Source organism: Leisingera aquaemixtae (assembly GCF_001458395.1).
GTDB lineage: Bacteria > Pseudomonadota > Alphaproteobacteria > Rhodobacterales > Rhodobacteraceae > Leisingera > Leisingera aquaemixtae.
In genome coordinates, this window is the sequence record NZ_CYSR01000032.1 from 1 (window position 1) to 94,002 (window position 94,002).

The 94,002-nt window shown below is 66.5% G+C and carries 70 protein-coding genes; 30 read left to right on the forward strand and 40 right to left on the reverse strand.

Features of this window, described 5'->3' with window-relative positions:
• Positions 1–833 (reverse strand): right-handed parallel beta-helix repeat-containing protein (locus PHA8399_RS18665; RefSeq protein WP_058287615.1); only part of this gene is annotated, 833 nt, incomplete at its 3' end.
• An 824-nt stretch (positions 834–1,657) separates the two neighbouring features.
• Entirely contained in the window at positions 1,658–2,308 is a 651-nt protein-coding gene (locus tag PHA8399_RS18670; protein ID WP_082649574.1) for a sulfotransferase family 2 domain-containing protein, read from the reverse strand.
• Positions 2,309–2,861: 553 nt separating this feature from the next.
• Here PHA8399_RS18670 and PHA8399_RS18675 point away from each other — a divergent pair.
• From PHA8399_RS18675 to PHA8399_RS18685, 3 genes are read left to right on the forward strand one after another with little or no spacing between them, the layout of a single operon-like run.
• Complete coding sequence (locus tag PHA8399_RS18675; protein WP_058287617.1) at positions 2,862–5,165, forward strand: polysaccharide biosynthesis tyrosine autokinase; 2,304 nt, start codon at positions 2,862–2,864, stop codon at positions 5,163–5,165.
• 39 nt (positions 5,166–5,204) lie between these two features.
• A complete protein-coding gene (locus PHA8399_RS18680; protein ID WP_158509277.1) occupies positions 5,205–6,314 on the forward strand; it encodes a glycosyltransferase family 4 protein in 1,110 nt (369 codons plus the stop codon).
• Complete coding sequence (locus PHA8399_RS18685; protein ID WP_058287619.1) at positions 6,307–7,410, forward strand: glycosyltransferase; 1,104 nt, start codon at positions 6,307–6,309, stop codon at positions 7,408–7,410. Before PHA8399_RS18680 ends, PHA8399_RS18685 begins: the two co-directional genes overlap by 8 nt.
• A 24-nt stretch (positions 7,411–7,434) precedes the next feature.
• Here the strand turns inward: PHA8399_RS18685 and PHA8399_RS18690 are convergent, their stop codons facing one another.
• The 9 genes from PHA8399_RS18690 to PHA8399_RS18730 all read right to left on the reverse strand — a co-directional run bounded on the left by PHA8399_RS18690 (position 7,435) and on the right by PHA8399_RS18730 (position 19,101).
• On the reverse strand, positions 7,435–8,337 hold the full coding sequence (locus PHA8399_RS18690) for a sulfotransferase family protein (RefSeq protein ID WP_082649576.1): 903 nt from the start codon (positions 8,335–8,337) through the stop codon (positions 7,435–7,437).
• Positions 8,338–8,504: 167 nt separating this feature from the next.
• Positions 8,505–9,881: a hypothetical protein gene (locus PHA8399_RS18695; RefSeq protein WP_145977068.1), complete on the reverse strand. Its 1,377-nt coding sequence runs from the start codon at positions 9,879–9,881 to the stop codon at positions 8,505–8,507.
• Positions 9,882–10,094: 213 nt separating this feature from the next.
• Entirely contained in the window at positions 10,095–11,507 is a 1,413-nt protein-coding gene (locus PHA8399_RS18700; protein WP_058287622.1) for a mannose-1-phosphate guanylyltransferase/mannose-6-phosphate isomerase, read from the reverse strand.
• Between the two features lie 310 nt (positions 11,508–11,817).
• The gene (locus PHA8399_RS18705) at positions 11,818–12,078 is read right to left on the reverse strand and encodes a hypothetical protein (RefSeq protein WP_058287623.1); all 261 of its coding nucleotides are present in this window, start codon (positions 12,076–12,078) and stop codon (positions 11,818–11,820) included.
• Positions 12,079–12,252: 174 nt separating this feature from the next.
• Positions 12,253–12,939 (reverse strand): YjbF family lipoprotein, encoded by a 687-nt coding sequence (locus PHA8399_RS18710; RefSeq protein WP_058287624.1) that lies wholly within the window; start codon positions 12,937–12,939, stop codon positions 12,253–12,255.
• A gap of 2 nt (positions 12,940–12,941) precedes the next feature.
• Positions 12,942–15,209, reverse strand: a complete 2,268-nt coding sequence (locus PHA8399_RS18715) for a YjbH domain-containing protein (RefSeq protein WP_342027524.1) — start codon at positions 15,207–15,209, stop codon at positions 12,942–12,944.
• Between the two features lie 240 nt (positions 15,210–15,449).
• Positions 15,450–17,342 (reverse strand): polysaccharide biosynthesis protein, encoded by a 1,893-nt coding sequence (locus PHA8399_RS18720; protein ID WP_058287625.1) that lies wholly within the window; start codon positions 17,340–17,342, stop codon positions 15,450–15,452.
• Positions 17,343–17,633: 291 nt separating this feature from the next.
• Entirely contained in the window at positions 17,634–18,245 is a 612-nt protein-coding gene (locus tag PHA8399_RS18725; protein ID WP_058287626.1) for a sugar transferase, read from the reverse strand.
• A gap of 19 nt (positions 18,246–18,264) precedes the next feature.
• Complete coding sequence (locus PHA8399_RS18730) at positions 18,265–19,101, reverse strand: NAD-dependent epimerase/dehydratase family protein (RefSeq protein ID WP_244270257.1); 837 nt, start codon at positions 19,099–19,101, stop codon at positions 18,265–18,267.
• A gap of 142 nt (positions 19,102–19,243) precedes the next feature.
• On the opposite strand from PHA8399_RS18730, the gene PHA8399_RS18735 reads away from it, so the two are divergent.
• Complete coding sequence (locus tag PHA8399_RS18735) at positions 19,244–20,362, forward strand: polysaccharide biosynthesis/export family protein (RefSeq protein ID WP_058287628.1); 1,119 nt, start codon at positions 19,244–19,246, stop codon at positions 20,360–20,362.
• A gap of 157 nt (positions 20,363–20,519) precedes the next feature.
• Here the strand turns inward: PHA8399_RS18735 and rfbA are convergent, their stop codons facing one another.
• From rfbA to rfbC, 4 genes are all read right to left on the reverse strand, one after another.
• Positions 20,520–21,422: a glucose-1-phosphate thymidylyltransferase RfbA gene (gene rfbA, locus PHA8399_RS18740; RefSeq protein ID WP_058287629.1), complete on the reverse strand. Its 903-nt coding sequence runs from the start codon at positions 21,420–21,422 to the stop codon at positions 20,520–20,522.
• A complete protein-coding gene (rfbD, locus tag PHA8399_RS18745; protein ID WP_058287630.1) occupies positions 21,419–22,267 on the reverse strand; it encodes a dTDP-4-dehydrorhamnose reductase in 849 nt (282 codons plus the stop codon). Before rfbD ends, rfbA begins: the two co-directional genes overlap by 4 nt.
• Positions 22,268–22,385: 118 nt before the next feature.
• Positions 22,386–23,438 (reverse strand): dTDP-glucose 4,6-dehydratase, encoded by a 1,053-nt coding sequence (rfbB, locus tag PHA8399_RS18750; RefSeq protein WP_058287631.1) that lies wholly within the window; start codon positions 23,436–23,438, stop codon positions 22,386–22,388.
• A 3-nt stretch (positions 23,439–23,441) separates the two neighbouring features.
• Positions 23,442–23,996, reverse strand: a complete 555-nt coding sequence (gene rfbC / locus PHA8399_RS18755; RefSeq protein WP_058287632.1) for a dTDP-4-dehydrorhamnose 3,5-epimerase — start codon at positions 23,994–23,996, stop codon at positions 23,442–23,444.
• Positions 23,997–24,212: 216 nt separating this feature from the next.
• Between rfbC and PHA8399_RS18760 the strand changes: the two genes are divergently transcribed.
• On the forward strand, positions 24,213–25,454 hold the full coding sequence (locus tag PHA8399_RS18760; protein WP_058287633.1) for a glycosyltransferase family 4 protein: 1,242 nt from the start codon (positions 24,213–24,215) through the stop codon (positions 25,452–25,454).
• Between the two features lie 465 nt (positions 25,455–25,919).
• Here the strand turns inward: PHA8399_RS18760 and PHA8399_RS18765 are convergent, their stop codons facing one another.
• Positions 25,920–26,570, reverse strand: coding sequence for a helix-turn-helix transcriptional regulator (locus PHA8399_RS18765; RefSeq protein WP_167592840.1), 651 nt, complete (start codon positions 26,568–26,570; stop codon positions 25,920–25,922).
• A 777-nt stretch (positions 26,571–27,347) separates the two neighbouring features.
• Here PHA8399_RS18765 and PHA8399_RS18770 point away from each other — a divergent pair.
• The 6 genes from PHA8399_RS18770 to PHA8399_RS18795 all read left to right on the forward strand — a co-directional run bounded on the left by PHA8399_RS18770 (position 27,348) and on the right by PHA8399_RS18795 (position 35,484).
• Positions 27,348–28,322 (forward strand): helix-turn-helix transcriptional regulator, encoded by a 975-nt coding sequence (locus PHA8399_RS18770; RefSeq protein WP_244270258.1) that lies wholly within the window; start codon positions 27,348–27,350, stop codon positions 28,320–28,322.
• Positions 28,319–28,951 carry a hypothetical protein gene (locus PHA8399_RS22595; RefSeq protein WP_058287635.1) on the forward strand — a complete coding sequence of 211 codons (633 nt, stop codon included), beginning with the start codon at positions 28,319–28,321 and terminating at the stop codon, positions 28,949–28,951. Before PHA8399_RS18770 ends, PHA8399_RS22595 begins: the two co-directional genes overlap by 4 nt.
• Before the next feature lie 200 nt (positions 28,952–29,151).
• The gene (locus PHA8399_RS18780) at positions 29,152–31,590 is read left to right on the forward strand and encodes a calcium-binding protein (protein WP_058287636.1); all 2,439 of its coding nucleotides are present in this window, start codon (positions 29,152–29,154) and stop codon (positions 31,588–31,590) included.
• 154 nt (positions 31,591–31,744) lie between these two features.
• On the forward strand, positions 31,745–33,523 hold the full coding sequence (locus PHA8399_RS18785; RefSeq protein ID WP_058287637.1) for a type I secretion system permease/ATPase: 1,779 nt from the start codon (positions 31,745–31,747) through the stop codon (positions 33,521–33,523).
• Positions 33,520–34,935: an HlyD family type I secretion periplasmic adaptor subunit gene (locus PHA8399_RS18790; RefSeq protein ID WP_058287638.1), complete on the forward strand. Its 1,416-nt coding sequence runs from the start codon at positions 33,520–33,522 to the stop codon at positions 34,933–34,935. The genes PHA8399_RS18785 and PHA8399_RS18790 overlap by 4 nt, the downstream gene beginning before the upstream one ends.
• Before the next feature lie 333 nt (positions 34,936–35,268).
• The gene (locus PHA8399_RS18795) at positions 35,269–35,484 is read left to right on the forward strand and encodes a hypothetical protein (protein ID WP_058287639.1); all 216 of its coding nucleotides are present in this window, start codon (positions 35,269–35,271) and stop codon (positions 35,482–35,484) included.
• 368 nt (positions 35,485–35,852) lie between these two features.
• Here the strand turns inward: PHA8399_RS18795 and PHA8399_RS18800 are convergent, their stop codons facing one another.
• Positions 35,853–36,860, reverse strand: a complete 1,008-nt coding sequence (locus PHA8399_RS18800) for a replication initiator protein A (RefSeq protein WP_027243276.1) — start codon at positions 36,858–36,860, stop codon at positions 35,853–35,855.
• A gap of 485 nt (positions 36,861–37,345) precedes the next feature.
• Between PHA8399_RS18800 and PHA8399_RS18805 the strand changes: the two genes are divergently transcribed.
• A complete protein-coding gene (locus PHA8399_RS18805) occupies positions 37,346–38,746 on the forward strand; it encodes an AAA family ATPase (protein WP_058287640.1) in 1,401 nt (466 codons plus the stop codon).
• A gap of 81 nt (positions 38,747–38,827) precedes the next feature.
• Positions 38,828–39,997 carry a ParB/RepB/Spo0J family partition protein gene (locus PHA8399_RS18810; RefSeq protein WP_058287641.1) on the forward strand — a complete coding sequence of 390 codons (1,170 nt, stop codon included), beginning with the start codon at positions 38,828–38,830 and terminating at the stop codon, positions 39,995–39,997.
• Between the two features lie 188 nt (positions 39,998–40,185).
• Here the strand turns inward: PHA8399_RS18810 and PHA8399_RS18815 are convergent, their stop codons facing one another.
• Positions 40,186–41,496, reverse strand: a complete 1,311-nt coding sequence (locus PHA8399_RS18815; RefSeq protein WP_058287642.1) for a UDP-glucose dehydrogenase family protein — start codon at positions 41,494–41,496, stop codon at positions 40,186–40,188.
• 332 nt (positions 41,497–41,828) lie between these two features.
• Between PHA8399_RS18815 and PHA8399_RS18820 the strand changes: the two genes are divergently transcribed.
• Positions 41,829–42,908, forward strand: a complete 1,080-nt coding sequence (locus PHA8399_RS18820) for a glycosyltransferase (protein ID WP_244270260.1) — start codon at positions 41,829–41,831, stop codon at positions 42,906–42,908.
• 24 nt (positions 42,909–42,932) lie between these two features.
• Here the strand turns inward: PHA8399_RS18820 and PHA8399_RS18825 are convergent, their stop codons facing one another.
• Entirely contained in the window at positions 42,933–43,778 is an 846-nt protein-coding gene (locus PHA8399_RS18825) for an ABC transporter permease (RefSeq protein WP_058287643.1), read from the reverse strand.
• A gap of 91 nt (positions 43,779–43,869) precedes the next feature.
• Between PHA8399_RS18825 and PHA8399_RS18830 the strand changes: the two genes are divergently transcribed.
• The 3 genes from PHA8399_RS18830 to PHA8399_RS18840 all read left to right on the forward strand — a co-directional run bounded on the left by PHA8399_RS18830 (position 43,870) and on the right by PHA8399_RS18840 (position 47,914).
• Positions 43,870–45,297, forward strand: coding sequence for a KpsE/RkpR family capsule polysaccharide export protein (locus tag PHA8399_RS18830; protein ID WP_082649578.1), 1,428 nt, complete (start codon positions 43,870–43,872; stop codon positions 45,295–45,297).
• Between the two features lie 10 nt (positions 45,298–45,307).
• Complete coding sequence (locus PHA8399_RS18835; protein ID WP_058287644.1) at positions 45,308–45,961, forward strand: ABC transporter ATP-binding protein; 654 nt, start codon at positions 45,308–45,310, stop codon at positions 45,959–45,961.
• Positions 45,962–46,084: 123 nt separating this feature from the next.
• Entirely contained in the window at positions 46,085–47,914 is a 1,830-nt protein-coding gene (locus PHA8399_RS18840) for a glycosyltransferase (protein ID WP_058287645.1), read from the forward strand.
• A 72-nt stretch (positions 47,915–47,986) separates the two neighbouring features.
• On the opposite strand, the gene PHA8399_RS18845 is transcribed toward PHA8399_RS18840, so the two are convergent.
• The 4 genes from PHA8399_RS18845 to PHA8399_RS18860 form a co-directional block, all read right to left on the reverse strand.
• Positions 47,987–48,982: a hypothetical protein gene (locus PHA8399_RS18845; protein WP_058287646.1), complete on the reverse strand. Its 996-nt coding sequence runs from the start codon at positions 48,980–48,982 to the stop codon at positions 47,987–47,989.
• A gap of 97 nt (positions 48,983–49,079) precedes the next feature.
• Positions 49,080–50,228: a hypothetical protein gene (locus tag PHA8399_RS18850; protein ID WP_058287647.1), complete on the reverse strand. Its 1,149-nt coding sequence runs from the start codon at positions 50,226–50,228 to the stop codon at positions 49,080–49,082.
• Positions 50,229–50,241: 13 nt separating this feature from the next.
• Entirely contained in the window at positions 50,242–50,928 is a 687-nt protein-coding gene (locus PHA8399_RS18855; protein ID WP_058287648.1) for a sulfotransferase, read from the reverse strand.
• Positions 50,921–51,853: a sulfotransferase family protein gene (locus PHA8399_RS18860; RefSeq protein WP_058287649.1), complete on the reverse strand. Its 933-nt coding sequence runs from the start codon at positions 51,851–51,853 to the stop codon at positions 50,921–50,923. The genes PHA8399_RS18855 and PHA8399_RS18860 overlap by 8 nt, the downstream gene beginning before the upstream one ends.
• Positions 51,854–52,039: 186 nt before the next feature.
• Between PHA8399_RS18860 and PHA8399_RS18865 the strand changes: the two genes are divergently transcribed.
• The 3 genes from PHA8399_RS18865 to PHA8399_RS22900 all read left to right on the forward strand — a co-directional run bounded on the left by PHA8399_RS18865 (position 52,040) and on the right by PHA8399_RS22900 (position 55,117).
• Positions 52,040–52,927 carry a glycosyltransferase gene (locus PHA8399_RS18865; RefSeq protein ID WP_158509278.1) on the forward strand — a complete coding sequence of 296 codons (888 nt, stop codon included), beginning with the start codon at positions 52,040–52,042 and terminating at the stop codon, positions 52,925–52,927.
• A 257-nt stretch (positions 52,928–53,184) separates the two neighbouring features.
• The gene (gene glf, locus PHA8399_RS18870; protein WP_058287651.1) at positions 53,185–54,348 is read left to right on the forward strand and encodes a UDP-galactopyranose mutase; all 1,164 of its coding nucleotides are present in this window, start codon (positions 53,185–53,187) and stop codon (positions 54,346–54,348) included.
• Positions 54,349–54,382: 34 nt separating this feature from the next.
• A complete protein-coding gene (locus tag PHA8399_RS22900) occupies positions 54,383–55,117 on the forward strand; it encodes a CatB-related O-acetyltransferase (protein ID WP_082649580.1) in 735 nt (244 codons plus the stop codon).
• Positions 55,118–55,145: 28 nt separating this feature from the next.
• On the opposite strand, the gene PHA8399_RS18880 is transcribed toward PHA8399_RS22900, so the two are convergent.
• The 12 genes from PHA8399_RS18880 to PHA8399_RS18935 all read right to left on the reverse strand — a co-directional run bounded on the left by PHA8399_RS18880 (position 55,146) and on the right by PHA8399_RS18935 (position 69,694).
• Positions 55,146–56,669 carry a hypothetical protein gene (locus PHA8399_RS18880; protein ID WP_058287653.1) on the reverse strand — a complete coding sequence of 508 codons (1,524 nt, stop codon included), beginning with the start codon at positions 56,667–56,669 and terminating at the stop codon, positions 55,146–55,148.
• Between the two features lie 50 nt (positions 56,670–56,719).
• Positions 56,720–57,943: a hypothetical protein gene (locus PHA8399_RS18885; protein ID WP_145977070.1), complete on the reverse strand. Its 1,224-nt coding sequence runs from the start codon at positions 57,941–57,943 to the stop codon at positions 56,720–56,722.
• A 27-nt stretch (positions 57,944–57,970) separates the two neighbouring features.
• Entirely contained in the window at positions 57,971–58,699 is a 729-nt protein-coding gene (locus tag PHA8399_RS18890; RefSeq protein WP_058287655.1) for a class I SAM-dependent methyltransferase, read from the reverse strand.
• 63 nt (positions 58,700–58,762) lie between these two features.
• Positions 58,763–61,375, reverse strand: coding sequence for a glycosyltransferase family 2 protein (locus PHA8399_RS18895; protein ID WP_058287656.1), 2,613 nt, complete (start codon positions 61,373–61,375; stop codon positions 58,763–58,765).
• Complete coding sequence (locus PHA8399_RS18900; protein ID WP_058287657.1) at positions 61,372–62,277, reverse strand: SMP-30/gluconolactonase/LRE family protein; 906 nt, start codon at positions 62,275–62,277, stop codon at positions 61,372–61,374. The genes PHA8399_RS18895 and PHA8399_RS18900 overlap by 4 nt, the downstream gene beginning before the upstream one ends.
• Positions 62,274–64,589 (reverse strand): motility associated factor glycosyltransferase family protein, encoded by a 2,316-nt coding sequence (locus tag PHA8399_RS22600; RefSeq protein WP_158509279.1) that lies wholly within the window; start codon positions 64,587–64,589, stop codon positions 62,274–62,276. Before PHA8399_RS22600 ends, PHA8399_RS18900 begins: the two co-directional genes overlap by 4 nt.
• 3 nt (positions 64,590–64,592) lie before the next feature.
• Positions 64,593–65,513 (reverse strand): phosphoglycerate dehydrogenase, encoded by a 921-nt coding sequence (locus PHA8399_RS18910; RefSeq protein ID WP_058287659.1) that lies wholly within the window; start codon positions 65,511–65,513, stop codon positions 64,593–64,595.
• A 16-nt stretch (positions 65,514–65,529) separates the two neighbouring features.
• Positions 65,530–66,198, reverse strand: coding sequence for an acylneuraminate cytidylyltransferase family protein (locus tag PHA8399_RS18915; RefSeq protein WP_058287660.1), 669 nt, complete (start codon positions 66,196–66,198; stop codon positions 65,530–65,532).
• A 32-nt stretch (positions 66,199–66,230) separates the two neighbouring features.
• The gene (locus PHA8399_RS18920; RefSeq protein WP_058287661.1) at positions 66,231–67,016 is read right to left on the reverse strand and encodes an inositol monophosphatase family protein; all 786 of its coding nucleotides are present in this window, start codon (positions 67,014–67,016) and stop codon (positions 66,231–66,233) included.
• 3 nt (positions 67,017–67,019) lie between these two features.
• The gene (locus PHA8399_RS18925; protein WP_058287662.1) at positions 67,020–67,646 is read right to left on the reverse strand and encodes an SIS domain-containing protein; all 627 of its coding nucleotides are present in this window, start codon (positions 67,644–67,646) and stop codon (positions 67,020–67,022) included.
• 15 nt (positions 67,647–67,661) lie between these two features.
• Positions 67,662–68,639 carry a class I SAM-dependent methyltransferase gene (locus tag PHA8399_RS18930; RefSeq protein WP_058287663.1) on the reverse strand — a complete coding sequence of 326 codons (978 nt, stop codon included), beginning with the start codon at positions 68,637–68,639 and terminating at the stop codon, positions 67,662–67,664.
• Positions 68,640–68,653: 14 nt separating this feature from the next.
• A complete protein-coding gene (locus tag PHA8399_RS18935; RefSeq protein ID WP_058287664.1) occupies positions 68,654–69,694 on the reverse strand; it encodes a Gfo/Idh/MocA family protein in 1,041 nt (346 codons plus the stop codon).
• A gap of 224 nt (positions 69,695–69,918) precedes the next feature.
• On the opposite strand from PHA8399_RS18935, the gene PHA8399_RS18940 reads away from it, so the two are divergent.
• Positions 69,919–70,638 carry a hypothetical protein gene (locus tag PHA8399_RS18940; RefSeq protein ID WP_058287665.1) on the forward strand — a complete coding sequence of 240 codons (720 nt, stop codon included), beginning with the start codon at positions 69,919–69,921 and terminating at the stop codon, positions 70,636–70,638.
• A gap of 82 nt (positions 70,639–70,720) precedes the next feature.
• On the opposite strand, the gene PHA8399_RS18945 is transcribed toward PHA8399_RS18940, so the two are convergent.
• Positions 70,721–71,902 carry a peptidase G2 autoproteolytic cleavage domain-containing protein gene (locus tag PHA8399_RS18945; RefSeq protein WP_058287666.1) on the reverse strand — a complete coding sequence of 394 codons (1,182 nt, stop codon included), beginning with the start codon at positions 71,900–71,902 and terminating at the stop codon, positions 70,721–70,723.
• Positions 71,903–72,184: 282 nt separating this feature from the next.
• Here PHA8399_RS18945 and PHA8399_RS18950 point away from each other — a divergent pair, with 282 nt between their 5' ends.
• A complete protein-coding gene (locus PHA8399_RS18950; protein ID WP_058287667.1) occupies positions 72,185–74,476 on the forward strand; it encodes a calcium-binding protein in 2,292 nt (763 codons plus the stop codon).
• A gap of 77 nt (positions 74,477–74,553) precedes the next feature.
• Here the strand turns inward: PHA8399_RS18950 and PHA8399_RS18955 are convergent, their stop codons facing one another.
• Positions 74,554–75,792, reverse strand: a complete 1,239-nt coding sequence (locus PHA8399_RS18955) for a right-handed parallel beta-helix repeat-containing protein (RefSeq protein ID WP_145977072.1) — start codon at positions 75,790–75,792, stop codon at positions 74,554–74,556.
• A 526-nt stretch (positions 75,793–76,318) separates the two neighbouring features.
• On the opposite strand from PHA8399_RS18955, the gene rfbF reads away from it, so the two are divergent.
• The 5 genes from rfbF to PHA8399_RS18980 all read left to right on the forward strand — a co-directional run bounded on the left by rfbF (position 76,319) and on the right by PHA8399_RS18980 (position 82,564).
• A complete protein-coding gene (gene rfbF, locus PHA8399_RS18960) occupies positions 76,319–77,095 on the forward strand; it encodes a glucose-1-phosphate cytidylyltransferase (RefSeq protein WP_058287669.1) in 777 nt (258 codons plus the stop codon).
• Positions 77,096–77,097: 2 nt separating this feature from the next.
• Entirely contained in the window at positions 77,098–79,440 is a 2,343-nt protein-coding gene (locus PHA8399_RS22730) for an NAD-dependent epimerase/dehydratase family protein (protein WP_208856344.1), read from the forward strand.
• Positions 79,437–80,612, forward strand: a complete 1,176-nt coding sequence (locus PHA8399_RS18970; protein WP_082649582.1) for a class I SAM-dependent methyltransferase — start codon at positions 79,437–79,439, stop codon at positions 80,610–80,612. Before PHA8399_RS22730 ends, PHA8399_RS18970 begins: the two co-directional genes overlap by 4 nt.
• A complete protein-coding gene (locus PHA8399_RS18975) occupies positions 80,609–81,784 on the forward strand; it encodes a class I SAM-dependent methyltransferase (protein WP_058287670.1) in 1,176 nt (391 codons plus the stop codon). The genes PHA8399_RS18970 and PHA8399_RS18975 overlap by 4 nt, the downstream gene beginning before the upstream one ends.
• 189 nt (positions 81,785–81,973) lie before the next feature.
• Complete coding sequence (locus PHA8399_RS18980; protein ID WP_058287671.1) at positions 81,974–82,564, forward strand: polysaccharide biosynthesis/export family protein; 591 nt, start codon at positions 81,974–81,976, stop codon at positions 82,562–82,564.
• A gap of 152 nt (positions 82,565–82,716) precedes the next feature.
• On the opposite strand, the gene PHA8399_RS18985 is transcribed toward PHA8399_RS18980, so the two are convergent.
• From PHA8399_RS18985 to PHA8399_RS22050, 3 genes are all read right to left on the reverse strand, one after another.
• Positions 82,717–83,646: a nucleotidyltransferase family protein gene (locus PHA8399_RS18985; protein ID WP_058287672.1), complete on the reverse strand. Its 930-nt coding sequence runs from the start codon at positions 83,644–83,646 to the stop codon at positions 82,717–82,719.
• Between the two features lie 61 nt (positions 83,647–83,707).
• Entirely contained in the window at positions 83,708–84,742 is a 1,035-nt protein-coding gene (locus tag PHA8399_RS18990; protein WP_208856346.1) for a hypothetical protein, read from the reverse strand.
• Between the two features lie 153 nt (positions 84,743–84,895).
• Positions 84,896–85,108 (reverse strand): hypothetical protein, encoded by a 213-nt coding sequence (locus PHA8399_RS22050; RefSeq protein ID WP_082649584.1) that lies wholly within the window; start codon positions 85,106–85,108, stop codon positions 84,896–84,898.
• A gap of 482 nt (positions 85,109–85,590) precedes the next feature.
• Here PHA8399_RS22050 and PHA8399_RS18995 point away from each other — a divergent pair, with 482 nt between their 5' ends.
• The 3 genes from PHA8399_RS18995 to PHA8399_RS19005 all read left to right on the forward strand — a co-directional run.
• A complete protein-coding gene (locus PHA8399_RS18995) occupies positions 85,591–91,329 on the forward strand; it encodes a cadherin-like domain-containing protein (RefSeq protein WP_058287674.1) in 5,739 nt (1,912 codons plus the stop codon).
• A 108-nt stretch (positions 91,330–91,437) separates the two neighbouring features.
• Positions 91,438–92,346 (forward strand): glycosyltransferase family 2 protein, encoded by a 909-nt coding sequence (locus PHA8399_RS19000; protein WP_058287675.1) that lies wholly within the window; start codon positions 91,438–91,440, stop codon positions 92,344–92,346.
• Between the two features lie 610 nt (positions 92,347–92,956).
• Positions 92,957–94,002, forward strand: a 1,046-nt coding sequence (locus PHA8399_RS19005) for a right-handed parallel beta-helix repeat-containing protein (protein WP_058287676.1), incomplete at its 3' end; no start/stop codon positions are given.

Here is a 94,002-nt window from a genome sequence, read left to right on the forward strand (position 1 = left end):
ACGGTGACAACAACGCCGTTGGGGCTGTCGATGAACTCGCTGCCCGAAATGCGGATGTTGTGGTTCTGCTTGCTGGCGTCGAAATCCGACTTGCTTTTATACAGGCTCTTGATGTCGATGCCGCTGACGCCGTTGTCGTAGAACACCGAATTCCGCACCTGGCCGTCCTTGAAGCCGCCCGCGGTATCCAGCCCGTCGCGGGCGTTGCGTTCAAAGAAGCTGTCCGCCACCAGCATCCGCTCCGGCGCGTCGCCGTCCGGGGTGGCGGTGGTCTTGATGCCGTCGCCCAGCGATTTGCGGAAATGGCTGCCGGTCACCTTGGCGTCATCGCCGCCGACGATGCGGACCTGGTAGAAGCCGCCCTCGAAAGAGCTCTTGTCCAGGCTGAACCGGTCGCCGTTCAGCACGTCGATATGCATCGAGACATTGCCGGAAAACGCGCTGTTCTGGACAGTGACCCCATCGCCGTCGACCACCAGGATGCGCTTGGTGTGGTAATCGGAACCCGACACCGGGTTGGCGCCGCTGTAGCCGGTTTTCGGCGCGTTCACCACGTCGAAGGTGACATTGTCCACCGTCACCCCGTTTGAGAGCAGGAACAGCGGCGAGGTGTCGGTGGCCGATGTGGTGCGCACATCCAGGCCTGCGCCCTTCTCGGCGGTGAGGGTGAAATTTTGCGGCAGCCGCAGGTGCGACCCCGAGATCTTGTAGGTGTCCTCAAGAACCAGCGTGTCGCCGGCCTTGAATTTGTTGCTCGACAGCAGCGACGCAAACGCGCTGGAGACATCCTGACCCGCGGACCAGCCGAGGTCAGACGAATGCCAAACGGTCATGTGATTTCCTTTTAACTGCAATCAGCCGCCGAGTGGTGCGGCCGACCCTCATACCTTCTGAAACAGCGCACACCGGAGACGGGCCCTGGAAACGGACCTGAAGCATCGGGACTGATCCCGGGTGCTGCAGATAGTTCTGTCCCTCGCCGCCGGAACGCCGGCGTGCTGCTGAATTTGCCGCGGCCTATCGCGCAAAAGGGTTAACAGGAAGCCGGGAGCAGTTTGATGTCAAAAAGCCGGCTTTTTTTGGCCAATTCCGCGTTTGCCGTCCGCAATGAACCGCGCAAAGGCCGAAAGCCGCCGAAAAAGGCAGGCCAAGGCATCGACAATTTGACCGCAATCGGAGACACTAATTGCCTTTCCCAAGGCGGCGGCGCCCAGAGGCGCGGGCATCAGCCCTGACACAGGTCGTCCGGGCCTGTCGTTCCCGGCCCCTTCACGGCACGCCAGCGGCGCCAATCCGGAACCGGCTCCCCGCGCAGGGCCTCCGGCAATCCGCCGCCATGTTCCCCGGAATTGCCTAAGCCTGCGCATGGGACGCGCAAGGCTGGCCGACGGCCTGTCCCGATGCGGCGCAGCCGTTGAAGCCCTGTGGCCGCGGCCCGGTTTGCCTGGCCTTGGAAACCGCCGGCTTTGCTGCATGATCATGGGGTGATGGCGTTTATGGCGCGCTCAGGGGGGGCAGCGGAGCGCGCGCTGAGCGGCCAGGCGTGATTGCGGTTAAGGGGGTTTGGTATCTGTGCGCAATCCGGCGCTTGGCTGGCGCTCTCCTCATGGCGCAGGCCCGGGAGTATCAGGGGCGGACATTTTAATAACCGATCTGATTAATAGCCGATCTGATCAAAGTCATCGGCATAGACGCGGCGTATCGCCTGCCGGGCGGCCGGGCTGAGCTCTTCTCTGCCGCTTGTGGTGTTCTTGCGGGGCAGGGTCTCGGGCAGGCCGTATTGCCGGGCGAAGGGCTCCCATTCATCCTCAAGGGCCTCCAGCCGGAGGATATGCGTAACCGCGCCATGAGCCCCGTTCAGGAACTCTGTTTGCGGCCGGAAGTGCATCCAATTCTGAACCTCCGGCCGATGCAGGCGCTCCGTTGCAAAGGTGTTGTGATCGCCATGCAGGTTCTGATTTGCCCACGCGCGGTCAACCCCGTTGCCGCCACCGTTCCTGAGGTAGCGGTAGGCGGACAGATAGCGCGCATATGGATCCCGTGTAACGGCGAAGGTCGGCGGGATCTCCCGGCCCCGGGCCCATTTCTCATAGAATGCATATGTCTGATGGCCCCTTGTCCGCGCGACGCCAAGGCTCAAGATGCTGGAGCCGGCCGACTTTGGAATGTGAATGAAGATCAGCGGAGCCTGCCAAATGGTGTCCGGCGGACCGCGTCTCTTGGCCTTGGCCATATCCCAGCGCAGGCGCCAATCCCTGTACGTGCCGTGGAGACGCCCGCGCCAGCCATCAAGATCAATTATACTCATAATCAATTTCCCCCGGAACTGGATTGACTACGGCAGAGGCTTCCGCGCCGGTCAAGGGGGCGATGGCCGGTCGCGCTCCGCGCTGTGGTGCAACTCCTGCCCGGCCGCAAAACCGGTCATCCCGCGCAGCAAACCGGCATCTGCGCGCTTCGCCCCCGGTTCTCTCAGATCCATCATGGGCTTGGTCACCGGTGTCTTCCTCCGGCTCAGGCAGGAGGCGGCCAATGCCGAAAAAACGATTGGGCGATAAGCGGATAGCCTTGGCCCCCGGACGTGAAACCATCGGCCTGCGAGGCCCAAGCCGCATAGGTCAGAGCTTGGAGAAACACAGAGGCGGGACAGCTCCAGCGCAAACCAATGATAACAGCCCGGCCTGCCCGGACTTGGAAACCGTCGACTTTGCCACATAATTATGGATTGATGGCATTTATGGCGCTCTCAGGGATGTATTGGAGCGCGCGCTGAGCGGCCAAGTGTGATTGGGGTTAAGGGGTTTGGGTGCATGTACGCAAGACGGTCAGAGTTTGGGGATCATGCCCGGCCCAAGGAATCCTTGCCAGACTACGAAGTCTACAGCCTGCCGCACGACGGCGAGGGCGACCAGACTTTGGATATCCGCAAGATGGCGCTTGCTCTCTGGCGCGGAAAGCTGCTTTTGGCGGCCTTTGCCGGTGCCGGGTTTCTGGCCGGATTGGCGCATGTCAGCCAGCAGGAGCCGGCCTACCGCGCGGTGACCAGCATCCTCTATGAGCCCGAGCGGCTGCAGATCGTCGATATCTCAGAGGCGCTGGTAAAGCCGGACACCGGTGCCGGGATCGGCAACCAGGTTGAAATCCTCAACTCCACCACCCTCCTCGGCAATATTGTCAGCGCGCTTGGGGAAGACACCATCCTGCCAGCCAGGCCGGACAGCGGCGGGGCGCCGGACACCGGCAGGATCTGGGACGCCGCCGCGGCCTGGCTGCTGGATGCGCTGCCGGACTCCGTTTCCAGCCAGCTGGCGCAGCTGGGGTTTGCAGCGCAGACGGATGCCGCCGCAGGCGCAGCGCCCGCCCAGACAGCAGAGGACGCGCAAAAATCGGCCGCGCGGGATGCCATCGGCTATTTGCGCGACAACCTGGAGATCGAGGTGATCAGCGGGTCCGGGGTGATCGAGCTGTTCTACTACTCTTCGGATCCGGACAAGGCCGCGCTGATCGCCAACACGATCAGCGAGCAATATATCGACTTTCAGAAAGTGTCGAAAAACCAGGACGTGCTTGCGGCCATCGACCTTGTGAACAACCGCATCAAGGAGCTCAGGCAAAGCGTCGTGGAATCCGAGCGGAACCTGGAAAACACGCGCCTGGACCTGGCCCGGCGGCGCGCGCAGAGCGCGGAAATGACCGGCATTCAGCTTGCGGCGCACAATCAGGAGCTTGCGGCAGTCCGGCTGCGCCTGTCCGGATCCCGCGCCCGTTTTGAACGGGCCGAAGCCGCGCTGGCGGACGGAACGGATCTCTGGAGCGTCACGGAATTCCGGGAATCCGAACTGATCACCGACTTCCGCAAGCGGGAGATGGATATCCGGGAAACCATTGCGCAAGAGCGCGCCATCAGCGGCAGTGTGGTGACACCGTCCAGCGTGCGCAGCGCGGCCTTGCTCGGGCAGGCCCAGCAGAGCATCCGCGAGGAGGCCGCCTATATCGTCGCCGCGCTTGAGTTCGAGGTCGAGTCCCTGGAACAGCGGGAGCAGCAGCTGGAGCAGATGGTCCGGGAGCTGGAAATCACCTCGATCGAACGGACCGCGGACGAGCTTTTCATCTCCCGCCTCGAGCGCGAGGTGCTCGCCAACCAGACATTGCTGCAAACCTTCGTGGTGCGTCAGAAGGAAATTTCCGAACAGGCCAACCTGCAGTCGGCCGATGCCCGTGTCCTGTCGCGGGCCGAACCGCCTTCACACCCGGACCGGCAGGCCAGCAACCGCGTCCTGCTGGCGTCCAGCGCCGGCGCTCTGTTCCTCTGCGCGCTGTTCCTGCTGCTGCGCGAGCGGATGAACAATTCGGTTCGCGACCCGCACGACCTGGCTGAAATCACCCATTACCCCATTCTGACGTCGCTGCCGCTGACCCGCAGGCGCAGGAGCCTGCAGAAACGCGCGCGGGAATTCGTGACCCGCCCGAAATGCCTGCTGGCCGAAAGCATCCGCAACCTGCGGACAAGCCTTCTGTACAGCGATCCGGACAACCAGCCGCAGGTTGTCATGCTGACCTCCTCGGTGCCCGGCGAAGGCAAAAGCGTCACCTCGTTTCTGACCGCCTTGGCCAGCCAGCACACGGAGCATGACACCATTCTGGTCAGCTGCGACCTGCGCGATTCCTCCAATGCCCGGATCTATTCGAAATTCCCGAGGCTGGTCCCGTCCAAGGCAGCAAGCACCGGCCTGGTCAGCTACCTGCGCAACGACTGCACCCTGGAAGAAGCGCTGGCGGTGCACCCGGAGTCCGGGCTGCATATCCTGGCCGCCGGGAAAAAAGAGCACTTCCATGAAAGCCCGGCAGACATTTTGTCCTCGCCCCGGTTCTCCCAGATGATTGCCGAACTGCGCGAGCGGTACAAGCTGGTCATTCTTGATGCGCCGCCTGTGCTGGTGGCGGCGGATGCCCGGCTGCTGTCCAGGATGGCGGATTCCGTTGTCTATCTGGTGCATTGGAACCGCACCTCCAAAAACGCCGTGCGGGAGGGGCTGCGCGAGCTGCGCTCCGTGAACAGCCCCGTGGCCGGCTGCGTGCTGAGCATGGTGTCCCAATCCAAAGCCCGGAGATATGCGGACAATGAGTTCATCTACAAACAGCATTACGCGGGCTATTACAGCTAGCGGACCCGGCAGCCTGCGGTGATGAAGATCTGCCACATAGTGGACAATGCCCGCCCCGGTGTCGGCGTGACCCAGGTCGTCTATGATCTGATGACCGCGGACGGGATGGAGTGCCGCGGCATTTTCACCGGCCGGAGCGGCCTGGATGCGCGGTTTTCCGGGCTGGTCAGCCAGGGCACAATCACATTGGCGGCGTCGCCGGCTGAACTGGCGCGCGCGCTCAGCAGCCTCAAGCGGGACGGCTTCCGGCTGCTGCATGTCCACAGCCGCAAATCCGCCTGGCTTTGCATGCTGGCCCGGCTGTCCGGCTTCCGGATCGTGCGCACCCAGCATTTCGGAACCGCTGCCAGAGACCGGCCGAAGCGGCCGCAGGCCCTGACCCGGCTGCGCAACGTCCTGACCGGAAAATCCTGGTGGATTGACCGCTGGGCCGCTGTGAGCCGGACCTCAAAATGCTATATCCAGAGCCGCTGGGGGGTTCCGGACGCGCGCATTTCGATTGTCTGGAACGGTATCGACGTGGACAAGTTCACGCCGTGCCCGGCCGGCCGCCGGGCGGCGCTGCGGCAGCAGCTGGGCTTGGAGGACGGCTGGATCGTGCTGATCTCTGTCGGCTCTCTGGTGGCGCGCAAGCGCCACGGCAGCATCATCAAGGCCTTTGCGGACATCCCGGACCGGCCCGGCAATGCCAGGCTGGTCATTCTGGGCGAAGGCAGCGAGAGGCCCCGGCTGGAACAGCTGGCGGCGGACTGCGGCCTGGACGGCAAGGTCATCCTGCCGGGCAGGCGGGACGATGTGGCCGCCTGGGCGGCGGTGTCCGACATCTATGTGCATGCGGCGCTGGACGAGGCATTCGGCCTGGCCGTTGCCGAGGCGATGGCCTGCGGCACCCCGGCAATTGCCGCAGGCACCATGGGGCCGGCCGAAATCGTGGAGGACGGGGAAAACGGCCTGCTGGTGGCGGATGGCAGCGCCGCAGGGCTGTCCGCAGCCATGGCGCGCCTGATCGCGGACAGCGCCTTGCGGGCCCGGCTGGGGCAGACGGCCCGGCGCCACGCGGTGCAGCGCTATTCCTTGACGGCCATGTGCCAGGGCTATGCCGCGCTCTATCAAAGCGTGCTCCCGGCCCCGGGGGCGGCGCATGGCTGACCGGCTGCGGGACACAGAGGCGCCGCAGGGGGCAGGGGCGCCGCAAGGGGCAGGGGCGGCAGGAGCAGATCTGCGCCCCCGGCCGGGGGCCGCGCTGAACATCCTCTGGGTTCTTCTGGGGCGGCAGGACAAGGCCAGTTCACGGGTCAGGGGCTACTGGGTCGCCGAAGCGCTGAAGGCCCGGGGCCATGCGGTCCGGATCCGGCACACGGAGCACCGTTTGCAGTATCTGTCCCTGCTGGCGGCCGCCCGCACCGCCGATGCGGTTATCTTCCAAAAGAAATACGGCCGCTACGACCTGCTGGCCGCCCGCATGCTGCGGCGGCTGGGCAAGAAGGTGTTCTTTGACATCGACGATGCGCCAAGCCGCACCCGGGCCAGCGCCACGATGCAGCGGGCCGGCAGGATGATGGCCCTGTCCAGCGGCGTGCTGGCGGGCAGCGGGGCGCTGGCCCGGCTTGCGCGGCCGCACCAAAGCGCCGTGCACCTGCTGCCCTCCGGCGTGCTGCTGGAAAACTACCGCGTCAAAACCCACACGCCCGCAGACAGGATCTGTCTCGGCTGGATCGGCAACGGCGCGCATTACGCCGGTGATTTGATCCGGATCCTGCGAGACCCGCTGCAGCGGATCGGCGCCCGGCGTCCCGTCACCTTCCGGATCGTGGGCGCCTGCGGGGTGCAGGAGCTGTATCAGGCCTTTGCGGGCATCGAGGGCGTGGCACTCGACTTCATCGACCAGATCCCCTGGTCGGACCCCGGTGCCGTGGCCGATGCAATCGCCCCCTTCGACATCGGCCTCTACCCGCTGTCGCAGGATCCCTTCAACGCATACAAATGCGCGTTCAAGGCCCTGGAGTATATGGCCAGCGGCCTGCCGGTTGTGGCCAGCGGGGTGGGCGCCAATGCCGAGACCGTCCTTGATGCAGAGACCGGGTTCCTGTGCCAGTCCGAAGAAGACTGGGTGCGCGCCATTGAGACCCTGGCCGGCGACGCGGACCTGAGAGCCCGGTTCGGGCAGGCCGGGCGGGCGCGTGCAGAACAGCATTACGACGTTGCCCGGCTGGCGGCCCGGCTCGAGGGCATCCTGCAGGCCTGAGCCGCGGGGCGGCAGCGGGACATGTCAGCTGCCGGGGGCAGCCCGCAGGGTCCAGGGCTGCAGATCCTGCCCGGTAAGCTCCTGCAGCTGGGCGATATCGGCAGCGTAGTAGCGGCGCAGCGCATGCCAGGTGCCGGGAGCGACTTTCGGGCTGTCCAGCACTTTGCTGTAGATCTGCGCCCGCAGCTTCTCGCGCAGGATCCGCGGAACGAAACGCCGGATCCGGGCCTTGGGCAGGTTCAGCAGCCGCATCAGCAGCGCGCTGCGCGGCACGCCGCCCCGCTGAGTATGCACGATGGCCGGGCTGAACTCCGGATCCACCTCCAGGAAGCGGTAGATCTGCCGCGCAACCTCCGCAGGCCTGGACTTGAGGTCGTCGAAATTGATGAAGTGGAGACGCTCCATGCCGAACACATCTATCCAGCGTTGCAGCAGGCGGGCCTGCAGCCCCTTGCCCAGGCGCGACCGTTCCGACACTTCGGTAAACCCCTGTTCCGGATCAAGCCGGGCGTCCTGAGTGACGAACTCCTCAAAACTGCCGCTGAAATAGCCGCTGCGCACACGGAACAGATATTCGGAAAACATCCGTTCCGCCGGATCCCGGACGGCGATCAGGATACGGGCATCAGGGGAATGGCTTGCGATCAGGCCGGGGACCTCGGAATGGTAGATGTAGTGCGATGCTTCCCCGGCCCATTTGACCGCTCCGGCACCGGCAAAGAGCCCTTCATAGCGGCCGCGCGTCAGAAAGCGGCCATTCACCCTGCCTTCAAGCGGCGTCCCCTTCTGCCGCAGTGCCTCCGCATACCAGAACATCGGCTCCTTGATCTCAGCCATGAAGATTTCGGGGTGCTGGGACAGCAAAAGGTAGATCGTTGTCGACCCGCATCGCATTCCGCCGATAAAAAACAGGTTCGGCATTGTCATGATCTAGCCTCGCTTTCCACCGGCCATGTTTCGGGGGCTTGCAAGCAAAAGGGGCTGTAAGCCCCCAGCCGCCGAAGCTTGAATATGTTCCGGTTTTGCGGCCTGGCAAGCGGACGGGCGGCCGCGCCGCCGCGCTGAGGCTCTGGAAGGCGGGCAGGGGCGCGGGTTTAGCGCCGCACCCTGAACTCCCGCCCGATCGAGACAAAGACGGCATGCGACTGGGCCCGTGTGCCCGCAAGCTGTTCCCGCATGCGGTAGCGGTATCCGGTGTCCAGCGACCAGTCTTCCGTCAGCGCATATTTATACTGGGCCGTGAAACTGGCCAGGTCGGTGCTGCCGCCGGCCTCGTCGGTGACCGTGTAACCCGCCTTGAGGCCGATGCTGGAGAGGCCGTTGATCTCGTGGTTGTAGTCGAGCAGCAGCGCGGTCCGCAGCACATTGCCGTCGTCCTCGTCGAAATCGACCCAGCGCTGCAGCTGCGCATTGATGCCGCCGCGGGGCAGCTCCTGGCTCCAGCTGAGCGAGCCGATGATTTCCGATTGGCCGGTGTCGGAATCCGCCGCCCCCAGCGTGGCTGACAGCGCGCCGCGGGGCAGCTCAAGGCTGCGGCCCGCGGTGAAGGTGCGGATGGTGCCGTCGTCGGTGACATACTGTTCCGCTTCCGCGGTCACGGTGCCGTTGGGCATATCCCGTTCAAGGCGCAAAAGCGCTTCCAGGCCGCTGCTTTTCTCGATGACGCCAAACTCCCGGGTGTCGATCGAGGCATAGCCGAGATCCGCATCCAGCCGCAGAACCGGGTTCACCTCCACACTCAGCCCGGCATAGCCGCGCGATGTGTCGCGCCGGGTCTGTTCGGCATCTTCCGCTTCATAAAGCCGGTAGCCCAGCCCCAGCCGGGCAACGGCCACCGGCGAAAGACGGAAGCGCACCTCGGACTCCGCCTCGCTCAGATCGTTGTCAGACAGCTCCGGGTCGGTGGTGTCCGAGTACCGGAACGCCACGTAATCCGCGCTGAACGACGCGCCGACAGGCGCATCGCGGCCAAGCTCCAGCGCCACCCCCGCGGCATAGCGCTCGCGGTTGCCCGTGCCGCTGAGCTCGTCCAGGTCCGGCGGCAGGTCAATCTGGCCATCGTCATCGGTAATGTCGTCCAGCGGCTCCAGGAACTCGATGTTCGTCTGCAGGTAGCCGGCATTGGCCTCAAACGCCGCGTTTGCGCCCTCGCGGCCATAGCTCAGATCAAGGCTCTGATTGTCCAGCCCGGAGTCCGCGCCCGGCCCGCTCACGCCCCGCAGCACGCCCCCGGCGAGCAGCCCGAAGCGGTCCAGCCGGGTTTCCCGGGTCAGCCCGAAGGACAGCCCGGTCGAGGCAAAGGTCGTGCTGCCCTGGCTGACCGGGTCCAGATCGAGGTTGTCGCTGGTCTCAAGACCCTGGCTGAAGCCGAACACCATTTCCGTGCCGCCGTCCTGGGCCGCAACGGGCAGCATCCAGCAAACGTGAACCGCACCTGCCAGAATGCTGCGAGTGACCAAATGCCGTTTCACCAGTGCCTCAACCTTGCTTTTGTCTTTGCCTTGCCGTCCCGGCCCGCCGCAGCTGCCGCCTGACCGGCCCTTCGGCCGGCCTTTCGGACTGTGTACCGCTTTGCGGGCTGCGGGCCGCAGAAAAGCAGCCCCCGGGCGGGATTAGTTTCCCCCTGTATTGGGATTGCAACATCCAGCGCCCCCGCCGTGCGCCCGCCGCCGGTCCGGCCGCGGCTAGTTCCGGTTATAGACGTCTTCATAGCGGACGATATCGTCTTCGCCCAGATAGGCGCCGGTCTGCACCTCAATCAGGTACATCGGGACTTTGCCGGTGTTTTCCATCCGGTGGACAGCCCCCAGCGGCACATAGACAGACTGGTTCTCCGACAGCAGCTGAACCGTCTCGCCCACGGTCACCTGCGCGGTGCCGGCAACGACGATCCAATGCTCCGAGCGGTGCACATGGCTTTGCAGGCTCAGGACGCCGCCCGGCTTGACCATGATCCGCTTGACCTGGAACCGCTCGCCCAGGCACAGGGTTTCATACCACCCCCACGGCCGGTGAAACCGGGGGTAGTCCTCGGCCTGCGGCACCCCGCTTTCCCGCAGCGCCGCCACCGCTGTCTTGACGTCCTGGGCGTGGTCCAGGCTGGCGACCAGAACCGCATCCCGCATGGCCACCGCCACAATGTTCTTCAGGCCCAGCCCGACCAGCCGGATATTGTCCTCTTCGCTCCGCAGCAGCGTGTTTTCGCAGCCGATCGCCGTCACCGGGCCCGTCTCCGACAGGCGGTCCGGCCCCTCTGCCGAGACCGCGTGCAGGGAATCCCAGCTGCCCAGGTCGGACCAGTCAGAGGCCAGCGGCACCGCCACGACGTTCTTGGCCTTGCTGATGATCGCATCATCAATCGAGACCGCCGCGATCTCCTCGTAAGGGGCGGCGCCCAGCCGGAAGAACCCCAGGTCTTCTTCCCCCTGCGCCACCGCCGCATCGCACAGCGCCAGCATATGCGGGGCGTGCAGCCTGTAGGCCTCAAGGATATCGCAGACCCGGAACATGAACATCCCGGCGTTCCACAGGACGTTGTCCTGCTCCAGCAGCCCGGCGGCTGTCTGCCGGTCCGGCTTTTCCAGGAAGCCGGACAGCGCCACAGCCTGCCCGGCGGCGGCCGGCTCCGCCAGCTTGAGGTAGCCAAAGCCCGTCTCGGGGCGCTCCGGCGTCACCCCGAAGGTGACCAGCACGCCCTCCTGCGCCGCCTTTGCCGCCACCGCCACCGAGGCGAGAAACGCGTCCGTGTCCCGGATCATGTGATCCGACGGCGCCACCAGCATCAGCGCCCCGGGCTGGTCCTTGAGGGTCAGCGCCGCCGTCAGCACCGCCGGGGCGGTGTTGCGCATGGCCGGCTCCAGGATGATGCGCCCGTCCAGCAGCCCCAGGGCCGCCGCCTGGTCTTCCACCAGAAAGCGGAACTCCTCGTTGGTGACAAACACCGGGGCATCGAACTCCGGGCCGCTCAGACGGGAGAGCGCATTCTGAAAAAGGCTTTGCTTGCCTGCAAAGGCGGCAAACTGCTTTGGAAAAGCCCGCCGCGAACTGGGCCAAAGCCGCGTCCCCGAACCGCCGCACAGAATAACAGGATAAATCATCAAGCGCTCTCCAAACACAGTGTTCAGCTATCTTGAAACTATCCATGATCAATCTTTCCCCGGCAAGAAAAGCCGCCGCTCCCGCGGCGGTTTCCGGACAGACGCCCCGTGGTTTGGCCCTGCCGGGGCGGCCGGGAGATGCAAAAAGCAACATAACCCCTATTACGTGATCAATTCGTGTGGCCGCGCATATTCTATTCCGGGTTGCGAAAAGCCCCCGGTTTTGCCGGGACCCGCGGAAAACAGAAAACGGGCCCCGAAAGGCCCGTTTCCGTAAAACCATGCCCGCGCCTGCGGCGCGGCAAAGCGCTTAGTTGGTGGTGGTGGTGGTGGTGGTGCCGACTTCGTCGTCGTCATTGGCAACCACGCCCAGCACAACCAGGCCAGCCACAACGCCGGCCACGGCGCCTGCGCTCAGACCGCCCAGGGCAAAGCCGTTCTGCGCCGCGGTGCCTGCGCCCATGCTGTTGCCGGAGCCTGCGCCCGGTGCCGGGGAGGGAACCTGCTGAGCCGAAACGGCGGTGGCCGAAGCCAGCGCGGCCAGGGTCAGGGCAGTCAGAAGATTTTTCATTTTCAAACTCCTTTGGAGAACTGTGGAAAGGTGCGTTGAGGCGACCTTATGGGAGGCGGGTGCCCATTTCAACGCATGGAATAGCTGCAAAACTCTTGAAATCCGGTTTGCGCCGCGAATTTTTTCCGCCCGTTGCCGCAAAGCCGCGGCAGCAGGGCGGAAAAGGGCGGCGGCTCAGCGCCGCAGCTGGCGGATTTTTACATAACCCGTCTCCGGCCCGGCCCATTGCCGCGACTGCCAGACCCGGGTGCTGCCGGGGCGGGAATCAACCCAGTAATCGTTGACCACCGCCCCGCCGCTGCCGTCGCAGCGCTCCTGCAGATGGCGGGCGGGATGGGTGATTTCGACGATCTCCACCGGCTTCGGGCCCAGGTCGTGCAGGCTGCAGGCCATGTTCAGCACCGCCTGGCCGTTGCCGTTGGCCCGCACCGTATAGCGCCGGGCGCCGCCCTGCGCCGGGCCCGCCACCCCGTCTGCGGCCGGCACCTGCGCCGACAGCAGCCCGCCGCCCAGGCCGCGGGTGGCAATCACCATGCCCTGCCGGAAGGCAACCGACACGTTGTCCTGGGTGCGCCAGACCTCGATCTGCCCGGGATGGCTGTCGCGGCGCTCCAGGGCGCGGGTCAGATAGGCCGTGGCGCCGCGGTTCTCGATGGTGACCTCGATATAGGGCTGGGGCTGCTGGTCCAGCAGCGCCCGGGTCAGCCCGGCCGGCGGCGGCGGCGGCGTGCGGCGGCGGCCGATCAGATCCCCCACGGCCTGCACCACCTCCAGCTCTGCCGGGGCCTTTTCCGGCCCCCTGCTGCAGCCCGCCAGCAGCAGCGCGGCGGCGGCCAGGGCGGCGGCGGTGAAACGGATCATGCTCATTCCCAGAACCTCGCGCGCTGGTCTTCCAGGCTCTTGCGGTGGGCCTCGCGCACCGAGCCATAGAGCCGGTCCGGCACCGTCACCCGCTGGCCGCCGTCGCGCTGGGTCGGGCGGATGGTCAGCCCGAAACCCGAGCGGGACGGTTTGCCCAGCAGCCAGTCCACCGGGATGCGGAAGCGGAAGCCCTTGTCAAAGGAGCCCTCGCCGAAGTCCTCGGAGGAGACATTGGTGAGGGTAAAGAAGCCGCCGACCATGAAGCCGTTGTCGAACTCGCGGGTGAGGCTGAAGGTGCCGCCGTAATCGCCCGCCAGGTAGCGGCCGGCATCGACCTGCATCAGGTAGCCCTTGGGCAGCTCGTAATAGGCGGAGGCATGGCCGGTGAAGGTGCGGTAGTCGCGGAAGCCGAAGCGCTGGTCGAAATCGCGCTGCACCACGTAATTGGCCTCCAGCCCCAGGCCGAGGCGGCTGTTCACCGGCTTCCACAGCATCTCGCCCGAGACGCCGCCGTACATGCTTTCGAACAGGCCCGTGGTCGCGCGGGCATAGAGGTTGCGGCCCGGTTTCCACAGGCGGCTCACGTAGAGGTTTTCCAGGGTGGTGCCGAACTGCGCGTATTCCACCTGGTCGGTGCGCACATGCGGCAGCACCGAATTGGAGGCGCGGCCGTTCTTCACATTGCCCAGGACGCGCTGGCGGATGGTGCCGGCAATGCGCCAGCCCGGCGCGGGCGCGTAAGACGCGGCAAAATCAACCCCCGCATCCAGCCGGAACGGCTGCTCCGGGTCGAAATAGGCCGGTTTGGTATAGGGGCTGACGGAGGTGGCAAAGGCCGGGTACAGCTCGCCCGAGAAGATCGCGTCTTCCGGCAGCGGCCCGGCATCCTGCACCCCGGCCGCGGCAAACAGCGCATCCGCGGCCTCCGGATCGAACTCCAGCGCCTCCAGGTCCGAGCGGCGGATCTCGATCGCCGCAAGGCCGAGGCCGCGGCGCACCGGCACCAGGCGGAAGGTCTCCACCGAGGGCGGCAGCGTCTGCGCCAGGGCGCGGGCGGCGCGGCCGGCCGCCTGCCCCGCCGAGCGGTAGCGCGGGTTGCGGTAGCGCAGCTCGGCCCGGGTGCCCTCAAGGGTGATCGCCTCCAGCACCAGCCCGTCGGCCTTCAGCGCCGCAGCCGCCAGGTCGCGGATCTGGCGCTGCTTGCTTTGGCTGGCGGCCCAGTCCTGGCGCCAGTGGCTGTCCTGGGTGGCCCATTGGCTGCGCGGGATGACGGGGTGCGGCGCGGGCACCGCCATCGGGGTCGGCGGCTGGTTCGGGTTGAGCTGGATCTGCGCGGTAAAGCCGATCTCCGAGCCGTAGAGGTAATAGGCGCCCAGGCGCAGCCGGTCGGAATACTGGTACTCCACCCCGTAGTTGAGCGAAGATTTGCGCTCGAACACATCGGAGACCTCGGTTTCGGTCTCATAGGCATCGGTGGAATATTCCGCCTTCAGGCTCCAGCGCGCATCGGGCTGCCATTCAAAGCCGGCAAAGGGCGCCACATCGCCGCGGAACCACTGGTCGGTGGCCAGCTTGCCGCCGGTGCTGCCGCCGACAAAGGAGGGGCGGGTGCCGCCGGTCGCGCCGATGGCGCCGTGGCTGCCCAGCCGCCCCCAGCCAAGCCCCGCGGTGAGCTTTAGCCGCCCCGGCGCGCGGCCCCAGCCCAGGGCGGCGGCCTCGAACCGTTTGGTGGCGGCGAAATATTCCGCCGCATAAACCCCGGTGCCGGCAAAATCCTGCAGCCCCAGGGTGACCTCCGGCAGCCAGCGCCGCTCGCGCCACAGCCGGGCGCGCACGTCGAAGCCGCGGTCGTAATAGGTGTCAAAGCCGAACAGGCCGAGATCCTGGATGCCGTTGTAGCGGAACGAGGCGCTGAGCCAGGGCAGCGCCTGGAAGGTGATGTTGTAGCGCGAGGTGCCGCCGAACCAGGAATAGGTGACCGCATACTGGCCGTCGGGCAGCATTTCGGCGCTTGGCATGTCGATGAGGCCGGGGCTGCCATAGAAGTTGAGGCTGGGCGGCGGCAGCGGTTTCAGCCGCGGCGCCGCCGCCTCAGTACCCGGTGCGGCGCCATGGCCTGCGCGGGTGATCTCTGGCCCCAGCGCCAGGCCCGGCTGCGCCGCCAGGCACAGCAGCGCCGCCGCCGGGGCGGCCAGCGGTTTGGCCAGAGAGCCGGCCAGCGGCGCGGTCCTGCGCACGGTCCAGTGCAGAAGGGTCTTGATCGCGCTCACGGGAAACCTGCCTTTTGGAACTGCCTGTGCCGGGTCTCGCTGCCCCGGCCTTCTCATCTGCTGCCCCGCTTAGAGCATGGATGGCCGGGCCGGATCAATTGCCGCGTGCCCCGGCGGCAGCGGTTTCGCCGCCAGTGCAGCCGCAGGGCCGCACCGGAGCCGCACCAGAGCAGCATTGAGGCCGGGCCTGGGGCAGACCCCGGGCCGGATCTGCGGCTCTGTCCTTGGGGGTTTACAGGTTCAGGAGCTCTTGCGGCCCGCTTCCGGCGGCTGGCAGTAGCCCTCGACCCAGCGCTGGATCACCCGCCGCGCCGCCGCCTCGTCGCCCGCGGCCACCGCCTGGCGCAGGCTGCGCAGGAAGCCGGCCACCTCGATCTCCGACAGCACGGTTTCGCGGGCGCAGAAGATCTTCTGGTGGCGGGTGTGGACCAGCTCCTCGGTCAGGGTCAGCTCCTCCTCCATCTTCTCGCCGGGGCGCAGCCCGATGATCTCGATGGCGATATCGCCGTCCGGGTTGTCCGCGTCGCGCACGGAATGGCCGGCGCTTTCGATCACCTGGCGGGCCAGCTGCAGGATCGGCACCGGCGCGCCCATGTCGAGCACAAAGACCTCGCCGCCCTGGGCCATGTCGCCCGCCTGCAGGACCAACTGCACCGCCTCGCTGATGGTCATGAAGAAGCGCTTCACATTCGGGTCGGTCACGGTGACCGGGCCGCCGCGGCTGATCTGCTCCTGGAACAGGGGCACCACCGAGCCGCTGGAGCCCAGCACATTGCCGAAGCGCACCATGGTGAAGACGGTTTTCTGCCCGTGTTTCTGCCCGGGCCGGGTGGCCAGGTCCTGCACGATCAGCTCTGCCAGCCGCTTGGAGGCGCCCATCACATTGGCCGGGTTCACCGCCTTGTCCGACGAAATCAGGATAAAGCGCTCGACCCCGGCCCTGGCGGCGGCGCGCGCCAGGGTCTGGGTGCCGAAGACGTTGTTGGCCAGGCCCGGCAGCGGATTTGCCTCGACCAGCGGCACATGCTTGTAGGCGGCGGCATGCAGCAGCACCTGCACCCCGTGCCGGTTCAGCACCATCCGCACCTGGCGCGGGTCGGTGACCGAGCCCAGCACCGGCACCAGTTCGATGCCAGCTGCCTCGGCCAGCGGCCCAAGCTCCTGATGCACGGTGTAAAGCGCCAGTTCGCTCAGTTCGAACAGCACCAGTTTCGCGGGCCGGCAGGCCAGCACCTGGCGGCACAGTTCCGAGCCGATCGAGCCGCCGGCGCCGGAGACCAGCACCGATTTGCCCTGGTAGGAGCCCGCCGCCTCCTTCAGCGGCACATCGCGGGCGGCGCGGCCCAGGAAGGCCTGCGGCGCCACCGGCGTCAGCTTGTCGACCAGCGCCTCCTCGCCGATCAACTGGGCAAAGGAGGGCAGCGCCTGCACCTCCAGCCCCAGCTGCTGCAGCCGCTGGGTGATCTGCGCTTGGCGCGGCTGGCTTTGCGACGGCATCGCCAGCAGCACCCGGCGGATCTGGCGCGCCTGCACGATCTCGGCGATCCGGGCCGGAGAAAACACCGGCAGCCCGACCAGGGTCAGCCCCTGCAGCGAGGAGTTGTCATCGGCAAAGGCGACCGGATCGATGCCGTCATGCGCCTTCAGCGCCTGCGCCAGCTGGGTGCCGGTATTGCCGGCCCCGTAGATCAGCACCCGGCAGCGCGGATTGGCGCGGCGGTAGATCATCAGCACCAGCTGCAGCATCGCCGCGCGGGCCACCACCATGGACAGGAAATAGCAGATCGCAAACACCACATGGGTGCCGGGCGGCAGGGCCGGGCCGAAAAGGGCCGTCAGCAGCGCCAGCGCCAGCGCCGTGCCGCCCGCCAGAAGCGCGCTTTGCACCGCGGCGTGGCGCTCATAGGCGTTGAGCTGCACATGCGGCAGCCCCAGCCACAGCGCCATCCCGGCGGCGGCGGCCAGCACATAAGGCAGCACCGGCATCAGCGACAGCAGGGTGGCAAGCGCCGGGTCCGGCAGCGGCTGCACCTGCAGGGTGAACAGCAGCGCCAGCGGCAGCAGTGCCAGGTCTGCCGCCAGGAAGACGTAGGATTTCTGCCGGCGCGACAGCGCACTGATCAGATTATACATGCTTTCCTGCCCTCGAATGCCCGCATTTTTGTCCTGTTGTATCCATTTGCCCGCCCGGGCAGCGCCTCCACTGCCGGATAGCAGAAAAACCCTGAATAAAATATGGCCGCAGGCGCTGAAAATCCTGTGCGCCGCCCATTAAACACAGTTCCTATCATAACCGGTTTTCCCTGTGCCGCAAAACGGGCAGCGGCGGAAAACCGCCGGGCAGCCCCGGGTGTCCCGCCCGCCCGGCGCCGGTCCGCCACCGGTCCGGCCGCGCAGGCTATGCGGGAATCGTTCCACACGCATCTACCCCCGGCGGAAGATATTGCCAATGGTCTGAAACACCAGATCGAAGTCGAAACACATGCTCTGGCGGCGCTGATAGATCAGATCCAACCGCGCCTTCGCCGGCACGCAGAGCCGGGAATAGACCGCATCGGTCTCCTCCGGCGTGCGGCAGCGCGCCAGCAGCGCCGCCTCATGCTTGTGATAGGTGATCGAGGCCAGGCCGGTGACGCCGGGGCGCGATTTCAGCACCTCGGCATAAAGCTCAGGGTTTGCCTCGACATACTGGCGCAGCGGCGGGCGCGGCCCGACAAAGGAGATGTCGCCCTTGAGGATGTTCCACAGCTGCGGGAACTCATCCAGCCGCTTGGAGCGCAGCCAGGCGCCGGTGCGGGTGATGCGGGCGGATTTGTCGCCGCCCGAGACGCCGGCATCGGTGTCCACCACATTCATGGTTCTCAGCTTCCAGAGGCTGAAGGGCTGGTCCACCCCCTTCATCCGCTCCGCCACGTAGAACAAGGGCCGCCCCTCCTTCCACAAAAGCCAGCCCAGCAGCAGCAGCAGGACAGGCCCCAGCAGCAGGATCAGCAGGGTGGCAAAAAACAGGTCAAACAGCCGTTTGCGCCAGGTCATATCGTTATGTGCTCCAAGGTTATCCGTCTGCCATATCAGGCTCTAACACGGCCCATTCCGCGGCCATCCGTGCCGGGTCCGCCGCCGCCAGCGGCACCGGCAGCAGCGCCTGCAGGCGGGCAACGTCCAGCGCCACCTCCGGGATCGCGGCGGCCGGGGCCGGACGGACGGCAAAGGGCCGGCCCGCCGCCTGCAGGAGCGCCCCCATCTCCACCGCCCCCGGCTGCGCCAGGTTCAGCACCGGCGGCAGCGCCGGCGCCGCCAGCAGTGCCGCCAGCACCTCCGCCAGCGTGCGGGCGCCGATATAGCTGCGCCGCGGGGTGCCGCCACCGGCAAAGCGGTCCAGGGTGAACCCCGGCCGCCAGCCGCCCAGGGCAGCGTCCAGCCCGGCGATATTGCCGATCCGCAGGGCACAGACCGGCACCCCCAGCTGCGCGCCAAGCGCCGCCGCGCGCGCCTCCATCTCCGCCTTGGCAGCGCCATAGGCACTGGCGGGGCGCAGGGCTGCGTCCTCTGCCAGCAGGCCGCCCCGGGCGCCGTACACCGCCGCCGAAGACGCCAGCAGCACCCGGGCGCCGGCGGACGCGCCGGCCCGCACCGCCGCTTCGGCGAGGCGGATATGATCTGCCATGTCTGCGTCCTTGCCGCCCCGGCCCGGCACCGGCCCGGCCAGGCAGAGAAGGACCGCCATTCCTTCCGCGGCGCGCGCCAGCGCCGCCGGCTCCGCCAGCGGATCGAAGATGTGCCAGTCTCCCGCCAGCCGTGGCATCCGCCGCGCCTGCAGCCGCATCGCCAGGCCTTCGGGCGGGCACAGCTGCAGCAGCCGGCCGATGCGCCCTGTTGCGCCCAGAACCATTACGGCGGGATTTGCCATCGCTGCTGCCCGTTTCTGTTGAACCCTCTGGCTCAGCCCAGTATCCTTTGCCAGGACAAAAATCAAAGCGGTTCCCCCAATCGAAACCAGGGCGGTTCCCAGAGCAGCTCAAGACAGGCTCCCAATGCTGAAACTTCTTCCCTGGCTGGCGGCTGCCGGTCTGATCCTCCTGCCCGCAGCCTGTTCGCGCCTGCCCGGCGGCGCCCCGGCCAGCGAGGAGATCCTGAAAGAATCGGGAGAGGTCGATGCCAATTTCGCGCTCTACAAGGTGAACCGGGCCTTGCTGCCCACGGTGGCGGCCTGGCCGCCCACCGGCAAGCAGGAGCGCTTGGGCTGGCTGCACGCCCACCAGGGCGCCAAGACCCAGATCATCCAGCCCGGCGACCTGCTGTCGCTCAGCATCTGGGACAGCAACGACAATTCGCTGCTGACCTCCGCCGAGCAGAAGATGGTGCAGCTGCAGGACATGAAAGTGGCCGCCAACGGCTCCATCTTCATGCCCTATGTGGGCGATGTGAACGTCAACGGGCTGACCCCGGACCTGGCGCGGGCCAGGCTGCAGCAGGCGCTGGAGCCGGTGGTGCCATCGGCCCAGGTGCAGCTGACGATGGCCGAGGGGCGCGGCAATTCGGTTGATCTGGTCTCCGGCGTCGCCCAGCCCGGCACCTACCCGATGCCGGACCGCAACTACACGGTGATGGGGCTGATCTCGGCGGGCGGCGGCATCAGCGCCAGCCTCAACAACCCGCAGATCCGGCTGGTGCGCGGCCAGTCGATCTATGGCACCTCGGTCGACAACCTGTTGAACAACCCGCGCCTCGACACCCTCTTGCGCGGCGGCGACCGGGTGTTCGTCGAGGAGGACGAGCGCTATTTCCTCTCCTTCGGCGCCACCGGCGAGGAAGACCTGCACATCTTCACCAAGGACGAGATGTCGGCGATGGACGCGATGTCGGTGGCGGGCGGCTTCCAGGACGGCAAGGCCGATCCCAAGGGGCTCTTGATCCTGCGCGAGTACCCGTCTTCTGCGGTGGCCCCCGGCGTGCGCGGGCCGCGTCAGCAGCGGGTGGTGTTCTCGCTTGATCTCACCTCTGCCGACGGGCTGTTCTCGGCGCGTCAGTTCCAGATCAACCCGGGCGATCTGGTGATGGCCACCGAGTCGCCGATCAACGACGTGCTGACCGTCTCCAACATCTTCGGCAATTTCTTCGGCGTCTTCAGCCGGGCGGGCGTGATCGAATGATCCCGGCCTGAAACGGGTCTGAACCAGGGCCTGCACCAAGACTGAACCAGGGCCGCAACGGGGACCTCCCGCGCCTGTGCCGCGGCATCGCGGATGCCGCGGCAAGCCTTGGGCCCGGCGCCGCTGGCGCGGCGCCTGCCGTTTGCCGGCCGCCCGCTTACTTCAGCAGCCGCTCCAGATAGGCGCCATAGGCGTTCTTGGCATATTTCCCGGCCTGCGCCTGCAGCTGGGCGGCGGTGATCCAGCCGCGGCCATAGGCGACCTCCTCCGGGCAGCCGGCCTGCAGCCCCTGGCGCTCCTGCAGGGTGCGCACGAAATTGCCCGCATCCAGCAGCGAGCCATGGGTGCCGGTGTCAAGCCAGGCATAGCCGCGGCCCATGGTTTCCACCCGCAAGGCGCCCTCGTTCAGGTAGCTTTGCAGCAGGTCGGTGATCTCCAGCTCGCCGCGGAGCGAGGGCTGCACCCGGCGGGCCCGCTCAGGCGCCGATCCATCCAGGAAATACAGCCCCGTCACCGCATAGTTGGAGGGCGGAACGGGGGGCTTTTCGATGATGCCTTGCGCGGTGCCATCCGCGCCAAAGGCCACCACGCCATAGCGCTCCGGATCCGCCACGTGATAGCCGAAGACGGTGCCGCCCGCCGCATGGCTGTCCGCCGCCGCCAGCAGTTCCGGCAGCCCGTGGCCGAAAAAGATGTTGTCGCCCAGCACCAGCGCCGAGGGCGCGCCCGCCAGGAAGTCCTCGGCGAGGATAAACGCCTGCGCCAGCCCGTCGGGCGAAGGCTGCACCACATAGGTGAGGTCAATCCCCCACTGGCTGCCGTCGCCCAGGAGGCGGATGAACTGGTCCTGGTCCTGCGGCGTGGTGATCACGCAGATCTCGCGGATGCCCGCCAGCATCAGGACACTCAGCGGGTAGTAGATCATCGGCTTGTCATACAAGGGCAAGAGCTGCTTCGACACGGCCATGGTGATCGGATAGAGCCGTGTGCCGGAGCCGCCTGCCAGGATGATGCCCTTGCGGCCGGATGCAGTCCTCATGCCGGGTTTGCCCTCTGTCATGCCACTTCTCCCAAATCCTTCAGAATATCATCCAGCCCCAGCCGCCAGTCCGGCTGCGGGATGCCAAAAACAGACTCTAACGCGGCGCAATCGAGCCTGGAGTTCAGCGGCCGCGCCGCCGGCGTGGGGTAATCCGCGGTGGGGATGTCCTCCACCGCGCAGGCGATCCCGGCGCGGGCAAAGATCCCGCGCGCAAAGCCGGCCCAGCTGGTCTCGGGCCGGCCCGCAAAATGATAGGCGCCGGACTTGCCCGGATCCGTCATCAGCTGCCGCGCGACCTCCAGGCAGGCCGCCGCAATGTCCCGCGCCGGCGTCGGCGCGCCAATCTGATCGGCAACGATGGTCAGCCGCTCCCGGTCCTTGCCTAATCGAAGCATGGTCTTGACGAAGTTGTTCCCATGGCACGACACCACCCAGGAGGTGCGCAGGATCGCGTAAGTTCCGCCCGCCGCGCGCACCGCGTCCTCGCCCGCCAGCTTGGAGCGGCCATAGGCGTTCACCGGCGCGGTGGCATCGCCGGGCTGCCAGGGGGCTTCGCCGCTACCGTCAAAGACGTAATCGGTGGAGACGGTGACAAAGGGAATGCCCATCTCCGCACAGGCTGCCGCCATCGCGCCGGGGGCCGCCCCGTTGATCACGGTGGCCAGCGCCTCTTCTTCTTCCGCCTTGTCGACGGCCGTGTAGGCGGCGGCATTGATCACGGCCCGCGGCTGCGCCTGCCGGATGGCCGCGGCGCAAGCCGCCGGATGGCTCAGATCCGCCTGCTCCCGGCCCAGGCAGGTGACACCCTCATGCGCCGCCAGTTCACGGGCCAGCTGGCCGGTTTTGCCGAAGACGAGGATCATATGCGCTCTCCAATATGTTCCGCCCGGCGGCACCGCCGGGCAGCGCCCGACCCTCCCCACGGGAGGGCGCTTCGCACCCGCCCAGGGTCGGGCGCTGCCCTTTGTGGCCTATCTGCCGTCACTTGCCGGTGCCCAGCCGCCGGCCGACACCGTCGCGGTCCTGCAGCGCGCGCCACCAGGCCTCATTGCCGAGATACCATTCCACTGTCTTCTCCAGCCCCTCCTCCACCGTCACCGAGGGCCGCCAGCCCAGCTCCTGCCGGATGCGGCTGGGGTCGATGGCATAGCGCGCGTCATGGCCCGGGCGGTCCGTCACAAAGGTGATCTGCTCCTGGTAAGACTTGCCGTCTTCGCGCGGGCGCTTTTCATCCAGAATGGCGCAGAGCGTCTGCACCAGCTCCAGGTTCGACCGCTCATTCTCGCCGCCGATATTGTAGGACCGCCCCAGCGCGCCCTTTTGCACCACCAAGAGCAGCGCATCGGCATGATCCTCCACATAAAGCCAGTCGCGCACGTTGGAGCCGTCGCCGTAGATCGGCAGCGGCTTGCCCGCCAGCGCATTGAGGATCACCACCGGAATGAGCTTCTCCGGAAAATGATAGGGCCCGTAATTGTTGGAGCAATTGGTCAGCACCACCGGCAAGCCATAGGTCTCGTGCCAGGCCCGGACCAGGTGGTCGCTGGCCGCCTTGGAGGCCGAATAGGGCGAGCGCGGATCGTACGCCGTCTCCTCAGTAAACATCACCGCCGGGTCGGCAGGCAGGCTGCCATAAACCTCATCGGTTGAGATGTGATGGAAACGGAACCCCTCCGGCTTGCCCGCCTGCCCCCAGTATTTCCGCGCCGCCTCCAGCATCTGATAGGTGCCGGTGATATTGGTCTCGATGAAATCGCCCGGCCCGTCGATCGAGCGGTCCACATGGCTTTCGGCGGCCAGATGCATCACCGCATCCGGGCGGTGGCGGGCAAAAACAGTGTCTAATGCGGCGCGGTCGCGGATGTCGGCCCGCTCAAAGGCATAACCCGGGCTCTCCGCCACGCTGGCCACATTGTCCAGGCAGGCGGCATAGGTCAGCGCATCGAGGTTCACCACCTGATGGCCGCGGGCAATTGCCAGCCGCACCACCGCAGAGCCGATGAAGCCGGCACCGCCGGTCACAAGAAGCTTCATGGCTTATCCTTCCCAGACAAAGGGGCTGTCAAAATCCGCCAGCCGCGGCGCCGCGGCGTCCTTTTCGCTCAAGAGCGGCCTGCCCTCAAAGCCCCAGTCAATGCCGCAGCTGTTCCAGGCCACCGCGCCGTCGCACTCCGGCGCATAATAATCGGTGCATTTATAGATCACCTCGGTCTCCGCCACCCTTGTGAGGAAACCGTGCAGGAACCCCTTGGGCACCAGAAGCTGCTTGCCGTTTTCCGCGGTCAGCTCGATCCCGAACCACTGCCCGTAGGCGGGCGAGCCCTTGCGGATATCCACCGCCACATCGAACAGCGCGCCGCGGCCGCAGCGCACCAGCTTGTCCTGGGCGTGCGGCGGCGCCTGGAAATGCAGGCCCCGCAGGGTGCCCGCCTGCACCGACAGCGAATGGTTGTCCTGCACGAACTCCAGATCGATCCCCTGCTCCTGCAGCCGCCGCTTGTTCCAGCTTTCGCTGAAAAAGCCGCGCGCATCGCCAAAGCGGGCAGGCGTCAGCACCTTCAGCCCCGGCAGTCCGGTTTCCTCTATCTGCATCGCCTCTGCCCCGCTGGCTGCTCCGCTCTCTGGCCCGGTTCCGGTCCGGTCTCTGTCCGGCCCCAGGCCCAAGCCCCTGATTGCCTCCGTTTGATTATATCTAGCCGCTAGGAGGGCATAGCGCCAGCATCAGGCGCCGGCAGGGCTGCAACAGGCGCGGGCCAAGCGGACAGCCTGCGCTTGCATCGCGGCCCGCGGCCCGGCAAGCATAAGCCCATGAAGATTTTGTTTGTGCATCAGAACATGCCCGGCCAGTACCGGGAGCTGGCGCCTTGGCTGGCGGCGCAAGGCGGTCATGAGATCGTGTTCCTGACCCAGCGGCGGGACGTGCAGCTGCCGGGGATCAGGACGGTCACCTACAAACCCTTCCGCACCCCGGACAAGGATGCCTTCGGCCTGTCCCGGGACTGGGAGGCGGCCTCCGGCGCGGGGCTTGGCGCGGCGCTGGCGGCGCGGCAGCTGAAGGATGCGGGCTTTACCCCCGACATCATCATCGGCCACACCGGCTGGGGCGAGCTGTTGTTCATGAAGGACCCCTACCCCGATGTCCCCATCATCGGCTTTTTCGAGTATTTCTACCGCACCTCCGGCGGGCTGGTCGGCTTTGACCCGGAAAACCCGCCCAACGACCAGGCCTATTTCTTTGCCGAGGCGCGCAACACCGTGCCTTACGCCAGCATTGAGCTGGTGGACCAGGGCCATGTGCCCACCGCCTGGCAGCGCGACCGGTTTCCGGCCAGTTTCCATGACCGCATGTATCTGTGCCATGACGGCATCCGCACAGACAAGCTGGGCCCCGATCCGGACGCCTCGGTCAGCCTCGGGCGGCTGGAGACGCCGCTCACCCGCAACGATGAGGTGGTCACCTATATCGCCCGCAACATGGAGCGCGCCCGCGGCTTCCACATCATGATGCGCGCCCTGCCCCGGATCCAGGCGCAGCGCCCCAAGGCGCGGGTGCTGATGATCGGCGGCAGCGAGACCTCCTATGGCGCCGAGAGCAAGCATCCGGGTGGTTTGCGCGGCGAGATGGAGGATGAGCTGGGCAGCAGCGTCGACTGGAGCCGGGTGCATTTCCTCGGCAAGGTGCCGTATGACGACCTCACCCGGATCATCCAGATCAGCCGCTGCCACATCTATCTGACCATGCCGTTTGTGCTCAGCTGGTCGCTCTTGGAAGCGATGGCGATGCAGGCCACGGTGGTGGCCGCGGACGTGGCGCCGGTGCGCGAGGCGATCACCCATGGCGAGACCGGGCTGCTGGTGGATTTCTTCAGCCCGGAGAAGCTGGCCGATCAGGTGGCGGACGTGCTGGCCAGCCCCGGCGCGTACGCCCATATCGGCCCCGCCGCCCGCGCCCATGCGGTGGAGAAATACGATTTCCTGAGCCGCTGCCTGCCGGAGCATATCGCGCAGATCAATGCCCTCGTGCCGGAGGCACGGAAAATCAAGATCTAGCCGGAGGCACGGAGGATCAAGATCCAGCCGGAGGCACGGAGACTTAAAATCTGAGCCGGAGGCGCGGAAAAACAGGCTCTGACACTGCCCGTCCCGCGCCGGATCCGGGTCAAGGCCGGCGCAGCCGCCGCGCAGCGGCTTGGCTTTGAGGCGGATCCGGCGTGCCCCAAAATGGACAAGGCGTCTTGAGAGGCAGACCTGCCTCTCAAGCGCTTCTCAGCAAATATAGCGCCGCGCAGCGGCGCCTTGGCACCGCCCGGCCGCAAGCGGAACGCTTGCCCTTCAGCAAAGCCCCGGAAAAAGGGTTCAAGAGACTTTGCGCCCCGTTTCACGCACACCGTTTCACGCCCCCGGTATCACGCACCCGCCGGATGCGGCGGCCCCCGGTTCCGCGCGCATCCGGCCAGCGGCGTCCCGGCCTTTACGGCCGGGCACACCTGTTGCGGCGCCCGCCAGCGCCCCCTGTCAGTGCGGCCGCGGCGCCGCCGTCTGCGGCGGCAGCCGCTCGGAGGCCCAGAGTGCGGCCTGGGTGCGGTTCTTGGCACCGATCTTGCGGAAGCAGGTGCGCAGATGCACCTTCACCGTGGCTTCGCAGATGCCCAGCTCATTGGCGATGCTCTTGTTGGTGGCGCCTTCGGTCAGCTTGGCCAGGATCAGCTGCTCGCGGTCCGACAGCCCGTGCCCGGCCCGGCCGTCCGGCGGGCACGGCACAACCGCAGGCAGCGCCGCCTCCGCGGCGTCTGCGGCCTCCGGCAGCACGATCCGGTAGCCGTTCTGCACCACCTGCAGCGCCGCGATCAGCGCATCCGCCGACTGGCGCTCCGGGATCACCGCCTCGGCATAGGTGCTGAGACGGACCTGGGCGTCTGGCGGGCAGTCATCGCCGGTGACCAGGATCAGATGCGCGCCGCCCTTGCGGGCGCGGAAGCTGCGCAGCTCCGCCTCCAGCGCCGCGCCGGTGCAGTGGCTGTAAAACAGCACCAGGTCCCTGGCCGGCAGCGGCGGCAGCTCTGCCAGGCTGCTGCAGCAGCCGCCGGTCTCGTAATCATGTGCTTCACAGATGTTCAGAAACATGTCCCTGAGAAGCCTGCTTTCCCCCACAATGTGCACAGGCATCGAAAACTCCTTTACTCGTAACCAGAACCGGATCCTGCGTCCGGCCCGTCCCTCCAGGAGCGCCCTTTTTTAAACCGCCTGCCCCCGCAGGCGGCCGGTGCTGCAATGCGCGGCCGCTCCCTGAAACACAATTCACCCGCCTGCTGCCGTCTTGGCCCCGGCAGCGCTTCTGCGCTGCCGTTTCCGGATCGTGATAAATACAGAACATGACCGGACAAAAACATCCTGGGCCTGGCAGCGCACACGGGCAGTCAAACACTTCTGATGCGCATTGCTGTGGATAAACCGTAGCGAATCTATCCTTTATTGTTAAGAAACTTCCCCGCCCGGGGCAGCGCTTTTTGGGCGGGCGGGCAGGCCCTGCGCCCCGGTTTCCGCCTTACCCGGCTGTTTTTCCACGCGATCTGGCCAGGGCGCCTTACCCCGTTGGCAGTGTATCCAATGGGGAAACGGTTTGTTTCCAGGGTGGATCCTGCAATTTTAAGAAACTTAATATTAGGCACCAATCAACCCTGGGTTTCTTCGATTCGCCTGGTGCGCCGCCCGCCGCTACTCCCATGGTAGTATCCGGCGCCGCCGGGCCGCGCCGCGCCGGCCTTTGGCGTACCCCCTCTGCCCGGTTTGACGCTGCGGGCACTGTGCTACCTTCATGGCATTCATAATGTCATGCCGGGGGGCAACATGGTTGTGTTGAGTGCGTCCGCTGCGCAAGCGGGCAGGTTGGTATTTTCACGGTCTCTTCAAAGGCAAATCTCTTCTCTGACAACGCTGGCCCTGGTGCAGCCGGGGCACCGGCACGCCCCGGTTCTGACCAGTTCCGGGGCGCTTGGCGAGGCCTGCCCGGACACTGCCGCGGCGGCGCTGCGGCGCCAGCTGCAGCCCGGCGCCGTCACCAGCTTCCGCAGCCGCCGCCCGGGCCGGGCAGCCGCGCGGGCGCTGGCGGCACAGCTGCCCGCAGAGCTGGCGGCGGACCTCGCCGCGGGCCGCGGCTGGACGCTGTTTTCCTGCGGCTTCGAGGACGGCAGCGAGGATCTGATCGCCCTGAAGCTCGAAGGCGGCCCGCATGATGCCCATTGCGGCGACATCCTGCAGGCGATCTGGCCGGTGCTGCGCGAGGACAGCTTGCGCGAGCTGGCGGGCGAGACCCAGGCGGCGGTGACCAGCGCGCTGTTGTGGACCATTTCCAAGAAGACCGACTCTGCGGTGCTGGTGCTCGACGGCGAGGGCCGCCTGCTGCATTGCAATGAATCGGGGCGCGACATGCTCGACGGCGGCGACCTGCTCAGCGACCAGGGCGGCCGCCTCAGCTGCGCCCGCCCGGGCGAGACCGCGGGGTTTTATGCGGCGGTGGCCGAATGCGCCCGCGCGCGCCGCGGCAGCGCCCGCGGCCCGCGCGAGCTGATCCTGTTCCTGGAGGACCGCCAAAGCGGCATGCGGCTGCCGGTGTCGCTGACCCGCTACCGCTGCGCCGGCGCCGATCAGCCGCTGGTGGTGGCGATCCTGCCGCGCCAGCCCGACCGCACCCGCATCGAGATGCTGGCCCAGAAGATGGGGCTGTCGCCGGCTGAGGCGCGGGTGGCGGCGCTCATTCAGCTGGGGCTGTCCAACCGCGAGGCGGCGCATATCGCGGGCCTCAAGGAGCAGACCTTCAACACCTATGCCAAGCGGGTGCTGGCCAAGCTGCAGTCGGCGGGCCGCGCCGAGATGGCGCAGCGGCTGACCTGGCAGGCCTCGCTGGGGAGGGCGTCATGAACAAGCTGACGCTGGAAGCGCCGGTGCAGGGCCCGCCCGCCCCGGCCGGCAGCCCCGCCCGCCCGGCCCAGGCCTCTTCTGAACAGGCCCCTTCTGGACAGGCCGCCCCGGCACAGGCCGCCTCTGAACCGGCGCAGGCGCAGGCCGCTCCGGACAAGCCGGCGCCGCCGCCGCGGCTGAGCGCTGCGGTGCTGGCGCAGATCGCCAAGGCCCTGCGCCAGGGCGGGCCGGACGCGCCGCCGCTGGCGGCGCAGGCCGACCTGGTGGCGCTGCACAAGCGCATCGCGGAGATGTTCACCACCCTGAACGACGGGCTCGGCGCGCAGGCGGCGCAGAAGGCGGCCGCCGACCGCGCCGCGCTGAGCGCCCGCATCGACCAGCTGGAGACGGCGGTGAACCGGATGGAAGGCGCGCTCAGGATCGAGCTGGAGCCGGTGCTGAAGGCTGCGGTGGCCGAGGCGCTGGCCCAAGCCGCCCCCAAGCCGCGCCGCCGCTGGCCGCGGGGGGTGGCGGCGGCGCTGGCGCTGGCGGCCGCGCTGGCGGCGGGCGCCTGGTGGCACACGCCGCTGCTGGCGCTGGCGGACAGCGCCGCGCCGGCCCTGGCCGGCTGGCTGGGCCGCGGCGGCTAAAGCGCTGATTTTGTCCCCATTTGGGGGCATCGGCAGCGGCGCGGATGCGCTGCAATACCAGCGGAAGGCATCACGGCGCCTTTGTCACAGCGCCGCCGCAGCAGCCGCACCCGCGGCAGACCGCGCGGCAGGGGCAACGACCCGGGCGGCACAGGCTGCCCTGCCCCGCACAGTTACAGTTAACGAGGAGGACGTTTACCATGGGTATCAAGGACAGAACCTCAGATTGGGAAGTCTGTAATCCGGATTGCGAGATCATCTTCAGCGACAACAAATTCGATCCGAATTACAACGACGGCACCACCGAGCGCGGCGGCACCGACGGCAATGTGATCGACCTGAACGACCACGACGCCGGCGACAATGCCAAGGCCGGGGCCGGCGATGACGCGGTCTACGGCAACGAGCGCAACAACCGGCTCGATGGCGAAGCCGGCCAGGATTACATCGAAGGCCAGGATGGCGACGATGCGATCGAAGGCGGCACCGGCAATGACTACCTGTTCGGCGGCAATGCCGACGGCAAGGGCCATTACGTGCAGGTGATCACCGGCTATGAAACCAAGGTCAATCCCGACACCTGGGAAGAATACCAGGTGCCGATCTACGGCCAGAAATACATCGATGACGGCGACGACTGGATCGACGGCGAGGAAGGCTGCGATTACATCGACGGCGAAACCGGCAACGACACCCTCTTGGGCGGCGAGGAAAGCGACACCGTCTTCGGCGGCAAGGGCGATGACCACATCTTCGGCGATGACGCGGACGGCAACTACAGCTATGCCGACGGCGACCGCGGCGACTACCTCTATGGCGAGCTCGGCGACGACTGCATGGACGGTGAAGGCGGCGACGACTGGATGTGGGGCGACATGGGCCAGTCCGGCGAAACCGCCAAGGACGGCGACGACACCATGTACGGCCGCGACGGCAACGACCGGATGAACGGCCAAGGCGGCAATGACCGCATGGCAGGCGGCCTCGGCGACGACCTGGTGATCGGCGGCAGCGGCGATGACGAGATGTTCGGCGACGAGCGCCAGTCGCAGAATGACGACCTTGATTTCGGCGCCGACAGCGGCACCGGCAACAAGGACGAGCAGGTCGACGGCGACGACTGCATGCTGGGCGGCAGCGGCAACGACACCATGGACGGCCAGGGCGGCGACGACACCATGTTCGGTGAAGACGACGACGACCTGATGCAGGGCGGCCGCGGCGACGACCTGATGGATGGCGGCGCAGGCCGCGATGACGTCAACGGCGGCGCCGGCCACGACACCATGCGCGGCGGCTCCAACAACGACGTGCTGGAAGGCGGCGCCCAGGGCGACCTGATCTTCGGCGACAGCGGCACCAACCTCGGCGCCGACGTCAACGGCTACAAGATCGACTGGGATTGCTGCGACGACGATGAGCAGGCCACCGCAGCCGACAGCAACCATGCCCCGACGGATGAAGGGCTGAAAGAAGTCGACTGCCCGGACTGCTACACCCCGATCGACGAAGGCCCGGACGGCAATGACCGGATCCGCGGCGGCGGCGGCGACGACACCATGTTCGGCGAAGGCGGCAATGACGTTATCATCGGCGGCCGCGGCGACGACGAAGGCTATGGCGGCGACGGCAATGACCGGCTCTATGGCCGCAAGGGCAACGATCTGCTGCACGGCAACGATGGCGACGATTGCGTCCACGGCAATGAAGGCCATGACCGTCTGTATGGCGACGCCGGCAATGACACCATCCGCGGCGGCGAAGATTCCGACAAAGCCTGGGGCGGCACCGGCAACGACAAGATCTACGGCGATGAAGGCGATGACTTCCTCTACGGCGAGGAAGGCAACGACAAGATCAAAGGCGGAGACGGCAATGACGTGGCCCATGGCGGCGACGGCAGGGACACTGTCAAAGGCAACGATGGCAATGACTTCCTCGACGGCAACGACGGCGACGACAAGGTGCTTGGCGGCAGCGGCAAGGACGTGCTGCAGGGCGGCAATGGCGACGACTACCTGAACGGCGGCGCCGACCGCGACTGCCTCTATGGCGAAGCCGGCAACGACCGTCTGGACGGCGGCACCGGCGGCGACTTCCTCGACGGCGGTTTCGGCAACGACACCCTGTTCGGCGGCGCCGGCGACTACAACGACTTCCTGAAAGGCGGCGAGGGCCGTGACCGGCTGTACGGCGGCGACGGCAAGGATGTCTTCATCATCGATCTCGAATGGGATGGCGCCATGTTCTCGTCCAGCGACGGCACCGACACCATCCACGACTTCGACATCGATCAGGACCACGACGTGCTGCTGTTCCGTGTCACCAACGTGGGCGGCGGTCTCGGCACCTCGGCGCAGGATGCCTTTGGGGCGCTCGACGGCGGCGGCGCCACCGTCACCGACAATGGCACCGACACCCAGATCAGCGCGGGCGGCGCCACGGTGAACATCCTCGGCCTGACCGGCCGCGAGGCGCCGTTCTCCTCGCTCGGCCAGGACGCCATCCCGATCGGCGGCGTCGGCATCAACGCGGTGACCACCGGCGATGCGGGCTCTTACGAGGCGATCCGGGTGCTGACCTCAGACACCGGCTTTGACGACAGCTACGACAACATCTGGGGTCCCACTGCCGTCTGAGCCTTAGGAACGGCGGGCCCGGGGGAAACCCCGGGCCCGTCCAGCCCTGGTTCAGGACAGCGATTTGGTCCCCGGCCAAGGATTGCATCCTTGGACCAGGGCGCTGTTCTCCAGATTTCATAACTTCACTTCGTGCAGCCGGGGGGCTACGACAATGAAGGTAAGACGGGTATTTGATGGTCAGCGGGGCGTGCTTGCCGCCATCTTCATGGCAAGCATCTTTGTGAACCTCCTTGTCCTGACAGCGCCGCTCTACATGCTGCAACTGTTTGCCCGGGTCATGGCCTCGGGCAGCATTCCAACCTTGATTGCTCTGACCACCGGCGCAGCGATTGCGCTGGTGTTCTTTTTTCTGTTCGACATGATCCGCCAGCGCCTGGTGGCGCGGCTTGGGTCGCGGCTGGAGGCGCGGCTCAGCCCGGTGGTGCTGGACGGCATGATCAGCGGCCGCCTGCCGCCGCACCTGGCCCGCGCCGAACCCATCCGCGACATCCAGGAGCTGCGCGGCTTTGTCACCAGCCCGGTGTTCCTGGCGCTTCTGGACGCGCCCTGGTCGGTGATCTTCCTGGCGCTGATCTTCATGTTCAGCCCGGTCCTGGGCGCGGTGGCGCTGGTCGGCATCGCGCTGCTGTTCAGCCTCGGGCTGCTCAGCGAGATGATGGCCCGCAAACCCTTGGAGACGGCCGGCAAACAGGCCGCCGAGACCAATGCCGCAGTGGCGGAGATGATGGCCAATGCCGGGCTGATCCACGCCATGGGCAAGACCGCGCCGCTGATCCGGCGCTGGCAGCTCAAGGCGTTCTCCGCCCTGGTCTTCAACACCCTGGCCACCGACCGGGTGGCGCTGATGACCTCGCTGGCCAAGGCGGTGCGGATGGGGCTGCAGATCGCGGTGCTGGGCGTGGGCGTGGTGCTGGTGATCAACAGCCAGCTGACACCGGGGCTGATGATTGCCTCCTCGATCCTGCTGGGCCGCGCCGCGGCACCGGTGGAGCAGTCGATCGCCGGCTGGCGCGGCTTTTTGAAGGCGCGCGGCGCGCACGGGCGGCTGAATGACTTCCTGGCCCATCTCGGCGCCGCGCCGGAGCGGCTGGAGCTGCCCGCGCCCGAGGGCCGGCTGTCGGTGGAAAATGCCACCGTGGTGCTGCCCGGGCGGCCGGATCCGGTCCTGCTGGACATCACGCTGGAGCTGAAGCCGGGCCAGTCGCTGGGCCTCATCGGCCCCTCCGGCGCGGGCAAGACCACATTGGCCCATGCGCTGGCCGGGCTGCAGCCCTTGGTGCGCGGCCATATCCGCATTGACGATGCCGCGCTCACCGACTGGGATCCGGCGCAGATCGGCCAGCATATCGGCTTCCTGCCGCAGCGGGTGGAGCTGTTCCAGGGCACGGTGGCGGAAAACATCGCCCTGATGGACCCGGACGCCAAACCCTCCGATGTGGTGGCAGCCGCCAAGCTGGCGCAGGTGCATGAGATGATCCTGGCGCTGCCCGGCGGCTACAACGCCGAGGTCGGCCCGCGCGGCGAGTTCCTGTCGGCAGGCCAGCGCCAGCGCATCGGCCTGGCGCGCGCCTTCTTCGGCGACCGCAAGCTGATCGTGCTGGATGAGCCGAACGCCAATCTCGACCCCGAGGGCGAGGAGGCGCTGGCCACCGCCATCGAAGAAGCCTGCGCCCGCGGCGCCGCGGTGGTGGCGGTGACCCACCGGCTCAGCCTGCTGCGCCGGGTCAGCCATGCGGCGCTCTTGCAGCAGGGCCGCATCGCCCGCTTCGGCGAGGCCCGCCAGGTGATCGAGGCGGCCGCCCAGCCGATGGCCGCCGCCCGGACGCATCAGGACGATCCCAAAATAGCCCCCTTCCGCCACCGCAACGCGGAAGGGGGCGGCACCGGGCCCACCGCGGACGCGCCCGGCCATAAAGGAGCAAGCGCATGAGTCTGGTGGAACATGACAGCCGCAGCCCGGCAGAGACCGGCCGCGCCGCGGCCAAGGGCGGCTTCCGCGACCTGATGCCCGCCGGCAGCAGCCCGGATGTGCCGCTGCCCGGGCGGCCGCCGACCCGGGTGCGCCAGCTGGTGCTGTGGATGGTGGTCTGCGGCTTCGGCCTGTTCGGCGGGCTGGTGTTCTGGGCCACCCAGGCCGAGCTGACCAGCGCGGTGGTGGCGCCGGGCGCCTTCAACGTGGCCGGCGACCGGCTGGCGGTGCAGCATCTGGAAGGCGGCATCCTGCGCGAGCTGAACATCACCGAGGGCAGCCGGGTCGCCAAGGGCCAGGTGGTCGCCCGGCTCGACGGCCGCCGCATCCAGGCGCAGCTGGCGATCCTGAACGGCCAGCGGGCCAGCCTGCTGGCGCAGCAGGCCCGGCTGGACGCGGAGCTGAAGGGCACGGACAGCCTGCAGCCCGGCGCCGGGCTGCAGCAGCTCATCGCCCGGATGCCGGAACTGGCGCAGCTGGTGGCGGTGCAGCGCGACCTGCTCAGCTCCAACCGGGCGCTCTACCAGGGCCAGATGGAAATCCTCCAGGGCCGCATCACCCAGCTCAACGACCAGCTCAAGGGCCGCGATGCCCGCATCCGGGCCACCGAGGAGCAGCTGGCGCTGGTGCAGGCGGAGCTGGCCGACCTGGCCGGGCTGTTCGAAAAGGGGCTGGTGCCGAAAACCCGCATCAGCCAGCGGCAGATGCAGCAGAGCGGCCTCCTCGGCACCCTTGGCGCGATGGAAAGCGACCGCGGCAACGTGCTGGAGCAGATCGGCGAGATGGAGGAGCGGCGGCTGCAGGCCGGCCGCGACCGGGCGGCGCGGATCGCCGCCGAAAGCCAGGACGTGCAGGAGCAGCTGCTGGATCTGCACCAGCGGCTGGATGCCACCCGCGACGTGGCCGAACGGCTGACCATCCGCGCGCCGCGCGACGGCCGGGTGGTCGGGCTGGCGATCAACACCCTGGGCCAGGTGGTGGATCCCGGCCAGACCATCCTGGAGCTGATGCCCGAGGATACGGGCCTGCTGGTGGAAACCCAGGTGGCGGTGGCCGATATCGACGAGGTTGCGATGGGCAGCCTGGCGCGGGTGCAATTGACCGCCTACAGCTTCCGCTCCACCCCGCCAGTGACCGGCGAGGTGGTGATGGTGGCCGCGGGCAGCAGCATCGACCAGATGACCGGCCAGCCCTATTACCCGGTGCATATCCGCATCGATGAGGCGGATCTGGCCGCCCTGCCCAATGTGAAGGCGCTGCCCGGCATGCCGGCCCAGGCGATGATCGAAACCGGCCGCCAGACGCTGGCCGATTACTTGATCAGCCCGGTGCTCTCCAGCATGTCGCAGGCCTTGAAGGAAGGCAGCGGCTGACGCCGCCCAGTCAGGAGGGCCGCGGTTCCGGGGGGAGGGCCGCAGCCTGTCCGGGCCCGCCTCAGCCGACAGGGCTGAGGCGGGCCTGTTATCTTTCCGGGGTGTCCGCCCTCCCGCCGCGTCCCCCCATGCCTGCCCCCTGCCGCCGGGCAGGCGCCTGGAAAAGGCGGGGCCGCCTGACCCATGGCGGGCACAGGATAGCCCTCAGCACCCCCGCCCTATCCTTTGGTGCAGCAGCGCCGCCGGTGCCGCCGTGCTAGAAAGGGTTCAACAGGCAGACACAGCCAGCTGCCGCCCAGACACACAGACACACAGACCGCAGGAGACACCCCCATGACCCTGATCAGCACCCTCACCGGCGTTACCGCAAGCCTGGCAGCCGTGGCCGCGGGCTTTCTCCTGGGCCTGCCGCTGCTGGCCCTGGCCCTGATCTACCCCATCGCCGGGGTGCTGGGCTGCACCGCCTGCCAGTGGGCGCTGGAACAGCGCGAGCGCCTGGCCGCCGGACCGCAGCTGGCCTATTACTCGCCGCGCGCCTATTTCGGCTGACCCCGGCCGCCGCATTCCCCCCCGCGCTTCATCCCGAGGCGCAAGGCCTGGCCCGCACCTCCCCCCCTCCCCGTGCCGCCCGGCCACCTGCAGCCCCCGGCGTCCCTCCTCTCCTCCCCCCCTGATGAGGACGGACGCCGGGGCCCGCGCTCTCTCACATCCCGCACAATCCGCGCCCTGCCGGAAATAGGTCCGGTCCGGACCAAATGTTTCGCGCGCGAAACATTTGGTCAATCATGCTGACCTTTTTTGGAGAGATGTAAGCTCCGCCTTTGCCCGCAAAGGCGGAGGCCTTCGGCCTGGGAGTACAGCCTGTGAGTATTTGGGGAAAGATGAAGGGTGCGCCCGCGGGGGGCGCCTGTTGCGTCTTATTCCGCGGCGCGTTTGCGGACCCAGCCCAGAAACGCCGCATCGGGCATCCTGAGCCGCGGGCTGCCGGTGCGCACCCACATGGCGCGCCACTCCGCCTCCAGCGCATAGGCATCGGCGCCGGGGATCAGCGCGCGCGCCTCCTCCAGCGTTGCGGGCTTCAGGCTGGGCGCGTTCAGCACCGCCTCGGTCACCGCGGCCTTCTGGCTGAACCGGATCACATCGCCCTCCAGCTCCTCCAGCGCGTAATCGGGCAAGGGCTGCGCGTCGATCATGTCGCGGATCATCTTGCGGAACACCCGGCGCGGGCTGGCCGAGCCGGATTTTTTCAAGAGGGTCTCGACCGAGACCTGCCAGCTGTTCTGCCGCCCGCAATGCTTGCGCGCCAGCTCATAGATCCGCCGCTCCAAGGGTTTCCTCAGCCGGAAGTAATCGCGGCTGAGCGTCAGCACCGATTTCGACAAGACCGCCCGGTAGAGCCAGTCCGACAGCGTCACCGCCACGCTGACCATCTTGCCGCCGCGGGCCTTGCGCACGATCTCCCATTTCTCAATGAGGCCGAAGCCGGTGGTCACCTCCTGGCCGCCGGTCACGATATTGGTGGTGATGCGGGTGCCCGCCAGCCGCTCGAACGCCTCGCGCAAACGCCGGTAGGCATCGCCGGAGGTTTCGCGGTTGCAGGCCACCAGCAGGTCATGCGCCTTCAGGTGCAGGGTGCGGCTCACCTGGCGGCCGGCATTCAGCGCCGCCATCAGCTGGCTGATGCAGAAGATCAGGATGTCCTTGTCGTGGATCGTCGCCAGCCCCTTGACCGAGGGGGTCACGGTGATCTCGGCGCCGTTGTGCTGGTAGCTCAGGATGCGCCGGTCCGGCCGGGTGCCCAAGCTGAACAGCGGATGCTCCATCGACGCCAGGTCGTTCTTGGGGATCGCCCCGAAGATATCGCAGAGGAAGAAATCCCCCTGCCCTTCTGGCGGAATCGCTCCCGCCGTCAGCTCTGCTGCCATCTGCCTGTCCGCCGTCTGCTCTGCCGCCCGCCGGGATCTGCTGCCCCTGTTTGGCGACTCGTTTTATCGTGGTTTTGATTACGCCCACCCTAGGGTTATCCACATGTCCCGGCAACGGGGGTTCGGAATCGTTTCGTCGGGGGTTTGGAGTCATTTGATCGGGGTTTCAGAGTCACTGCCCGCGGAAAATCCGCCCCGATCGCCAATGAAAAAAGGGCTTTGCGTGCGCCCCCTTCCGCCTGTAACTAATAAATAACTCATTTATAACAGAGCAGATTTTTTTGAACGCTCTGAAACACCCCCGCTCTCCCCTGCCGCAACTGCCGGATTTGCTTAGAAAAACCAGGGGGATGCGCATTTTGCTTCCATGTGCGGCGTTTTTGCGTATTCTGTTCAAAAGGCAGCACATCAGGCTGCGGAGCAGCAGAACAGCAGCCTTCCACACGGGCAGGGCCGCAACGGCCCAAGGACAGCAGGCAGACCTCATGGCGCGAGATATCCACAAGGCAGGCAGCAGCCTTCCCCCCTATTTCAGCATCGACCCCGACGCCGCTTTGGCCGAGCTTGATGCCCCCACCGGCACCGCGGGCTTTGCCGGGATCGCCGCCGCCTGCGCCGCGGGCCGGACCGATCTGGCCAGCCGCGGCATGAACGAGGAAGGCAAGAAGGAGCTGCGCCTGTTCTCCACCTGGGAGATCACCCGCTACCTGATCCCGGTCGCCCAGGCCCATTTCCGCCGGGTGCTGAAGGCCAACCCCGATCTGCCGCAGGGCCGCAGCGAGACCGAAGGCGGCGCCAAGTGGTTCACGCTGGAGGAGGTGCTGCGGCTGCGCGCCTTCTTCGCGGCGCAAGGCTCCAAGGCCAAGGACTACCAGCCCTACCGCCCCGAAGGCCTGCCCGCCAAGATGGTCGCCGTCGCCAACTTCAAGGGCGGCGTCGGCAAGACCTCTACCGCGGCGCATCTGGCGATGTCGGCAGCGCTGGACGGCTACAAGGTGCTGGTGATCGATCTCGACAGCCAGGGCTCGATGACCTCGATCTTCGGCGGCAAGGTGGAGGATGAATGGCAGACCGCCTTCCCGCTCCTGGCGCGCCACTACGGCGAGCACCTGCGGCTGGAGAACCAGCGCCGGCTCGACCGCGGCGACGCCCCGCAGCCGCTGGACGAGGCGCTGGATGCGGCGATGGAGATGACCGCGCAGGACGTCATTCAGAACACCCACTGGCCCAACATCGACCTCATCGGCGCGCAGCTGAACCTGTACTGGGCGGAATTCCAGATCCCGGTCTGGCGGATGGCGGCGCGGTCCTGGAAGCTGTGGGATGCGCTCACCGAACGGCTGGAGGCGGACGGGGTGCTGGACCAGTACGACGTGATCTTCATCGACACGCCGCCCGCCCTTGGCTACCTCACCATCAACGGGCTGTCTGCGGCCGACATCCTGCTGGTGCCGATGGGCGCGTCCTTCCTGGAGTTCGATTCGACGGGGCGCTTCTTCGATATGCTGCATTCCACCTTCGCCTCGATCGAGGAGGGCGAGAACCTCGCCGCCCGCGCCCTGGGCCGCCCCGGGCTGGCGTTTGAATGGGATGCGGTGCGCACCGTGATCACCCGCTATGACAGCGCCCAGCAGGGCGAGCTGGCGGCGCTGATGCAGGCCTATATGGGCCGGGTGCTCTCCCCCCACAAACAGGATTTCACTGCGCTGATCGGCCAGGCCGGCGAGCAGGTGAGCGGCATCTACGAGGCCGACTACCGCGATTTCAACCGCGAGACCTATGCCCGCGGGCGGGAGACCTTCGACGAGACCTATGCCGCCTTCAAGAAGCTCCTGATCGGGGTCTGGCGGCGCGAGGCGTTGCAGGAGCAGCGCGCGGCCGAATAAGGCCCCGGCAAGACATTTGGGGCAGGATGCGGCCCCGACCAAGAGAGACGCATCCTGCAACTGAGGCACGAAGGACAGGACATGGCAAAACGCAAACGGCTTTCCCCGGCACAGGCCGGTTACCTGACGGCGGCGCCCGCGGCCAAACCGGCGCTTGGCGGCCCGTCCAGTGTGGGGGCTGCGCCGATTGCCCAGGTGGCGTCCGATGCCTCTGCCCAGGCGGCGCTGCAGGAATTGTCCGGCGTGCTGGAAACCGCCCGCGCCAGGGGGCTGATGATCGAAGAACTGCCGCTGGCGCAGATCGACGAGAACCACCTGGTGCGCGACCGCATCGAACAGGACGAGGAAGAGCTGCAGTCGCTGATCGCCTCGATCCGCGCCCGCGGCCAGCAGAGCCCGGCCGAAGTGGTGCCGCTGGAGGACAGCTTCGGCGGCCGCACCCATGGCCTCATTTCCGGCTGGCGCCGCCTGACCGCGCTGAAGCGGCTCTACGCCGAGACTTCAGACCCGAAATTTGCCACCCTCAAGGCGCTGGTGATCAAGCCGGACAGCGCCGAAGACTCTTATGTGGCGATGGTCGAGGAAAACGAGATCCGGGTGAACCTCTCCCATTACGAGCGCGCCCGGATCGCGGTGCGGGCGTATAAGGAAGGCGTCTTCACCCGCCGCAAATACGCGCTGCAGGCGCTGTTCGGCAACGCCACCCGCGCCAAGCGCTCCAAGATCGGCAGCTTCGTCACCCTGGTCGAGGCGCTGGATGCGGTGCTGGTCTACCCCACCGCGATCAGCGAGAAGCTGGGCCTGGCCCTGGTGCGCGAGATCGAGGCGGATGAGGGCTTTGCGGAGCGTGCGAAACAGGCGCTGCAGGCCGCCGACCGCTCCAGCCCGGAGGCAGAGCTGGAGGTGCTGACCCGTCTGGTGGAGGCGCCAGCGGAGAAAACGCCCAGGTTAGAGCCTGATCTCCCCCCTGCCCCGCCGTCCCTGGAACAACTGGCGGCACAGGCCAAGGAGCGGAATGCAGGCCGGGATGCGGACCAGCCCCTGCCCCCGGTGGCGCCGCTGGTCAAGGGCCCGCGGGTGCGCGGCGCCGGGGACTGGGACGCGGCGATGCCCGGCGAGCGGATCGTTCTGAACGCGCCCCGCGGTGTGCGGCTGACCTATACGCCCAGCGAAAAGAAGATCGAAATCAGCGGCGAGGCTGTTGACGCCAGCCTCGCCAAGACGCTGGAGGCCTGGCTGAAAAAGCTCTGATCAGAGCCTGCCGCCTTTCATCTTTCCCCAAATACTCCCGCCGGAGGCAAAGGGCTTTTCCCCGGAAAAGCCCTTTTTAGTGCCTGATATCTGCCTCCGCGGGAGAGTCTGATTAGGTCAGTATGATTGACCAAATGTTTCGCGCGCGAAACATTTGGTCCGAACCGGACCTATTTCCGGGCGGCCGCTCAGGCGCCCCGCCCCACCGCCACATAGGTCCGGAAGCCGGCCCGTTTGGCGGTTTTGGGCGAGTAGATGTTGCGCAGGTCCGCCATCCGCGGCACCTCCATCCCGCGCGCCAGTTTCTTCAGGTCCAGGGCGCGGAACTCGTTCCATTCCGTCAGCAGCACCACCAGGTCGGCGTTCTGCGCCGCCTCGTAAGGGTCCTCCATCCAGGCGACCCCGGGCAACAGCGCCTCGCCCTCGGCCTGCCCCTGCGGGTCCACCACCCGCACCCGGGCGCCGCCGCCGACCAGCGCCGGCACGATGGTCAGGCTGGGTGCTTCGCGCATGTCATCGGTGTTGGGCTTGAAGGTGACGCCCAGCACCGCGACGGTCTTGCCGTTGAACGATCCCTCGCAGGCATCGCGCAGCTTCTCCACCATCCGGTGCTTCACCTCGTCATTCACGCGCATCACGGTCTCGGTGATGCGCAAGGGGAAGGCATGGTCCTGGCCGATCCGCGCCAGCGCCGCGGTGTCCTTGGGGAAGCACGACCCGCCGTAGCCGGGGCCTGCGTGCAGGAACTTGTTGCCGATCCGCCCGTCAAAGCCGATGCCGCGGGCGACCTCCTTGACGTCCGCGCCGACCCGCTCGCACAGACCCGCGATTTCATTGATGAAGGTGATCTTGGCGGCCAGAAACGCATTGGCCGCGTATTTGATCAGCTCGGCCGATTCCAGGTCGGTGGTCAGGATCGGGAAGTCGCGCAGGTAAAGCGGGCGGTAGATCTCCGCCATCACCTCCGCCGCGCGCTCGTTCTGCACGCCGACCACCACCCGGTCGGGTTTCATGAAATCCTCGATCGCGGCGCCTTCGCGCAGGAATTCCGGGTTGGAGGCGACGTCGAAGTCTGCCTGCGGATTGGCCCTGGCGATCACCTGCTGCACCTGCCGGTTGGTGCCCACCGGCACGGTGGATTTGGTCACCACCACCGCGTAGTCCGTCAGCGCTGCGGCGATCTCCTCCGCCGCGGCCATCACATAGGTGAGGTCGGCATGGCCGTCGCCGCGCCGGGTCGGGGTGCCGACGGCGATGAACACCGCCTCCGCCCCGTCCACCGCCGCCGCCAGATCACCGGTAAAGCTGAGGCGGCCCGCCTTCACGTTCTTTTCCATCAGCTGATCGAGGCCCGGCTCGTAGATCGGCACCTCCCCCGCCTGCAGCCGGGCGATCTTGCGCGCGTCCTTGTCGACGCAGACCACGTCATGGCCGAAATCCGAAAAACAGACGCCGGACACCAGACCGACATAGCCGGTGCCAATCATCGCAATGCGCATGGAATACCCTTTTCTCAATCCCCGGTGCGGCGGCTTGGCTGCCGCCATTGTCTTGAGACTAGAAGGATATACGCCGCCGGACAGGGCGGGAACCGGTTTTTTGCGCCCGCCCGGCCCGGGGCGCAGCTGCGGGAGAAGATAGGTCCGCTTCGGACCAAATGTTTCGCGCGCGAAACATTTGGTCCGAAGCGGACCTAAATAGCGCGGCGCGGCCCGCCCGGCCAGGCGCCGCCGCACCGGGCGCAAAGGGTTTGACAGCGCCGGCGATTTATGTGCTTTCGGGGCCGCAGCAGACGACAGGGCCAGGCCCGCAAGCAGACAGGAGCACCCCGGTGAGCACAGCAGAGGCGCGCAGCACAGACATTCCGGCAGCGGCCCCGGCCAGGGCAGCGGCCGGGCGGCTGGTGGCGGTGGTGGTGACCCACAACCGGCTGGACAAGCTGAAGGCGACGCTGGCGCGGCTGCTGGAGAGCCCGGAGACGGAGCTGGCGGCGGTGGTGGTGGCCGACAATGCCTCCTCGGACGGAACCGGCGCATGGCTGGCGGCGCAGGACGACCCCAGGCTGGACATTTGCAGCAGCGCCACCAACCGCGGCGGCGCCGGCGGCTTCGAGATGGGGATGCGCCGGGCGATGGAGCATCACGCCCCCGATTGGCTGGCGGTGATGGATGACGACGGGCGGCCCGCCCCCGGCGGGCTGGCGGCGTTTCACGCGCTGGCGATGCACCGCCAGCCGGCAGCTGCGGCAGAGGGGGGCGGCTGGGACGCGGTGGCGGCGGCGGTCTATTTCCCGGACGGCCGCATCTGCGAGATGAACCGCCCCTCGCGCAACCCGTTCTGGCACGGGCGCGAGTTCCTGCGCACCCTGTTCGGCGGCGGCCGCTCCGGCTTTCACGTGCAGCCCTCGGATTACGAGGGGGCGGGGATGCAGATCGACGTCACCTCTTTTGTGGGCTTCTTCATCTCGGCAGATGCGGTGCGGCGGATCGGCTATCCGGATCCGGAGCTGTTCATCTATGGCGATGACGGGCTTTACACGCTGGGGCTGACCAAATCGGGCGGCCGGATCGGCTTTGAGCCTTCGGTGCGCTTCGAGCATGACCTGTCGACCTTCCAGGCCGGGGGCGCGGATGCGCAAAAGGCGGAGGCGGCGCAGCGCGGCCGCTTCGTGCCGCTGTGGAAGGCCTATTACTACCACCGCAACCTGCTGCTTCTGTACCGGATGGCGGCGGGCTGGCTGTTCTGGCCGGTGCTTCTGGTGATCGTGCCGAAGTGGCTGATGAAGCTGCGCCACCACCGCGGCGGCCGCCGCGCCTTTGCCCGGCTGATGGGCCATGCCCTGCGCGACGGGCTGCTGCGGCGCACCAGAGTGCCCCATGCCAGGGTGCTGGAGCTGGCAGGCGACGGCTGAGCCGGCGGCGGTCCCGCGCCGCGCTCAGCGGTTCAGGATCACCCGGTGGTAGCGGCCCATCAGCAGCAGCCCCAGCGCCAGCAGGGCCAGGCTGGTGAGCAGCACGTAGGTCACGCTGGCATAGGCGGCGGTATAAGTGGGGTAGAAGCCGGTGCGCATCAGCCCGGTGATATGCATCAGCGGGTTGTACCACAGGATCTCCTGCGCCAGCGGCGGCAGGTCCTCATAGAGAAAGAGGACGCCGGAGGCGAGGAACAGCGGCCGGGTGATCACCGACCAGGCCACCTCCCACAAGGGATAAAGCCCCATCAGCACGCAGTTCAGCGTGCCCACCCCAAGGCCCAGCACCATCGCCAGCGCCATCGCCAGCACCGCCGGCGGCAGGTCCAGCACCGTGCGGCTGTCGATCACCATCAGCGTGCCGGAGAGCAGCAGCAGCGCCATCAGGCTGCCGGTCAGGCTGTTGAGGGCAAACCGCGCCAGAATCGCGTCCACCCAGGTCACCGCCGGGAACTGCAGCAGCGGCTTGGAGAAGTTCAGCGCCCGGGCGGTGGTATTGGCAATTGTGTTGTAGAGGTCGAACGCCAGATAGCCGGTGGCGTAAAACAACAGGAAGCTGGTGCCCAGCGACGGGCTGCGGATCACCAGCGAGAAGCCGAGGCTGAGGAACAGAATGGCCGCCAGCGGCTCAAGAATGGCCCAGAGATAGCCGCCGGGGGTGCGGCCGTAGCGGGTCGACATCTCGCGCAGCACCAGCGCCGCGATTGTGCGCAGGCTGGCAAAGCGGCGCGCGCGGGCGGCGGCGGGCGGCAGGGCGGGCATCTGGGCGGGAGGCAGGGCAGGGGCCGCTGCGGGCGGGGTGCTGGTCATGAATACCCATTGTGAATATGCGCTGTGCAGGCGATAATATGAAAGAAAGACGAGGCAATTACAAACGGCTGCAGGCCGGGATAAGCAGATTATGACACAGGATCGCCCGGCGGCGCGCCGGAAGGCTGCCGCCCACTTCCGCACCGGCCGCAAAAGCTCTGACACATCCGGCCCGGCAGAGGCGGAGGGCAGCGGCCCGGACCGGCCCGCCGCGCCCGGCCGGGAGGCCGCCAATGTGAAACAGCTGCCCGGCGCGCCGGACCATCAGGACGGTCCGGGCGGCAAGGACGCAGGCAAGAAGCTCCGGAAACTGCGCCGCAAGGTGCAGAAGGCCGAGGCGGCCCAAGCGGCGCTGGAGGCGCAGATGGCCGGGACCCCGGCCTATCCGGTGGCCCGGCCCGCGCATCTGAAGGGGCGCCATCGCGGGCTGATCGCCAGTTTCGCAGCCCTGGTGCTGCTGCCGCTGGCGGCGGCGGTGTTTTATCTGTTTGCGGTGGCCGAGGATCAGTTTGCCTCCACCACCGGCTTCACCGTGCGCAGCCAGGAAAGCTCCAGCGCCAACGACCTCTTGGGCGGGCTGGCCAGTTTCGCCGGCAATTCCACCGCCTCGGACAGCGACATCCTCTATGAGTTCATCCAGAGCAAGGAGATGGCCGCGGCGGTCAGCAAGCGGGTGGACCTGCGCGCCCATTACAGCCAGCACTGGCCCGGCGACTGGGCATTCTCGATCTGGCCCGATGCCACCCTGGAGGAACTAGTCTGGTTCTGGCAGCGCATCGCCCGCATCTCCTATGACAGCGGCTCGGGGCTGACCGAGGTGCAGGTCACCGCCTTTGATCCGCAGACCGCCCAGGCCATTGCCCAGGCCATCATCGAGGAAAGCCAGATCCGCATCAATGCGCTCAACGATCAGGCCCGCGCCGATGCGATGCGCTATGCCGAAACCGATCTGGAAGAGGCGGTGGAGCGGCTGAAAGCCGCCCGCGAGGAGCTGACCCGGTTCCGCACCCGCACCCGCATCGTCGACCCGGAGGCCGATATCCAGGGCCGCATGGGGGTGATGAACAACCTGCAGCAGCAGCTGGCCGAGGCCTTGATCGAATACGACCTGCTGGCCGGCACGGTGGCGCCGGGCGACGTGCGGCTGAAGCAGGCGCAGCAGCAGATCGGCGTGATCCGCGAGCGCATCAACATCGAGCGCCAGACCTTTGCCTCCAGCAACACCGACACCGGCGGCGTCGGCGAGGATTACCCGACGCTGATCTCGGAGTTCGAGCGGCTGACGGTGGACCGGGAGTTTGCCGAGGAAACCTACCGCGCGGCGCTGACGGCGCTGGAGGCGGCGCGCGACGATGCCGCCCGCCAGAGCCGCTACCTGGCCACCTATATCAATCCGGCCCTGGCCGAGGAGGCGGAATACCCGCGCCGCTTCGTGCTCAGCGCGCTGGCCGGGCTGTTCCTGCTGCTCACCTGGTCGATCCTGGTGCTGATCTATTACTCGATCCGCGACCGCAGCTGAGGAGCGGGCCATGATCCGGTTCGAGAACCTGACCAAGAGCTTCCGGCTCAAGGGCGAGCGCAAGGTGGTGATCGACAACCTGACCCTGACGCTGCCCGCGGGCAAGTCGCTGGCGCTTCTGGGCCGCAACGGCGCCGGCAAGTCGACGCTGTTGCAGATCATCGCGGGCACCATGCGCCCCGACTGCGGCCGGGTGGTCAGCGATGGCACCATCTCCTGGCCGGTGGGGCTGGGCGGCTCCTTCCACCGCGAGCTGACCGGGGCGGAGAACGTCCGCTTCATCGCCCGGATCTATGGCGTCGATACCGATGACCTGGTGAATTTCGTCGAGGAGTTTGCCGAGCTGGGCAAATTCTACCACATGCCGGTGCGCAGCTATTCCTCCGGCATGAAGTCGCGGCTGACCTTCGGCGCTTCGATGGGGATCCGTTTCGACACCTATCTGGTCGACGAGGTGACCGCGGTGGGCGACCGCGCCTTCCGCCGCAAGAGCCGCGCGGTCTTTGCCGACCGGATGAAGCATTCCAGCGCCATTATGGTCAACCACTCGATGAACCAGGTGCGCCAGTTCTGCAATGCGGGCCTGGTGCTGGAACACGGCAGGATCCGCTATTTCGAGGACCTCGATGAGGCGATCGAGGTGCATGAGGCGATGCTGGACTAGCGCTCAGGCGGCGCGGGCGCGGGAATCTGAAGCGGGGCGGCAAAGAGGAATTTATTTCCGCTGCCAGCTCCAGTATGCAGCCCCCAGTGATGATTGCAGGTGCCGGGCAAAGGAGTTTTACCGATGACAAAGGATGTGGGGGCTGCGGGCAGCGCAACGGCGCTGCAGAGTCTGATGTGGCCGGAATTCGGCATCTGCACCGAACGCGACCTCTATCTGCGGGCGCAGGGGCCGGTGGCGGTGTCGCCGGAGCAGCGCGAGCTGCGCTTTGCGGCGGGCGGCCATGTGTCCTTCGGCAGCTGGTTCAATCTGTTCAACCTGGAAAAATGGCAGCGCGAATGCGGGCTGCAGAGCCTGCAGCTGCAGCTTGAGGGCGAGGGCGCTTTTGAGGTGTCGGTGGTTCTGGCGCCGCGCGGCCGGTCCTGGGACCGGGTGGTGAGCCGCTATGCGGAATTCCCCGCGGACGGGCGGCTGGAGATCAGCCTGGACCAGATCCTGCAGCCGGGCGTCATGCCCGGGGTGCTGTTCTTCGAGCTGCGCGCGCTGGGGGCAGGGCGGCTGACCGGGGCCAGCTGGCAGACGCTGGACGCGCCGCGGCGGGCGCCGCAGCTGGCGCTGGCGGTGACCACCTTCAAGCGCGAGGCGGCGGTGGCGCGCACGGTGGAGCGGTTCTGCGCCTTCCGCGAAAGCTCCTGGATGAAGCCGCATGTGCAGATGATCGTCACCGACAACGGCCAGTCGGTGGAGCTGGCGCCGCAGGAAGGCGTCACCCTGGTGCCGAACGAGAACCTGGGCGGGGCAGGCGGCTTTACCCGCGGCCTGCTGGAGGCCCGCGCCCGCGGTGCCACGCACTGCCTGTTCATGGATGATGACGCCTCGATCCACATGGAGAGCCTGGAGCGCACCTGGATGATGCTGGCCTATGCCAGGGATCCCAGGACCGCAGTGGCCGGCGCGATGATCAGCGAGCAGCACCGCTGGGCGATCTGGGAGAACGGCGCCCGTTTCTTCACCCGCTGCCAGCCGCTGCACATGGGCACCGATCTGCGCGACGTGACCCGGATGCTGGCAATGGAGCATGAAGCGGCGCAGCCGGTGCCGGAGGATTTCTACGGCGGCTGGTGGTATTTCGCCTTCCCGGTGGCGCAGGCAGAGCACCTGGCCTTCCCGTTCTTCGTGCGCGGCGACGATGTCAGCTTCTCGCTGGCCAATGATTTCAACATCCTCACCCTCAACGGCGTGGTCTCCTTTCAGGAAAGCTTCACCGAGAAGGAAAGCCCGCAGACCTGGTACCTGGACCTGCGCAGCCACATGGCGCATCACCTGAGCCTGCCGCAGCTGGAGGTGGGCGCGCGCGGCGTGCTGAAGATCGCCGCCTGGTTCTTCCTGCGCAACCTGCCGCGGATGCATTACGACACCCTGGCCGCGATCAACCTGGCGGTCGAGGATGTGATGAAGGGGCCGGAGTTCTTTGACGAGCACGCCGATATGGCCGGGCGCCGGGCTGATATCAAGGCGCTGACCAGCACCGAGGCCTGGCAGGATCTGCACCCGCGCCAGGCGCTGCCGCCGGTGCGTGAGCAGCCCCCCGCGGCCTGGAAGCGGCATCTGATGAAGCTCAGCCTCAACGGGCTGCTGATCCCGGGCTATGCCCGTTTGGGCCGCAAGATCACCCTGGAGGCGCAGCACCGCAGCCACATCGGCTATGCCTGGGGCGCGGCAGAGATCACCTGCCTGAATGCGGAGCGCACGAAATTCTATACCGTGCGCCATTCCAAGGCCGCCGCCTGGCGCGAGCTGAAGCGGTTTGCCAAAAACGCCCGCGCCTTTTTGAAAGATTACGACCGGCTGTCCGCCGCCTACCGCAGCCGCTACGGGCAGCTGACCAGCGAAGCCTACTGGCAGGACAAGCTGGGGTTTGCCGCATCGCAGGAGCGCCAGGCGGCGGAGTAATTCCGGGAACGGCGGGGCTGATGCAAAGGCCCCTGCGCCTGGCTTGGCGTCAGGCGCAGGGGCTTTGAGCGCTTACTGTTTCTTTTCTGCCGCCTGGTGGGCAATCACCGCCTGCAGCAGCGGCGTGACCAGATCGCGCATCAGAGCATAGCTGTCGGCGGGCAGCTCCATCCGGGCCAGCGGAGCATCGGCAGCCGGCAGGGGATCAAAGAACAGTTCCTCCCGGTTGAAATAGCGCCGCGCGACGGCACGGTTGCCGGCGGCATAGTCTGCCATCACTGCCGCGCGCTGCTCCGGCGGCATCAGCCGTTCGGACTGTTTCTTGCCGCCGCCAGGCCTGGCCCTGTCGATCCGGGCACAGGCCGTGGTCAGCATGCCGCGGTAGTCGGGGCCGGCTTCATCCAGCGGCAGGCAGCGCATGAACTCGGACATCGCGGGCGAATAGCTTTCGTTGATATGGCTTGGGGCGCTGAAGCCGCTGCGGTCGGTCAGGCCGATGCTGTCGCAGAAGGCTTCGATCGGGCCGTCCTTCATCTGGTCCCGCTCATGCACATTCACGATGATGTTCTCCTGCCCGAACAGGGTTTCCAGGTGGTGCAGATACCGGTCGTAGTGGATCCAGTGGAAATCCTCGCGCATCGCCATGAACTCATCGAAGGTGCAATGGCTCAGTTTGCGGTTCCATTGCCATTTGATGTTCTGGAAGAACCAGCTCTCCAGCCAGCTGTCCTGGCGGCGCAGGGTGAAGACCACCTTGACGTCGAACCATTCCCGGAACGCGGCCAGCACGCCCAGATCGCGGCGCATGCAGATATCCTCGTCGCTGAGGATCACCGTGTGGATCCGCTGCGGCCGCTTGTCCGCCCGCTCTGTGATGTTCTGGGCGACCTCGGCCGGGGTGCGCCCGCCGCTGAAAAGGTTGTTCACCAGCTTCAGGTGACGGCGCACCTTGAACGGGTAGAAGAAGCCTTTTTCCTGAAGCTTTTCGAAATTGGAGTGCAGATAGTCCTGGAGGGCAGAGGTCGCTGTCCGGTGGGCGCCAATGTGAAGGATGAGTGTGCGTTTCAACCTGGGTACCTGTGATGTTCTGCGGCCGGTCGGCCTGTGTTTATTCTGCGTGGTGCTTAACGGGTTTCGCCGCCAAGTGCCAAAAGATATTCCTGCTTTATGCAGCCTGCGGCCGTGCCAGGATGGCGGTGATTTCGTCCAGGCTTTCCCAGACCGCCTTGGCGTTCCTTCGCTGGGCCGGGGTATGGTCCTCGATGTCCGTGGCATCGCGCTGTGACACGGAGACCTGGTATTCCCGGCGCCAGGCTTTGGGCATTTTCCCGATCAAAGCCGCTATCCGGGCCGCGGCCTTGTCCAGGCGGGCCCTTTTGGGGGGCGAAAAATGAGCTTCGGGGGAGAAGTCCTGCCCGGTCCGGGACGCAGTGCCGTGGCTGCGCAGCAGCTCCTCTTCCAGAACGGGCTTGCCGAAGAACTGGCTGTCCAGAGCCTGGGCATCGGCCCGGAAGGCCGTCAGAAGATGGCTGGCGCTGACGTGGTCGAGCACCGGTTTTTCGCCGCTGCGCCCGGCGGCGGCGGACAGTTTGCGCTGCAGCGCGCCGCCAACGGCCAGCCTGTGGTGGTCTGCCAGCTCCTGGCCGCGCAGGACCTGCTGGACAAGGCGCAGGCCTGACAGCTCCGCCACGGAGAGCGCTTCGTTGACGGTGTCCAGAGGCAGCAGCTCGAAATCGCCGGTGCCCAGGGCATGATAGAGAAAATCGGACACCGCATCGCCGTCGCGCAGCTCGCTGCGCACGAAGGGGCGCAGGATCATGCCGCTGCCGAAGACCTGGCGCCAGGCCGGGAAGCGCTTGGCGTAATACAGGGTGGGCACGCTGCTGATGAAGCGGCAGAATTCCGGCAGCGAGCCGTCGAAGGTGCCGGTCTTCAGCCGCTGGCCATAGGCGGAGACGGCGCGCGAGGCATGCGGCCGCACGTAGGAGATCGTGCGCACGGGCAGGCCGGGAAAATACTCTGTCAGCACCGCCCGCAGCCGGTGCGGGTCGCGCCGGGACAGGAATTCGGTGGAGATCACGCCGGTGCCGCCGCCGCGGGAGGCGAACCAGTCGCGCAGCCCGCCGAACTGCGCCTGCACAAAGGCGGGGCCGGCGTCTGCCTTCAGCGCATTGGCCAGGGGCGCGTTGTTGAGGTGCCTTTGCGGCACCAGCCGCGATGTGCTGCAGCGCCAGGCCCCGGCGTTCAGCACCGACTGGATCGAGCTGGTGCCGGTTTTAGGGTCTCCTGTGTGGATGAGCAGATCCTGTATCATTGGCGGCTCCGCATCAGGTGCCGAAGCGGGCGAAATCAAAGCTGCTCCAGCGGTCCTCTTCCTGCTGCGCCCAGCTTTTGTCGCTGGTCTTGTGGGCGTGGCCCCAATGGACCGGGTCAAGCTGAAAGTGCGGAGCGAAGAAATCCGTGATTTTGCTGATGGGGTCAGCAGCGATGTCGAAGTCCACCAGGCGGCCGGGCTTGTCTGCGAAATAGGTGCGGACATTGGCGTGATGGCTATCGAAATCCTGCGCCCAGCGGGCAATCACCTGCTCTTCGCTCTCGTTGTAGAGCGCCATGTTCTTGGACAGGTAGAGCCCGTTCGTATGGCGGGCGCGGCTGCGCAGCCACTTGGCCTTGTCCCGGGTGTTGAGGATGAACTTCGCCTGCGGGTAGGCCTCGGCAATGGCCCGGAACTGCTTGAAGTTCTCGTAATGGCGCTTGGGGCGGATCAGCTCCAGATCGAAGAAGCCGGAGAAATGCTCAAGCCCTTCGAAAGCGGGCCTTCCGGCTTTCAGGTTGCGGTGGATCCTGGCCTGGTAGAGCGGTTTTTCCTGCCGTCCCTTGCCCTTGGACCAGTTGCAGTGCAGCGAGTTGACGCCGCTGCGGTTGAACAGCCGGGTCAGGGACAGGGTGGCGCATTTGTTGAAGCCGATCTGGACGGCGATGGGGCGCTCTTGCAGCGCGGCGGCGTCAGTCATTGGAAGCGGTTCCGGTATCGTTGGAGAGGGAGTAGCCGAAATATTCCCAGGCCCGGACCAGATTGCGCGTCCGGTAGGTCTCCGGGAAATCGGCGGTGTATTTGGCGTTGGAGTTCTTCACTTCGCTGAAGCGCTCTGCCAGCGGCAGCGGGGCGGGGCGCTTTTCGAGGCCGCAGAAGGCCGCAATCCGCTCTGCCGTGCCGGCCGGGTCCGCGCAGAAATCCTCGTAGCGGGCCAGGATGCAATCTTCGCCAAGATCCTGAAACGCCTTCATGTAGGCGGTATTCCAATGCGCCATGAGCTGCGGCACCGGCAGCTTGTGCCACTTGCGGGTGGACAGAGAGACGGCCCGCGGGTCTCTGGTCCAGACGATGAAGCGGGCCTCCGGGAACAGGCTGCGGAAATAGGGGATCCGGATGATGTTGGGCGGCGATTTCTCCAGCAGCACCGGGGACTCCCCGCTGACCCAGCTGTCCCATTGGGCAAGCAGCCGGCTGGCAGCCTTGCGGGCGCGCTCCGGTTTTTTCACCGGAGCAAACTGCATCTGCGGGTAGAAGGCAAAGGCGCCAGGCCCGCCGAACGGGCGCTCTGCCATGTAGACATCCTGCAGGAACTGGCCTTCGTTCTCCGGCACCTTGGCCGATTGAAAGAAGCTGACGCTGTAATGGGCGCAAAGATAGTCATGCAGCAGCGTCGTGCCGCTGCGGTGCAGGCCGCAAATAAACACCGGGCGCTTGATCCGCACGTCTTCGGCGGGCTGGGTCCGGACCCGGCGCCGTTTCACTTGGAGGTCGGATTTCCCCAGAGTTTCCAGCGCCTTGCGCGCCTGGCTGAAGTGCCCTTCCTGCAGCAGGCCGTGGATCTCCTGAGCAGTCTTCCGGGCTTCTGCCGCAGCCGCCTGAGGTGAGTATGCCGGCTTTTTCATCGTTCCCTCTCGTTCCCTCGCTGCCGGTCGGGCCGCGGCGCGCAGATGGGCTTCTCATAACGGGTTGCAGGCGGCGGCTCCAGCAGAATGTGGCGGGGTGCGGCGGCGGCCTATAGCGCCGCGGCAACACCCGGCCGGCCGGGGATATTGCTCTTGATGCGCTGGGGAGGGGCGGGTAGTCAGGGCATGGCTATCACTTCTTTGATGCAGGATCGCGCGGCCTTGAAAAACCAGATCATCGGGATTGTTCCTTTCTCCTATGCGGCCACCGACCGGTTCCAGGCGGCCCGGGATCATCAGGACGAAGCACAGCTCCTGCGGGCGCTGTTCGACGAAACCCGGATCGCGTTCCGCTTCCGCATGCTGGAGCTGCTCAATGCGCATTCATTTAAGGCGCAAGGCGACCGCAATTTCTCGATGATCTACCTCGTGTCCGAACGGATGCCGCCGGAGCACCGCCGCCGGCTGGAGGAGATTGTCTCGGGTGTGCCCGGGGTGCGGATCATTGCGCTGCCGCAGATGCCGCTGGCCGACGCTGTGCGCCGGGCTTTCGAGCAGGTCATCGATCCGGATGCCGGGCACGTAAGCCTGTTCCGGCTGGATGATGACGATGCGCTGGCAGTGGACTTCATCGCCAGCCTGCGCCGCCGCGCCCGGCGCCTGATCACTGCCGGGCTGATCCAGAAACCCACGGTGCTGAGCGCCACCCGCGGCATTTACTGGAAAAACGACGGGACCGGGCGCTCGCAGTTGATCGACATCTGCGACCGGGTGCCGCTGTCGATGGGCTACACCATTGTCAGCCCGCGTGAGGACATCGGCCACCACTACCTGAAAGGGCACCGGGACGCGGCGATGTTCTACCCGTGTTTCATGGACCCCTCGCGGATCATGTATGTGCGCTCGGTGCATGGGGATAATGACGGCGGTATTTCGAACCTGAACCGGGGCCGGGTTTTGGAAGCCGGGCGGGCCCGTGAGGTCATGCGCCGCCGGTTCGATCTGGATGCTGATTTGCTTCTGGCCCCGGAGGGGGCGCTGGCGGGCAAAACCTTCAGCCAGCGGACATCATAGTTTTCTCACTCCTGAGGGCGGTCAACGGGACCGGCAGACAGCATGGCTTTGCTCAAAGCGGCGCACCGGAAACAGGTCTGGTTCAAGCCCGCCCGCGCTTTCGGAGCTGGCAGGGCCGCGCGGCCGGGAGAATACCGCCGCCAGGGCAATGAACGTTTCCGGTCCGGGCAGTTTCATGAAAGGCAGGGGCTGTTTCTCCGCCGCCCGGCAGAAGACACACTGGCAGCTGCGGGTGTAACCCAAGAAAGGACAAGCACATGAACATTCTATGCGTAGGCGCAGGCCTCTCGGGTGCGGTGATCGGCCGGCATCTGGCGGAGGCGGGCCATCAGATCACCGTGGTGGACAGCCGCAGCCATGCCGGCGGCAACTGCCATACCGAGCGCGACGCCGAAACCGGCGTGATGGTGCATGTCTACGGGCCGCATATCTTCCACACCGACGACGCCGAGGTCTGGGATTATGTGAACCGCTTCGAGACCTTCAAACCCTACAAGAACCGGGTGAAATCGACCACCCGCGGGCTGTCGGGCGAGCAGGAAGTGTTCTCGCTGCCGGTGAACCTGCACACCATCAACCAGTTCTTCCGCAAGACGATGCGCCCCGAAGAGGCGCATGACTTCATCGTCAACGAGCAGGCCGACACCACCATCGAGGATCCGCAGACCTTCGAGGAGCAGGCGATGCGCTTTGTCGGCAAGGATCTCTATGAGGCTTTCTTCAAGGGCTACACCATCAAGCAGTGGGGGATGCACCCCTCGGAGCTGCCCGCCTCGATCCTGAAGCGGCTGCCGGTGCGGTTCAACTACGACGACAACTACTTCTTCCACCAGTTCCAGGGGATGCCGGAAAACGGCTACACGCCGATGATCGAGAAGATCCTCGATCACGCAAACATCACCGTGCAGCTGGAGACCGAATTCACCCCGGAGACGGGCGCAGAGTACGACCACGTGTTCTACTCCGGGCCGCTGGACGGCTATTTCGGCTACCGGCTTGGCCGTCTCGGCTACCGGACGCTGGATTTCGAGCGCTTCACCCATGAGGGCGACTACCAGGGCTGCGCGGTGATGAACTACGGCGAGGAAGAGGTGCCCTTTACCCGCATCACCGAGCACAAGCATTTCGCGCCCTGGGAAGAGCACGAGGGCTCGGTGCTCTACCGCGAGTTCTCCCGCCTGGCCGAGCCCGGCGACATTCCCTATTACCCGATCCGCCAAGTGAAGGAGAAGGCGCTGCTTGCGGATTACGTCAAGCTGGCCGAAGAGACCAAGGGCGTCACCTTTGTCGGCCGCCTGGCGACCTATCGCTATCTGGACATGGATGTGACCATCCGCGAGGCGCTGGACGCGGCGCGCGGCTTTGCCTCCTGCCTGGAGACCGGCGAAGCGGCGCCTGCGTTTTTCACCGCGCCGCTGTGACGGGATATCAGGGTACCGGCCGGAGCTGAGGCGAATGTCTGTGTCACCAATCGAAATACAGATGGACCGGAACGCGCGGCGGGCGCTGCTTGAGCTCGGGTTCCGCCCGCCTGCAGGGCCCGTGCTCCGGCTGCATCCGGACAGCCGGTTCGAAGCGCCAACCAATCTGTCCGGCGTTCTGCATGCCGCGACGCCGGTGGCCATCGGGGCCTTTACCTTGGTAAACGGCTCGTCGCTGGCGTATTGCTCGATCGGCCGGTACTGTTCCCTGGCGCCGAATGTGACCATCGGCGCGGCCGAGCATCCGATTGATTACCTGACAACCAGCACGGCTGGCTGGCAGCGGAATTTCATGAACTGGAAGGAACAGACCGGAGGGGGCGCGCTCCAGCCTGTTCCCTTCGCGGACCGCCCCCATACTGAAATTGGAAATGACGTATGGATCGGGGCCGGGGCGTTCCTGAGGGCAGGGGTGCGCATCGGCGATGGCGCGGTTATCGCGGCAGGAGCCGTCGTCACCCGGGACGTGGACCCCTACACGGTGGTTGGCGGCGTGCCCGCCCGCAAGCTGCGGCTCCGGTTCAGCGAGGACATCATAGCGCGGCTGATGAAGGCAGAATGGTGGAAATACCGGCTGTTCGACTTCGGCTGCCGGGTGGACCGTGTGGAGGAGTGCCTGGAGTGGCTGGAGGAGAATATCTCTAGCCTCCCCCTTCATCAGCCCGAGATCTACAGCCCGGAGGCGCTGAAGCGGGCTGCTGGGCAATAGGGGCCGGCAGCGCGGCCCCGGGCGGGGATCACCCCAGTGCGTTGTCCAGAAATTGCTTGATCCGGCCTTTCAAAAGCCCGTGCCTTTGCAGCCATGCCCAGCAGGCATGCATGTTATGGTCATCATAAAACGCGCGGACGGAGTCCGCCTGTTCAAACCGCGGGCGGAAGTTTGCGTCGAAAACCGAACCGGCGCCGGCATGGTTCTCGATGTAGAGGCTGTTTGGGGCGCTGAGACTGGGCCGCAGATCCATAACGACCTGATGCGGGGCAGTGATCAGCCGGTTGTAGAAATACCAGATTGCCTTGCTGCTCAGGCCCTGTTTGATGGTTCCATAGTCCGGGTAGTACAGGATCGTGCTGAGCCCCATGGCACCAGACGCGGAAATTTTCTGGCCGAAATAGACCGCACTGATCGCCGCAGCACTCAGCCCGGCAGTGACTGAGCGGTTGTAGCCATGCTGTGCCAGGAAGGCGGCAAGATTGGCTGCGCTTTGGGCGGGATTTCCGGCTGACGCGCCGAAGCCGGCAGTCGCCCCCAGGCCGGATGCGTCCCGGATCATCAGGAATCCCATGCCGTTTTGCAAAGCAAGTTCTGCAAAATCCTGGAAAACTTCCAGGCTGTTTTCCTGGCCCATTGAATCGAAAAAGATCATGCAGACGCCGCTGCTGCCTTTGATATGCACGGCGTCCAGCACAGGGATGTGCTCGAAGGGGAGGGCCGCAAAAGAGCCGTGGATCTGCTCCCGGCCACTGAACAGCAGGCACCAGTCCGCCAAGCGCTTGAACCGGTCTGACAGCTGCAGCCTGCCGCTTCGCAACCGGCTCAGGGCGTCCGCGGCAGCCTCCTCCTGGCCGGATCGCAGCGCGGTTTCCAGCCGGGCCGCCAGCGCGGCTTCTTCAAACCGGGTGCCGTCCAGCACCTGATGCAGCGGGCTGAGGCAATGCTCGGCGAAGCGGCCGGCAAGATACAGGTTGGCCAGAAATTCGAAGATGACCGCCGGCGGCGCCCGTCTCAGGCTGCCGTCGTCCTGAAGGGAGCACAGGAAGTTGTGGGCGGCGCCCCATCGCTGGTCCGCCTCCAGAACGCGGTGCCAGGACCGGATGGTATCGGCCTGGCTGCATGCCAGCCGCCCGGCCTTTTCGAACCAGGCCCGGGCCTCGCAGAAGCGCCCTTCCCGCTCGCAGATCAGCCCCCGCAGCACGGGCATGATCCCCTGCGCCTGCGGAGCGCTTTCGATCAGGCGGTTCACAGCTTCCTCTGCCAGGCCCGGGTCCGCCTCCGCCAGGCATTTGACGAGCAAATGGGTCATGCCGAGCTGGCGCTGCGCCGCCGCCGCCTGAAAGGCTTCCAGAGCGGCAGAGGGGTCCGGCAGCTCCGGCCGGGTGTCCCTGCCGGCCTGCAAGGCCGCCTGCACAGCCCCCGCCAGATCCTGCGCCCCGAGCAGGCAAAGAGTGGTCACGGCATCCTGGACGGCCGGCGTCTTCCGCTGCCGGAACCGGTCCAGGATTTGCGCTTCGTGCGGCCGGAGCCGGGCCTGCAGATCCTGCATGGCGATTGTCCCTTGTGCATGTAAAACCGGATCAGGCGGATCCTTCCGCCTCAGCCGGTCTGTTCGATTGTCTTCCGGGCCCGCTGGATGTCGCCGCTGCTGATCAGCGTGGCCTCCAGCGTGCCGCCGGCAGGCAGGTCCGGCAGCCGTGCCGAAAATGTCCAGCTGCCGGATCCCGCATACCGCGCTGCCACGTCCGGCCGGGGCGGGCCAAGCACCGGGATGCCGGCCAGCCCGGCTGCGGAGGTGGAAATCACCAGGCTGGGCGGGGTTGCCCCGGAGGGGGCCACGTACCAGCCGCTGGCCTGCAGCAGACGGCTGCCGCGGTCATAGCTGGCCGAGGAGATTGCCAGCCGGAGGCCTTGGCTGTTGCGCTGGCAGGCGTTGTCGAACACATCCTGGGCCGTGGCCTGGAAGGAGGGGGCGACCGAGCGGAAGTCTTTCCAGGCGCCGCCGCCGAAATGCACGATCTTGGGGGCTGTGCCGGTCAGGCGGTTGATGAAATGGCCGGGCCGGCGCTCTTCAGCCAGCGCCATGCCGCCGCCGCACAGATGCAGGATGCTGTCTTCGGGGAATTCGCAAAACAGCTCCGGCCGGGTTGCGCGGACCACCCGGGCCAGGTCCTGGTCATGCCAGTTGTGGTCGCGGATCAGGCTGGGCGGGAGTTCCGGGAAACGGGTGCGGATCTCTTCGAACAAATCCTTCATCACATCCGGCTGCGCGGTGATGAAGCCGATATTCACCTCGTGCAGGCCGCCGTCATAGGCCCAGTCGCCCGTCAGCTGGCGGTAGCGCAGATCCTTCTTCCACAAGCTGGTGCCGGGGTACATCGGATTGGCCTCGGCCGTATAATTGATGCAGCCGTTGGAGGCCTGCTCGAACAGGCCGCGGACATCGTCCTGGAAGTACAGATCATTGTCGCAAACCGCGACAGCGTCATAGTCCTGCCCGTGGAGAGCGTGCCATTCGAGGTAGATCAGCTTGCTCATCCGCTTGTTGCGGTAGGCGTGAAAGGCGGCCAGCGCTTCGGCATCGGTTTTCCCGGGGAACAGCCGCCGCCATTTCATTTTCCCGTCAGCCCAGGCCATCGGGCTGACATGGGCGCGGATGCCTTCCGCTTTCAGATAGTCCCGGGCATCGCTGCTGAGCTGGGTCGACAGCACCCAGATATCCTGGTCATAGGCGCCGCGCCCGGGCGCGCGCAGGGTCTGCGTCATCAGGCTGGAGGCTGCCAGTTGAGGCGTGTTTGCGGTGAATAAAAGAGCGGTCTTCATGGGAACCCCAAAGGTTTGCTGGTGCCGTTACCGGATTTCGCAGGCGGCGCGCTGGCCGCAGACGGCAATCCAATGCGCCTTCAGCCGGGTGCGGTCAAGAAACTCGGCAAACGCCCGGCGCTCGTGCTGCTCGAAGTTGGGATAGCAGAAGTATTCATCGAACAGCAGGATGCAGCCGGGGCGGATCTTGTCTTCCAGCGCCTGCAGCACGGTCGCCGTGGAGCTGTAGATGTCGCAGTCCACATGCATGAAGCTGACGTGGTCAATGCTGTCCGCATAGGCGGGCAGGGTGTCCTCGAACCAGCCCGGATGCAGCCGCACATTGGCCGCGACGGCCGGCGGCTCGCCCTGGCGGTCGAAATCGAACGGCTGCCAGCCGCGCCATTCCTCGGGCAGTCCGGTGAAACTGTCGAAGCCGTCAAAGATGGTGCCGGGCCGGGCCCGGGCCATCAGGTTGAGGGTGCGGCCGGAGTAGACACCGAACTCCGCATGGGCGCCGCTGCGCCCGGCCTTGGACAGCGCATAAAGCAGGATGTCGTCGGAGCGCTCGAACAGCATTGCTTCGGGCATCTCGCTCTGAACGATTTCCACCGTGCGCTCCAGCGCCTTGTCGGACAGCGCCCGGAACAGCGCATGATTGCTGTTGGGGCGGGTGTCGAGCCAGGCGCTTACCTCGGGATAAGGCCTGGCTGAATGTTCTGCGATCTGGTCCAGCCGCTGCAGGATCTGGCCCAGCTTTTCATCGAGGTTCGTCATGCGGCAGGCTCCTGACCGGAAGGGAGGGGGCGGCTGCCCCCTGGGTTCAAAAGATTCATGCGCCTATTTGCGTCCCAGCACCGCATCCAGATCCGCCCGCGGGAAGATCTCCAGCTTGGAAAACCGGCTGGCGTTATAGACCTGCACACCGATTGAATCGCAGTAGTCCTTGGCAAACTGGTAGGAATGCTCCAGCCGGTCCAGCACCGGGTAATGCCATTTCTCGCCGGGCTTGCGGTAGTCCGGGTGGAAATGGTTCACCTCGCCTTCCGACACCAGCGCCCCGTCCTGCTTGGTCTTGGGTTCCACGTAGGAATGGTCCAGGCCGAGGATGTAGATCTCCCGGAACCCCATATGCACCGCCATCTGCAGCATGGAATAGGTGATCGTTGACCCCCAGCAGATGCCCTTGGTGAGATCGGCGGAGAACTCCCGGAAGGGCGAGCGGTTGTCGGCCGGCGGCAGCCAGCGGGCATAATGGTGGTTGGCCTGGCGCGGCAGGAAGGGCAGCATGTGATGCGGGAAGATCTTGGTGGTGCGGTCCACCGCCAGGATCTCGGAGCGGCAGTTCCGCGCCACCAGCAGATCCTCAACCGAGTAGAAGGTCGGCCGCCAGTCCGTCTCGTCAAAGCAGAGATAGATCTTGTTGGCGGCAAAGGTGACCTCGTTCTTCAGCAGCTCGAGGTCGCTGACCGTGAGGCTGGGGCCGTTGCCCAGCACAAAGCAGCGCTGGCCCAGGTAGCGGTTGCGCATGGCGTTCAAGAAGGCGTTGTCTTCATCGGTGACCGGGGCGCGGGCGCGGCCAGCAGCCCCGGCCTGGGCCTGCTGCAGCGCTGCCATCGCCCGGCGCATGTCGCGCAGCGCAGTGCTTTCCTGTGCGGCGGCGGCCAGGCGCGGCGCTTCGCCGGGCTTGCCGTAGGTGGCCCAAAACGCCTGCGAGGTCAGATGCGCCCGGGCGGCCTGGTAGCACGGCCCCAAGGCCGGCAGCCGGGCGGGAATCCGGCGGCGCAGGCTGCGCAGGGCCAGCATCTGACGCAGGGCCCGGCGCGAGTCGCGGGTCACGGTGAAACCGACGCCTTTTTCCGGATTCCAGTAGCTCACCTGCTTGCCGCGGCGGCAGTCGGCGGGCTTGGAGGGACGGGTGGTGTCGATGGCCACCTGCTCCTTCAGCGGCAGGAAATGGTTGTTCCAGCTGCGCCCGTTCAGCCAGCGGGTGCGCTCCGAGGCGGGCGGCTCAAGACCGTTCACCACGGGGGCGCCGCCGGGCGGCTCTGGCATCGGGCTGTTCTTTTCCTGCGCCACAATGCGGAAAATCCCGGCCAGAATGGCATCCTCGTTGCGGACCAGGTAGTCCGGCCCCTGCAGGAAATGCGTCATCGCATCCAGCAGCAGCTGGGCGTGCTCGTATTTGCGGGCTCCGACAAAGCCGCGCACCAAGCGGTCGAATTCTGCCGCGAAACCGTCCGGATCGTCCAGCCGCCCCTGCTGCGCCAGCAGCACCCAGCGGTTGCGGAAGCGGAAGTACTGCATGGCGGCGGAATATTTCTCTTCGAAATCGTCGTGCAGCACCCAGAAGGAGAAGGGGATCACCAGTTCCACCCCGGCATCGCGCAGCCGCAGCCCGTATTCCACATCATCCATCTTGATGAAGAACGGATAGGGCAGGCCGATGCGGTGGATATCCGCCACGGCCACGCAGCTCCACCACCAGCCGGTGCTGTCGGGGCGGCGGTCCATGCGGATGAAGGCCGGAATGTCGGCCGTGTCCAGCCCGGCGCCGAGGGCGCTGTCGCTGGGATGCACCGAGCCGCGGTACTTGTGGCCGAAGCAGGCGCTGCGGCGCGGGATCCTGTTCTGCGAGGAGGCCGGGTACATCGGCGCGCCCACGTGAAAGCCCGGCTTCAGGAAGCGCATGAACGCGGTGTTGCGGGCAAACATTTCGGGATGCAGGTAGATATCGTCGTCCAGAAGGCAGACGTGGGTGAAGCCCTGTTCCGCTTGCGCCCCGTAGCAGCTTTCATAAATGCCGCGGCCGAACCCGCCGGCGCCGCCGGTATTGCCGTTGGCAAAGACGGACACATTGGCGTCCGGCTGCACCCCGCAGGCGCTGTCCTCGCTGCCGCTGCCATTGTCGACAACCGTCAGATGCGCTTCGTTCCCGGCCTGGCGGCGGCGGATGTAGTCGCGGAAGACATCGGCGTTGTGCTGAACATATTCCGCCCGCTTGAAGGTGCAGAAGATGTAGTTGATGCGCAGATGCGGGCTGACGGGCTGGTCATCGGTGACAAAATCGATGTCATAGCTGGAGCCCGGGGCGGCATGCTCGACCTCAGGCAGCAGGGCGCCGTCCAGATCCGCCAGCCGCAGCGGCGGGAAAACCTGGGTGCCGGGGCCGCTCTGCTGCAGCCGCGCCAGAACGGTGACGGTGCCGTCGCCCGCGATATGGCGCAGCGCCACCCGGACCTCGCCCGAGCGGACCACCAGCCGGGTGCCGAGCCAGTTCAGGGTGGTGGCATGGCGCCAGGCATCCAGGTCAAAGGCGTTGACAGCGCTGGCTCCGAACTCCCGGACATGGCGCTGCAGCGGGTAAATTCCCCGGATCGGAGAAAACCGCTCCTGTTCCGGGTGTTTCCGGGACGCTGCATTTGCGGGTGAAACGGAGGGGGCAATATTCATGATGGCACTCGGGGCTTTACAGAAGGGTCAGGCTGGATGCGGGGTTCGGGGCGGCCACGCGCGGGAGTTGTCACGGCAAAGGTCCGGCCGGCGGTTTGCTGCCAGCCTGCCGGGTCCGGCGGCAGCTTCTGGGTGGCGGTGGTGACGTAGAGGGTGGTGAGATCCGCCCCGCCGAAGGCCGGGCAGGAGGTGTGGCCGGTGGGCAGCTCCACGGCGCTCAGGAAGGCGCCCTCGGGGCTGTAGCGGGCCACCCGCGCCGCGCCCCATTGCGCGTTCCACAGGCAGCCCTCGGCATCCACCACGGCCCCGTCCGGCTTGTGCTCCGGTGTGCTGTCCGTGGCGCGCAGGTCAATAAAGACGGTCTTGTCCCCGGCCGGCCAGCCGGTGTCCGGGTCGACCGGCTGGCGCCAGATGATCCGGGACCGGGTGTCGCTGTAATAGGCGCAGGCGCGCGCCTGGTCGAAACAGATCGCATTCGGGGTGGTCAGGCCGCTGTCCAGCACCCGCAGCTCGCCCCGGGCCCAGCGGTACAGCCTGCCCAGGCCCGGCTCGCCCGCCTTGCCCATGGTGCCCATCCAGAAGCCGCCCCAGGGGTCGGCGCGCCCGTCATTGGAGCGGGTTTCCGGCCGGTCCGCCTCGATTTCGCACAGCATTTCCTCGCGCCCGGTCTCCAGGCCGAACCGGCTGAGCCCGGTTTCGCTGGCGATCAGCAGGTGGGTTTCATCGATCCAGCCCGCGGCGCTCACATGGCGGTCGAATTGCCATTCCAGCGGCCGGGAGCCCAGGCGCGACAGCAGCTTGCAGCTCATGATGTCGAACCAGAACAATTGCTGGCGCTGCGGATGCCAGAGCGGGCCCTCGCCCAGAACGCAGCTGCGGCTGTCAAAGACGGTGGCGGTCATGCGGTTTCCTTTGCCGGGGTTCCCGGCGGGAACAGGGTGTCGAAAGCGGCCCGTTCGAAAACCTCGAGCCGGGTCTGGCGCGAGGCATTCAGAACCCGCACGCCGCGGGCTTCGCACCGCGCGCGGGCGCGGGCATAGGAGACCTCGAGCACCTCCAGGTTCGGCTGGTGCCAGCGCTCGCCGGTCTCCCGGTAGCCGGGGTGGAAATGGTTCTGCTCGCCCGCATGCAGATACGTATTGCCCTGTTTGACCTTGGGCAGCACGTAGCTGTGGTCGAGCCCGATCAGGACGATCTCGGCGCAGCCCATGAACAGCGCCATCTGGATCTGGCTGTAGACGATGGTCGAGCCCCAGCAGATGCCGTGGCTCAGATCCTCGCTGAACGCCGGGAAGTCCGGGTCCGACAGCGGGTCTTCAAAGGAGCGCGGCGGCCGGAAGGGCACAAAGACGGTGTCGGCGGCGTGATAGCCGAAGTCGCGCACATTTGCCGGAAAGATCTTCAGGCTGCCTTCCAGCCCGGCAATCCGCTCCCAGTTGTTCTGAATCACCAGGTGGTCTTCGACCGAGTAATAATCGGGGCGCCAGCAGGTGTCTTCGTAGGCCAGGTAGATCTTGTTGGATGCAAAGGTGACGCTGTTGTGCAGCCTGTCCAGATCGGAAACCCGCAGGCTGGGCCCATTGCCGACGATCACGGCCCGGGCGCCCTTGTGGCGGTTGCGCAGAACGCTCAGCAGGATCTGGCTGGCCCGGTCCTGGTCCGCATGGGCCCGGGCGGTATCCAGCAGCCGGTTGTGCGCCAGCTGGTCCTCAAGCTGGCGCAGCTGCCGCGACCTGGCGTTCTGTTCGGCCCGGTGAAACGTGTCGGCCTTGAGGTGCAGCGCTGCCAGTTCGCGCTGCCGCTGCAGGGCCGTCTCCGCCCGGCCGGGGCGGACCAGGGCGGGATCTGCCGCGGGCTGGTTGCCGGCCATCTGCGCCCAGCAGGCAATCGTGGCCAGGCGCGCCCGGGCGGCTGAGCAGCGCTGGACCAGCTGCGGCAGGCGGCTGAGCGCCCGCAGCTGCCGGCGCAGGCGGCGCTGCAGCCGCCAGGAGCGGAACGGCGGCCGCAGGGGCGGGCGCGGCGGCCGGGCGGCAGGCAGGACCATTGCTTCCGGCCCGGCCAGGAAGGCATCCATCTCATTCATCAGCGCCCAGGCGCCGCCGGCGCCGCCGGCGCCGCCGGCGCCGCCGGCAGCGGCGCGGCTGCGCACCGCGGCAGAGAATTCGGCCCGCAGCGCGTCCGGATCCGCCAGCTCTCCCTGCAAGGCCCTGAGGGTCAGCTGCGCGCCATAGCCGGGCGGGGCCTGATCCGCGGCCGGCTGGAAAGACAGCGGAGCGGCCAGCTGCAGCCCCGCGCGCTGCAGGCGGGCGCTGTATTCGCGTTCTGCGGCCGGGACCGGGAACGGGCAGGGCAGCCCGTGGCGGTGAATGCTGCGCGCATCCAGGCAGCACCAGTCCCAGGGCGCTGTTGCGGCGGTTTGTGCCCTGCGCATCAGCGCCGCCGGATCCGCGCCATCCGCGCTGCCGTCCGCGGGCGGCGCACAAAGAAAGGCTTCGGGCCGCAGGAAGCGCATGAAGGCGGCCGCATGGGCGAACATTCCAGCCTGCGGCCGCCGCCCCGCGCGCAGCAGGCAGAGATGGGTGAAGCCTTCTGCCGCCAGGCTGCCGTAGCAGGCCTCGTAGAGGCCGCGGCCGGTCCCGGGGACCCCGGTGGCGCCGTTGGCAATGCGGCTGACGCCGGCACCGGGGCGGCTGACGGCCAGGGCCGGGGCGGCGTCCTCATTGTCCACAAGAACCAGATGCGCGGCCTCTGCGGCGCCATGCCGGGCGTGTTCCTCCAGGAACCGGCCGAAGGCGGCTGCCGCGGCGTCCAGGTCCGGGCCGGAGCCCTCCAGGATGAAGGCGGTCCTTGCGGCAGGCAGGAGCGGGGCTTCGTTGGTGCCGAAATAGAGATCGTAGACGGCGTCCGGCGACGCGGCCTCGACCACCGGCAGCAGCACGCCCTGTGTCTGCGCGGTGAAGACCGGCGGGCTGAAGGCCGATCCCGGTGCCGGGCAGTCGAGGCGGCAGTACTCCGGCAGGCTGCCGTCCGGCATAACCTGGCGCAGGCTGACCGTCACCGCCCCCTGGCGGACGCAGAGCTCCATGCCGAAGGCTTCAAGCGTGGTGGCCCGGGCCCACGCCTGCACATCGAAGGCATTGGCCGCAGCCGGCCCGAGTTCGGGGCTATACCCCTGCAGACGGTGTCTTATGCCGCAGCCATGCATCGCAAGCACCGGTCAGGCAGCCAGATGCTTGAACAGGTTTTCGAGTGTATTGGCGTGCACATACTCGATGGCTTCGATTGTGCTGTTGGCATTGTGGCTCGACACCGCGACATTCTCGAACTGCAGCAGCGGGTGGTCCTGCGGCAGCGGTTCGGTCTCAAAGACATCCAGCGCCGCCGCGCCCACCTTGCCGGAGCGCAGGCCGGCCGTCAGCGCAGCCTCGTCGATCAGCCCGCCGCGGGCGACATTGACCACGATCACCCCGTCGCGGGCCTGCTCAAACGCGGCTGCGTTCAACAGGTGGTAGTTGTCCGCAGTCTGGTTGCAGCACAGGCAGATCACATCGGCGTCCGCCAGGAGCTGGCCGAAAGAGACCATTGGGGTGCCGTCCGGCGCGCTGTCCATATAGGGGTCGTGGGCGATCACCTCCATGCCGAAACCGCGGGCGCGCTGGCCCACGCCCTGGCCGATGGCGCCATAGCCGGCCACCCCCATGGTCTTTCCGGTGAGACCGGGGAAGCGGCCTTTGGGCCAGCCGCCCTGGCGCACCAGCCGGTCGGTGCGCGCCAGCCGCCGGGTGGCCGCCAGCAGCAGCCCCATGGCATATTCGCTGACCGCATCGCGGAAGGCGCCGGGCGAGTTGCAAACCGGCACCCCCAGCCGCTTGGCGGCCTCCAGGTCGATCGAGTCGATGCCGGTGCCCCATTTCGAGATCACCTTGAGCCGCGGCAGGCTGGCTTCCAGCACCGCTGCCGTGATCTGGTCGTCGCCGGCCAGCCAGCCGTCGAACTGCCCGGCCAGCTCAAGGCATTGCGCCTCGGTCATGAACTGGTTCACCTCGGGCCAGACAGGCTCCACGCCGCGCGCGCGCAAAAGCGCGTCGAACCGCTCCCGCTCGTTCAGCATCATGATGTTGGATACCAGTACCTTCATGGTCAGCCCGCCTGTGTTATTTTTTTCCGAGAACGCTCAGCAGCGCTTCCGCGATGTCGAGATCCTGCTGGGTCTTGATCACATGACCGGAGATCGGGTCAACCGGATAGAAGGCAATCTTGCCGTTGTAGGTGCCCAGGCCGCCCGCCTCGACGGCCTCGATATAGGATTTCGCGCGCCAGCCGGTGATCGACCAGGTCACCCGCTGGGTTGGTTTCAGGTCCTGCGAGTTGGTCTTTTCGGCAAAGGTGAAATTGACCGGCTGGTCCTGGTACGCCACCTCGATCTGGTCCTCGATGCAGGACAGCATCACATCCGCATCCGAGGCGATGAAGGCTTCTGCGAAGGCCTGCACCTCCTGCGCGCTCAGCAGCGGCGCGATCGAATGGACCTGGATCAGGAGGTCGCAGCCGACGTTTTTCAGGAAGTCGTAGACGAATTGCTCGGAGGTGGCGACGGAATTGCCCAGCTCTTCCGGGCGCTGGTAGAATTTGATGCCGTACTGCTCGGCGAACTGGCCGAATTCGGCGTTTTCGGAGTTGATGTAGATCTCGTCGAAACAGCCGGATTTCTGGCACTTCTCAATCGCATGGGTGATCAGCGGCTGGCCTGCCAGCGGCGCCAGGTTCTTTTTCTTGAGGCGCTGGCTGCCCATGCGGGCGGGGATCATGGCAACGGTTTTCATGACGGGTCTGGTCCTTATCTGAAGGGGCCGCTTCAGCCGGCGGAGCGGGCAAAGACGGCGGCATAGGTGTCAAAGAGGCCGGGGCTGGCGCAGAGGCTCAGCTGGTCCTGGTCCATCGGCCGCGGCGCCGCGGCGGCGGCGTAGCTGCCATAGGCCAGCCCGGCCTCCTGCGCGATCAGCGCGCCGGCCAGATCGTCCCAGCCCTTGGCTTCGCGGCTGGCCACCAGGCTGACCCGGCCGGCGGCCGCGTAGCAGAGGTGCAGGGCCTGGCTGCCGAAATTGCGGAGCTTGAAATCCTGCAGCAGGGCGGCGAGCTGGTCCGGCGCCCGCGCGGCCAGATCCTGCAGCAGGCCGGAGCTGACGATGGCGAGCCGGGCGGCATGGCGGCGGCGCACCAGCGGCGCGCCGTCTGCAAAGGCGCCATGGCCGGCGATGGCAGAATAGGTGGTGCCGTTCGGAACGTCGTGGACCGCGGCCAGCACCGGCTGGCCGCCGGCGATCAGCGCCACGGCGACCGCATAGGCGGGCAGTCCGGCAACGAAGTTCACCGTGCCGTCCAGCGGATCCACCAGCCAAAGAGGGCCGTCGCCCTGGCCGGCGCGGTAGCCTTCCTCGCCCGTGACGGCGGAGCCGGGCAGCAGCGCCGCCAGCTCCTCCTCGAGCCGGGCCTGCATGGCCAGATCGATCGAGGTCACCAGGTCGAGCCCGTCGCTGCCCTTGTCCCGGGTGACGGCCTCCTGAGCAAAGACCTCCTGCGCCAGGCGGGGCAGGAGGCCGCAGAGTGCGTCGTGCAGCCCCGCGGGCAGGTCCGGCCGCATCGCTCAGAACTTCCGCTGGCCCAGCAGGCTCTGGTCCATGTTCGCCATGCGCAGGTATTGGGTCAGGATGTGGATGAAGGCCATGTGGACGTCTTCGATCACGCCGTAGTTCTGGGCGTTCACATGGGCGTTCAGATCCGCCAGCTCGCGCGAGCGGCCGCCGGAGAACCCGGTGAAGGACACCGAGGCCATGCCTTTTTCGCGCGCCACCTGCAGGGCGCGCACCACGTTTTCGGAATCGCCGGAGGAGCTGACGGTCCACACCAGGTCGCCGGGGCGGCCCATGGACTGCAGCTGATAGGCAAAGACCTCGTCATAGGAGATGTCATTGGCCAGCGCCGAATTCATCTCGGTATGCGCGGCCAGCGACATCACCCGCGGCATCAGGTCGGTGTCAGTGCGCACGCATTTCAGGAAGTCGCACAGCGAATGGTTGGCAATCCCGGCGGAGCCGCCGTTGCCGCAGATGTAGATGAAATTGCCATTGTCGATGGTTTCTTTGACCAGGGCGGCAATCTTGTCCAGCACGCTCAGGTCGCTGGCTTGCACGGCGGCGGCCAGGGTGGCGAAATACTCGGCGGCAAAACCGGCGCAGCTGTCAAAGGGGGTCGTCGGGAAAAGGGCAGTCATAGTGCGGAAGTCCTGTCAGGTTTGGAGGGCGAAACGCATCACGCCCGATTTCAGGCTGCGCTGAAGCAGGATCTGCAGGTCGCGCAGCCGGTCTTTGCTGGCCTCCCGGAAGAAGCTCGACCAGAAGGGGATGTGTTCATTTTCGGCGCTGTTGAAATGCTGCTCCAGCAGCACCGCATCGCGGCGGCCGGGGGTGGAGGCCTCCAGAACGGTGTATCCGCTGTCCCGGGCCAGCTGTTCGAAGCCCTTGACGGAAAACAGGTTCAGCCGGTCCAGCGGGATGAAGCTGGGGGAATCCGCGCCGAGAATTTCATATTCCAAGCCGTCGGCGCAGGAGGTGCCGATAAAGACGACGGTGCCCTTGGCCACCGTCTCGCGGATGGTGCGCAGCAGCAGGGCGGGATCTGCGACCCGGTCCATTTCCGCCTGCACCAGCACCGCCTTGGGCGCGTGTTCGCGCAGCACCTGGCGCAGCTGCCCGTAACCGTCTTCCGCACCGGCCTGCAGCGGCAGGAAGCGCCAGCTGCGTTTATGGCTCAGGCGGCTGGCGGCGTCTTCGAAGCCGGGGGCCTGAGAGCAGAAGCGGTAGTCCAGAACCGTTTCCAGCCGGGTTTCGGTCCGGGCTTCTGTCAGGCTGATCCAGTTCAGCAGGGAGATAAACTCGAATTCGCGGTCCTCGCCGCTGTCCGGCGGTGAGGCCGCGGGCAGTTCCTGGCGCAGCCGGTCCAGTTCCTGCTGAGCAGGCACTTTTGCGGAATAGATGCTGTTGCAGCCCTGACAGCGGTGGAAGGGCAGGAAATTGCGGCTGAAAATCCGGCTCCTGGCGATGTCCTCGCCGCAGGCCGGGCACGTGCTGCGGCTGTGCCAGGCAGCATTGTCGTTCAGCTGCAAATCGGTCAGCGCCCTGTTGCGGGCCAGCCGGTAGAGTTCGGGTTTGCGCCCGGTGACGGTCGAAATGTCAGGCAGGTGGTCAAGGAAGACGGGGGTTTGCATTGGTTTTGGGGCCCTTACTCGGCGGCGCTGATGACCCGGCTTTTCAGCTGGGCGTTCCATTCCGGATCGGCGGCATAGATCGCTTCCACCAGTTCCATGACGTCAAGGGCCTGCCCGGAGGTGCCGCTGCGGACCGGCATGCCATCGGCGATTGCGGCGTGGAACTCCGCGGCTTCCTTGTCCCAGGACAGATCCTCGGTAAAGCGGATTTCCTGGCACTCCGGGTTCGGGATCGGGTTGCCGTCCTTGTCGAGCCGGTTCAGCGCCACGGTCAGCACCTCGGTGCCGTAGCTGCCGGAGGCCGAGAGAATCCCGTCCACCGAGATGAAGCCGTTGCGCATGTAAAGCTCGAGCCGGAACGTGTGCTGCCACTGGGTGGCGGAGGAATGCACCGAAGCAATCACCCCGTCGGGGTTTTTCATCAGCGCGAATGCGTTGTCCTCGACGGGAACCTCGGTCCAGAACTTGCGCTGCACGAAGGATTGCACCTCGGTGAAGCGGCCGGCAAACATCTGGAACAGATCCAGCATGTGAATGCCCTGGTCGATCAGGATGCCGCCGCCGGATTGCTCGGGATCGTTGCGCCAGTTCTGGGCATAGTTCGGCCCGCCGGCCTTCCCGTAGACCCCGCGTATGAAGTAGAGATCGCCCATCGTGCCGGCATCGATCAGCTTCTTGGCCTCTTCGATGGCGTCGTGGACGCGGTGATTGAACCCGAATTTCAGCACCAGCCCCGGGTTTGCGGCCTCGGCCTCGCGCATGCGCCGGACATCCTGGGAATTGCGCCCGGGCGGTTTTTCCGAGAACACATGCTTGCCGCGGGCGAGCGCTTCGCACACCACATCCGGAATCATCATATTGGGAACGCTGCAGACAATGACATCCGGGTCATAGCCGTAGACTGCCAGCGGGTCGGTCACCATCGGCACCGTGGCGTCCGGATCGATCTGCGTGTCGCAGGCCACGACAACCTCGAAGCCGCCATGCCGTTCCATGGCTTCGTGGCGGATCCTGCCCATCTTGCCATAGCCGATAATGGCGGTGCGTAGCGTCATGAGGAATTCCTGTATTAGATGTTTTGCTGCTTGATAGCACACGTATAGGGGTGTGCCAAATGAACCGTACGCAGGCGGCTGGGCTGCTCATTTTTGCGCGACATTACTGATCGGGAATCCGGGATGCAAGACGCTGCGGCGCGCGCCGGTATTTCCTCTTCCAGTAGAAGGGGCTAGGGTGCGCCGGGGCCCTGCGCGGGCCGGAACTGGAACTGGAGAATGCCATGAATCATCTGGTCAGCGCGCTGCAGGACGCCCGTGCCAAAGGCGAGGCTGCCCGTATCACGGCACAGGATCTGCCGCGGGCGGTGGAAGAGGCCTATGCGGCGGGGCTGAGCCAGGCGCCGGAGGTGGCGGCCTGGAAGATTGGCGGCGCGAACCCCTGGTCCCGGCAGGTTTTTGCCAATGCCGAGGTTTTCTTCGGGCCGCTGACGCCGCGGGAAGTGGCCGTCGGGACGGATGTGCTGAGTCTTGCGGGCCTGCATGCGCCGCTGGCGGAGCCGGAACTCATGCTGGAGCTGGGGGATGATCTGGAGGCTGAGCTGCCGTTTGCCCGCATGGGGCTGGGCTTCGAGATCCCGGCCAGTGTCCTGCCGGACGGGGCAAAGAGCCTGCTGACCGGGCAGATGGCCGACCGGGCAGGCGCCGGGGCGCTCTGGATTGGCGCGGTACAGCCCTTCGACGCTGCGCGCTGCGGGGCTGCATTCGTTTCGCACTTCCGCCGCAACGGCGCAGCGGCAGCGGAAGGCGGCAGCGGGAATATCATCGGCGGCCCGGTCGGGGCCGCGAAGGAGTTCCTGGCCCTCGCCCGGCGCCATGGCATGCCGCTGGCGCAGGGCCAGTGGATCGCAACCGGAGGGTTGAGCCCGGCGGTGCCCGCCGCACCCGGGGACTTGCTGGAATGCCGCGCGATGGACATGGAGGTGCGCCTCCGGCTGGCCTGACCGCCGGAACACGCTGAGGCCGCGGCCTGCAAGCGGCCCGCAGCGGCGGGCAGACCGGCTCCTGCCAAGACCCCCGCGGGCCTCAGCGCACCAGCCATTCCTCCACCTCCGCGGAGATCTGCCGCATCCGGGTCCAGCCCGGCGCTGCGGGCTGGCCGCGGTGCAGGCGGAGCTTGCCCAGAAGACCCGCCAGCGCCCACTCCGGGCGCTCTGAGCGCGGCACGTAAGGCCGCCCGGGATCATAGGCGGGGTTTTCCTGCGGCTGTCCTGCCGCATCGCGCAGCAGGCCGCCATAGGCGTCGCGCAGCCAGCGGTGCTTCCAGCCGTCCAGATCGCCGTCGCCGATCACCGCCGGGGTGCTGCTGATCACGCCGATGGGCACCTCGCCGGGCTGCGCCGGGCGGATTTTGGCGCCCTCCAGCACCACGCTGAGGCCGCGGCGGTCCTCGGCCATGGGGTTGCCGTCGGCCCATTCGAACCATTCCGCGTAATCGGCGCCGCCGCCGGACCAGGCGCCGGTGCAGCTGCCGTTGCCGTCCGCGCCGAGCCGGAAATCCGGGCTGCCGCTGCCCGCCAGCAGGTAGTCGGCGCTGCCGCCGGCAATCTCCAGATGCGCCGCCGGGGTGGCGGTGCCAAGGCCCGCGCGGCCGTTTGCCTTGAGCGCCAGCGCGGTGCTCCAGCTGCTGCCATCGGCGGAGAGTTTCACCGAGAAATCGTCATCGCCCGCCAGCCCCATCTCGGCCCGGCCGCTCCAGTTCGACTGGAATAGCACGGAAGCGGTGTCGCTGCTGGCGGCCTTGTTCACCTTGAGCTGATGGCCTGCTCCGGCATGGGTCAGCAGCGTTGCCGGGCCGGAGACCGCCAGCGGGTTGGCGGCATCGGCGGCGGTGCCCACCCCGACCCGGGCAAGGTTCTGGGTTGCGGCGGGCGGCAGGATCCAGGCGCTGCCGTCCCAGACCCTCAGCTCCGCCTCCGCCAGGCCCCAGGCGCGCCAGCCGGGCCGGGGGGGCAGGAACAGCCAGCCCTCGCCCTGCCAGACCGCGATCTCGCCGGCATGGCCGGCCCAGGCCGCCTGCGGCGCCGCGCCAAGCGCATGGCTCTCGCCCGGGGCCGGGCTGGCGGGCGGGGTGGCGGCATCGAACCCCTCGACGCTGAGCTGCACCAGCGCATCCAGCAGCTGCAGCGCTTCGTTGTGGGTCACATGTTTCTGCGCCTGGGAGGGCATCAGATAGGGCAGGGCAAGGATCGGCGAGGACTGGGTCATGGGGCGCGGGCTCCGGCTGTGGCGGGAAACGGGATCCGCGCCAGAGTGCCAGAGCCGGGTCAAGCGCAGGCTAACGGGGCGTGCGCCGGAAACGCAACGGCTGCAGGCAGGGCGGGGGCAGGGCGGGGCGGGGGCGCCTGTTCCCGCCCCGTTCCCGGCCTGTTCGCGCAATTGTCATCAATCTGTAAACAATGTCCCTGATTTCGCCCGTTTTGCTTCCCGCTTTGTGCCGGGCGGTCCCGCCAGCCTGAGTCCCGGATCGCAAGCGCAAAGGAGCGGGTCATGGCACTGGCATTCACCGGACGGTTCGGCACGGAGGATCTGATTTTCGGCACCGGCCTGCGCGATCTGGAAATCGCGGTGCAGGACGGCCAGGCCACGCTTTATGCCGTCACCGGCCTGAATGGCGGCATCAGCCGCTGGCAGCTGTCCGGCGACGGCAGCCTGCCGCAGCTGGCGGGCCAGCAGCTGCATGGCGCGGCCGGCTTGCGCACCGGCCCGGTCCAGCTGGCCGAGGCGGGCGGTGCGGTGCGGCTGGTGCAGGGCCAGACCAGCGGGGGCGACCTGACCTATTACGAGCTGCAGGACGGCGGCAGCCTGGGCGGCCAGCAGCGCGACGCGCTGGCGGGCGCCGATGCGGGCGGCTTTGGCGCGGTGGCGCTGCTGGAGCTGGCGGGCGGAAAAACGGCATTTTACGCGGTGGGGGCCGCCAGCGGCGCGCTGCAGGGCTGGCAGCTGGATGCGGCGGGCGATGTGCAGGGCCAGACCGCCGCCGCGGGCGGCAGCGGCGCCCTGCAGCTGGATCCGGCGGCGCTGCTGGCCACGGTGCAGACGCCGGGCGGCCCGGTGCTGCTGGCGGCGGATGCGCAAGGGCTGCACAGCTGCCGCGCCGATGCTGCCACCGGCGCCTTGACCCCGGCAGATGATCTGGGCGCGGCGCAGGGGCTGTCCGTCTCCGGCATCACCGCGCTGGAAAGCTTTGAGGCCTTCGGCAAATCCTGGGCGCTGATCGGCGCTGCGGGCAGCAGCTCGCTCACCCTGGTGCAGGTGGCGGCGGACGGGGGGCTGCGCCTTGAGACCCAGCTGATGGACACCGCGATGACCCGCTTTGGCGGCGTTGCGGCGCTGGAGGTGGTGGAGGCGGAGGGCCATGTTTTGGTGCTGGCGGCGGGCAATGACGGCGGCCTCAGCCTGTTCACCCTGGCGCCGGGCGCCGGGCTCATCCACCTGCAGAGCCTGGAGCATATGCCCGGGCTGGGGCTGCAGAACGTGACCGCGCTGGAAGCGGCGGTTGCGGGCGGCGCGCTGCAGGTCTTTGCCGCCTCCGGCGCGGCAGGCGGCATCAGCCAGTTCACCCTGCCGCTGGCGGATCTGGGGGAGGTGCGGCTGGCGGCGGCGGGCGCCGCCCGGCTGGACGGCAGCGCCGGCAATGACGTGCTGGACGGCGGCGGCAGCGGCGCGGACATCTTTGGCGGGGCCGGCGACGACGTGCTGGTGGCAGGGGCCCGCGGCGGCGCGCTGGACGGCGGTCGCGGCGCCGATGTCTTTGTCATCAACCCGGCGGCCGAAGCGGTGACGGTGCGCGGCTTCACCCCCGGCGAGGACCGGCTGGACCTGTCGCTGTTCGAGGGCCTTTACAGCGCCGCCCAGCTGGACAGCCGCGGGCGCAGCTTTGGCATCGAGATCGAAGCGGGGGAGACCCGGATCCTGCTGGTGCAGGAGGGCGGCGGCGCGCTGGCGCTGGAGGATGTGTTCGGCCCCTCGCTGCAGTTTGCCTTCCCGGATCGCCAGGCCCCGGGCGTGACCCTGCCCGGCGGCGGGTTTTACGGCGGCCGCGGCAGCGACCGGATCTCGGGCACCGGCGGCAGCGACCTGCTGGACGGCCTGGCGGGCGGCGACGTGCTGGCGGGCGGCGGCGGCACCGATACCCTCAAGGGCGGCAGCGGCGATGACCTGCTGCTGGGCGGCAGCGGCCGCGACCGGCTGGACGGCGGCACCGGCAGCGACACTCTCAAGGGCGGCAGCAGCAGCGACCTGCTGAAGGGCGGCAGCGGCGCGGACCGGCTGATGGGCGGCAGCGGCGATGACATGCTGAAGGGCGGCGGCAGCGGCGACCTGCTGAAGGGCGGCGGCGGCGCGGACCGGCTGATCGGCGGCGGCGGCAATGACAGGCTGACGGGCGGCGGCAGCAGCGACCTGCTGAAAAGCGGCGGCGGCGATGACCGGCTGGCGGGCGGCGGCGGTGATGACCGCCTGCAGGGCGGCGGCGGCCGCGACCTGCTGAAAGGCGGCAGCGGCGATGACCGGCTGGAGGGCGGCGGCGGCAACGACAAGCTGGCCGGGCAGGGCGGCGCCGATGTCTTTGTCTTTGCCAGCGGCCACGGCCGCGACACGGTCGCGGATTTCGTGCCGGGCACGGACCTGATCGACCTGGGCGGGGCGGCGGCGGACGGGTTTGACGGCCTGAACATCAGCCGGGCGGACGGCGGCACGCTGATCGGCACCGGGTCGGGCAGGATCTTCCTGGAGGACCTGCGCCCCGGCCAGCTGGATGCGGATGATTTCCTGTTCTGAAGGGCGCCGCTGCCGGCTGCACGGCGGGTTTCAGCGGCCCCTGCAGGCTGCGGCAAACGGGACAAGCGGGCTGAACATCAGCGCAGGCTGCCGGTTTCCGGCTGAAAGGCTCCCGGGCCGCCGGCCCGGCGCCTGGGCGCGCCTGTTGCAGCAATCGTGCCGCCGATACTGGTGCCGGACGGGCTGGGCGCTTCGGCCCCCAAAAAGCGCATCTCGCTGATATTGCCGAGCAGGGAGATCCCCTCCCAGCGGATGTCGTAGCCGTCCTTGATCAGGAAGGCCCGCCCGCCCTGCGAGGTGTTGCTCTCGAAGATCGAGTCGATGACCTTGATGCCATGCGGCATCAGATGCGCGTTGCTGCTGTTCAGCAGGCCGCTGCGGTTGATCACGGTGACCACAACGCCATTGGGGCTGTCAATGAACTCGCTGCCCGAAATGCGGATGTTGTGGTTCTGCTTGCTGGGGTCCAAATCCGACTTGCTTTTATACAGGCTCTTGATGTCGATGCCGCTGACGCCGTTGCCGTAGAACACCGAATTCCGCACCTGGCCGTCCTTGAAGCCGCCCGCGGTATCCAGCCCGTCGCGGTTGTTGCGTTCAAAGAAGCTGTCCGCCACGGTCATCCGCTCGGGGCCGTCGCCTGCGGGGGTTGCGGTGGTCTTGATGCCGTCGCCCAGCGATTTGCGGAAATGGCTGCCGGTCACCGTCGCGTCATCGCCGCCGATGATGCGGACCTGGTAGAAGCCGCCGTCGAAGGAGCTGCTGCTGAGGGTGAACCGGTCGCCGTTGTGCACGTCGATATGCATCGAGACATTGCCGGAAAACGCGCTGTTCTGGACGCTGACCCCATCGCCCTCGACCACCAGGACGCGCTTGGTGTGGTAATCGGTGCCCGGCACCGGCTTGGCGCCGCTGTAGCCGGTTTCCGGCGCGTTCACCACGTCGAACGTCACGTTGTCCACCGTCACCCCGCTGGACAGGATGAACAGCGCCGAGGTGTCGGTGGCCGAGGCGGTGCGCACGTCCAGCCCCGCGCCCTGGGTGGCGGTGAGGGTGAAATTTTCCGGCAGCCGCAAATTCGACCCGGAGATCTTGTAGGTGTCCTCAAGAACCAGTGTGCCGCCGGCCTTGAACGTGCCATTCGACAGCAGATCCGCAAGCGCGCTGGAGATATCCTGACCGGCGGACCAGCCGAGGCCCGACGAGTAAAACGGCGGCGGCCGGAATGCCTGCGCCCCGGCATCCGCGGCCCAGAGGCCGCCAGCAAGGAAAATGCCAATGGCCTTTGAGCTGATGCGGTTCAAAGAAAAAGGCATCGGAACGTCCTTCCTTCCGGCTGCAAACGCGGCGCTGCAGCCCCCGGCCCAAGCGGAGCGCCCTGTCTGCCTGCTGGCCCGGCGGGCCTGTTTCCAGCCGGGTAAAGACTAGCGCAGCCGGGCAAGACGGCAAAAAATCAGCGGCTCCGGCACCGCGGTGCAGAACCCGCCGGGCCGCGCAGCGCCGCGGAAAACCCCGCGCGGCGGCGGGGCAGGCCGCGGCCGCAAAGCCCGGCAGCCGGGGACGGCCTTTACTTGTGAAGGTTTCGGATTACCGTTCCGTCAAGGGGGCGAATATTCTGCCCCCGCCGGGGGTCTAAGTGGTTCTGCTAAGGTCGGGATTGATCCGTATGCTGCGTTGCGAAATGCCGGAAAGATGTGCTCCGGCTGTGTCCGCTGCCAGCTTTTTTGCCGCCTCGCCCTCCCGGAAAACGGGACGGGCGCAGCAGGGCGCTGCGGCGGCCGGAACCGCGCTGCCCGGACCGGATACCCGTGTTTCCAGTAACTCCATCAAAGGAGACGTTTTATGAAAGTGGCTATTCTTGCCGGCGGCAAGGGAACCCGTCTGGCAGAGGAGACCTCCGTCAGGCCGAAGCCGATGGTGGAAATCGGCGGGATGCCGATCCTGTGGCATATTATGATGATCTATTCCCATTACGGATATAACGATTTCTCTGTCGCCCTGGGCTACAAGGGCGATTACATCAAACGCTACTTTGCCGAATACGGCACGCTGGCGGGCAGTATCACGGTCAATATGGGGCGCCCCGATCCGGTGGTGCGCCATGATCAGGAGCATGCCCCCTGGACCGTCGACCTGATCGAAACCGGCGATGAAACGCTGACCGGCGGCCGGGTCAAGCGGCTGCAGCCGCATCTGGGCAACGAAACCTTCATGCTGACCTGGGGCGACGGGGTGTCCGATGTGAATCTGGACAAGCTGCTGGCCTTTCACCGCTATCACGGCAAGCTGGCGACCATCACCGCGGTGCGCCCGCCCGCCCGCTACGGCCACATGCGGTTTGACGGCGACCAGGTCACCGCCTTTGAGGAGAAGCCGCAGACCGCCGAGGGCTGGATCAACGGCGCCTTCTTCGTGCTGGAGCCGCAGGTGTTCGACTACATCGAAGGCGACATGGTGATGTTCGAGCATGCGCCCTTGGAAAACCTGGCCAGGGACGGTCAGCTGATGGCCTACCGCCACGACGGCTTCTGGGCGGCGATGGACACGCTGCGCGACAAGCACATCCTGCAGACACTGTGGAATTCCGGTCAGCGCCCCTGGGCGGTTTGGGAGAAGTGAGCATGCGTGTACTGGTGACAGGCCACCGGGGCTATATCGGAACCGTGCTGACCCCGATGCTGATGGCGGCCGGGCATGAGGTGACCGGCCTTGACAGCGATCTTTACGAGCGCTGCACCTTCGCGCCGGGCGGGGAGATGCCGCAGGTGCCAACGATCCGCAAGGACATCCGCGATGTCGAAACCGCGGATCTGCTGGGGTTCGATGCGGTTTTGCACCTGGCGGCGCTGTCCAACGATCCGCTGGGCGATTTCCGCCCGGAAACCACCTATGACATCAATTTCGAAGGCACCATGAAAGTGGCCGGCGCCGCCAAGGCGGCGGGGGTGCAGCGGTTCGTGTTTTCCTCCTCCTGCTCCAACTACGGCGCATCGGGGGAGGATTTCATCGACGAGACCGGCGCCTTCAACCCGGTCACCCCCTATGGCGAAAGCAAGGTGAAGTCGGAGCTGGCGCTGGCGGAACTGGCCGGGGGCGATTTCTGCCCGACCTTCCTGCGCTCTGCCACCGCCTATGGCGTCAGCCCGCGCATCCGGTTCGATCTGGTGCTGAACAACCTTGTCGCCTGGGCGGTGACAACCGGCAATATCCACATGAAGTCGGACGGCACGCCGTGGCGGCCGATCACCCATATCGAGGACATCAGCCGCGCCTTCCTGGCAACGCTCGAGGCGCCGGCGGAGAAGATCCGCAACGAGGCGTTCAATGTCGGCGTGACCGGCCACAATTACCAGATCCGCGAGCTGGCGGAGATCGTGGCGGATGTGGTGCCGGGCTGCAAGGTCACCTTTGCCGAAGGTGCGGGGCCGGACAAGCGGTCCTACCGGGTGAACTGCGACAAGATCCAGCGCGTCATGCCGCAGTTCAAGCCGCAGTGGGACGCGCGCCGCGGCGCGCAGTCGCTCTATGACGCCTACCAGGCCCAGAAGCTGACGCTGGAGGAGTTCGAGGGGCCGCGCTATCAGCGCATCGGCCATATCAAGAAGCTGATTGGCGAAGGTATCATCGATGTCACCCTGAAGCATACCCCGGCAGGCGAGGCCGCCCGCCCCCCGCAGGCCCCGGACGCGGAGCAGGCGCAGTTTGCCTCCGACAGCGCCCGGGTGCAGTGCATTTCCTGCGGCCATCAGGGGCTGGAGCCGATCCTCGACCTGGGGCGGATGCCGCGCTCGGACGGGCTGCTGGAGGCGGCCGGGCCATCGCAGCAGGAAACCCTGGTGCCGCTGCGGCTGGGCTATTGCCCCGGCTGCACCCTGGTGCAGCTGCTGGAAACCCGCCCGGCCGAAGAGATGTTCGGCGACGACTATGTCTATTTCTCCTCCTATTCCGAGGATTTGCTGAAGCATTCCCGGGAAAACGCGGAGGAGCTGATCAGAACGCACGGCCTGGGCCCGGACAGCCTGGTGGCCGAGATCGCCTCCAATGACGGCTACATGCTGCAGAATTTCCAGGCGCAGGGCATCCAGGTCCTGGGGATCGACCCCGCCAGCCAGCCTGCCCAGGCGGCGCGCGAAAAGGGGATCGAGACGGTTGTCGACTTCTTCGGCACCCGCGTTGCCGCCGGCCTGCGCGCCCAAGGCAAGCGGGCGGATGTGATCATCGCCAACAACGTGGTGGCCCATGTCGCCGATCAGAACGACCTGGTGGCCGGGATGGCGGACCTGCTGGCGGACAACGGCATCGTTGTCGTCGAGTTCCCCTATGTCCGCGACATGATCGACTTCATCGAATTCGACACCATCTACCACGAGCACCTGTGCTACTTCTCGGCCGGGTCTGCCAAGGCGCTGTTCGAGCGGCACGGGCTCTACCTGAACGACGTCCGCCGCCTGCCGATCCACGGCGGCTCGCTGCGGCTCTATTTCAGCAAATGCGCCGCGGTCACCGACGCGGTGCAGGGCATTCTGGCGGAAGAGCACGCGCTGGGGCTCGACCGGTTCGAATACTACAAGTCCTTCGGCGCCCGGGTGCGCGCCTTCCGCGACCAGGCCCGCAAGCTGGTGGGCACGCTGAAGGCCGACGGCAAGCGCATCGCGGCCTATGGCGCCGCCGCCAAGGGCACCATCATGTTGAACTTCCTGAACCTGAACGACCGCGCCATCGAATATGCGGTGGACAAGAACATCCACAAGCAGGGCAAATACATGCCCGGCGTGCGGATCCGGATCGACGCGCCGGAGAAGCTGATGCAGGACAAGCCGGATTACGTGATGATCCTGCCGTGGAATTTCCGCGATGAGATCATCCGCCAGCAGCGCGCCTTTCTGGAGGCGGGCGGGAAATTCGTCGTCCCGATCCCCGGCCTCGAGATTGTCAGCGCCCCGGAACAGGACAGCAGCAGATGAGCGGCACGCGCGCCTGCCCGGCCTGCAGCAGCCGGGACCTGACGGAGATCTACCGGCTGGAGGCGATCCCGGTGCAAAGCTGCATCCTGCTGGAGAGCGCGGAGGAGGCGCGGCAGTTTCCGCGCCATCCGCTGGTGCTGATGTTCTGCGGCTGCTGCGGCTTCATCTTCAATTCCGTGTTCGACCTGTCGCTGGTCGACTATGCCTCCGCCACCGAGGAGAGCCAGCATTTCTCCGGCACCTTCAACCGCTTTGCCCGGGATCTGGCGGCGGAAGCGGCATCGCTTTACGACCTCAAGGGCAAGCGGACCCTGGAAATCGGCTGCGGCAAGGGCGAGTTCCTGCAAGAGCTTGCCCGCCAGACCGGCACTCTCGGGCTGGGGGTCGACCCCGGGTTCATCCCGGAGCGCCTGCCCGGGGCGCAGGGCCAGCAGATCAGCTTCCAGCGGGAATTCTTCGATCCCGCCACCATCGCCGAGCCGCCCGATTTCGTCGTCTGCCGCCACACGCTGGAGCATATCCCCGAGGTCGGCCGCTTTATGCAGGACATCGTGCAGGTGCTGGACGGGCATACCGCCGCGGGCCTCTTCTTTGAAACGCCGGATGTGCAGCGGGTGCTGCAGGAAGGCGCCTTCTGGGACATCTACTACGAGCATTGCTCCTATTTCACGCAAGGCAGCCACGCGCGGCTGTTCCGGCGTGCGGGCTTTGATGTGACCGGGCTGTATCTGGCCTATGACGGCCAGTACATCATCCAGTACGCAGCCCCCGCGGCAGGCCGCCCGGCGCTGCCGCAGGAGGACGATCTGGACACGGTGCGCGCGCTGGCGGCCCGGTTCCCGCAAAAGGTCGCGGAGGTCCGCCGTCACTGGACGGAATTCGTGCGCAGCCGCCACGCCGCCGGCCAGCGGGTGGCGGTCTGGGGCGGCGGCTCGAAATGCGTGTCCTTCCTGACCACCAACGGCCTTGGCGCGGAGGTGGCGCAGGTCATCGACATCAACCCGTTCAAACAGGGCAAATACCTGCCCGGCACCGGCCATCCTGTCAGCGCTCCGGACAGTCTGCAGGAGGCGCCGCCCGATACGGTGATCGTCATGAACCCGGTCTACCTGTCCGAAATCGGGGCGCAATTGTCGGCCATGGGCCTCGCCCCTGAGCTGGTGGCGGTATGAGTGCGGCAGCCCCCATAGCCTGCCCGCTCTGCGCCGCGCAGACGGCGCAGGGCATTTTCAGGCTGGAGAGCGTTCCGGTGATCTGCAACCAGCTGTGGCCGGACCGGGCGGCGGCACAGGCGGCGCCTGCCGGGACCGTGGATCTGCAGCTTTGCACCGGTTGCGGGTTCATCTGGAACAGCGCCTTTGAGCCTGCGCGCATGGCCTATGCGCCCGGCTACGAGAACGCGCTGCATTTCTCGCCCCGGTTCCAGGCGTTTGCCGCAGAGCTGGCGGCCGGGCTGGTGGCGCGGCACGGGCTGGCCGGCAAGCATGTGATCGAGATCGGCTGCGGCGATGGCCATATGCTGGATCTTCTGGCGCAGCACGGCGTGGCCTCGGCCACCGGTTTCGATCCCTCGATGGCGGGCGCGTCTTCTCCTTTCACCGCCCGCGATAATGTTGAAATTGTTGGTGAATACTTCCGCTCCGGTCAGCTGGACCGGCCGTTTGACGCGATCCTGTGCCGCCACGTGCTGGAGCATCTGGACGACCCGCTTGCCCTGCTCAGCGACATCCGCCGGGCGATCGGCAGCCGGGACGTGCCGGTTTACTTCGAAGTGCCGAATGCCGGCTGGATGCTGGAGACGGTTTCGATGTGGGACGTGATCTATGAGCACGTGGGCTACTGGAGCGCGCCGGCCCTCACCGCCCTGTTCCGGCGGGCCGGGTTCGATCCGGTCTCCGTCCGCACCGGCTATGGCGGCCAGTTCCTGATGGCCGAAGCGGTCCCGGCCCGGCCGCAGCCGGACTATCTGGATCCGGGGGCGGCGCAGATCTGCGCATCGGCCCGGGCCTTCGCAGAGGCGGCGGATGCGGAATTGCAGCGGTGGCGCAGCAAACTGCAGGGCTGCAGCGGCAGCATCGTCATCTGGGGCGCCGGGTCGAAAGGGATCACCTTTGCCAATGCCCTGGGGGAGGCGGCGCGCGGGCTGGCGGCCTTTGTGGATCTGAACCCCCGCAAGCACCAGCGGTTCGCGCCCGGGGTCGCCCTGCCGGTCGTTGCACCGGAGGATCTCGCCAGCCTCCGCCCCGCCATGGTGCTGATCGCGAACGCCTTGTACGAGGATGAAATCATTGCACAGGTTCAGGCCGCGGGGCTGCGGCCGGAATTTGCGGTCATCGCAGGCTAGGGCGGGGGCTGGTGTTTTGCTGTCTCAAAGTGTGCGTATGCCGCTATGGAGAGTATGAATGAGGATTGATAGGATCAAGGTGCCGCCCTGAGCGGTCCGGGCACTGCGCCGGACCGGTTCAGGTGCAACAGGCCGGGCGGTTTTGCAGGGATCTGTTTTCAAATTTCTTTGTCCTCAGGGAGGTCTGCTATGTTCAAGTTGATATTCGGTTTTTTCACGGCACTGCTTTTGGCCGCAGCCGCGCAGGCGCAAAGCGGCTACAAGATTAAGACCGGCGATACGCTGCGCGTCGAAGTGCTTGAAGATGACAGCCTGAGCCGCAGCACGCTGGTGCTGCCGGACGGGTCCATCACGTTCCCGCTGGCTGGCGGCGTGGCCGCGGCCGGGCGGACGGTCGATCAGGTCCGGAATGATCTGACAAATGCCCTGACGCCCAATTTCGCCGCCAAGCCGCGGGTGTTTGTGTCGGTCGACGCGCTGGCGGAACCGGCGGTACAGTCCGCCGTGGTTGTCCCCCGCGCCGTGCGCGCTGTTTACGTGATGGGGGAGATCACCACCCCGGGCATGCTGGAGGCAAGCCGCAGCACAACCCTGCTTCAGGCGCTTGCCCAGGCGGGCGGTCTGACCCGGTTTGCCGCTGACAAGCGGATTCAGCTGCGCCGGGGCAACAAGATCTATCTCTACAATTACCGCACCAATGGCGGCAGCGGCATTTCCGGCAGCACGGTCCTGGTGCCGGGCGATGTGATCGTGGTGCCCCAGCGCCGCCTGTTCGAGTAGCCTGGCCCGCCGGCGAAACCGGCCCGGCCCCGGCGCGTGCCCCGGCGTGCAGAGGGGCCGGATGCCGTGCCGGACCGGACGCGGGTCCGGATGCGGGGCGCTGCTGCGGTTCCGGCGCTGCGGTTCTGGTCCTGCGGTTTTGGCCTTGGGCGTTACCTTGGCTGGCGCAGCCACAGCCAGAACCGGGTCCGCCGCAGGCGCAGGATCATCTGCCATTCCAGCCCTGCCAGCCGCGGCAGCCGCGACCTGAGCAGCCTGCGCTGATGCAGCGTCCAGCCCGCAAGGCTGCGCGGGCCTTCGGGGAACCCCGCTTCGGGAAACAGGTGCCGGATCAGGCGGCACTGCAACTCCAGCCCCAGCTTGAACCGGTAGGTGGAGAATTTTTCCTCGACCCGCTGCCAGCCGACCGGATCCCCGGGCACCGCGCACAGCTCGATCAGATCGATCAGATACCGCAGGTGCACAAAGCCCGAAAACACGCCGCGGTCGTGCAGCATGTCATGCGCCAGGTTGGTCACCAGGCGCAAATGGGCATTCGGGATCCGCACGGCGCCGGCTCCGAACGGCACCAGGCGGCTGTGCTCTTCCATCTCGCGGGCGCTGATGACGCCGAAATAGCGGTCCGGGATCCGGTGATGGATGTCCAATGCGCCGGCAACATCCGCCCGGAAGTAGCTGCCCAGGGAATACTGGTTCCGGCTGTTCGGGAATTTTTCGTAGCCAAGGCCGCTCAGAACGCGTTCGACAGCGCCGTCCTGCTCCGGGCTGGTCACGATATCCAGGTCAAAGGACATCCGCGCCACATCGGCGGCGTCCGCGGCCTGGAACAGATTGACCGCCCCCTTCATCAGGCCCGCCTCCAGCCCCTCCGCCGTCAGTGCCGTCAGGACTTCGTCAAGCTGGGCCTTCAGCATTGTGTTGCGGGTGATGTTGGCGGCGTCCACCGACGCCAGGTAGCTCAGGGCCTCGGGGTCAACCTGCCCGGCCTGGCCGGACTGCACCAGCCGCCTGTAGAGCAGCGGGCCGACAAGGTGCTCGTTGGCGCAGCCGATGATCTGCTCCCAGTCCGGGTCCCGCGGCACCCGCCCCCGCAGGCAGTGCGATAAAGCTTCCAGAGCGCTCGGGGCCAAAACGGGCATCCGGTCAGCCGCTCCCCGCCAGGTGCCAGGCCTCCCGGGCCAGGCTGCAGGCGTGCTCAAGCCCGTCATGCCGGGCCTGGAAAAACCGCGCGGAGCGTATCAGCGCCGCCAGGGACTCAAAGCCGTCTCCCGACAGGCGGTCGTCCGCGGACCAGCAGGATGCCAGCATCATCCGGATGATGTCCTCTTCCGCGGTGACGGGCTCCAGCCCGGCCGGGTTGTCGGGGCTGCGCTGCAGGAACAGCACGCAGCGGACGGGGCGCGCCGGGACCGCCCCGGCGTCCAAGGCCAGGTAGCGGACCCGCTTGCCGTCCGGCCGCATGTAGGCGGGCCGGTCCTCGAGCCCCGGCAGGCGCGGCGCAAGAAGCGGCAGCGAGCCGCATTTCAGCGTCGCCGGCAGGGGCAGGGACATCACCGCGCCGCCGCGGCGCAGCACCGCCAGATCATCCCCCTCCAGGCGGAAGCCCTCTCCGTGCAGCGCAAGCGACAGGGTCGACTTGCCGCTGCCCGGGTCGCCGCACAGCAGCATGTGCTGGCCGTCCGCGGAAACGGCCGCGGTGTGCAGCACCGGATCCTCCGATGCCTCCAGAACCTGTGTTGTCAGCAGGTACTTCAGCGCGGCGCCGATTTCGTCCCAGCGGTGCCACTCCGGGTCTTCCCCGGCCCAGGCCAGCCCGGCCCGGGACTCCTCCTCGACAAGGACAAGCTGGTCCGGCGCAGGCCTGTCCGCCACCAGCAGATGCCCGAAGAGGCTGCGCACCATAGCGGCGGTCTTTTCGCCGGTGCAGCAGATCCCGGTGGTATGGCCGCCGATCGACAGGCACAGGCGCGCGGTGACCGGAACCGGCCCGGAGCGCGGCGCCAGATAGCGCACAGCCCCTGCCTCCAGCAGCTCCATCAGCGTTTGCAGGCCATCGCCGCCGTCCGCCGATGCGGCGCAGACGAAGTCCGCCACGCTGAGCCCGGCCGCCAGCCGGGGCCACAAGGCCACGGTCGTGTCAGACGCGTAGAACAGCTTCTGGTTATGAGGCAGAAACAAAAAATGGCGGGTTCCGGCGCTTGCGAGGCGCACATCAGGAACGGCCATAATTTGAGCGAGGTCCAAGAAATACCCTCTCTGAAAAAACAAAGGCAGCAATAGTCAGAAACCCGGCGGATATCCTCCGCCGGGCCCGGCCGCAGAACTTAGCTATTAGGTACGGTTGCGGCGTCTCTTGCGGCCTCTCCTCTTCTTCTTCCGCTTCTTCTTCTTCGGCTTGCCGCCGGATTTAGCGACAGCCTCGGAAGACAGGGTTGTGGAGAGAAGGAAGGTCACGGCAGGCGTTGTCACAGCAGCAAAACGCCCGGCCTTTTGAAGGATTTCCCTGCGTTCAGGGGACTCCGGCTTATCTGTATGATCTGTCATTTTTACTCTACTTCACTGGTACTTTGGTTCGTCGGACACAACTAGGTCGATCAGGCTGTAAATCAGCAGCGGCGGCTTAATTTTTTGCCGTCTCTGTTGGCTTTCCCCCCCCGCCTTCAGGGTGTTTTAAAAACACCGGCTGATAAAACCTTAATAAATAGTGTGGCTCCTGCTTGGGTTTGTGTCAACTCTGCAGGAGGTTCCGGCGGTGCCCGCAGATGCAACAAAACCGCCGCCGGCGCCCTGGCCGCGGCGGGCCCTGGCGTGACGGCGCCCCGGGGCGGCGGTGTCTGCGCAATTGGCGTTTGAAAGGGGCTGTGGTATTATGTTGCGTTATACGCAAAGTGTTTTGTCCCCTTTGCGGCCGCCTGGACTCCGTGGAAACGGGCCTAGTTAGTTATCCGGGGAAACGGGCCTAGTTAGTTAAATGGGCAGGCGGCCTGCAGAGCTGCCGGGTTACGAGTTTTTTTGGGGGAAGTTACGTGTTTTCATCAGATGATTTCAGCGGCGGGGCGCTGGATCCGGCGGTGTGGAGTGTCGAGGGGCCGGCCGGGGTGGCGGCGGGCGTTGGCGTTAATGCCACCGATGCCTACCTGGAGCTGGTGACGCCGGACGGCAATTACGACGCCTGGAAGACCAACAATTCGGCGCGCGCGATGCAGGCCATCGCGGATGAGGATTTCCAGGTCGAAGCGCGCTTTCTGACCACCCCCACGGACCGGTTCCAGCTGCAGGGCATCCTGGTGGAGCAGGACGCCGGCAACTGGGTGCGGTTTGACACTTATTCCGACGGCAATGTGCTGCGGGTCTTTGCCGGGGTGACGGTCGATGGCTCCTCGTCTTCGCGGGTCAGAGCGGTGATCCCGGCAGGGGAGGCGCAATACCTGCGGGTGGACCGCGCGGGCGATGTCTGGACCTATGAATATTCCGCCGACGGCATCAGCTGGACCACGGCGGTGAGCTTCACCCATGCGCTGACCGCCAGTTCGGCGGGGGTGTTTGCCGGCAATACCGCGCAGGCCGCGGGCTATACCGCGCAGGTCGATTACTTCGAGGTGGCGGGCGACCCGATTGCGGATGAGGACGGCAGCATCACCCCGGTGAACACGGCGCCTGTGGCCCAGAATGACAATTACCTGCTCGCGCCGGACGGCAGTTTGACAGTGGATGCCGCCAGCGGCGTGCTGGGCAATGACAGCGACCCCGACGGCGACCCCTTGACGGTGTCCCTGGAAACGCCGGCGGCCAACGGAACCGTGGCCCTCAACGCGGACGGGTCGTTTTCCTATACGCCGGATGCCGGCGCTTCCGGCTCCGACAGCTTCAGCTACACGCTCAGCGATGGCACGGATAGCGTGACAGCCAGCGTGACGCTGGCGGCCTCCGGCCCTGGCGGCGGCGCCATTGTCCAGGACGCCCCGGTGCTGACAACCGGCACCCCGGTTTTCAGCAAGGTTATTGTGTCAGCCGCCATGCCGCTGACCCATGTCGGGCTGGGGGCGGATTTCGACGGCGACGGCGACATCGACGTGGTGGCCACCTCCGAGCAGAATGATTCCGTTGTCTGGTTTGAGAACGACGGCGCGGAGAATTTCACCGCGCATGCCGTCGACAATGCGCTGGAGTCTTCTTATCCGGCCTCGGTTGCCGATCTCGACCAGGATGGCGATCCGGACATTCTGGCCGGCGGCTACCGCGACGATCTTTTTGTCTGGTACGAAAACGACGGCACCGGCAGCTTTCAGCGCCACACCATCGCCGCCAAGGACGGGGCGCATTTCATCGAAGCGGCGGATATGGACGGCGACGGCGACCTTGATCTGGTGACCGCCAGCCAGGATTCACATACCATTGCCTGGTACGAGAATGACGGCGCCCAGAATTTTACCGAGCGGGTGCTCGACAGCAATGCGGTTGAGGCCAAGACGGCGGTTGCAATCGATATCGACGGCGATGGCGATCTCGACGTGCTGGCCGCCAGCCACGGCGATGACACGGTGGCGCTTTATGTCAACGACGGCAGCCAGAATTTCACCAAGCAGGTGATCGATAACACGGCAAACGGGGCCTATTACGTGACCGCGGCCGACCTGAACGGAGACGGCCTCACCGATATCGCGGCGGCGGCCAAGCTGAGCAACCAGGTCATCGGCTATTTCAATACCGGCAGCGGCTATACCAGGACCGTGCTGGCAAACAACGCCGGCGGCGTCCGCTCGGTGATTGCCGAGGATGTCGACAATGACGGCGACATTGATCTGCTGGCCGCCAGCGTCAATGACAACAGCGTGCGGTTCCTGGAGAACAACGGCAGCGGCGTCTTTGGCGCCATCACCATCGACGGCAATGCCGTGGGGGCCTATACGCCGACGCCGGAAGACGTGAACCAGGACGGGCTGGTCGATGTGATCGCCGCCAGCAAGACCGATGCCACGGTGGCGGTGCTGCTGCAGCACCGGGAGCAGTCCGCGGCCCTGAACGCGGGCGAAACGCTGGTCATCGATGCCTCGTTGCTCTCGGCCACCGACACCGAGCAGAGTGCCAGCGAGCTGGTCTATACCGTGGTTTCGGCGCCAGCCCTCGGCGCGCTGCGGCTGAACGGAATTGATCTGGCGGCCGGCGGCAGCTTTACCCAGGCGGATGTGAACCAGGGGCTGGTCTCCTTTGCCACCCCAGCCGGGACCGACGGGCTGGACGGGTTTGAGCTGGGTCTCAGCGACGGGCTTTCGGCGCCAGCCAAGGTTGTCTTCGGCTTCACCATCGGCACGCCGGCCTCGGGCAGCGGGCTGGTGTCGGATGATTTTGCGGGCGGCAGCCTGGATCCGGCAGTGTGGAGCGTCGAAGGCCCTGCGGGCGTTTCGGCCAATCTGGCCAGCAATGCCACGGATGCCTATCTGGAGCTGGTGACGCCGGACGGCAGTTTTGACGCCTGGAAGACCAACAATGCGGCGCGCGCGATGCAGGATATCGCGGATGAGGATTTCCAGGTCGAGGCGCGCTTTCTGAGCACCCCCGCGGACCGGTTCCAGCTGCAGGGGATCCTGGTAGAGCAGGACGCCGGCAACTGGGTGCGCTTTGACACCTATTCCGACGGCAATGTGCTGCGTATCTTTGCGGCGGTGACGGTGAATGGAAGCTCGTCGTCGCGGATCAAAACGGTGATTCAGCCGGGCGACGCGGAATACTTGCGGGTGGACCGCGCGGGCGACACCTGGACCTACGAGTACTCCGCCGACGGCAGCAATTGGACGACTGGCGGCAGCTTCACCCATGCGCTGAACGCCACGTCGGCCGGGGTGTTTGCGGGTAATACCGCGCAGGCCGCGGGCTATACCGCGCAGGTGGATTACTTCGAGGTGGCCCATGATCCGATCGCGGATGAGGACGGCAGCTTCACGCCGGTGAACCAGGCGCCGGATGCTGTGGATGATGGCTTGGCGGTGGTGGCGGACACCGCGCTGGTGATCGGCGAGGCCGCGCTTTTGTCCAATGACAGCGATCCCGACGGCGATCCCATCACCTTCGGCAGCTTCACCGCTCCGGCCAATGGCACCCTGACCGACAATGGCGACGGCACCCTGACCTATACGCCCAATGCGGGCTACGAGGGGCCGGACAGCTTCACCTACACGATCTCCGATGACAGCGGCCTCACGGATACCGCGACGGTCACTCTGACGGTCGCGGCGCCGGGCAACCAGGCGCCGCAGGCGGCGGATGACGCGCTGGCGGTGGTGACGGATACCGCGCTGGTGATCGGCGAGGCCGCGCTTTTGTCCAATGACAGCGACCCCGATGGCGATCCCATCACCTTCGGCAGCTTCACGGCTCCCTCCAACGGCACCCTGACGGACAATGGCGACGGCACCCTGACTTACACGCCCAATGCGGGCTATGAGGGGCCGGACAGTTTCACCTACACGATCTCCGATGACAGCGGCCTCAGCGATACCGCGACGGTCAGCCTGACGGTCTCGGCGCCTGCCGCGGGCAGCGGGCTGGTGTCGGATGATTTTGCGGGCGGGACGCTGGATCCTGCGGTGTGGACGGTCGAGGGGCCGGCCGGGGTGGCGGCGGGGCTGGGCGCCAGCGCCACCGACGCCTATCTGGAGCTGATAACGCCGGACGGCAATTACGACGCCTGGAAGACCAACAATGCGGCGCGTGCGATGCAGGCCGTTGCCGATGAGGATTTCCAGGTCGAGGCGCGCTTTCTGAGCACCCCCACGGACCGGTTCCAGATGCAGGGAATCCTGGTGGAACAGGACGCAGGCAACTGGGTGCGCTTTGACACCTATTCCGACGGCAGCGTTCTGCGGGTCTTTGCCGGTGTGACCGTCAATGGCTCCTCGTCGTCGCGGGTCAATGCGACGATCCAGGCCGGCGATGCGCAATACCTGCGGGTGGACCGCGCGGGCGATGTCTGGACCTATGAGTATTCCGCCGACGGCAGCAGCTGGACCACGGCGGTGAGCTTCACCCATGCGCTGAATGCCAGTTCGGCGGGGGTGTTTGCGGGCAATACCGGGCTGGCCGCGGGCTATACCGCGCAGGTCGATTATTTCGAGGTGGCCAGCGACCCGATTGCGGATGAGGATGGCAGCTTCACGCCGGTGAACACGGCACCGGATGCGGTGGATGACATCCGGTTCACGGACATCGGCACGTCGCTGCTGATCGCAACCAGCGGCCTGCTGGCCAATGACAGCGACCCCGATGGCGATCCCATCACCTTCGGCAGCTTCACCGCTCCGGCCAATGGCACCCTGACCGACAATGGCGACGGCACCCTGACCTATACGCCCAATGCGGGCTACGAGGGGCCGGACAGCTTTACCTACATGATCAGCGACGATGGCGGATTGAGCGATACCGCAGCCGTGAATGTTGCAGTGGGCCCCGTCATTGATGTCTGGTACGGGCCAACACAGACCTTCGGCCAGCCGGGGGTGCCGCAGACCTGGGTCAATATTCTGGGGGATGTGTTTGACGAGGGGCTGGTGTCGCTGAGTTACACGCTGAACGGGGGCGCAGAGCGGTCTTTGTCAGTTGGGCCGGACCAGCGCCGTCTGGAGAAAGCCGGGGATTTCAACATCGACATTGCCTATGCCGAACTGGATCCGACCGCGGCCGACGACGTGGTGTCGATCATTGCCAGATACGATAACGGCGCCACCTACACGCAGGATGTAACCATCCAGTATGAGGGCGGATCCGATTGGGATCCGAACTACTCGATCGACTGGTCCACTGTCACGAATATCCAGGATGCGGCCCAGATCGTCGACGGCAACTGGATGCTGACCGGCGATGGCGTGCGCCCCAAGGAGCTGGGCTTTGACCGGTTCATCACCCTTGGCGATGACAATTGGGACTTCTTCGAAGCCCGGGTTGCGGTCACCCCGCATGACATGTCTATCGTGGGCGGCCTGTTCGGGTTCGGGCTGTGGTGGAACGGCCATACCGATGATTCCCCCATCCAGTGGCAGCCGCTGAGAGGGTTCACCCCCTCGGAGTTCCTGTTCTACAACCAGCATACCGGCACCCCGCATTTCGAGATCTTCCCCAATACAGGCGATACCAACTATGCGCTGGCCGAGGGCACGCGGTTCAATTTCCTGATGCGGGTCGAGCAATCGGGCACCTTTGACCGGTCCTACAAGATGAAGGTCTGGGAAGAGGGCACGGCGGAACCGGTGGACTGGCTGATGGATCTGGTCATCGGCTATGACGATCCGGTCACCGGGTCCTTTGCACTGGTCACCCATCATTACGATATCGAGTTCCACGATATCGACATCACCGAAATCGAAGGCGGCGATGTGACCATTGGCGATGATACCGCCGAGGTGCTGGCGGCGGTGGATGAAACCGCTCCGCTGCCGGGGCTGGGAGAGCTGGATGTCTTCACCGGCAATGGCGGCGATGATGTCTTTGTCTTCGGCGACAACGGCACCGTCTATTATGACGACGGCAATGGCGCCACCAGCGGCGAGGACGATTACGGCTATGTCTGGGACTTCACCGCCGGCGACAAGGTGCGGCTGGCCGGAACCAGCTCGGATTACGTGCTGACCGAGGACGCCGCCGGGCTGCCGTCCGGCACCGCGATCTGGCTGGCAGGCAGCGGCGGCGATCAGGATGAGCTGATCGGTGTCATCAACAATGTCTACGGGCTGAACCTGACGGGAGACGCGTTTGAGTTCGCCGTCCTCGTCTGAATGCACGGCCGTCCGGGACGGCCGCCCTGCCGGCCGCACAGCCTCCGGGGTGGCCGGGTTTGCGGGGCGGTCTATGTCGAACATGGGTACCGGTAAACGAGTGAGCAGATGACAGATATTTCCGCGGCGCCGGCCTGCAGCATCGGGCTGCCGGTCTACAACGGCGAAAACTACCTGGAGCAGGCCATTCAATCCGTGCTGGCGCAGGAGTTTCAGGATTTCGAGCTGATCATCTCCGACAATGCCTCAACCGATGGCACCGAGGCGATCTGCCGCCGCTTTGCGGAGCAGGATCCGCGCATTCTCTATGTGCGGCAGCCGCGCAATATCGGCGCCGCCAAGAACTACAATTATACATTCCACCTGGCCCGCGGCGCGTATTTCAACTGGCTGGCCCATGATGACATTCTGGGCCCCGCCTTTCTGTCGGCCTGCCTGCAGGGGTTCGAAGAGTACGGCGACGGGGCAGTCCTGGTCTACCCGGCGTTCAAATATATTGATGAAGCCGGGCGGGAAGCCGGGAAAAGGGCGGCGTCCTGCGTGGAGACCTCTGCCCGCACACCGGCGCGGCGGCTCTATGAAACGCTGGACCAGCTGGCGGTCGTGACCTCGGTGTTCGGGATGTTCCGCCGGGACATGCTGGCCCGCACGCGCCTGATCGGCAGCTATATCGCCTCGGATTACGTGCTGCTGGCCGAATGCGCCCTGCTGGGGCATATCGTCCGGCTGCAGTGCCCGCCGCAGTTTCAGCGCAGGCTGCATAAGGAGGGCTCGCAACGGGCCAACAAGACGCCGGACGCGGTGGCGAAATGGTTTGACCCGGATGCGGTTGCGGATCCGCGCCCCGCGCGGCGGCTGTCACGGGAATATCTGAACTCTCTCTGCCTGACCCCGGGCCTCTCCACGCCGGACCGGCTGTCGGCCCTGTTTGCCCTGGCCGTGCAGCGGGTGAAACTGAAGGCGCAGGTCCGCAAGAAACAGAGGGTGCGGCAGCGGGTGAAGAAGCACGCGGTCTAAGGCCGGCGGGATCGGGCCTGCCGGCGCCGGCAGGTTTCCGGTCCCGAAATGCGCAGGCAGAGCGCCTGCACCAGCGGGGCGGGCGCCGCCCGGCGTGAGGCGCTGCGATTCGCACTTCAGGGTCTTTTTTCTGCCGGGCCGGGCACTGGTTTTTGCCGGCCGGCGGCCAAGCGGTTCTGCAGGCTGAATTTTTGCTTGCGGCCTTGCTGCGGGACCCGCTTCCCAAGTGTGACACGGGGCCGGATACACCGGCTCTACTGTTACAGAACAGCCCCGCGTTTTCCCAGACTTACAACACCCGCGCTTGAGCGGGTTCCTGCTGTTGCGCGGTTCTTTGCGGACGGTTTGCGGGGCAAACGGCTGAAACAAGCCGGCTTCCCGGCCGGATTGGATCGGGGCTTTCCGCACAGGGCGGCGGCAATTAGGTCGCTGCCAGGTTTTTACCAGTCCGCTGTCCGGCGGTGAGGGATCTGAGACATCTGCGGCATCCAGGGCCTGTCCCGGTGCTTCAGGCCCGTCTCCAGGGCCCGCCCTCCGGTCAGCACTGTTTCGGAATGTAAGAGTGTCGGCCGCACCACTCGGCGGCTGATTGCCAGTGAAAGGAAATCACATGACCGTTTGGCATTCGTCTGACCTCGGCTGGTCCGCGGGTCAGGATGTCTCCAGCGCGTTCGCGTCGCTGCTGTCGAGCAAGAAATTCAAGGCCGGCGACACGCTGGTTCTTGAGGACACCTACAAGATCTCGGGGTCGCACCTGCGGCTGCCGGAGAATTTCACCCTCACCGCCGAGAAGGGCGCGGGCCTGGATGTGCGCACCACATCGGCCACCGACACCTCGCCGCTGTTCCTCCTGTCCAACGGGGTGACGGTGGACAATGTCACCTTCGACGTGGTGAACGCGCCGAAAACCGGCTACAGCGGCGCCAAGCCGGTGTCGGGTTCCGATTACCACACCAAGCGCATCCTGGTGGTCGAAGGCGATGGGGTCACTGTCCAGAACAGCGCGTTTTCCGGCAATGTCTCGATGCATATCGACGTGCTGAACGGCGACCGCTTCTCTCTGGACAAGAGCTCTTTCGAGGGCGGCTTCTACCAGGTCCGCATCGTCGGCGGCGATGACGCCAAGGTGACCGGCAGCCATTTCCGCAAATCGCTGGGCGACGGCATCAAGACCACCGCCACCCCGGACGGCGACGCGCCGGAGCGGATGCTGGTGGCGGACAGCTTCTTTGAACGCAACGCCCGCGACGGGCTGGATACCGCGGGCGGCTTCAAGGACGGCCAGGTGCTGAATTCGGTGTTCTACGACAACGGCGTCAGCGGCATCGACATCAAGAGCCTGTATAAAAGCAAGTCGGATTTCGACGCCAGCAAGCAGAACCACAACATCCGCATTTCGGGCAGCGAGTTCATCGACAGCCCCAATGGCGTTGTTGTCACCGTGCTCAACCCCAACGGCCTGCTGAACAAGAGCAATGCGCATCTGATGCCGCATGACATCAAGGTCAGCGACTCGATCTTCGAGAACAACACCTCGCAGGGCGGGCGGGCGTTCCTGATCAAGGACGGCTATGACATCACCTGGGAGGGGATTTCCCTGCTCGGCAAGGTCAACGAGATGCGCTTTTTGGGCGCCGAAGCCCCCACGCCCCCCTC

Bases quoted from the DNA above. Each gene is read 5' to 3' on its own strand.
- PHA8399_RS18670 (WP_082649574.1), bottom strand. From the start codon at position 2,308: ATGAGTATAATTGATCTTGATGGCTGGCGCGGGCGTCTCCACGGCACG.
- PHA8399_RS18685 (WP_058287619.1), top strand. From the start codon at position 6,307: ATGGCTGACCGGCTGCGGGACACAGAGGCGCCGCAGGGGGCAGGGGCG.
- PHA8399_RS18690 (WP_082649576.1), bottom strand. From the start codon at position 8,337: ATGACAATGCCGAACCTGTTTTTTATCGGCGGAATGCGATGCGGGTCG.
- PHA8399_RS18700 (WP_058287622.1), bottom strand. From the start codon at position 11,507: ATGATTTATCCTGTTATTCTGTGCGGCGGTTCGGGGACGCGGCTTTGG.
- PHA8399_RS18705 (WP_058287623.1), bottom strand. From the start codon at position 12,078: ATGAAAAATCTTCTGACTGCCCTGACCCTGGCCGCGCTGGCTTCGGCC.
- PHA8399_RS18710 (WP_058287624.1), bottom strand. From the start codon at position 12,939: ATGATCCGTTTCACCGCCGCCGCCCTGGCCGCCGCCGCGCTGCTGCTG.
- PHA8399_RS18720 (WP_058287625.1), bottom strand. From the start codon at position 17,342: ATGTATAATCTGATCAGTGCGCTGTCGCGCCGGCAGAAATCCTACGTC.
- PHA8399_RS18725 (WP_058287626.1), bottom strand. From the start codon at position 18,245: ATGACCTGGCGCAAACGGCTGTTTGACCTGTTTTTTGCCACCCTGCTG.
- PHA8399_RS18730 (WP_244270257.1), bottom strand. From the start codon at position 19,101: ATGGTTCTGGGCGCAACAGGGCGCATCGGCCGGCTGCTGCAGCTGTGC.
- PHA8399_RS18735 (WP_058287628.1), top strand. From the start codon at position 19,244: ATGCTGAAACTTCTTCCCTGGCTGGCGGCTGCCGGTCTGATCCTCCTG.
- rfbA (WP_058287629.1), bottom strand. From the start codon at position 21,422: ATGACAGAGGGCAAACCCGGCATGAGGACTGCATCCGGCCGCAAGGGC.
- rfbD (WP_058287630.1), bottom strand. From the start codon at position 22,267: ATGATCCTCGTCTTCGGCAAAACCGGCCAGCTGGCCCGTGAACTGGCG.
- rfbB (WP_058287631.1), bottom strand. From the start codon at position 23,438: ATGAAGCTTCTTGTGACCGGCGGTGCCGGCTTCATCGGCTCTGCGGTG.
- rfbC (WP_058287632.1), bottom strand. From the start codon at position 23,996: ATGCAGATAGAGGAAACCGGACTGCCGGGGCTGAAGGTGCTGACGCCT.
- PHA8399_RS18760 (WP_058287633.1), top strand. From the start codon at position 24,213: ATGAAGATTTTGTTTGTGCATCAGAACATGCCCGGCCAGTACCGGGAG.
- PHA8399_RS18765 (WP_167592840.1), bottom strand. From the start codon at position 26,570: ATGCCTGTGCACATTGTGGGGGAAAGCAGGCTTCTCAGGGACATGTTT.
- PHA8399_RS22595 (WP_058287635.1), top strand. From the start codon at position 28,319: ATGAACAAGCTGACGCTGGAAGCGCCGGTGCAGGGCCCGCCCGCCCCG.
- PHA8399_RS18780 (WP_058287636.1), top strand. From the start codon at position 29,152: ATGGGTATCAAGGACAGAACCTCAGATTGGGAAGTCTGTAATCCGGAT.
- PHA8399_RS18785 (WP_058287637.1), top strand. From the start codon at position 31,745: ATGAAGGTAAGACGGGTATTTGATGGTCAGCGGGGCGTGCTTGCCGCC.
- PHA8399_RS18790 (WP_058287638.1), top strand. From the start codon at position 33,520: ATGAGTCTGGTGGAACATGACAGCCGCAGCCCGGCAGAGACCGGCCGC.
- PHA8399_RS18795 (WP_058287639.1), top strand. From the start codon at position 35,269: ATGACCCTGATCAGCACCCTCACCGGCGTTACCGCAAGCCTGGCAGCC.
- PHA8399_RS18800 (WP_027243276.1), bottom strand. From the start codon at position 36,860: ATGGCAGCAGAGCTGACGGCGGGAGCGATTCCGCCAGAAGGGCAGGGG.
- PHA8399_RS18805 (WP_058287640.1), top strand. From the start codon at position 37,346: ATGGCGCGAGATATCCACAAGGCAGGCAGCAGCCTTCCCCCCTATTTC.
- PHA8399_RS18810 (WP_058287641.1), top strand. From the start codon at position 38,828: ATGGCAAAACGCAAACGGCTTTCCCCGGCACAGGCCGGTTACCTGACG.
- PHA8399_RS18815 (WP_058287642.1), bottom strand. From the start codon at position 41,496: ATGCGCATTGCGATGATTGGCACCGGCTATGTCGGTCTGGTGTCCGGC.
- PHA8399_RS18825 (WP_058287643.1), bottom strand. From the start codon at position 43,778: ATGACCAGCACCCCGCCCGCAGCGGCCCCTGCCCTGCCTCCCGCCCAG.
- PHA8399_RS18830 (WP_082649578.1), top strand. From the start codon at position 43,870: ATGACACAGGATCGCCCGGCGGCGCGCCGGAAGGCTGCCGCCCACTTC.
- PHA8399_RS18835 (WP_058287644.1), top strand. From the start codon at position 45,308: ATGATCCGGTTCGAGAACCTGACCAAGAGCTTCCGGCTCAAGGGCGAG.
- PHA8399_RS18840 (WP_058287645.1), top strand. From the start codon at position 46,085: ATGACAAAGGATGTGGGGGCTGCGGGCAGCGCAACGGCGCTGCAGAGT.
- PHA8399_RS18850 (WP_058287647.1), bottom strand. From the start codon at position 50,228: ATGATACAGGATCTGCTCATCCACACAGGAGACCCTAAAACCGGCACC.
- PHA8399_RS18855 (WP_058287648.1), bottom strand. From the start codon at position 50,928: ATGACTGACGCCGCCGCGCTGCAAGAGCGCCCCATCGCCGTCCAGATC.
- PHA8399_RS18860 (WP_058287649.1), bottom strand. From the start codon at position 51,853: ATGAAAAAGCCGGCATACTCACCTCAGGCGGCTGCGGCAGAAGCCCGG.
- PHA8399_RS18865 (WP_158509278.1), top strand. From the start codon at position 52,040: ATGGCTATCACTTCTTTGATGCAGGATCGCGCGGCCTTGAAAAACCAG.
- glf (WP_058287651.1), top strand. From the start codon at position 53,185: ATGAACATTCTATGCGTAGGCGCAGGCCTCTCGGGTGCGGTGATCGGC.
- PHA8399_RS22900 (WP_082649580.1), top strand. From the start codon at position 54,383: ATGTCTGTGTCACCAATCGAAATACAGATGGACCGGAACGCGCGGCGG.
- PHA8399_RS18880 (WP_058287653.1), bottom strand. From the start codon at position 56,669: ATGCAGGATCTGCAGGCCCGGCTCCGGCCGCACGAAGCGCAAATCCTG.
- PHA8399_RS18885 (WP_145977070.1), bottom strand. From the start codon at position 57,943: ATGAAGACCGCTCTTTTATTCACCGCAAACACGCCTCAACTGGCAGCC.
- PHA8399_RS18890 (WP_058287655.1), bottom strand. From the start codon at position 58,699: ATGACGAACCTCGATGAAAAGCTGGGCCAGATCCTGCAGCGGCTGGAC.
- PHA8399_RS18895 (WP_058287656.1), bottom strand. From the start codon at position 61,375: ATGAATATTGCCCCCTCCGTTTCACCCGCAAATGCAGCGTCCCGGAAA.
- PHA8399_RS18900 (WP_058287657.1), bottom strand. From the start codon at position 62,277: ATGACCGCCACCGTCTTTGACAGCCGCAGCTGCGTTCTGGGCGAGGGC.
- PHA8399_RS18910 (WP_058287659.1), bottom strand. From the start codon at position 65,513: ATGAAGGTACTGGTATCCAACATCATGATGCTGAACGAGCGGGAGCGG.
- PHA8399_RS18915 (WP_058287660.1), bottom strand. From the start codon at position 66,198: ATGAAAACCGTTGCCATGATCCCCGCCCGCATGGGCAGCCAGCGCCTC.
- PHA8399_RS18920 (WP_058287661.1), bottom strand. From the start codon at position 67,016: ATGCGGCCGGACCTGCCCGCGGGGCTGCACGACGCACTCTGCGGCCTC.
- PHA8399_RS18925 (WP_058287662.1), bottom strand. From the start codon at position 67,646: ATGACTGCCCTTTTCCCGACGACCCCCTTTGACAGCTGCGCCGGTTTT.
- PHA8399_RS18930 (WP_058287663.1), bottom strand. From the start codon at position 68,639: ATGCAAACCCCCGTCTTCCTTGACCACCTGCCTGACATTTCGACCGTC.
- PHA8399_RS18935 (WP_058287664.1), bottom strand. From the start codon at position 69,694: ATGACGCTACGCACCGCCATTATCGGCTATGGCAAGATGGGCAGGATC.
- PHA8399_RS18940 (WP_058287665.1), top strand. From the start codon at position 69,919: ATGAATCATCTGGTCAGCGCGCTGCAGGACGCCCGTGCCAAAGGCGAG.
- PHA8399_RS18945 (WP_058287666.1), bottom strand. From the start codon at position 71,902: ATGACCCAGTCCTCGCCGATCCTTGCCCTGCCCTATCTGATGCCCTCC.
- PHA8399_RS18950 (WP_058287667.1), top strand. From the start codon at position 72,185: ATGGCACTGGCATTCACCGGACGGTTCGGCACGGAGGATCTGATTTTC.
- PHA8399_RS18955 (WP_145977072.1), bottom strand. From the start codon at position 75,792: ATGCCTTTTTCTTTGAACCGCATCAGCTCAAAGGCCATTGGCATTTTC.
- rfbF (WP_058287669.1), top strand. From the start codon at position 76,319: ATGAAAGTGGCTATTCTTGCCGGCGGCAAGGGAACCCGTCTGGCAGAG.
- PHA8399_RS22730 (WP_208856344.1), top strand. From the start codon at position 77,098: ATGCGTGTACTGGTGACAGGCCACCGGGGCTATATCGGAACCGTGCTG.
- PHA8399_RS18970 (WP_082649582.1), top strand. From the start codon at position 79,437: ATGAGCGGCACGCGCGCCTGCCCGGCCTGCAGCAGCCGGGACCTGACG.
- PHA8399_RS18975 (WP_058287670.1), top strand. From the start codon at position 80,609: ATGAGTGCGGCAGCCCCCATAGCCTGCCCGCTCTGCGCCGCGCAGACG.
- PHA8399_RS18980 (WP_058287671.1), top strand. From the start codon at position 81,974: ATGTTCAAGTTGATATTCGGTTTTTTCACGGCACTGCTTTTGGCCGCA.
- PHA8399_RS22050 (WP_082649584.1), bottom strand. From the start codon at position 85,108: ATGACAGATCATACAGATAAGCCGGAGTCCCCTGAACGCAGGGAAATC.
- PHA8399_RS19000 (WP_058287675.1), top strand. From the start codon at position 91,438: ATGACAGATATTTCCGCGGCGCCGGCCTGCAGCATCGGGCTGCCGGTC.